The sequence below is a fragment of the Bradyrhizobium sp. WSM4872 genome, assembly GCF_055811715.1.
On record NZ_JBVVPT010000028.1, the window covers coordinates 1 to 103,423 of the forward strand.

General features: G+C 64.6%; 96 protein-coding genes, 1 tRNA gene and 1 riboswitch. Of the genes, 34 read left to right on the plus strand and 63 right to left on the minus strand.

The window, feature by feature from the left end; genetic code table 11:
- Positions 1-159 precede the first annotated feature (159 nt).
- Together AC0L3C_RS28370 and AC0L3C_RS28375 are read left to right on the plus strand one after the other, a co-directional pair.
- Positions 160-1,125: a DUF1194 domain-containing protein gene (locus AC0L3C_RS28370; protein ID WP_473409557.1), complete on the plus strand. Its 966-nt coding sequence runs from the start codon at positions 160-162 to the stop codon at positions 1,123-1,125.
- Between the two features lie 389 nt (positions 1,126-1,514).
- Complete coding sequence (locus AC0L3C_RS28375; RefSeq protein ID WP_473409558.1) at positions 1,515-3,485, plus strand: carbohydrate porin; 1,971 nt, start codon at positions 1,515-1,517, stop codon at positions 3,483-3,485.
- 7 nt (positions 3,486-3,492) lie between these two features.
- On the opposite strand, the gene AC0L3C_RS28380 is transcribed toward AC0L3C_RS28375, so the two are convergent.
- Positions 3,493-4,224 (minus strand): sulfite exporter TauE/SafE family protein, encoded by a 732-nt coding sequence (locus AC0L3C_RS28380; RefSeq protein WP_473409559.1) that lies wholly within the window; start codon positions 4,222-4,224, stop codon positions 3,493-3,495.
- Between the two features lie 117 nt (positions 4,225-4,341).
- On the minus strand, positions 4,342-6,417 hold the full coding sequence (locus AC0L3C_RS28385; RefSeq protein ID WP_473409560.1) for a methyl-accepting chemotaxis protein: 2,076 nt from the start codon (positions 6,415-6,417) through the stop codon (positions 4,342-4,344).
- A 241-nt stretch (positions 6,418-6,658) separates the two neighbouring features.
- On the opposite strand from AC0L3C_RS28385, the gene AC0L3C_RS28390 reads away from it, so the two are divergent.
- A complete protein-coding gene (locus AC0L3C_RS28390; RefSeq protein ID WP_007604938.1) occupies positions 6,659-7,954 on the plus strand; it encodes a hemolysin family protein in 1,296 nt (431 codons plus the stop codon).
- A gap of 213 nt (positions 7,955-8,167) precedes the next feature.
- Here AC0L3C_RS28390 and AC0L3C_RS28395 read toward each other — a convergent pair whose 3' ends face one another.
- The 3 genes from AC0L3C_RS28395 to AC0L3C_RS28405 form a co-directional block, all read right to left on the minus strand.
- Entirely contained in the window at positions 8,168-8,410 is a 243-nt protein-coding gene (locus AC0L3C_RS28395; protein WP_473265070.1) for a PilZ domain-containing protein, read from the minus strand.
- Between the two features lie 101 nt (positions 8,411-8,511).
- Entirely contained in the window at positions 8,512-10,218 is a 1,707-nt protein-coding gene (locus tag AC0L3C_RS28400; protein WP_473409561.1) for an FMN-binding glutamate synthase family protein, read from the minus strand.
- 311 nt (positions 10,219-10,529) lie between these two features.
- On the minus strand, positions 10,530-11,303 hold the full coding sequence (locus AC0L3C_RS28405; protein ID WP_473409562.1) for a ferredoxin--NADP reductase: 774 nt from the start codon (positions 11,301-11,303) through the stop codon (positions 10,530-10,532).
- 392 nt (positions 11,304-11,695) lie between these two features.
- On the opposite strand from AC0L3C_RS28405, the gene AC0L3C_RS28410 reads away from it, so the two are divergent.
- Positions 11,696-12,499, plus strand: coding sequence for an ATP-grasp domain-containing protein (locus AC0L3C_RS28410; RefSeq protein ID WP_473409563.1), 804 nt, complete (start codon positions 11,696-11,698; stop codon positions 12,497-12,499).
- Between the two features lie 19 nt (positions 12,500-12,518).
- On the opposite strand, the gene AC0L3C_RS28415 is transcribed toward AC0L3C_RS28410, so the two are convergent.
- From AC0L3C_RS28415 to AC0L3C_RS28450, 8 genes are all read right to left on the minus strand, one after another.
- Positions 12,519-13,367: an amidohydrolase family protein gene (locus AC0L3C_RS28415; protein WP_473282099.1), complete on the minus strand. Its 849-nt coding sequence runs from the start codon at positions 13,365-13,367 to the stop codon at positions 12,519-12,521.
- A gap of 3 nt (positions 13,368-13,370) precedes the next feature.
- On the minus strand, positions 13,371-14,348 hold the full coding sequence (locus AC0L3C_RS28420) for an aldo/keto reductase (RefSeq protein ID WP_473409564.1): 978 nt from the start codon (positions 14,346-14,348) through the stop codon (positions 13,371-13,373).
- Between the two features lie 102 nt (positions 14,349-14,450).
- Positions 14,451-15,383 (minus strand): sugar-binding protein, encoded by a 933-nt coding sequence (locus AC0L3C_RS28425; RefSeq protein ID WP_027514400.1) that lies wholly within the window; start codon positions 15,381-15,383, stop codon positions 14,451-14,453.
- Between the two features lie 94 nt (positions 15,384-15,477).
- Positions 15,478-16,560: an ABC transporter permease gene (locus AC0L3C_RS28430; RefSeq protein ID WP_473265065.1), complete on the minus strand. Its 1,083-nt coding sequence runs from the start codon at positions 16,558-16,560 to the stop codon at positions 15,478-15,480.
- Positions 16,560-17,318 (minus strand): ATP-binding cassette domain-containing protein, encoded by a 759-nt coding sequence (locus AC0L3C_RS28435; RefSeq protein ID WP_473265064.1) that lies wholly within the window; start codon positions 17,316-17,318, stop codon positions 16,560-16,562. Before AC0L3C_RS28435 ends, AC0L3C_RS28430 begins: the two co-directional genes overlap by 1 nt.
- Before the next feature lie 12 nt (positions 17,319-17,330).
- Positions 17,331-18,653: a xylose isomerase gene (gene xylA / locus AC0L3C_RS28440; RefSeq protein WP_473409565.1), complete on the minus strand. Its 1,323-nt coding sequence runs from the start codon at positions 18,651-18,653 to the stop codon at positions 17,331-17,333.
- Entirely contained in the window at positions 18,654-20,108 is a 1,455-nt protein-coding gene (gene xylB / locus AC0L3C_RS28445; RefSeq protein ID WP_473409566.1) for a xylulokinase, read from the minus strand.
- Between the two features lie 81 nt (positions 20,109-20,189).
- The gene (locus AC0L3C_RS28450) at positions 20,190-21,248 is read right to left on the minus strand and encodes a LacI family DNA-binding transcriptional regulator (RefSeq protein WP_473265061.1); all 1,059 of its coding nucleotides are present in this window, start codon (positions 21,246-21,248) and stop codon (positions 20,190-20,192) included.
- A gap of 112 nt (positions 21,249-21,360) precedes the next feature.
- Here AC0L3C_RS28450 and AC0L3C_RS28455 point away from each other — a divergent pair, with 112 nt between their 5' ends.
- Positions 21,361-21,888, plus strand: a complete 528-nt coding sequence (locus tag AC0L3C_RS28455; RefSeq protein ID WP_473409567.1) for a DUF1003 domain-containing protein — start codon at positions 21,361-21,363, stop codon at positions 21,886-21,888.
- Between the two features lies 1 nt (position 21,889).
- On the opposite strand, the gene AC0L3C_RS28460 is transcribed toward AC0L3C_RS28455, so the two are convergent.
- The 6 genes from AC0L3C_RS28460 to AC0L3C_RS28485 all read right to left on the minus strand — a co-directional run bounded on the left by AC0L3C_RS28460 (position 21,890) and on the right by AC0L3C_RS28485 (position 25,872).
- Positions 21,890-22,357, minus strand: coding sequence for a GNAT family N-acetyltransferase (locus tag AC0L3C_RS28460; RefSeq protein ID WP_473409599.1), 468 nt, complete (start codon positions 22,355-22,357; stop codon positions 21,890-21,892).
- Between the two features lie 10 nt (positions 22,358-22,367).
- The gene (locus AC0L3C_RS28465; RefSeq protein WP_007597841.1) at positions 22,368-22,949 is read right to left on the minus strand and encodes a helix-turn-helix domain-containing protein; all 582 of its coding nucleotides are present in this window, start codon (positions 22,947-22,949) and stop codon (positions 22,368-22,370) included.
- 139 nt (positions 22,950-23,088) lie between these two features.
- On the minus strand, positions 23,089-23,901 hold the full coding sequence (locus AC0L3C_RS28470; RefSeq protein WP_473265060.1) for a type VI secretion system-associated protein TagO: 813 nt from the start codon (positions 23,899-23,901) through the stop codon (positions 23,089-23,091).
- Entirely contained in the window at positions 23,898-24,962 is a 1,065-nt protein-coding gene (locus AC0L3C_RS28475; protein ID WP_473409568.1) for a TAXI family TRAP transporter solute-binding subunit, read from the minus strand. The genes AC0L3C_RS28470 and AC0L3C_RS28475 overlap by 4 nt, the downstream gene beginning before the upstream one ends.
- 26 nt (positions 24,963-24,988) lie before the next feature.
- Positions 24,989-25,522, minus strand: a complete 534-nt coding sequence (locus AC0L3C_RS28480; RefSeq protein WP_473282087.1) for a DsrE family protein — start codon at positions 25,520-25,522, stop codon at positions 24,989-24,991.
- A gap of 276 nt (positions 25,523-25,798) precedes the next feature.
- Positions 25,799-25,872 (minus strand) — tRNA-Gly (locus tag AC0L3C_RS28485).
- Positions 25,873-26,043: 171 nt separating this feature from the next.
- On the opposite strand from AC0L3C_RS28485, the gene AC0L3C_RS28490 reads away from it, so the two are divergent.
- The 5 genes from AC0L3C_RS28490 to AC0L3C_RS28510 all read left to right on the plus strand — a co-directional run bounded on the left by AC0L3C_RS28490 (position 26,044) and on the right by AC0L3C_RS28510 (position 29,092).
- Positions 26,044-26,622: a methylated-DNA--[protein]-cysteine S-methyltransferase gene (locus AC0L3C_RS28490; protein WP_473282085.1), complete on the plus strand. Its 579-nt coding sequence runs from the start codon at positions 26,044-26,046 to the stop codon at positions 26,620-26,622.
- Positions 26,623-26,631: 9 nt separating this feature from the next.
- A complete protein-coding gene (locus AC0L3C_RS28495; RefSeq protein ID WP_473409569.1) occupies positions 26,632-27,471 on the plus strand; it encodes a helix-turn-helix transcriptional regulator in 840 nt (279 codons plus the stop codon).
- A 56-nt stretch (positions 27,472-27,527) separates the two neighbouring features.
- Entirely contained in the window at positions 27,528-27,887 is a 360-nt protein-coding gene (locus AC0L3C_RS28500; protein ID WP_354063977.1) for a VOC family protein, read from the plus strand.
- Between the two features lie 193 nt (positions 27,888-28,080).
- On the plus strand, positions 28,081-28,482 hold the full coding sequence (locus AC0L3C_RS28505) for an SRPBCC family protein (protein WP_473265055.1): 402 nt from the start codon (positions 28,081-28,083) through the stop codon (positions 28,480-28,482).
- Between the two features lie 100 nt (positions 28,483-28,582).
- On the plus strand, positions 28,583-29,092 hold the full coding sequence (locus AC0L3C_RS28510) for a hypothetical protein (RefSeq protein WP_473265054.1): 510 nt from the start codon (positions 28,583-28,585) through the stop codon (positions 29,090-29,092).
- On the opposite strand, the gene AC0L3C_RS28515 is transcribed toward AC0L3C_RS28510, so the two are convergent.
- From AC0L3C_RS28515 to AC0L3C_RS28530, 4 genes are all read right to left on the minus strand, one after another.
- Positions 29,089-30,534 (minus strand): MATE family efflux transporter, encoded by a 1,446-nt coding sequence (locus AC0L3C_RS28515; RefSeq protein ID WP_473265053.1) that lies wholly within the window; start codon positions 30,532-30,534, stop codon positions 29,089-29,091. The two genes, AC0L3C_RS28510 and AC0L3C_RS28515, sit on opposite strands and share 4 nt — an antisense overlap.
- A 322-nt stretch (positions 30,535-30,856) precedes the next feature.
- Entirely contained in the window at positions 30,857-31,909 is a 1,053-nt protein-coding gene (locus tag AC0L3C_RS28520) for a hypothetical protein (protein ID WP_473265052.1), read from the minus strand.
- A 123-nt stretch (positions 31,910-32,032) separates the two neighbouring features.
- On the minus strand, positions 32,033-32,443 hold the full coding sequence (locus AC0L3C_RS28525) for a PAS domain-containing protein (RefSeq protein ID WP_473282079.1): 411 nt from the start codon (positions 32,441-32,443) through the stop codon (positions 32,033-32,035).
- Between the two features lie 105 nt (positions 32,444-32,548).
- On the minus strand, positions 32,549-33,685 hold the full coding sequence (locus AC0L3C_RS28530) for a 2'-deoxycytidine 5'-triphosphate deaminase (protein ID WP_473267048.1): 1,137 nt from the start codon (positions 33,683-33,685) through the stop codon (positions 32,549-32,551).
- An 80-nt stretch (positions 33,686-33,765) separates the two neighbouring features.
- Positions 33,766-33,845, plus strand: a riboswitch (SAM riboswitch).
- Positions 33,846-33,915: 70 nt separating this feature from the next.
- Between AC0L3C_RS28530 and AC0L3C_RS28535 the strand changes: the two genes are divergently transcribed.
- Positions 33,916-35,112: an O-succinylhomoserine sulfhydrylase gene (locus tag AC0L3C_RS28535; protein WP_473409570.1), complete on the plus strand. Its 1,197-nt coding sequence runs from the start codon at positions 33,916-33,918 to the stop codon at positions 35,110-35,112.
- A 53-nt stretch (positions 35,113-35,165) separates the two neighbouring features.
- Here the strand turns inward: AC0L3C_RS28535 and AC0L3C_RS28540 are convergent, their stop codons facing one another.
- From AC0L3C_RS28540 to AC0L3C_RS28550, 3 genes are read right to left on the minus strand one after another with little or no spacing between them, the layout of a single operon-like run.
- Positions 35,166-36,158: an SGNH/GDSL hydrolase family protein gene (locus AC0L3C_RS28540; protein WP_473409571.1), complete on the minus strand. Its 993-nt coding sequence runs from the start codon at positions 36,156-36,158 to the stop codon at positions 35,166-35,168.
- Positions 36,159-36,170: 12 nt separating this feature from the next.
- Positions 36,171-36,950, minus strand: coding sequence for an SGNH/GDSL hydrolase family protein (locus AC0L3C_RS28545; RefSeq protein ID WP_473265893.1), 780 nt, complete (start codon positions 36,948-36,950; stop codon positions 36,171-36,173).
- A complete protein-coding gene (locus AC0L3C_RS28550) occupies positions 36,950-38,215 on the minus strand; it encodes an OpgC domain-containing protein (RefSeq protein ID WP_473265892.1) in 1,266 nt (421 codons plus the stop codon). Before AC0L3C_RS28550 ends, AC0L3C_RS28545 begins: the two co-directional genes overlap by 1 nt.
- Before the next feature lie 205 nt (positions 38,216-38,420).
- Between AC0L3C_RS28550 and apaG the strand changes: the two genes are divergently transcribed.
- Positions 38,421-38,813, plus strand: coding sequence for a Co2+/Mg2+ efflux protein ApaG (gene apaG, locus AC0L3C_RS28555; RefSeq protein ID WP_027514422.1), 393 nt, complete (start codon positions 38,421-38,423; stop codon positions 38,811-38,813).
- A 49-nt stretch (positions 38,814-38,862) separates the two neighbouring features.
- Here the strand turns inward: apaG and AC0L3C_RS28560 are convergent, their stop codons facing one another.
- The 3 genes from AC0L3C_RS28560 to AC0L3C_RS28570 all read right to left on the minus strand — a co-directional run bounded on the left by AC0L3C_RS28560 (position 38,863) and on the right by AC0L3C_RS28570 (position 42,309).
- Positions 38,863-39,870 carry an Hsp33 family molecular chaperone gene (locus AC0L3C_RS28560; RefSeq protein ID WP_473282073.1) on the minus strand — a complete coding sequence of 336 codons (1,008 nt, stop codon included), beginning with the start codon at positions 39,868-39,870 and terminating at the stop codon, positions 38,863-38,865.
- A gap of 289 nt (positions 39,871-40,159) precedes the next feature.
- Positions 40,160-41,107, minus strand: coding sequence for an ornithine carbamoyltransferase (gene argF / locus AC0L3C_RS28565; protein ID WP_473265890.1), 948 nt, complete (start codon positions 41,105-41,107; stop codon positions 40,160-40,162).
- Positions 41,107-42,309, minus strand: coding sequence for an acetylornithine transaminase (locus AC0L3C_RS28570; RefSeq protein ID WP_473265889.1), 1,203 nt, complete (start codon positions 42,307-42,309; stop codon positions 41,107-41,109). The genes argF and AC0L3C_RS28570 overlap by 1 nt, the downstream gene beginning before the upstream one ends.
- Positions 42,310-42,764: 455 nt before the next feature.
- Between AC0L3C_RS28570 and AC0L3C_RS28575 the strand changes: the two genes are divergently transcribed.
- Positions 42,765-43,277, plus strand: coding sequence for a GcrA family cell cycle regulator (locus tag AC0L3C_RS28575; protein WP_007597869.1), 513 nt, complete (start codon positions 42,765-42,767; stop codon positions 43,275-43,277).
- A gap of 228 nt (positions 43,278-43,505) precedes the next feature.
- Here the strand turns inward: AC0L3C_RS28575 and phoB are convergent, their stop codons facing one another.
- The 10 genes from phoB to AC0L3C_RS28625 form a co-directional block, all read right to left on the minus strand.
- The gene (phoB, locus tag AC0L3C_RS28580; RefSeq protein WP_007597871.1) at positions 43,506-44,213 is read right to left on the minus strand and encodes a phosphate regulon transcriptional regulator PhoB; all 708 of its coding nucleotides are present in this window, start codon (positions 44,211-44,213) and stop codon (positions 43,506-43,508) included.
- A 14-nt stretch (positions 44,214-44,227) separates the two neighbouring features.
- The gene (phoU, locus tag AC0L3C_RS28585) at positions 44,228-44,944 is read right to left on the minus strand and encodes a phosphate signaling complex protein PhoU (protein WP_018456067.1); all 717 of its coding nucleotides are present in this window, start codon (positions 44,942-44,944) and stop codon (positions 44,228-44,230) included.
- Positions 44,945-44,954: 10 nt separating this feature from the next.
- Positions 44,955-45,776, minus strand: coding sequence for a phosphate ABC transporter ATP-binding protein PstB (gene pstB, locus AC0L3C_RS28590; protein WP_007597875.1), 822 nt, complete (start codon positions 45,774-45,776; stop codon positions 44,955-44,957).
- Positions 45,773-46,618 (minus strand): phosphate ABC transporter permease PstA, encoded by an 846-nt coding sequence (gene pstA / locus AC0L3C_RS28595; protein WP_007597877.1) that lies wholly within the window; start codon positions 46,616-46,618, stop codon positions 45,773-45,775. The genes pstB and pstA overlap by 4 nt, the downstream gene beginning before the upstream one ends.
- Positions 46,619-46,622: 4 nt before the next feature.
- Entirely contained in the window at positions 46,623-47,612 is a 990-nt protein-coding gene (gene pstC, locus AC0L3C_RS28600) for a phosphate ABC transporter permease subunit PstC (RefSeq protein WP_007615692.1), read from the minus strand.
- A 99-nt stretch (positions 47,613-47,711) separates the two neighbouring features.
- Complete coding sequence (gene pstS, locus AC0L3C_RS28605; protein WP_473265888.1) at positions 47,712-48,725, minus strand: phosphate ABC transporter substrate-binding protein PstS; 1,014 nt, start codon at positions 48,723-48,725, stop codon at positions 47,712-47,714.
- Positions 48,726-48,868: 143 nt separating this feature from the next.
- Positions 48,869-50,167, minus strand: a complete 1,299-nt coding sequence (locus tag AC0L3C_RS28610) for an ATP-binding protein (protein ID WP_473282069.1) — start codon at positions 50,165-50,167, stop codon at positions 48,869-48,871.
- A gap of 33 nt (positions 50,168-50,200) precedes the next feature.
- Positions 50,201-51,256, minus strand: coding sequence for a lysylphosphatidylglycerol synthase domain-containing protein (locus AC0L3C_RS28615; RefSeq protein WP_007615704.1), 1,056 nt, complete (start codon positions 51,254-51,256; stop codon positions 50,201-50,203).
- Between the two features lie 451 nt (positions 51,257-51,707).
- Positions 51,708-52,010 carry a hypothetical protein gene (locus AC0L3C_RS28620; RefSeq protein ID WP_473409572.1) on the minus strand — a complete coding sequence of 101 codons (303 nt, stop codon included), beginning with the start codon at positions 52,008-52,010 and terminating at the stop codon, positions 51,708-51,710.
- Between the two features lie 2 nt (positions 52,011-52,012).
- Entirely contained in the window at positions 52,013-53,407 is a 1,395-nt protein-coding gene (locus tag AC0L3C_RS28625; protein WP_473265886.1) for an OmpA family protein, read from the minus strand.
- Between the two features lie 164 nt (positions 53,408-53,571).
- On the opposite strand from AC0L3C_RS28625, the gene AC0L3C_RS28630 reads away from it, so the two are divergent.
- Positions 53,572-54,630, plus strand: a complete 1,059-nt coding sequence (locus AC0L3C_RS28630; protein WP_473409573.1) for a polysaccharide deacetylase family protein — start codon at positions 53,572-53,574, stop codon at positions 54,628-54,630.
- Between the two features lie 224 nt (positions 54,631-54,854).
- On the plus strand, positions 54,855-55,664 hold the full coding sequence (locus AC0L3C_RS28635) for an SDR family oxidoreductase (RefSeq protein WP_473409574.1): 810 nt from the start codon (positions 54,855-54,857) through the stop codon (positions 55,662-55,664).
- A 174-nt stretch (positions 55,665-55,838) separates the two neighbouring features.
- On the opposite strand, the gene boxB is transcribed toward AC0L3C_RS28635, so the two are convergent.
- The 4 genes from boxB to AC0L3C_RS28655 all read right to left on the minus strand — a co-directional run bounded on the left by boxB (position 55,839) and on the right by AC0L3C_RS28655 (position 61,660).
- A complete protein-coding gene (gene boxB / locus AC0L3C_RS28640; protein WP_473293270.1) occupies positions 55,839-57,275 on the minus strand; it encodes a benzoyl-CoA 2,3-epoxidase subunit BoxB in 1,437 nt (478 codons plus the stop codon).
- A 118-nt stretch (positions 57,276-57,393) separates the two neighbouring features.
- The gene (boxC, locus tag AC0L3C_RS28645) at positions 57,394-59,082 is read right to left on the minus strand and encodes a 2,3-epoxybenzoyl-CoA dihydrolase (protein ID WP_473409575.1); all 1,689 of its coding nucleotides are present in this window, start codon (positions 59,080-59,082) and stop codon (positions 57,394-57,396) included.
- 73 nt (positions 59,083-59,155) lie between these two features.
- On the minus strand, positions 59,156-59,977 hold the full coding sequence (locus tag AC0L3C_RS28650) for an alpha/beta fold hydrolase (RefSeq protein ID WP_473409576.1): 822 nt from the start codon (positions 59,975-59,977) through the stop codon (positions 59,156-59,158).
- Between the two features lie 141 nt (positions 59,978-60,118).
- Positions 60,119-61,660, minus strand: a complete 1,542-nt coding sequence (locus AC0L3C_RS28655) for a benzoate-CoA ligase family protein (protein ID WP_473409577.1) — start codon at positions 61,658-61,660, stop codon at positions 60,119-60,121.
- Positions 61,661-61,795: 135 nt separating this feature from the next.
- On the opposite strand from AC0L3C_RS28655, the gene AC0L3C_RS28660 reads away from it, so the two are divergent.
- A complete protein-coding gene (locus AC0L3C_RS28660; RefSeq protein WP_007615721.1) occupies positions 61,796-62,704 on the plus strand; it encodes a helix-turn-helix transcriptional regulator in 909 nt (302 codons plus the stop codon).
- A 12-nt stretch (positions 62,705-62,716) separates the two neighbouring features.
- Positions 62,717-63,109, plus strand: a complete 393-nt coding sequence (locus AC0L3C_RS28665; protein WP_473409578.1) for a group II truncated hemoglobin — start codon at positions 62,717-62,719, stop codon at positions 63,107-63,109.
- 89 nt (positions 63,110-63,198) lie between these two features.
- Here AC0L3C_RS28665 and AC0L3C_RS28670 read toward each other — a convergent pair whose 3' ends face one another.
- Entirely contained in the window at positions 63,199-63,984 is a 786-nt protein-coding gene (locus AC0L3C_RS28670) for an IclR family transcriptional regulator domain-containing protein (protein WP_473409579.1), read from the minus strand.
- A 110-nt stretch (positions 63,985-64,094) separates the two neighbouring features.
- On the opposite strand from AC0L3C_RS28670, the gene AC0L3C_RS28675 reads away from it, so the two are divergent.
- The 4 genes from AC0L3C_RS28675 (at position 64,095) to AC0L3C_RS28690 (ending at position 68,816) form a co-directional block, all read left to right on the plus strand.
- Entirely contained in the window at positions 64,095-65,453 is a 1,359-nt protein-coding gene (locus tag AC0L3C_RS28675; RefSeq protein WP_473409580.1) for an aromatic ring-hydroxylating dioxygenase subunit alpha, read from the plus strand.
- 193 nt (positions 65,454-65,646) lie between these two features.
- Positions 65,647-67,083, plus strand: a complete 1,437-nt coding sequence (locus AC0L3C_RS28680; protein WP_473409581.1) for a glutamine synthetase family protein — start codon at positions 65,647-65,649, stop codon at positions 67,081-67,083.
- 64 nt (positions 67,084-67,147) lie between these two features.
- Entirely contained in the window at positions 67,148-68,122 is a 975-nt protein-coding gene (locus AC0L3C_RS28685) for an FG-GAP repeat domain-containing protein (RefSeq protein WP_473409582.1), read from the plus strand.
- Positions 68,123-68,447: 325 nt separating this feature from the next.
- Positions 68,448-68,816, plus strand: a complete 369-nt coding sequence (locus AC0L3C_RS28690; RefSeq protein ID WP_473265874.1) for a hypothetical protein — start codon at positions 68,448-68,450, stop codon at positions 68,814-68,816.
- Between the two features lie 178 nt (positions 68,817-68,994).
- Here AC0L3C_RS28690 and AC0L3C_RS28695 read toward each other — a convergent pair whose 3' ends face one another.
- From AC0L3C_RS28695 to AC0L3C_RS28725, 7 genes are all read right to left on the minus strand, one after another.
- A complete protein-coding gene (locus tag AC0L3C_RS28695) occupies positions 68,995-69,723 on the minus strand; it encodes an ABC transporter ATP-binding protein (protein ID WP_473409583.1) in 729 nt (242 codons plus the stop codon).
- Positions 69,716-70,483, minus strand: a complete 768-nt coding sequence (locus tag AC0L3C_RS28700; protein WP_473409584.1) for an ABC transporter ATP-binding protein — start codon at positions 70,481-70,483, stop codon at positions 69,716-69,718. The genes AC0L3C_RS28695 and AC0L3C_RS28700 overlap by 8 nt, the downstream gene beginning before the upstream one ends.
- Entirely contained in the window at positions 70,476-71,420 is a 945-nt protein-coding gene (locus AC0L3C_RS28705; RefSeq protein ID WP_473265871.1) for a branched-chain amino acid ABC transporter permease, read from the minus strand. Before AC0L3C_RS28705 ends, AC0L3C_RS28700 begins: the two co-directional genes overlap by 8 nt.
- Entirely contained in the window at positions 71,417-72,334 is a 918-nt protein-coding gene (locus AC0L3C_RS28710; RefSeq protein WP_007615745.1) for a branched-chain amino acid ABC transporter permease, read from the minus strand. The genes AC0L3C_RS28705 and AC0L3C_RS28710 overlap by 4 nt, the downstream gene beginning before the upstream one ends.
- Positions 72,335-72,646: 312 nt before the next feature.
- A complete protein-coding gene (locus AC0L3C_RS28715) occupies positions 72,647-72,865 on the minus strand; it encodes a hypothetical protein (protein ID WP_027514447.1) in 219 nt (72 codons plus the stop codon).
- Position 72,866: 1 nt separating this feature from the next.
- Positions 72,867-73,526 carry an acyl-homoserine-lactone synthase gene (locus tag AC0L3C_RS28720; RefSeq protein ID WP_473265869.1) on the minus strand — a complete coding sequence of 220 codons (660 nt, stop codon included), beginning with the start codon at positions 73,524-73,526 and terminating at the stop codon, positions 72,867-72,869.
- A gap of 86 nt (positions 73,527-73,612) precedes the next feature.
- Positions 73,613-74,341, minus strand: a complete 729-nt coding sequence (locus tag AC0L3C_RS28725; protein WP_473265868.1) for a helix-turn-helix transcriptional regulator — start codon at positions 74,339-74,341, stop codon at positions 73,613-73,615.
- A gap of 165 nt (positions 74,342-74,506) precedes the next feature.
- Between AC0L3C_RS28725 and AC0L3C_RS28730 the strand changes: the two genes are divergently transcribed.
- From AC0L3C_RS28730 to AC0L3C_RS28770, 9 genes are all read left to right on the plus strand, one after another.
- Positions 74,507-74,683, plus strand: a complete 177-nt coding sequence (locus AC0L3C_RS28730; RefSeq protein ID WP_007597932.1) for a hypothetical protein — start codon at positions 74,507-74,509, stop codon at positions 74,681-74,683.
- Positions 74,684-75,008: 325 nt separating this feature from the next.
- Positions 75,009-75,947 carry a LysR family transcriptional regulator gene (locus tag AC0L3C_RS28735; RefSeq protein ID WP_473265867.1) on the plus strand — a complete coding sequence of 313 codons (939 nt, stop codon included), beginning with the start codon at positions 75,009-75,011 and terminating at the stop codon, positions 75,945-75,947.
- A gap of 143 nt (positions 75,948-76,090) precedes the next feature.
- Positions 76,091-76,969, plus strand: coding sequence for a shikimate dehydrogenase (locus AC0L3C_RS28740; RefSeq protein ID WP_473409585.1), 879 nt, complete (start codon positions 76,091-76,093; stop codon positions 76,967-76,969).
- A gap of 58 nt (positions 76,970-77,027) precedes the next feature.
- Complete coding sequence (locus AC0L3C_RS28745) at positions 77,028-78,158, plus strand: ABC transporter substrate-binding protein (protein ID WP_473409586.1); 1,131 nt, start codon at positions 77,028-77,030, stop codon at positions 78,156-78,158.
- A 169-nt stretch (positions 78,159-78,327) separates the two neighbouring features.
- On the plus strand, positions 78,328-79,203 hold the full coding sequence (locus AC0L3C_RS28750) for a branched-chain amino acid ABC transporter permease (RefSeq protein ID WP_007615760.1): 876 nt from the start codon (positions 78,328-78,330) through the stop codon (positions 79,201-79,203).
- A complete protein-coding gene (locus AC0L3C_RS28755; RefSeq protein ID WP_473409587.1) occupies positions 79,200-80,198 on the plus strand; it encodes a branched-chain amino acid ABC transporter permease in 999 nt (332 codons plus the stop codon). The genes AC0L3C_RS28750 and AC0L3C_RS28755 overlap by 4 nt, the downstream gene beginning before the upstream one ends.
- Entirely contained in the window at positions 80,195-80,938 is a 744-nt protein-coding gene (locus tag AC0L3C_RS28760) for an ABC transporter ATP-binding protein (protein WP_473409588.1), read from the plus strand. The genes AC0L3C_RS28755 and AC0L3C_RS28760 overlap by 4 nt, the downstream gene beginning before the upstream one ends.
- Before the next feature lie 11 nt (positions 80,939-80,949).
- Positions 80,950-81,687, plus strand: coding sequence for an ABC transporter ATP-binding protein (locus AC0L3C_RS28765; RefSeq protein ID WP_473409589.1), 738 nt, complete (start codon positions 80,950-80,952; stop codon positions 81,685-81,687).
- Positions 81,684-83,555 (plus strand): bifunctional sugar phosphate isomerase/epimerase/4-hydroxyphenylpyruvate dioxygenase family protein, encoded by a 1,872-nt coding sequence (locus AC0L3C_RS28770; protein WP_473409590.1) that lies wholly within the window; start codon positions 81,684-81,686, stop codon positions 83,553-83,555. Before AC0L3C_RS28765 ends, AC0L3C_RS28770 begins: the two co-directional genes overlap by 4 nt.
- A gap of 199 nt (positions 83,556-83,754) precedes the next feature.
- On the opposite strand, the gene AC0L3C_RS28775 is transcribed toward AC0L3C_RS28770, so the two are convergent.
- Positions 83,755-84,927 carry an ABC transporter substrate-binding protein gene (locus AC0L3C_RS28775; RefSeq protein WP_473265860.1) on the minus strand — a complete coding sequence of 391 codons (1,173 nt, stop codon included), beginning with the start codon at positions 84,925-84,927 and terminating at the stop codon, positions 83,755-83,757.
- A 319-nt stretch (positions 84,928-85,246) separates the two neighbouring features.
- On the opposite strand from AC0L3C_RS28775, the gene AC0L3C_RS28780 reads away from it, so the two are divergent.
- Together AC0L3C_RS28780 and AC0L3C_RS28785 are read left to right on the plus strand one after the other, a co-directional pair.
- On the plus strand, positions 85,247-87,304 hold the full coding sequence (locus AC0L3C_RS28780) for an alpha/beta fold hydrolase (RefSeq protein ID WP_473409591.1): 2,058 nt from the start codon (positions 85,247-85,249) through the stop codon (positions 87,302-87,304).
- Between the two features lie 144 nt (positions 87,305-87,448).
- Positions 87,449-88,711 (plus strand): NAD(P)/FAD-dependent oxidoreductase, encoded by a 1,263-nt coding sequence (locus AC0L3C_RS28785; protein ID WP_473265859.1) that lies wholly within the window; start codon positions 87,449-87,451, stop codon positions 88,709-88,711.
- Between the two features lie 167 nt (positions 88,712-88,878).
- On the opposite strand, the gene AC0L3C_RS28790 is transcribed toward AC0L3C_RS28785, so the two are convergent.
- Genes AC0L3C_RS28790 through AC0L3C_RS28800 form a run of 3 tightly spaced genes read right to left on the minus strand, consistent with a single transcriptional unit; the run spans position 88,879 to position 91,703 of the window.
- Positions 88,879-90,090: an ABC transporter substrate-binding protein gene (locus AC0L3C_RS28790; RefSeq protein ID WP_473265858.1), complete on the minus strand. Its 1,212-nt coding sequence runs from the start codon at positions 90,088-90,090 to the stop codon at positions 88,879-88,881.
- A 57-nt stretch (positions 90,091-90,147) separates the two neighbouring features.
- Positions 90,148-90,471: a 2Fe-2S iron-sulfur cluster-binding protein gene (locus AC0L3C_RS28795; RefSeq protein WP_473409592.1), complete on the minus strand. Its 324-nt coding sequence runs from the start codon at positions 90,469-90,471 to the stop codon at positions 90,148-90,150.
- A gap of 11 nt (positions 90,472-90,482) precedes the next feature.
- Entirely contained in the window at positions 90,483-91,703 is a 1,221-nt protein-coding gene (locus AC0L3C_RS28800) for a cytochrome P450 (protein WP_473409593.1), read from the minus strand.
- 83 nt (positions 91,704-91,786) lie between these two features.
- Between AC0L3C_RS28800 and AC0L3C_RS28805 the strand changes: the two genes are divergently transcribed.
- Complete coding sequence (locus AC0L3C_RS28805) at positions 91,787-92,293, plus strand: MarR family winged helix-turn-helix transcriptional regulator (protein WP_473284388.1); 507 nt, start codon at positions 91,787-91,789, stop codon at positions 92,291-92,293.
- A gap of 381 nt (positions 92,294-92,674) precedes the next feature.
- Here the strand turns inward: AC0L3C_RS28805 and AC0L3C_RS28810 are convergent, their stop codons facing one another.
- Complete coding sequence (locus tag AC0L3C_RS28810; protein ID WP_473409594.1) at positions 92,675-94,531, minus strand: feruloyl-CoA synthase; 1,857 nt, start codon at positions 94,529-94,531, stop codon at positions 92,675-92,677.
- Between the two features lie 305 nt (positions 94,532-94,836).
- Here AC0L3C_RS28810 and atzF point away from each other — a divergent pair, with 305 nt between their 5' ends.
- A complete protein-coding gene (gene atzF / locus AC0L3C_RS28815; RefSeq protein WP_473409600.1) occupies positions 94,837-96,642 on the plus strand; it encodes an allophanate hydrolase in 1,806 nt (601 codons plus the stop codon).
- A 171-nt stretch (positions 96,643-96,813) separates the two neighbouring features.
- Here atzF and AC0L3C_RS28820 read toward each other — a convergent pair whose 3' ends face one another.
- From AC0L3C_RS28820 to AC0L3C_RS28850, 7 genes are all read right to left on the minus strand, one after another.
- Positions 96,814-97,536, minus strand: a complete 723-nt coding sequence (locus AC0L3C_RS28820) for a GntR family transcriptional regulator (RefSeq protein WP_473266955.1) — start codon at positions 97,534-97,536, stop codon at positions 96,814-96,816.
- 4 nt (positions 97,537-97,540) lie between these two features.
- Positions 97,541-97,933 carry an oxalurate catabolism protein HpxZ gene (hpxZ, locus tag AC0L3C_RS28825; RefSeq protein WP_473409595.1) on the minus strand — a complete coding sequence of 131 codons (393 nt, stop codon included), beginning with the start codon at positions 97,931-97,933 and terminating at the stop codon, positions 97,541-97,543.
- A gap of 1 nt (position 97,934) precedes the next feature.
- Positions 97,935-99,332, minus strand: coding sequence for an AtzE family amidohydrolase (locus AC0L3C_RS28830; RefSeq protein ID WP_473409596.1), 1,398 nt, complete (start codon positions 99,330-99,332; stop codon positions 97,935-97,937).
- Positions 99,333-99,339: 7 nt separating this feature from the next.
- Positions 99,340-99,519, minus strand: a complete 180-nt coding sequence (locus AC0L3C_RS28835; RefSeq protein ID WP_007615797.1) for a DUF4089 domain-containing protein — start codon at positions 99,517-99,519, stop codon at positions 99,340-99,342.
- 19 nt (positions 99,520-99,538) lie between these two features.
- Positions 99,539-101,284 carry a dipeptide ABC transporter ATP-binding protein gene (locus AC0L3C_RS28840; protein WP_473409597.1) on the minus strand — a complete coding sequence of 582 codons (1,746 nt, stop codon included), beginning with the start codon at positions 101,282-101,284 and terminating at the stop codon, positions 99,539-99,541.
- A gap of 103 nt (positions 101,285-101,387) precedes the next feature.
- Complete coding sequence (locus AC0L3C_RS28845) at positions 101,388-102,287, minus strand: ABC transporter permease (protein WP_473409598.1); 900 nt, start codon at positions 102,285-102,287, stop codon at positions 101,388-101,390.
- Between the two features lie 9 nt (positions 102,288-102,296).
- Positions 102,297-103,310, minus strand: coding sequence for an ABC transporter permease (locus AC0L3C_RS28850; protein ID WP_007597968.1), 1,014 nt, complete (start codon positions 103,308-103,310; stop codon positions 102,297-102,299).
- Positions 103,311-103,423: the final 113 nt, after the last annotated feature.

Below are 103,423 nucleotides of genomic sequence, written 5' to 3' on the forward strand. Positions count from 1 at the left end.
CCCGCGCCGCGGCCCCCCCCCGCCCCCGCCGCCCCGCCCCCCCCCGCCCCCCCCCCCCCCCCCCCCCCCCCCCCCCGCTCTGCTACGGCTTGACCCAGACTGCCCTTCCGATTGCACGTTTGGCGTGTCAGACTGTAAATGGGTAGCTGGAGGGCGAGCGTGAATTGGCGGGTCTTGGTTGGATCGATCCTGATTGCGATCCTGACATCGACGCAAGCATCTTCCGAGACGGCGCCGCAGGCGCATGGAGTGCCTCCGGGCGACAGCCGGCCCGCCGTGGACGTCGAACTCGTCATCGCGGTCGATATTTCCTACTCGATGGAAATGGAAGACCTGGCAGCTCAACGCGACGGCTTTTCCAAAGCCATCGTCTCGCGGGAATTTCTTCAGGCGTTGCGGGGCGGCCCGATTGGCAAGATCGCGCTGAGCTATTTCGAATGGTCAGCCACGAACGACCAGAAGATAGTCGTCCCCTGGCGACAGATCGACGGACCGGAAGCGGCCAACGCTTTCGCAGACGAACTGATGAAGGCACCAATCCTCCGCGGGTCGCGCACGTCGATTTCGAGCGCGATCAAGTTCGCCATGCCGCTGTTCGAGCAGAACCCATACCGTGGCTCGCGCCAGATCATCGACATTTCGGGCGACGGTCCCAACAACGTGGGCGATCCAGTCGCCACAGCGCGCGACGCAGCGTTGCAGCAGGGCATCGTCATCACCGGCCTGCCGGTCTTGATCAATGCGACGCCGAACGGAACGACCGATATCAGCCATATCGAGCACATCGACTGGTACTACGAGGATTGCGTCATCGGCGGACCAGGCTCTTTTGTCGTGCCGATCACCGATCGCGAGAATTTCAACGAGGCGATCCGGACCAAGCTGGCGCTCGAGGTCGCAGGCCTCACTCCGAGGCGATCGACTGCCCCGTCTGTCGACAAGGAGCCGCGGGTTCTCTGCACGATCGGCGAGAAGCTTTGGCAGCAGCGGTGGAATACGATCGTTCCGGCAAGCAAGGATACGAGCAGTCCGCCCATCAAGGATGCCTCCTCGGTCGACAAGCAAGTGAGCAAGGATGACGCGATGCTCAACAAGAAGATCAAGGGCATCTGCCGCGGCTGCTAGCTGCCTGATCGTTAGCCGACCGTCGACCTTTCCGGCTTCTCGCATTTGCCCTGTCCTGGATAGGTCTCCAACAAGGAGCCAGCCCCCCTATTGCCAGGCCCAGATTTCCCCGCCCCATCAAACGATGTTGCAGCCGCGTCACACAGCCGTAGGAACCCTCCTCTGCGGCAATCCGCATCAGTTGCTATTGCGAATTAATCGCAATAAGGTTCGCAACGGGCTCAGGGGCTTGGGAAGAAGTCGCGCCGAATCGAGATCATCTGGTCCGATCGCGGAGCGCCTAAGCCTGATGACAGGGTCGCCGCGAATCGGCAGGGATAGTGCGGCGAGTGGATACATTCGCGTTGGGGGCGTGCGTTTTGACGTTGAGGGGTCACCGTTACAGGTATTTGCGGACGGCCGCGGCGATTGCCACGGGCGTCTTGGCTTTGCCCGCCACCAGCCGCGCGGCCGATCTGCCGCTGAAGGCACCTGCGCTGAAGGCCGTCTATGACTGGACCGGCCTCTACATCGGTGCGCACGCCGGCTACAGCCTCGGCTCCTCGCGCTTCGCGCTGAACGACGGCACCGGGATCAACGACAGCGGCGTCTTCAGCGGCATGATCGGCGGCGTGCAGGCCGGCTACAATTACCGGCTCAATTCCGGTTGGCTCCTCGGCGTCGAAGGCGATTTTTCGTTTCCGAACTACATCACCTCCAACTCGATCGTTTCTTTCCTGGCGACACCCGCCAACACCGTCACGCAGCAATGGGACTACACCGCCAGCCTGCGCGGCCGCGTCGGCTACACCAGTGGCCCATGGCTGGTCTATGCCACCGGCGGCTTTGCTTGGATGGGTGAGCGCTATTTCGACACGCCGGCCGGAGGGGAAGCAGTCCCGAAAACCCTGAACACGCGGCCCGGCTGGATCGCGGGTGGCGGCATCGAATACGGTTTCGCACCGCATTGGAGCGCACGGGTCGAATATCTCTACAGCCGCTTCGACGGCGCCAATGTCGCCTTCTCCACCGGCGCTCAGTACAATTCGTCATCGCTCGACTTCCAGTCGGTCCGGCTCGGCCTCAACCGCAAGGTCGATTGGCCGGGCATGCCGAGCTACAACCCGAAGAGCTCGCTGATCGACACGGAATCGGACCGCTGGGAGATCCACGGACAGAGCACGTATCTGCCGCAAGGCTATCCGTCGTTCCCCGCCCTCTACACCGGCCCGAATTCGCTCTCGCCATCAAGGCAGGCCAAGGCGACCTGGAGCAACAGCCTGTTCCTGAACGCAAAGCTGTGGGACGGAGGTGAGGTCTATTACAATCCCGAACTGCTGCAGGGATTTGGACTGAACGACACCGTCGGTGCCGCCGGCTTCCCGAATGGCGAAGCGCAGAAGTCGAACTTTCCCTATCCGCATTACAACACCTCGCGCCTGTTCGTGCGTCAGACGTTCGGCTTTGGCGGCGAGCAGGAAGAGCTCGCGAGCGGCCAGTTGCAGCTCGGGCAGAAGGTGGATGTTTCCAGGCTCACGGTGCAGGCCGGCAAATTCCCGGTGATCGACGTGTTCGATGGCAACGCCTACGCCAAGGACACCCGCAAGGACTTCATGAACTGGTCCCTGTGGGCGCCAGGCGCCTTCGACTATTCCGCCGACAAGGTTGGCCTCACCTACGGCGTCACCGCCGAGCTGAACCAGAAGCAGTGGGCGTTGCGCGGCGGCTACTTCCTGATGGTCGCCGAGTCCAATTCGAATCATTTCGACACCAGGGTCGGCGAGCGCGGCCAGTACGTGCTCGAGCTCGAAACGCGCTTCTCGCTGCTCGGCCAGCCCGGCAAGCTCAGGACCATAGGCTGGCTCGACAGCGCCAATATGGGCAGCTTCCGCGAGACGCTGAACAATCCCGCGCTCAACCTCGACATTGCGCAGACCCGGCGCGGCCGTCTGAAGTATGGCTACGTGCTCAACCTCGAGCAGGCGATCACCGAGGATGTCGGTCTGTTCGGGCGTTGGAGCTGGAATGACGGCAAGACCGAGACGCTGGCCTTCACCGACATTCACCGCAGCCTGTCCGGTGGTCTTTCGATCAAGGGCACGAAATGGGGCCGGCCCGATGACGTGGTCGGCGTCGGTGGCGCCATCAATGCCATCTCGCAGGATTATCGCGACTTCCTGGCCGCCGGCGGCCTCGGTGTTCTCATCGGCGATGGCGCGCTCAACTATCGCCGCGAGCGGATCCTCGAAACCTATTACGCCTACGCGCTGAACAAGAGTCTCACCCTCACCGCCGACTACCAGCTGATCGTCAACCCTGCCTACAACGCTGATCGCGGCCCGGTGTCGGTATTCTCGGGACGGCTGCACGGCGAGTTCTGAGCGCGGCTCAGAACAGCAGCGCGACGCCCGAGACCAACAGCAGCGCGAGCACGATCTTGCGGAACGTGGCCTCGTCGATGCGGCCGAACAGTTTCAGCCCGAGCCACGTTCCCGCAAAGAGAAACGGCAGGCCGAGCGCGAACAGCTTTGCGGTCTCGAACGTCAACGCTCCCTTGGCCCCCAGGAAGAGTGCCGCCGTGGCGAACACCACGACTGCGACGGGCTGGAACGTGGCGCGCTGGACGTCCCTGGGCAGACCGCGCAGATTGCACCAGATGGTGATGATGATGCCGGCAAGGCCGGTCAATCCACCCAGCAGGCCGTTGACGAAACCAATGGTCATGTCGGCGGACGGCGCCACGATGGTCGCGACCTTGAGTTTTGGCCTGAAGAACGCATAGAGGCTGTAGACGATCAGGATCGCTCCAACTGCGATGCGGACGCTCTTGGGATCGGCCGAAGTCAGGAGTGACACGCCGACCGGCACGCCCACGACGGCACCGATCATGAAGGGCCATAGCCGGCGCCAGTCGAGCGCGCTGCGCAGCTTCCAGACCGAGTAGCCCTGCACCAGGAGGCCAAAACCGACGATCAGGCTGGCGCTCTGAAGCGGCGTCAGCACGTAAAGCCACAGCGATGCCGCGACGAGGCCGAAGGCAAAACCGGAGAGGCCGGCCACGAACGCGCCGGCGAAGGTGGCCATTAGGAAAAGGGCAAGCTCGATTGTGATCCCGTTCATTGCTCGCTCCAAACGTCAGCGAGCAGCGCTTGCGTGGGATCACCACTTCACGGGGAGGCTGCGACATCCCCGGCGGTGCAAGCCTAGGTGAAGCCGCTTCCCTTCACAATGACCTTGTTACGCGGCCCTGATCGCGTCCAGGAACTTCCCGACCTCGACCTTGAGTCGGCTGCTCTCGCCGGAGAGCGACTTCGCTGACGCGAGCACGGTGGAGGAGGCCGATCCGGTCTGGCTCGCACCGCGCTGCACGTCGACGATGCTGGCGGAGACCTGTTGGGTGCCGCGCGCCGCCTGCTGCACGTTGCGGGAAATCTCCCGCGTCGCCGCGCCCTGCTCCTCGACCGCGGAGGCGATCGCCGATGCGATCTCGGACATGCGGGTGATGGTGTCGCTGATCGACTTGATGGCGCCGACCGAATCCTCCGTCGCGCTCTGGATTCCCGTGATCTGCTGGCTGATCTCGCCGGTGGCCTTGGCGGTCTGCTCGGCCAGCGCCTTGACCTCGGAGGCGACCACGGCGAAGCCGCGCCCGGCCTCGCCGGCGCGCGCCGCCTCGATCGTGGCATTGAGTGCCAGAAGATTGGTCTGGCCCGCGATCTGACTGATCAGCTCGACCACGTCGCCGATCCGTCCGGCAGCCTTGGCGAGCTCGCCGACATGGTCGTTGGTCCGGGCTGCCTGCTGCACCGCTTCGCTGGCCACGCGCGCGGAGTCCTGGACCTGCCGGCCGATCTCGTCGACCGAGGACGCCATTTCCTCCGCCGCTGCGGCGACGGTCTGCACGTTGGTGGAGGCCTGCTCGGAGGCGGCCGCGACGGTCGCGGTGACCTTTTCCGATTGATCGGCGGTGCTCGTCAGCGTTCCCGCCGACACTTCCAGCTCCGACGATGCCGACGACACCGTGTTGATGACGTCGCCGATCAACGCTTCGAAATCGCGCGCGATCTGGTCCATGCGTTGGCTGCGCTGAAGCTTCGCCTCGGCTTCCACCGCGGCGGCCTCGTCGGCGGCCTTCTTGGCGGAGAGCGACTCCTTGAAATGCTGGAGCGAGCCCGCCACCTGGCTGATCTCGTCATCGCGGCCCGTCACGGGAATCTCGACCTCGTGCTGTCCGGCGGCAAGCGTTGCGATCACGTCCGCGAGCCGGCTCAGCGGCGTCACCACGCGCCGGCGCAGCATCATGGTCACGCCACCGAGTGTCCCCAGCAGCGCCAGCACCGCCACGCCCGCGAGCGCGAGCATCGCAAGCGCGCCGTCGCGCGCGGCCGAGGCGCGCTCGGCCGCTTCGGCCAGGGCGGCATCGCGCACGCCGTAGAACATCTGGATGGCGGGTACGATGACGTTGGCCAGCTCTTCGGCGTTGATGCCGTATTTGCCGTCGCCACGAGCCGCGGGCATCTCCTTGTCCACGGCAGCGGCTGCCTTCCCGAAATAAGAATCCGTCGCCGCCTTGAGCGCGGTGGCGATGCGGGGCGGACTTCCGAGCTGGTCGATACCGGCCTCGATGCGTTCGCGGTCGGCCTCGACGCGTCCCTGCATCCGATCCATCAGCGAGAATTCGGTCGCCGTGAGCGGTCGGCGCGCGCTCAGCGCCGGCGACAGCGAGGCGGCGCGACTGCCGGCCGAGACGCGCAGATCCTGCGCCGTTCGCGCCAGGCCCAACAGCGCCGCAAGCGAAGAATCGGCATTGATAACCTTCGCTTCGAGCCGGTTCATGATCGGCTCGATATTGCCGATGACCTCGGCAACGCCCGGCAGGAAGCCCTTGATCGCAGCGCTGTCGCGTGTCGCCAGCGGAACGCTCATCGCGCGATCTGCCGCCGTGGTGATATCCTTGAGCCGCCGCGCGGTACGGTCCAGGTTTTCGATCATCGCTCCGGAATCATCCAGCACCATGATGGCGCGCCTTGCCCCCTCGAATGCGGCATCGGCCGCCTTCGCAGCCTTCGCGGCGGCTTCGATCTGGACCTGCGTCGCAGCGTTCTCCTGGAAAATCGGGGAGATGTAGGGGGCACGAAGGCTGGCAATGTGCTGACTGACCGTCAGGGTCGCACCAAAGGCGTCGACCGTCTTGATCGCGTCGGAGCGGTTCGCGAAGATACGCGCCTGGGGTATCAGCACCTCGGCGCCAAGGACGACTGCAAACACCGTCACCGTCAGCATCGACAGCGCAAAGAGCTTCCCGATCCGCATCTGATCCCCCGAATAGATTCCTGCAAATGCCGAAAACTTAGCCGGTTGCCGCTAAGAGCCCGTTAAGCAACGGCATGCCCGTAGTTCCGCGGGGTATTGGGCTTCGAGTGCCTTCCGGACGGTGTCGCCGAAGTTCCCTGGCGATGCCGGATGCGACAGAATCGTCGGCATTTCTCCCCCGAATACCTATATCAAGGCCGGTGCCGCCATCCGCGCCACACTCCCTTACCTCGGAACATCAATGCTCTCCGCCGAACTCGCCATCGTCGTCGTCCTGATCGTCATCAACGGCTTGCTGTCCATGTCCGAGCTGGCCGTGGTCTCGTCACGCCCGGCCCGGCTGTCGATGCTCGCCGCCAAGGGGGTCCGCGGCGCCGAGCGGGCACTGACGCTCGCGGCTGATCCGGGCAAATTCCTCTCGACGGTGCAGATCGGGATCACGCTGGTCGGCGTCCTCTCCGGCGCGTTCTCGGGCGCGACGCTCGGACAGCGGCTGACGCAATGGCTGCTCGAGCTCGGCCTGTCCGCAGGAATTGCCGACATCGTCGGAGTGGGCCTGGTTGTCACGCTCATCACCTACGCCACCCTGATCGTCGGCGAACTGGTGCCCAAGCAGGTGGCGCTGCGCGATCCCGAGAGCATCGCGGTCAGGGTTGCACCCGCGATGCACGTGCTTGCGAAGGTCTCGCTGCCGCTGGTCTTCCTGCTCGATCTCTCCGGCAAGCTGATCCTCACGCTGCTCGGCCACGGCGGCAAGTCCGAAGAGAAGGTCTCGGAAGACGAAATCCATCATCTCGTCAGCGAAGCCGAAAGCGCGGGCGTGCTCGAGTCGGGTGAAAAGGAAATGATCGCGGGCGTGATGCGGCTCGGCGACCGGCCGGTCGGCGCGATCATGACGCCGCGCACGGAGGTCAACGAGATCGACCTGAACGATACGCCGGAGAGCATTCAAGCGACCATCGCCAAGAGTCCGCATTCGCGCTTTCCCGTCTCCGACGGCGACCGCGACAAGCCGATCGGCGTGCTCCAGGCCAAGGACCTGCTGGTCGCCTTCATGAACGAGCGCACGCCGGATTTGCGCGTGCTGGTTCGCGAGGCGCCCGGCATTCCGGCGTCTGCCGATGCCCGCGACGTGCTGGCGATCCTGAAGGCTGCGCCGGTGCATGTCGGCCTCGTCTACGACGAATACGGCGCCTTCGAAGGCATCGTGACGACGGCTGACATTCTGGAATCCATCGTCGGCGCCTTCCATTCCGAGGAAGGCCCGCCGGAACCGGCCTACGTCAAGCGCGCGGACGATTCGCTGCTGGTCTCGGGCTGGATGCCGGTCGACGAATTCGGCGAGCTGCTCGGCATCGAACTGCCGCCGCACCGCTACAACACAGTCGCCGGCCTCGTGCTGCAACAATTCAACGTGCTGCCTGATGTCGGCGACGCCTTCGACTTCGGCGACTGGCACATCGAGGTGGTCGATCTCGACGGACGGAGGATCGACAAGATTCTCGCGAGCCGGCGGAGCGAAGTAGAGACGGGGTGAGCCACTCTCGTCGTCCCGGACAAGCGCAGCGAAGCGGAGCGCAGATCCGGGACCCATAGCCACAGGATTGAGTTTGGCGAACGCGGTAGTTGCTCGGTACTGCTGTCTGCGCATGATCGACAGATCACGCGGTATGGGTCCCGGATCTGCGCTGGCGCTTGTCCGGGACGACGGCGGAGTTTGTGGTTAGAGCTTGCGCAAAACTCTAGACCCTCACCCGAACCTCACCCCGATCCGCTTTTCCTTGCGCCAGATCACGATGCAGGCGAGATGTGTTCCGTCGGCCTGGACGAACAGGCTGAAATGGTCGGGGATGCCGACGGGACTGCTGACGTCGAGCGCGGCGCCGGTATCGGACAGGTTGCGGACCGTGCAGTCGATCGCGCCGCCGCCGCCGAACTCGATCGTTCCGGCCTTCAGCACGCGATGCCTTGCCTTGTCGCGCCGCTCGTCCATCGGAACAATCTACACCCAAAGTTGAACCAAACGTTAAACGCAGCCCTCGTCGCGATGCCTTTTGCGCGCGGGGGCCTGCGGCCTTGCAAGTGCACCGGCGCCTACAGCGGCTGGAACGTCTCCGTCCGCGCCATCCGCCAGGCATCGCGGAAGCGCGGGTCTTCGGTGCCTTCGAGCAGTTCGCCCGGGCGCAGCGACGGATAAAGCTGCGCGAAGGATCTCACGTCCGTCGTCGAGGTGCGCTGGGAGAAATGGATCGGGCGCAGCTGCTGCGGATGTTCGAGACCGGCCGCGGCGATCAGCTCGGTCAGCGAGTGCAGCGTCGCAAGGTGATAATTGTGCACACGGTCGATCTTGAGCGGCACATAGAGCGCGCGCGCCCGCGTCGGGTCCTGGGTCGCGACGCCGGTCGGGCAGCGGTCGGTGTGGCAGCTCAGCGACTGGATGCAGCCCAGCGAGAACATGAAGCCGCGCGCAGAATTGCAGTAGTCCGCGCCGATCGACATGGCGCGCGCCATGTCGAAGGCGGTGGCGATCTTGCCGGAAGCGCCGATCTTGATGCGGTCGCGCGCGTTGATGCCGATCAGGGCGTTGTGGACGAAACTGACGCCTTCGCGCATCGGCATGCCCAGATGGTCCATGAACTCCAGTGGCGCGGCGCCGGTGCCGCCCTCGTTGCCGTCGACGACGATGAAGTCGGGATAGATGCCGGTCTCGATCATCGCCTTGCAGATTGCCAAAAATTCCCAGGGATGGCCGATGCACAGTTTGAAGCCGGTCGGCTTGCCGCCGGAGAGCTTTCGCATCTCGCCGATGAACTGCATCATGCCAACAGGCGTCGAGAAGGCGCGATGCGAGGCCGGCGAGATGCAATCCTCGCCCATGGCGACCCCGCGGATCTTGGAAATCTCCTCCGAGACTTTCGCCGCCGGCAGCACGCCGCCATGACCGGGCTTGGCGCCCTGGCTGATCTTGAGCTCGACCATCTTGATCTGGTCCTGGCGCGCGACGCGCGCGAAGGCTTCGGAATCGAAGGTGCCGTCGAGATGACGGCAGCCGAAATAGCCCGAACCGATCTCCCAGATGATGTCGCCACCCATCTCCGCGTGATAGGGGCTGAAGCCGCCCTCGCCGGTGTCGTGCGCGAAGCCGCCCTTCTTGGCGCCGGCATTCAGCGCGCGCACGGCGTTCGGGCTGAGCGCGCCAAAACTCATCGCGGAGATGTTGAACACCGAAGCCGAATACGGCTTGGCGCAATCCGGCCCGCCGATGGTGACGCGGAATTTCTCCTCGGCATGCGTCTTCGGCGAGACCGAGTGATGCATCCACTCATAACCCTGGCGGTAGACGTCCTCCTGGGTGCCGAACGGACGCTTGTCGAGCTGCATCTTGGCGCGCTGATAGACCACCGCACGGATGTCGCGCGAGAACGGCATGCCGTCCTTCTCGCTCTCGAAGAAGTACTGCCGCATCTCCGGCCGTATCTCTTCGAGCAAAAAACGGATATGGGCCGAGATCGGGTAGTTGCGCAGAACGGCATGGCCTTTCTGCATGAGGTCGCGGACGCCAAGAGCCGTCAGCGCGCCGAAGATCAGGATCGGGATCAGCAGGATGTCGAAAATCTTGCGGTCGGCGATGCCGATGCCGATCAGCAGCGCGGTGACCACCGCGCAGATCGTCAGGACGATGAACCGTGGGGAGAATGGCAGCAGCAGGGTCTCCATGATCCCCTCTTCCGCCAGCGGCAGCCGTTTGGGCGACAAGTTGGGGGATTCCTGCGTCTTATTCTCGTCGGCCACGATTCCCATCCTCTCGCCAGCATGAGGCGGTACGATACGCCCGCGCCTGTCATACGGATATGACGCGGCGGTTGTTTCACGCTAGCGAATTCGGCGGGGACAAATCAATCAGCCCGATGGGCGGGCTTTTGCGGTGCAGCAGAGGCTGGTGGGGAGGCCCGGGGCACTAACCGGTCAAAACGCTTTACCCACAGCCGTCGTCCTGGCGAAAGCGATGACCCCTAAGCGTGGCGGATTCGAAGACTGACAACGACCAGCCTTCGCCAAACTTCATTCGGCGGGTATGGGTCCTGGCTTTTGCCAGGACGACACGAGAGGGCCTACCGCTCGACGAACGCCTTTTCGATCACGAAATGGCCGGGCTTGTTGCCGGAGCCCTCGACGAAGTCGCGGCCCTCGAACATCAGTTTCAGCTCTTCGAGCATCGCCGGGCTGCCGCACATCATGATGCGGTCGGTCGCGATGTCGAGTGGACCCTGGCCGATATCCTTGAAGATCTGCTCGGAGCTGATGAGGTCGGTGATGCGGCCGCGGTTCTTGAACGGCTCGCGGGTCACGGTCGGGTAGTAGATGAGCTTGTCCGCGAGCAACTCGCCGAACAGCTCGTCCTCGCGAAGACCGGCGACGAGCTTCTCGCCATAGGCGAGCTCGGAAACCTGACGGCAGCCATGCACCAGCACGATGCTGTCGAACTGGTCGTAAACCTCGGGGTCCTTGATCAGGCTGGCGAAGGGCGCCAGGCCCGTGCCGGTCGAGAGCAGCATCAGCCGCTTGCCGGGAATGAGATTGTCGGTGATCAGCGTGCCGGTCGCCTTGCGGCCGACCAGGATGGTGTCGCCTTCCTTGATCTTCTGCAAGCGCGACGTCAGCGGGCCGTCCTGAACCTTGATCGAGAAGAACTCGAGCTCTTCCTCGTGATTGGCGCTCGCCATGCTGTAGGCGCGGAGCAGCGGGCGGCCCTCAACCTCGAGGCCGATCATCGCGAACTGGCCGTTCTGGAAGCGGAAGCCGGAATCGCGGGTGGCGCGAAAGCTGAACAGGGTGTCGGTCCAGTGCTGGACGGAAAGAACCTTCTCTCGGTAAAACGCGCTCATGATTTTCGATATTCCGAATAATTGTGGTTTTAGGGCAAAAGCGCTGCCCGGCCCCTGAAAGCGGGGCGGACACCATTGCCATGGCGGAGGATTTCGCGAGTGTGATCTACGCCATTGAGACCAATAATCAACCTCGTTCCGGATGCAATTGATGCCGGTCAAACCGGCATTTGCGGCGGAAATGGTCACATCATTAATGGATCTGCTGTCCGGCGCGCGCCGAGGGCAATTTCTTTTCCCTCCGGGGCTCGAATACAGCACTTAATTTCCGTGCCGCTCTCGAGAATTTCATTAAGAATAGCTCTGATTTCACTCCGGTTTGGCGCGTTTTCCCGCATTTTTGCGGCTTTTGGCGCCAACTGGAACTGGCGACTGGGACTGGCGACTGACAGATGGCGAGCGGCGAGCGGATCTTCGTGCAGGCGATCAAGCGCTATTGCGCAACCCATGGCATCGCGCTCGATGTCCGCGCCGATGGCTGGCTGCTCGCGATGCGCCGGGGCGAGCAGCGCCGCTTCGCGTTCGGCTACGACATCGGCCTCAACAGCGCCATCGCGCACCGCCTGGCCAACGACAAATCGGCCACCGCCGAGGTGCTGGCGCTCGAGGGCGTGCCCTGCATTCCGCATCATCTCTTCCTCAACCCGAAGTTGGGCGAGAAGGTTGTCGGCGTCGCCTGGCGAGAGGCAATGCTGGCGCTGCTTCACGACAATCCGCAAGGCGTGGTGGTGAAGCCGAACGAGGGGACGTCGGGACGATCGGTCTTCAACGTCACGACGGAAACGGAGCTCGATCACGCGGTTGGCGAGGCCTTTTCGATGAGCGCCGGTCTCGTGATCTCGCCCTATGTCGTGATCGAGGACGAAGTACGCGTGGTCCTGCTCGATGATGTGCCACTCGTCGTCTACAGCAAGCAGCGTGGCCCGGATTGGCGGCACAATCTCGATGCGGGCGCAAAGCCCGTGCTGATGCGGGACGGCGATCTACGCGCAGCCTGCGCAAAGCTCGCCATCGACGCCGCCAATGCCATCGGCATCACCTTCGCCTCCATCGATCTCGTGCACGTCGACGGTGTCTGGCGTGTGCTCGAGATCAATTCCGGCGTGATGATGGAGACGCTGGCGAAGTTGCATCCGGAGCTGGTGCAGACGACGTACGATGCGGCGCTGGATCGGGTGTTTGGGGGAGAACACTGAGCGACACGCGCTGGCGGGTTCAACCAACCGCCAGCCGATACGCAGCCTTGGCATTCACGCCAAACGCCTTCTCCCGCACCTGCAGCCCGAGCTTCATCAGGCACGCTTCCAGCGCGCCCTTGATCTCACCATAGCTCCCCGCGAGCAAACATACCGGCCAGTCCGAGCCGAAGATCAGGCGATCTTCGCCAAAGCATGTCGCGGCGTGCGCGACGAACGGAAACAGGCGCTCCGCATTCCAGTCGTTCCACACCGCTTCCGTCGCCAGCCCCGAGACCTTGCACCAGACATTGCCGCAGGCCGCGAGTGCCGCGATGCCATTGGACCATTCGTTGCTTCCGCCATCGGCGATCGGCGGCTTGGCTGCGTGGTCGAGCACGAAGCGCGCCTGCGGGAAGGCTTGTGCGGTTGCAATCGCGGCCGGCAGCTCGCGGGTGCGGACCAGGAAATCGTAGGCGAGATCGTGCGCGAACACGGCCGTGAGGCCGCGCTGAACGTCCTCGCGCAACAACCAATCCGGGTCGGCCTCGTCATGGACCTGGTGGCGGATGCCGACCAGCTTGTCGCCGCCGGGCGAAGCACGCAGCCGGTCCAGCGTCTCGCCAAGTTCAGCATCGGTCAGATCGGCCCAGCCGATGACGCCGATCACCGATTGCGTCGCATGCGCGGTCGCCAAGAATTCCTCGGTCTCCGCCAGGGCGGAGCGGCACTGCACCAGGATGCTCGCGTCGATGCCATTCGCGCTCAAAAGCGGCTCGAGATCGGCCGGACCGAAGGCACGCCGGATCGGCGTGAGCTCGGGCGCGTCCATCCAGGGATAGTCGGCGCGCGCGGGATCCCAGAAATGCTGGTGGCCGTCGACGATCATGCCTTACGCTCCGCCCGGCAATGGCGCCCGGGCATCGACGAGTTTTCGCGCACGCAGCTCCTGCCAGAACGCCGCCGGCACCGCCATCTCCGACATCGCGATGTTGTCGGCAACTTCCGCGGCGTTGCGTGCGCCCATCACGGCGACCGTGACCGCCGGATGGGCCATGCAGAACTGCAGCGCGGCGGCTTTTAGCTCGGTGCCGTGCTTGCGGCAGAGCTCGTCGAGCGCCAGCGCACGGGCGACGAGGGCCGCATCGGCGTCCTGATAGTTGAACTTCGCGCCCGTGTGCGGATTGGCCAGGATGCCGCTGTTGTAGATGCCGCCGAGCAGGATGCCGATGTTCTTCGCGGCGCAGACCGGGAATAGCGCATTCAGCGCGCCCTGGTCGAGCAGCGTGTAGCGGCCCGCGAGCAGGAAGCAGTCGACCGGAACGGCCTCTGCGAACCGGACCAGCATGCCCGACTGGTTCATGCCCGCACCGATCGCCTTGACGGTTCCCTCCGTGCGCAGGCGCTGGAGCGCGCGGAAGGCGCCGGCGACGGCGTCGTCGTAGTGATCGTCGGGATCATGCACGAGCAGGACATCGACGCGGTCGAGCCCAAGCCGCGTCAGGCTTTCCTCCACCGATCGCATCACGCCGTCATAACTGAAATCGAACACCGGCCGCTCGCGCGGCGTGTCCTTGTAATGCTCGTCCTCGGCAGCAGCGCCATCGGGCGCACGCAGCAGACGACCGACCTTGGTCGAGATCGCGTAGGAATCACGCGGCTGTTGCCGCAGGAATGCGCCCAAGCGTCGCTCCGCGAGGCCAAAGCCGTAGAGCGGCGCGGTGTCGAAGAAGCGGATTCCGAGCGACCAGGCGCGGGCGATCGTCGCTTCCGCATCGGCATCGCTGACGGGGGTGAACAATCCGCCGAGCGGGGCGGAACCGAGGCCGAGTGAGGTGACATCGAGAGAGCCGAGCCGCGACCTTTTCATTCCCATTGCCTCAACGGTCTTCCCCAACAGCCAAATCATCTCTCCCGCTTGCGAAAACCGCAAGCGGGAGAGGCACGCAGGAGCGCGGGGCTGGCGACGCTCCTACTTCAACATCTGCGCAACGTTGTCCTTGGTGACGAGATCGAGGCCGGTATAGACGATCTCCGGCACCTTCTCGCCCTTCTTGATGGCGAGCAGCGTGTCCATCGCCTTCTCGCCCATCTCGAACGGACGCTGGCCGACCAGCGCATTGGCGTAGCCATCGCGCAACAGCTCGAGCTGCATTTTCAGCGTATCGGCGACGACGAGCGTGAACTTGCCGGAATCGATATCCTTCTTGTACCTGGACGCGAAGGCCTTGAAGCCTTCGGGGGCGAACATCGGCCAGCCGCCGATGGGAACGATCGCGGCGAGGTCGGGCGTCGCGGTGCGCATGTCAGTCATCTGCTGAACCGCCAGCGCGGGATCGTCGTTGCAGAACGTGGGAGAGCCCGCGACCTCGGTCCATTTCGAGCCCTTCAACGCCTCGCGGACGCCGTCGACGCGTTCGGCGAGGTTCTTGGCGCCGGGGCCACCCGAGACCATGGCGTATTTGCCGCCGTCGGGCCGCAGCTTCAGGAGCTGCTTGCCGAGGGCCACGCCGAACTCCTTGTTGTTGGTGCCGATATAGGCGATGCGCTTGGCGCCGGGCGCATCGGCGTCGAAGGTGATGACGGGGATGCCGGCCGCGGTCGCCGCGTCGATCGACTTGGTCATCGCCGCGACGTCGGCAACCGAAATGGCGAGGCCGTCGACCTTCTGGGTGACGAAGTCCTGGATGATCTGGGCCTGCGTCGCCGGCTCGTGCTCGACCGGCCCCTTGTAGATGCACTCGATATTGCCGAGCTCCTTGGCGCGCTTCAGGCAGCCGTCGCGCGCGAAGTCGAAGAACGGATTGTTCATCGCCTTGGGCACGATCACGAACCGGTAGTTTGCGGCAAACGCCGGCGTAGCCATCATCGCGACGGCGATGCCGGCAAGAAGATATTTCCTCATCGTCTCCTCCACCCTTCTTTGGCGCCTGTCCTCTTGAGATCGTCCGGGAAGCGGACAGGCGGCATTTTCGTTGCCGTCCCGGAACGATTTCGTTTCAGATCATCCGCGAGCGGATGCGGTCGACCAATACGGCCAGGATGATGATCACGCCCACCAGCGTCTGCTGCCAGTAGGAGCTGACCTGGGCGAGCACGAGGCCGTTGCGGATCACCTCGAGCAGCACGCAGCCGACGATGGCGCCGAGCGGACCACCGATGCCGCCGGCGAGATTGGCGCCACCGATGACAGCCGCGGCGATCACGTTGAGCTCGTAGGACGTCGCCATGTTGGCCGGCGCCGACCCAAGCCAGCCCGAGATGATGATGCCCTGGAGGCCTGCGGCGAGCGCGCAGATCACATAGACCTCGATCTTCACCCGCACGACCGGGATGCCGGTGAGTTCGGCCGCCTTCTCGTTGCCGCCGAGCGCGAACACGTGACGGCCGAACGAGCTGTGGTGCAGCACCACGGCCATCGCCAGCGCGAGGACGATCAGATAAATGAATGGCACGGGCACGCCGAGCACGTCGCCCGATGTGAGCGCGTAGAAATAATCGGCATCCGGCCCACCCGGAAAGCTGCCGCGTCCGTTGGAGACGACATAGCCGAGCCCGCGCACGATCGAGAGCATGCCGAGCGTGGTGACGAACGGCGACAGCCCGAGCACCGCGATGCAGAAGCCGTTGACGAGGCCGGCGAGCAGCGCGACGCCGAGACCGGCGAGGAGCGAGACCACCAGGATCAGGCCGGGGACATTGGCGAGCACCGTCTTGCCGTCGGCCGCCATGTGCACCAACAGGGAGCCCGCGGCCGAGCCGGGCGCCGAGAGCTCGGTCATCACCATCGAGGTGACCATGGCGGAGAAGCACATCATCGAGCCCACCGACAGATCGATGCCGCCGGTGATGATCACGAAGGTGACGCCGAGCGTCGCAATGGCGATGAAGGAGAAATTCTTCGCCACGTTCTGCATGTTGCCTTCGGTGAAGAAGTACGGGCTGGCGAAATGCATGACCACCAGCAGCACTGCCAGCGCGAGCAGGACATAGCCGGTCTGGGACGCGAAGATGCCGCGCTGCCACCATCTGATCTTGCCGACATTCGAGAAGGTGATCGGGGATTCCATGGGCATGGCCATCACGCCGCCTCCTTCGCGCCGGTGATCAGGGCGGTGACTTCCTCGGGGGAGGTCTGGTGGATGGGCTTGTCGGCCCGCTTTTCGCCGCGGCGCATGACGATGACGCGATCGCACACCGCGAACACGTCGGGCATGCGATGCGAGATCAGCATCACGGCAACGCCCTGCTCCTTCAGCCGGTGGATCAGGCCGAGCACCTGCTCGACCTGACGGACCGAGATCGCGGCCGTGGGCTCGTCCATCATGACCAGCTTCGCGTTGGAGAGCCGCGTCCGCGCGATCGCAACCGCCTGGCGCTGGCCGCCCGACATCTGCTTGACGAGGTCGTCGGGGCGCGTCTCCGAGCGCAGCTCGCCGAACAGCTCCAGCGCACGCGCAGCCATCGCCTTGTGGTCTAGCAACGCGAACGGCCCGATCCTGCGCTTCAGCTCGCGGCCGAGAAAGACGTTGGCTGCCGCGGTGAGATTGTCGGCGAGCGCAAGGTCCTGATAGACCACCTCGATGCCGACGCCCCGGGCATCGACGGGCCGGTTGAAATGAACCGCGCTGCCGGCGAAACGGATTTCGCCGTGGCTGGGGCGGAAATTGCCGGCGATGATCTTGACCAGCGTCGACTTGCCCGCGCCGTTGTCGCCCATCAGGCCGACGACCTCGCCGGGGAGGACTTGCATGTCGACTTCATGCAGCGCGCGGATCGCGCCGAACTCCTTGCCGATGCCGGTCAATTCGAGGACCGGTGTCGCTTGTGCATTTGTCATCAGCGGCCTTCCTCAGACGTAGCGGTTGACGAGGGATTCCAGATATTCCTGCCGGCCCGAGCGCGGCTGCGGGTCAAAGCCCGGGCCGTGCGCGCGGTCGGCAAGTTCGGCGAGCGAGCGCTGGCCGCCGAGAATGGCGCGGCCCTCGGGGCCGGCCCATCCCTCGTAGCGTTTCGCGAGCGGCGCAGTGAGCACGCCCGCGTCGAGCATGTCCGCGGCGGCGAGCAACGCCCGCGCGCAGGCATCCATCGAGCCGACATGGGCATGGATCAGATCGTCGGGATCGATCGACTGGCGGCGGATCTTGGCGTCGAAATTCAGCCCGCCGGAGCTGAAGCCGCCGCGGCTCAGGAGTTCGTGGAACACCAGGGCAAGCTCGGGCACGTTCATCGCGAATTGGTCAGTGTCCCAGCCGAGCAGATCGTCGCCGCGGTTGATGTCGAGCGAGCCGAACACACCCAGCGCCTCCGCGAGCGCGACCTCGTGATGGAAGGAGTGGCCGGCGAGGATGGCGTGGTTCTGCTCGATGTTGAGCTTGACGTCCTTCAGCAGGTCGTAACGCGCGAGGAAGCCGTAGCAAGTGGCGACGTCGAAATCATATTGATGCTTGGTCGGCTCCTTCGGCTTCGGCTCGATCAGAATCGGCCCCTTGAAGCCGATCTTGTGCTTGTGCTCGACGACCAGCGAGACGAAGCGGCCGAGCTGGTCGAGCTCGCGCTCGAGATCAGTGTTGAGCAGCGTCTCGTAGCCCTCGCGCCCGCCCCACAGCACGTAGTTCTGGCCGCCGAGACGGTGCGTCACCTCCAGCGCGGCGCGGACCTGGCCGGCGGCATAGGTGAATATCTCGGGGTCTGGATTGGTGGCCGCGCCCGCCATGTAGCGGCGGTGCGTGAACAGATTGGCGGTACCCCAGAGCAGGCGCACTTTGCTCGAGGCCATCTTCGCTTCGAACAGATCGGCGATGGCATTGAGGTTGGCGACAGATTCGCCAAGCGAGTTGCCTTCCGGCGCCGCATCGACGTCGTGGAAGGTGAAGAAGGGCACGTCGAGCAGACGAAACAGCTCGAAGGCGACGTCGGCCTTGGCGCGCGCCTGCACCATCGCATCAGCGCCGTGGTGCCAGGGCCGCAGGAACGTCTCGCCGCCAAAGGGATCGCCGCCGGGCCAGCACAACGAGTGCCAATAGCAGACCGCAAAACGCAAATGCTCTTCCATCCTGCGGCCGTGGACGAGGCGGTCCTTGTCATACCAGCGGAACGCGGGCGTGTTTCCCGCATCCCCGCCGGCGAAGGCGACAGGCACTGTTGTATCGAAGAATTTCACAGAAGCGTTCACTCAGGCACACTCCTTCAACGCAGGATAAAGCTCGCGCCAGCGGCGATAGGCCTCGTCATAGGCGGCAGCGACCGATGCGCGAGGCGTAAAGCTCGCGAGCCGGCGCGGACGGGTGCAAACCGCAGCCGCGTCTTCGCCGGTGGCGGCGAGCCGGCCGAGCCTGGCGGCACCGAGCGCCGCACCGACCTCGCCCTCCTCGACGCGGTGGACGGGGATGCCGAGCACATCGGCGCAGATCTGCGCCCACAGCGGCGAGCGCGAGCCGCCGCCGACGAGATCGACCTCGGGAAGCGGTCCGCTGGCCGTGCTCAGCGCCGACAGATTGTCGCGCGCGGCGAAGGCGACGCCTTCGAGCACGGCCTGAACGATCTGGGAGCGCCCGGTCGCGCCGCGCAGGCCGACAAAGGCGCCGCTGGCGGCGGCATCGTTGTGCGGCGTGCGCTCGCCGTCGAGATAAGGCAGGAATTGGACCGGGCTCGGTCCATCGACACGCTCGCCGAGCGGCGCCAGCAGCGCTGCGGCCGGCGTCTCCATCACGCCCGCGAGCCAGGCCAGCGAAGCCGCAGCCGACAGCATCACGCCCATCTGATGCCAGCGGCCGGGCAGTGCGTGACAGAACGCATGGACCGCCGAGGCCGGCGCCGGTGCAAACCGATCCGTGACACGGAACACCACGCCGGATGTGCCAAGCGACAGGAAGGCATCGCCCGGCGCGATGGCGCCGAGCCCGATCGCGCTCGCGGCATTGTCGCCGGCGCCGCCGGCGATCACGACATTCTTTGCCATGCGCCAGCGTTGCGCGTAATCCGGCGCAAGCGTCGCGCTGACGTCGCTGCCCTCAACCAGGCGTGGCATGTGATGGAGATCGAGCCCGGTGGCATGCAGCAGCAGGGGCGACCAGCGGCGCAGACCGACGTCGAGCCACAGCGTACCGGCCGCGTCCGACATGTCCTCGATCATCTCGCCGGTCAGGCGATAGCGGACATAGGCCTTCGGCAGCAGCACCTTCGCGACGCGCGCGAAGATTTTCGGCTCGTGCCTGGCGACCCAGAGCAGCTTCGGCGCGGTGAAGCCGGGCATGGCCAGGTTGCCGGCGATCGTGTGCAGCGACGGGCAGCGCCGCTCCAGCGCGACGCATTCTGCGTGCGAACGGCCGTCGTTCCAGAGGATCGCGGGACGCAGCGGACGTCCATCATCGTCCAGCAGCGTCGCGCCGTGCATCTGGCCGGATAGCCCGATGCCGCGCACCCGCGCGACCTCGCGCGGATGGCGGGCGGCAAGATCGTCGACCGCGCCGACCGCCGCATCGACCCAGCCATCGGGATCCTGCTCGGACCACAGCGGCGCGGGATGCGACAGCGCAAGCTCGCGCGCCGCCGTCGCGACAACCGCGCCGGCTTCGCTCACGAGCACCGCTTTCACACCTGATGTGCCGATGTCGATTCCGAGATACACGCCGTCCTCCCTTTCGCCTGTTGCGGTGCGCGAACTCAAGGTCGCCTTATCCGCAACGGGTCGTTTTGAATCCACCTGCCGCTAAGGCAGATTGTCTCGCATCACGATGTCGATCCTGATCTTCTCCTGTTCGCGCAAGATCGGCTCGCCACGGGCGAGCGCGAGCAGCACGCGCACGGCGGCGCGCGCTTCGTGTCCGGGGTTCTGCGAGATCGCGGCATGCATCACACCCTGCAGCAGCAGCCGGCGCGTCAGCGCGGTGACGTCGTGTCCGACGAACACCACCTGCCTGTCGCGGCCGGCATCGCTCAAGGCCTTCTCATTCAACGCGTTGGCGACGCCTTGCGTGCCGGCGCCGACATTATAAAGGCCGACAATGTCAGCATGCCTGCCCAGCAGCCGCGCCAACAATTGTTCCGAACGCGCGTCCTCGTCGCGTCCTTCGAGCACCGGCAGCACACTGAGGCCGGGGAATTCCGACGCCATCACCTGGTTGAAGCCAAAAATGCGCTCGGCATGGTCGCGCAAGCCCTGCGAGCCCGCGACGATCGCAACCTTGCCGGACTTTTGTCCGACCAGCCGCCCCACCAGCGCACCGGCGGTGCGTCCCGCGGCAATGTTGTCGATGCCGACATAATGGTGCCGGCGCGACGACGGCACGTCCGAGACCAGCGTCACGACCTTGGCGCCGGCATCGACGAGATCGTCGATGGCGGCGCGGACGCCGGGATGGTCCAGCGCCACCACGGCGATGCCGTCGTAATCGTCCGAGAGCCCTTCCAGGGAAGCGGCGAGCACGGACGGATCGAACACGTCGGTTGCGACCGTCTCGACGCCGAGGCGACGGGACGACAGCCAGCCCGACATCTCACCGAGATAATCCTGGATCTGCTGCATGAACGGGTTCGGCCCCGACGGCATCACGAAAGCGAAACGGCGGGCGCGGCCGCGGGCGAGCTCGGCGGCGGCCACGTGGGGCTGGAACGAATTGCGCTCGATCGCCTCTTTGACGCGCCGGACCGTGTCCGGCCGCACGCCCGGGCGATTGTGCAGGACGCGGTCCACCGTCGCGAGGCTGACGCCGGCCTGGCGGGCGATGTCCTTCAGCGTCAGCGCGGTCGTGGTGAGCGTCTCGGCCATGGCTGAAGGCTAGCAGAGGTGTTTTGAGGTACGCAACTCATTTTGAGGGGCGGCAGGCATTTTCCCGCAGCTGAGTCCAGGAACAGCCGCTTCCGTCCGCCGTTGCTGCCCCGTGCGTAACGATATCACCCATGATCCCGGCGAGGGATTGAGCCCGACGCTCGAGCGCAACATCCAGGCCCTGGTCGAGCGCCGCCGCCGCGAGCAGCGCGGTGCCAGGGGTCAAGAAAAGCTTGCCGATGCGATCACGGCGTTCACCGGCAGCATGGCCTTCGTCTACCTCCATGTCGCGGTGTTCGGCTTCTGGATCATCGCCAATCTGCATTGGCTGCCGGGAATCCCGGCCTGGGACGAGAGCTTCGTGGTGCTCGCGATGATTGCTTCGGTCGAGGCGATCTTCCTGTCGACATTCGTGCTGATCTCGCAGAACCGCATGAGCGCAGCAGCGGACAAGCGCGCCGATCTCGATCTCCAGATCAGCCTGCTCGCCGAGCACGAATTGACCAAGGTTGCCCGCCTGCTCACGCAGATCGCCGAGCGGCTCGACGTCCAGCCCGACTCCAAGCGGGATCTGGAGGAGGCAAGCCGCGACATCGCACCCGAGCGCGTGCTCGACAGGATCGAGCAGACGCGCTCCTGAGCTAACGGCTCGCCGACAGATCCAGGGTCAGGAACAGGCTGTTGGGATCCTCGACATAGCCCTGGAACGGGCCGCAGAGGACAAAGCCATGCGCCTGGTAGAGCGCGTGCGCCGGCTTGAAATAGTCCCACGAGCCGGTTTCGAGGCTGAGCCGCACCATGCCGCGCGCGCGGGCTTCCGTGATGATGTGGCGGAGCATCTCACCGCCAAAGCCGCGCCGCCGCGTGGTCTGGAGCGTGTGCATCGACTTCACCTCGCCATGCGCTCCCGACAGCGACTTCAGCGCACCGGTGACGACCAGCGTGTCGCCGTCCCAGCCGGTCCAGAACGCGACTTCCGGGGCACGAAGCCCGGCGAGGTCAAGCGCATGGGCACTGCCCGGCGCGGTCTGTGCTCGCGCCTCCGTGACGTGATGGTCGAGCAGCGCGATGACGCGCGGATCAAAGGTGTCGCCGGTGCGGATCTGCATCGTCACGGTCTCACATCTTGCCGTAGGACGCGCCGCGGCGCGTGATGATGACGTAGCGCGCGTCCTGTCTGGTCTCGTTCTCGAAGATCACCGCGCGCATCACGTCGAAGTCGAGACAGTCGCCTTCGCGCAGGCGAACCGCCTTGGCGTCGATGTGCACGGCGATCGCGCCCTCCAGCATCAGCAGCTGCTGGGTGAAGGCGTTGCGCCCCCAGGGGCTGTACGGCACCCGCGCGCCGGCCGGCAAATCGACGACGATGACCTCGATGCCGCTCGCCGCGTCCGTCGGCGAGGCGTGCCGGCGGCGATAGCCACTGTCGGGATCGCGCCAGTGCGGCTGGTCGGCGAGCCGCACCAGCCGCTCCGGCGGCTTCTCGGCGAGCGCGACGACGTCGCTGAGCGACACGTCGAGCGCGGCACAGAGCTTGTTGAGCAGCGACGCCGTCGCACTGCTCTGCGCCCGCTCCACCCGCCCGATCATGGCCCGGCTGACGCCGGAGCGCGCCGCCAGCTCATTCAGCGTCATGCCGGCTTGCGTCCGCACCGTCTTCAAGCGACGACCGATCGCGCGATCGAGCTTTTGCTGGTCCATAGCCCCTATCCGAGCGCTGTTTCGGCAGCCGCATTTGCTTGGGAGAGAGCCTAGCGCGGGAAACAGCGAATGCCGGGAATGAGATGCCAATATATTGGAATTTCGGCGCGCGCGAATGCATCCTCGGCGCAAAATCCGTTCATCGTCCTCGGGATTCGACCGTCGCACTCGCCCAACGACAGGCGCTTGCGAGCCTGGCGCGGACGGAATCGACGCCGGCGAGCTCGAAGATGGCGCTGGTGTTGCGCCCCGCACCGTCGGTAACGGAGATAGACGTCTTTCCGGCGCGCAATGCGCGTACCAATTGGACCGGATCCTCCGGCATGGACGCCGTGCGACCGTCAGATGCCAATCGCCAACGCATTGGCCGCGCCGTGGCCTGGTCGGGAGAGATCGCGACGTCGACTTCCCCTCCGCGCAACGCGCGCCAGAGGCCATTGGAGCCGAGGGACAGCTCGGTCCGCTGGTTACGGCAACGTAGCACGAGCATTTCTGGTGCATTGGCCGTCACCGGCGCAAGCGCATACAATTTGGCGACAAAGAGCGGCGAGAAGTCCCTTGGAGACGTGGTCTCGCTGATCAACCAGCCCTCGGCGATTGACAGTCCCGCGATTGCGTCGTCCCGATTGGCCGGCGTCATCGCCGGCGCCGGTTCAGCTTCGGGTGGCAACGGTTGCATACCGGCGTGCGGTTTGGAGGGGATATCGTCGGGTTGTCGGACCTCGTCTTTGTTGGCGAACAGGCTGTCGAGGCACCGTTTCTCCGCGCTGTGTGCCTTCAGCCTGCATCCGAGACGCAGCGCGGTGTCGATGCCCGCCTGATCGCAGGCAGCTTCCGCTGCACGCGTCTGGGCAAAGCACTGGTCCAGACCCCTAAGCGTGCTGGAGGCGGATTGACCATGGGCTTCCGCGATCTCAAGGCTGGCGAACAGGACGGCGGCGAGCCGTCTCATGGACGTCCCGTCCGATTGGACATTTGGGACTCCTGCCAGTTCTCAGCCGCCTTGAGGCGCTGCAGTCCGGGAACGCCCGCACCGGGATTGGCCTCCTTCCACTTCGGATCGAAGCCGGACGCGCGCAGCTGATCGAGCCTGCTGAACAGTTCATTCACGAAAGCGGTGACCCTGTCATGGCGTGGGGTACCCGGATTCCAGTTATAGGCGACCAGCACCGTCGGCACCGCGATCGTCTCGATATCCCGCCCTGCTTGCACCAAAGCAGGATAGTCGGCCGACGTCAGAGAGGCCGGCACATAATAGTCCGCCAGCTTGGCACCCCAGGGGACCGGCAGGAACTTGAAGCCGTCGTCCCATTTGCGCTTGACGAACGCGTCCACCGGCTTCGACGTGACGAAAACCACAGCCGCCATCTCGCCTTTGCGCATCTGCTCCAGCGCGGCCGGGTGAGGCACGAAGGCCTTCTCCACCTCGATGCCGAGACGACTGAAGATGAGTGGACCCGAATAGGCGGCGGCCGTGCCCTGCGTGTTGAAGTTCACCTTCTTGCCCGCGAGGTCGGCGAGCGAATTGATCTCGGGACGCACGAAGACATGCAGCTCCGACGGGAACAGGTTCATCACATGCACGATGCGCTTTCCGATCTCGGGCACCTGCGCGCGATACTCGTCGAGCGAATCGCTGTTGATGATCGCGATGTCGATCCCCTTCAGATAGAGCACATCGTTGACATTCTCGGTCGGTCCGCGCGTCACCACCGGAAGCACGTGCACCTTTCCGCTCTCGTTGACCACGCGCGAGATCTCGGTCGCGAAGCGGAGTGGTGCGCCTTCAAGGAGCCCGGCGGCTAATCCGACCGTGCCTGCATTGATGCGATCTCTCACGTCCTCTTCGGCCGTCCGCTGTTGAGTGGCCCGCACCGACCGGTTCCCTCGCGCGGGCGCAGACGCGACCGGTTCCGTCGTCTGTTTGGCAGCGCCGGGCCTGGTGGCAGTTTGGGCGGAAGCGGGCAACGCGAGCAGCGACACAGCCAGCACGAACAGCAGCTTGCGCATCATCCCGGCCTCCCCTTGTTGGTTCCTGTCTACGGCCGGACGTAGCTCCAGCCCTTTTCCTGCAGCTCCATCATGCGCACGACACCCGAGGCAACCATGGAAGCCTCCGGCAGCAGCTCGAGCGGCTTGCCTTCCTTCTTTTCCATCCCCTCCCGGGTGACGCCGCATGCGGCGAAGCGAACCTTGTTCGGGAAGGCGAGGTCCGTCATGGCGTGAATGCGATCGGCGACCGGCGTCGTGTCCTTGCGCAGCATGTGCAATCCAGGACCGAACGCCACGATCTCGACGTCGGCCTCTTCGCCCTTCTTGCGGTAATAGTCGAGCACGTTGGTGGCGTTGTTGAGCGCGAGATTCATCACGGCGGCATCGTTCTGGTTGACCTGGATCACGAGCCTGTGCGGCGCCGGCTTGACCGGGTGCACGGCTGCTTGCTTCCGCGGGATCATGGCGTGGGCAGAACTCGCAGAGGCCGGCTGCTGTTGCACCGAGCTCATGGCGTACACCGAGCCGATTGCGAGTGTCGCGAGCACAGCTGCGGCGATATGGATTCGTACATCAGGCATGGACCATCTCCGTCTGCGATTTGCGCTCGACACGGAGTGCAACTCGCTTCATCCGGACCAGGCCCTCAGTGAGGCCGCAGGTGTTGCGCACTGGACTTGCGTTGGGGGTGACCCGGACCGGGAAACATGAACTCCCGGCCCGCCCTTCGACAGCCTGCAGTTCGTGCTAAGCGCAATGGATTAAGCGCAGCGAGCGTCAGCTCAACGTGCCGTTGCGCCCGGGCGGATCGCCAAGAGAGACTTCGAGTCAGTGCGACTGTGCTGCGGCCAAGGCTTTGGAGCGGGCGAAGGGAATCGAACCCTCGTATGCAGCTTGGGAAGCTGCCGTTCTACCATTGAACTACGCCCGCGGATGCGCAGCCTGCGCCCGCTCTGATTAGCCGAGACGGCGCATCTCGCCAAGCGCTTTGGCGCAGCCCGCCCGACCCTTCTTGAGTTTCCGGCAAGATTTTGGGTGCGCCGGATTGTGGCGGTGTTATGATTGCCTGTCTGGGGAGACGTGCACTGAGTGGGGCGTGTGCATGGTGGGGCGTGGCTACGCGATATTCGACACGACCATAGGGCGCTGCGGCATCATCTGGAGCGGCACCGGTATCGTCGCCGTGCAATTGCCGGAGGCGCGGGAGATCGACACCCGCCGCCGGATTTTCCAGGTCCATCCCGAGGCGCGCGAGCAGCCGCCTTCCGCGAACGCCGCGTTCGCGATCGAGGGCATCGTGGGCTTGCTGCAAGGCAGCGATGCTGATTTTTCCGAGGTCAGCCTGGACGCGAGCGGGGTGCCCGGTTTCAACCGGCGGGTCTATGAAGCCGCCTGCGCCATCCCGCGCGGGGAGACGCGGACCTATCACGAGATCGCCAAGGCGCTGGGCGCCTCCGGCGCCGCGCATTCTGTGGCCCAGGCGATCGCGAAAAATCCCTACATGCTGATCGTGCCCTGCCACCGGGTGCTGGAGGCCGGCAATTACACCGACCGGCTCTCGCCCTATGGCGGGGTGATCTCCAAGCGGCGGCTGCTGTCGCTGGAGGGCGCCCATCCAATCGCCAGCAAGACGCTGTTCGACGTGCTGCTGCCCGTTGCCCCTCCGAGACCCTCCACCTAGATAGGTGGCATGGACGCAACCACGCTGCTGACCACTCCCTCGATGACCGTCTCCGAGTTTCGCTGCGACGCGGGACCGGACGACAGCCCGTTTGCGGAGTGTCGCACCGGCCATTCCATTGCCTATGTCCGCGCGGGCAGCTTTGGCTGTCATTGCCGCGCCGGCTTCTTCGATCTGGTCGCGGGATCGATGCTGGTCGGCGCGCCGGGCGAGGAATACACCTGCACGCATGAGCATGTCGCCGGCGACATCTGCCTGTCCTTTTTCCTCAACGAGGATCTGGTCGACGCGCTCGGCGGCCGGCGCGACGTCTGGCAGGTCGGCGCGACGCCGCCGCTGCCCGAGCTGATGGTGCTGGGCGAGCTCGCCCAGACGGCGGCAGATGGCAACAGCGACCTCGGTCTCGACGAGGTGGGTCAGATCCTCGCCGGCCGTTTCGTCGATGTCGTCTCGGGCAAGGCGCGCAAGCCGACGACGCCGACCGCGCGCGACCGCCGCCGCGCCGTGGAAGCCGCGCTGTGGATCGACGCCAATTCGCATGCCGAGGTCGACCTCGAACAGGCCGCGCGGCAGGCAGGCCTCAGCCCTTTCCACTTCCTGCGGCTGTTCTCCGCCGTGCTCGGCGTCACGCCGCACCAATATTTGGTGCGCTCGCGGCTGCGGCATGCGGCGCGGCTGCTGACCGACGACGACATCGCAGTCACCGACATCGCCTATGACGTCGGCTTCGGCGATCTCTCCAACTTCGTCCGCACCTTCCACCGCGCCGCCGGCGTATCGCCGACCAAGTTCCGTCAGGCATCGAAGGGGGAGCGCAAGATTCTCCAAGAGCAACTTGCCCTCAACTGACTAGGTTCGTCTCCGGCGCGCGCCGATTGCGGCGCGCTTTGGCAATGGAGACGACCATGTACGACCATATCGGATTGCGCGTTGCCGACCTCGACGCCGCCACGCGCTTCTACACCGCGGTGCTGGCGCCGCTCGGTTATGTCCTGTGCTCGAGCGGTGACGGTTATGCCGGCTTCGGGCCGAAGGGCGAACCCGGGCTATGGCTGCACCTGAACAAGGGGCGCAAGGCCGACGGCGCGCATATCGCGTTTCGCGCCGGCGATCATGACGCGGTGAAGGCATTCCATAGCGAGGGCTTGAAGAGCGGCGGCCGCGACAATGGCGGCGCCGGCCCGCGCAAGGATTACAGCCCGACTTACTACGCGGCGTTTTTGATCGATCCCGATGGCAACAATGTCGAGGCGGTTTGCACGTGAGTGCGGCAGCCCTCACTACACACACGCTGTCATGCCCCGGCTTGACCGGGGCATCCAGTACGCCGCAATTTCCCGATTCGATCACAGCGGCCTCTGGAATGCTGGATCGCCCGATCAAGTCGGGCGATGACAGCTGAGACGCCGGTACTATCGCTCCCCTCTCTACATCAATGGACTCAACCAGGATTCAACAATGGCCTCCATCCACAACGACATTCCCCTGCCCGCCCCGGCGCGCGACGTCTGGGATGCGGTGCGCGATTTCGGCGCGCTGCATCGGCGGCTGGCGCCGGGCTTCGTCATGGCCTGCACGCTCGACGGCGACGCGCGCGTCGTCACCTTCGCCAACGGATCGGTGGCGCGCGAGGTGCTGGTCGATTGCGACGACGCGCGGCAGCGGCTGGTCTACGCGATCAACAACGAGCGGCTGAAGCATTACAGCGCCTCGGTGCAGGTGATTGCCGAGGGCGAGGCGAGATGCCGCCTGCTCTGGATCATCGACATGCTGCCGAACGAGCTCGCGCCCTATGTGCAGGGACAGACCAAGGACGCCGTCGCCGCCATACACCGAGCGTTTCCGGCCGCGGCTGCGTGATCTTTCTCACGGAGCCCAGCCCTCGTCCGCACTAACCATGGCGGCGTGCGTCCGGTTGGCTCCGCTCTCCCGGCGGCGCCCCGCACGCGAGGAGCAGGCCATGAGAGGTGCGGACAAGGTGATCTGCCAGGCGGCCGCCGTGCTGCTGATGTTTTCGATTTCGAGCGGACCGGCAAAGGCGCAGTTCCTCGGCGGCGGAGGTGCCGGCGGCGAGGACATGATGACCCAGATGGCGCCAATGCTGGAGATGATGAAGGCCAAGATGGGCAAGCGCCGCTTCGGCATGATGATGCAGACCATGGGCCCCATGATGAGCCGCATGATGGAGAATGGCGGTGGTGGTCTTGGTGGCATGATGGGCGGCGGCGGAATTGGCGGCCTCGGCGGCGGCAATCTCGGCGGCGGTTTCGGTGCGCCAAATTACGGCGGCTACGCGCCGATGGGCGCAGGCGGCACCATGCCGACTGGAATGGGCGGCATGGGTGGCGGCGAAATCATGGGCATGCTCGGCGGCGCCGGCGGCGGCGACATGATGGCGATGATTCCGCAACTGATGCGGCTCGCCAATGTCGGCGGCGGTGGCGGGCATCGCCGCCACAGGCGCCGCTAGTCCACGGCGGTCGACAGAGCCGGCCTGATCGCAGGTTTGGTTTGGCGCGGTCCCCAGCGCGTCAGCACCACGCTGGAGCACGAGAGCAGGCCGAGCACGACCATCGAGCTCGCCGCCAGCCAGAAGAAGTTTTGCGCGGTGGCATCATGCGTGGACAGCCACCAGCCGACCGCCGAAATGTAGATCAGCCGCGCGGTCTGCGCCAGCACCGGGCCGATCACCTTCGCAGCGCCCTGCGACGAGAAATACATCGTCGAGGCGAGGCCGATGAAGGCGTAGAATGGTGCCACCGTGGACAAATATTGATGGCTGGTGGCGCGCACGGTCGCGCTGTCGGTGAAGATGTTGACCCAGAGATCGGGGAAGATCGCAACCAGGCACGCCGGTGCACCGACGGCGACGAAGGCGCTCGCCGCCGCGATCCAGGCGATGCGCCGGGCGCGGGCGATGCGGCCGGCGCCGACCGCCATGCCGATCATCGGCACCGAGGCGATGCCGAACGAGAACGCGATCGAGGTCAGCAGGAATTCCAGCCGCGCACCGATGCCGTAGCCGGCGAGGATCGCGGTGCCGAATTTCGCAAGCATGTGGGTGAAGATCGAGATCGTCAGCACCGATTGCAGCGGCGAGAAGCAGGCGATGGCGCCGACCTTCAGGATGTCGAAAAACATCGCCCATTGGATGCGCAGGCCGCGCAGCTTCGGCGTCACGCGGGCGCGGCCGGAGAACAGGTACCAGCCCATCACGCCGATGTTCATGCAATAGGCGATCAGCGCGCCGGCGGCGACGCCGCGCATGCCGAATTGCGGCACCGGACCGAGCCCGAGCCCAAGCGTGCCGCCGAGCACGATCTGCCAGGCCGCAGAATTGAGGATCAACAGCGACGGCAGCTTCATGTTGCCGGTGCCGCGCAGGACCCCGGCCATGGTGTTGAGCAGCCAGGGCAGCACCGCGCCGCCGAAAAACACCTGGGTGTAGGCGATCGCATGCGTCAGCACGTCGCCGCGGCCGCCGAGCATCTCAAGCACCTTGGGTCCGAAGATCAGCATGCCCAGCATGAAGACCAGGCCGAAGCTGATGCCGATCAGCAGCGCATGTGCGGCGAGCGTCCCGGCACGCTCGCGATCGCCGGCGCCGAGTGCGCGCGCGATGGCGGAGGCCACCGCGCCGCCCATCGCACCGCCCGACATGGTCATGGTCAGGATCACTGTCGGAAACACCAGCGCCATCGCGGCCAGCGCTTCCACACCAAGACGTCCGATATAGGAGGTCTCCGCAATCACCGTGCAAGTGCCGGCGGAGAGCGCGACCACGTTGGGCCAAGCCAGCCCGAGCAGCGTGCGCAGGATCGGCCCGTCCATCAGCGCGCTCCTCACGGGGCGTGGTGGCGGCGGCAGCGGACGCTCTTGTTCATCGACCGGGATTTCGGCGATGTCGGACATGTCCTCTCCCGGGCGCGAGCACCAGTTGCGGCGCGGCAATGACTGGGTGTGCCAATGAATTTATTCGCGCAGAAGGCGCGAGGTTCAGCTTGTTAGCACGGCAATTGCCGATTCCTCCTGCGCCTGATGCAGGCGTGCCCTGCGGCAGCGCATTTCAGCCCGTGGAATTGCGACTCTCAGTCTCCGTGGGGCCATCCTTCGAGACGCCCGCTTCGCGGGCTCCTCAGGATGAGGTCTTGTTTCGCGGTGACATGTCGGACCCTCATGGTGAGGAGCCCTCGAAGCGGGCGTCTCGAACCACGAGGCCAACGCCCGCGCGGCATTACCCAATCGTCCAGAGCAATGGCGGACGGCCGCCATGCGTCGGGGACAGGTGCACGCCGATGTGCCGCCCGCATCCGGCCGCGAGCCCTTCGAACAACCCCGCCAGCACCTTGGCGCAAGCGGGGTGATTATCGGCGACGTCGTCCATCAACCTCCAACTCTTCTGACGGATTTCGAACGTGCCTTCGGATTGCGTCGTCTCACCCACATCGTCCTGCGCGACCAACAGTGCGTTGAGGAACGTCGCGAATTCGCTCGCGCCGCCGCGGCCCATCGACAGTGCTGCAGCGACCTCATCGAAATATTGCATCCCGATCAGCTTGCCGGTGAGATGCAGGAGATAGCCGGCATCCTCCGGACCGAACAGCTGCACCATCACTGGCGCTGCCGTGCGCACATATTCCATGGCGTAGTTGCGATAGGCTTTTTCCAGTCGCGGTCTTGGCCAGCTTGCGACCGGCAACGCCGGAGCCGCGGCTGCATCGAACAGCGGCGCTTCGAGGTGCCGCGCGAACACGAGGCGCTGGTCGAGTTCGAGCGGCTGGTCATATTGATAATAGTAGCCTTCGAGCCCATCCTGGCCGTCGACGCTCTGCTTGGTGCAGACGAACCCCAATCTGGTATCGCCGAGCGCCACGCCGTTGTTGGCGTGCCAGCCGCGCAGCATCGCGCGCGAGACTTCGCCCGGCACGCCGCAGATCGCAGTGCCTTTCCAGATCCAGCGCGGCGGGGGATAGCGGATCCAGGCTTTGCGATCGCTCTCATACATGTATTCGACGTGCACGCCGCCGATCCAGTTCGAGAGATAGTGATATTGCGCGGCCGCCACGGCGGGAGGCAGATGGCTCAGCCCGAGCTTCTCCAGCCCCGGCAGGAAGCGTTCCTGCTGCTGGCGGCGGAACACGCGGAAGACGAACTCCGCAGCATCTGCCGTGCCGCGACGCGTGACCACGGTGAGGATCAGGCCGGTGAAATAGGCGTGATAGAGATCGGCAACCGCGCGCCAGCGTTTCCATAGAGCTTCCTGCGTGGAGTCTGATGCGGCGGTCATGTTCGCTCCCGATCGTTGTTTTGATCGAGTGTGTCACTGCAGCCGGTGACGGACAAGCTGAGCCGCACGCAGGGCGCCCTGCACGCCGGCTCGCCAATTCCGCATCACGAATTTTGCGCAGGCTTAATTTTGCACAGCTTTGGCGGCACGCTCGCGCTCGACGCGCTCGGTGACGTCGCGTGCCATCGCCACCGATCCCTGCACAACTCCAGCGGCGTCTCGCACCAGCGCGAAGGTCATCTCGATGTAGAGCTTGCGTCCGTCCTTGTGCAGCGCGCGGGTCAGTGTCGGCTTGCCCGCAAGCTTCATCGCGCCGCTGGCAAGCGCGGCCTCGAAACCCTTCCAGTGCGCGGCGCGCAGATGTTCGGGAATGATCAGGTCGAGATTCTGGCCCAACGCTTCGTCCGCGGAGAAGCCGAACAGTGCGGACGATGCGCGATTCCAGCGCATGATCGTGCCGGAGCGATCCGAATAGATCAGCGCATCGGCGACGTCGTCGAGGATGTTTGCGTCGAGTTCGGATGAATTGGTCATGTCAGCACCTTGTAGCCCGGATGGAGCGCAGCGTAATCCGGGATCGCGCCACAAGTGAGACTTTCCCGGATGACGCTTGCGCTCCATCCGGGCTACGGATGATGGCTAAACCCGGAAATGCTTGCTCAGCTTCAGGCCCTGGGCCTGGTAATTCGAGCCGATGCGCTGGCCGTACATGGCGTCGGGGCGGGCCAGCATCTTCTCGTAGACGAGGCGGCCGACGATCTGGCCGTGTTCGAGGATGAACGGCACCTCGCGCGAGCGCACTTCGAGCACGGCGCGCGACCCCAGCCCGCCGGCGCCGGCATAGCCGAAGCCGGGATCGAAGAATCCGGCATAATGCACACGGAACTCGCCGACCAGCGGATCGAACGGCACCATCTCCGCGGCGTAATCGGGCGGCACCTGCACCGCCTCTTTCGACGCGAGGATATAGAACTCGCCGGGATCGAGGATCAGGCTGCCGTCGGGACGGGCCGAGATCGGCTCCCAGAAGTCCTCGACGGAATAGCCGGCGCGGCGATCGACGTCGATCACGCCGGTGTGGCGCTTGGCGCGATAGCCGACGAAGCCGCCGCTCTTCTCGCCGGAGAGATCAACAGAGACGGCGACGCCGCCGGTGAGATCGGCATCGTCGACATCGACGAGACGCTCGGTCGCATGCAGCGCCTCGAGGTCGTCGATGTTGAGGATGGCATCGCCGGTGCGGAAGCGCACCTGGCTCAGGCGCGAGCCCTCGCTGACCAGCACCGGGAACGTCTTCGGGCTGATCTCGGCATAGAGCGGCCCATGATAGCCGGCACCGATCATGTCGAAGCGGCGGGTGCCGTCGGCGATCACGCGGGTGAAAACGTCGAGCCGGCCGGTCGAGCTTTTCGGGTTGGCGGCCGCGACGATCTCCGGCGGCAGCGCGAGGCTTTCCAGCAGCGGCACGATGTAGACGCAGTTGGTCTCCAGCACCGCGCCGTCGGCGAGGCTGAACTCGTGCAGCTTCAACTCGTCGATGCGCTCGGCGACGGTGGCACCGGGACCGGGCAGGAAGCTGGCGCGAACGCGATAGGCGATGTCGCCGAGGCGGAGGTCGAGGCTCGCCGGCTGGATCTGGCTTTCGACGAAGTCGTAAGCGGGCAGGATGAGACCGCCCTCCGCCATCGCCGCGATCATGCGGTCGGGCAGGATACCATTGGCGTCGGCGGCAACCGTGAACGTCAACCGGGGGTCCTCATCAGGGATCAAACACATCCCGACATGCGGGAAATATGAGCGTTTTACGGCTATCCGATGGACGTCTTGACGGAAAGGGCATTGCGGAATATGAGCATGACTTATCCCGTGGTGATTTGAGCCGGCCGGCTTGCAGCCACGTTAAATAAGTCGCTAAACAGGCCGGGGACCTCTGTGATCCCGGCCCGTGGAAATATTCCAGGCCGGTTTTTTTGTGACCATTTCCGATGGTCACTTCAGGAGGTCCTATGTCGAAGTCCCCGGCGCCCACCGCGTCCTACCGTCCCGAAACCCGCCTGGTCCATTCCGGCACCCTGCGCTCGCAATATGGCGAGACGTCGGAGTCGCTGTTCCTGACTCAAGGCTACGTCTACAACAGCGCCGAGGAGTGCGAGGCGCGGTTCAAGGGCGAGGATCCCGGCTTCATCTATTCACGCTACTCCAACCCGACCATCTCGATGTTCGAGCGGCGCATGATCGAGCTCGAAGGCGCCGAAGCGGCGCGTTCGGCCGCGACCGGCATGGCCGCGGTGACGACTGCGATCCTGGCGCCGCTGAAGGCCGGCGATCACGTCGTGGCCTCGCGCGCGCTGTTCGGCTCTTGTCTCTACGTCGTGCAGGATTTGCTGCCGCGCTACGGCATCGAGACCACGCTGGTCGACGGCCTCGATCTCGACCAGTGGCAGCGCGCCATGAAGCCGAACACCAAGACGTTTTTCCTGGAGAGCCCGACCAATCCGACGCTGGATGTACTCGACATTCCCGGCATCGCCGAGATCGCGCACAGCGGCGGCGCGCGGCTCGTCGTGGACAACGTGTTCGCCACTCCGATCTGGCAGAGCCCGCTCGCGCTCGGCGCCGACGTCGTCGTCTATTCCGCGACCAAGCACATCGACGGCCAGGGCCGCTGTCTCGGCGGCATCATCCTGTCCTCGGAAGCGTTCATCGCCGAGCACATCCACAATTTCATGCGCCAGACCGGCCCGTCGATCTCGCCGTTCAACGCCTGGGTCCTGCTCAAGGGCCTGGAGACGCTCGCCGTGCGCGTGCGCGCGCAGACCGAAACGGCGGCGCGCATTGCGGACGTTCTGGCGAGCCATCCGAAGATTTCGCGGCTGGTGTTTCCCGGCCGCGCCGATCATCCGCAGGCGGCATTGGTGAAGAAGCAGATGCGCGGCGGCTCGACGCTGGTCGGCCTCGAGGTCAAAGGCGGCAAGCAGGCGGCGTTCCGCGTGCTCAACGAGCTCAAGCTCGCCAAGATCTCGAACAATCTCGGCGACGCCAAGAGCCTCGTCACGCATCCGGCCACCACGACGCATCAGCGTTTGAAGCCGGAGGACCGCGCCGCGCTCGGCATCAGCGAGGGCTTCATCCGCTTCTCTGCAGGCCTCGAGCACGCGGACGATCTGATCGAGGATCTGACCGCGGCGCTGGAGAAGGCGTGAGTTATTGTCGTCCCGGCCTAGTGCGCAATTGCGCACTAGGCCGGGACGACAGGTCACATCGGCCGATAGGTCCGCACGTCCGCGGGCACGTTGACGCCGAGTTTGATCTGGCCGACGGAACGGATGATGTCGTCGCCGAGGAGCTGGGCGAAGCAGGCATAGCCCCAATCGTTCATGTGCAGTCCGTCGGCGATCACGAAACTCTCGACCGGAAGCGATTGCTTCTCGTGCCAATCGCGCATCACCTCGAAGCGCGGGAAGATGCCGACGTGACGGAGCTCGGCGACCTTGCCGAGCAGCTTCACCATCTTGCCGGCGCTGTCCGCGCGCTGGTTGACGGCCGGCGAATATTGCGGATCGACCAGCACGACGTCCGTGCCGCCGGCAGCCTGGATGCGGCTGATGCCGTCCTCGACCAGTTTGGCGGTATCGCCGGGATCGAGATTGCGCAGCACGGCATTGGTGCCGACCTGCCAGATCACCAGATCCGGATGCACGTCAATCACCTCTTTCTGGAGGCGCTTCATCATCTCGGGCGCGTCCTCGCCGCCGACGCCGGCATTGACGACGGTGATGTCGGCGGTCGGATAGTGCCGGTGCAGCTGCGCAGCAAGGCGATTGGGATAGTTGAACTCCGGCGAGCTCGCGCCGAATCCCGCGGTCGAGGACGAGCCGAAGGCGACGATGACGACGGGCTGGCCGGCGACGAGCTTGCCCGCGACATGCGGCAGCGAGCCCATCGCCTTCGAGCCGCCCTTCGGCGACAGGCAGGGCACGCGGCTGAAGACGTCGCCGGCGGATTTCGCAACCTGCTTCACCTTGTCGATGGCGCGCGCCGTGATGCCGCGCTGATCGGGGGACGTCGCGGCGATGGTGGTCTGGGACGGTGAAGCGAGAGCCGGATCAGCCGACTGCTGCGGGGCCGGCGTTGCCTGTGCGGCCTGCGTCTGCGCGTGCGACTGCGAGGCCGGACTCAGCACCAGCAGCAGCGCTGCTGCGGGCACAGCCAGCCATGCCGTCAGGCAAAAAGGGCGGAGAGAACTCATTAACGCTAGACCTCAATTTTGCTGCTGGGCCGGCTCCAGATGCGCAGCGTCGATCACGAACTGTGCCAACGCCCGGCCGAGGCAATCATGGACCTGTTTCGCCAGCTCAGGCCCGCGCGACGGGCTGAACAGGTCGAACTGCCCCTGATCATTCCACTGCCGCATGATCGCGAACCGATCGAACAGCGGAATATCGTGCTCCTGCGCCACCACCCGCATATTGTCGAGGTATGGCGGCACCGAGATCATGGTTTCGGTACGCGGACTGTACTGCAAGTTCATCAAGACGACGTCAGCCCCTGCCTTTTGCAACGCAACAACCCCTTCGGTCACCGCGCCACGAAAATCATCGGGATCGATGGCTCGGATAGCATCGACGGTCCCGGTCTGCCAGATGACCAAAGTAGGCGTCTTTGCTTCCATCAGCTTAACGAAGCTGGCGGCCGCCTCCTCGGCCGTCTTCTTGCTCTGTATTTCTACGGAGACATGCACCGTCTCCGTCGGCGGCAGCTTGTCCTTCAGGATGGCCTGCATCCGCGCCGGATAAGAGGCGTCCTCGGAAGCCGGAATCGTGGTCGAGCGACTGCCGATGACCAGGATTTCGAGCGGCTTGCCGGCCTTCACGGCATCGGCGACCTTGGGAAGCTGGCTTTCGCTGGTGAGCAGATAGGAGGGCACTTCACAGGCTGCGGGCGCGGCTGAAGCAGCCGGCGCAGCATCGTCCGCGCGCGCCGGAGGCGCGGCGAGACCACCGCACAGCAGGATCAGGCTCAGGAAAACCTTCGCCTTCATCAGCCCCCTCCCGCCATATCGGCGCTGCCGACGGCGCTTTTGGTTTTCGAACCGCTCTTGTCAGCCACCCGCTTGTACCACGAAATCAGCCAAGCCATGGCCCACATGATCAGGATTCCGGAGAGACTAATTAGCGCATGCATGACCGGGCCGCCCGAGACCTCGGCCAGGATGAAATGGCCGGCAAAGGCGAGGAAGACGCCGAGACAGAATATCTCCAGGGAATGCGAGCCGCACAGGATCAGCGGCCGCAGCCAGGGCGATTTCAGGCCCGGCCAGTCACGCGGCAGGACGCGCACGGTGAGCGCGGCCAGCGCCAGGAAATGCGTGAAGCGCAGCACGTCAAGGTCGGCCTTGTCGATCGGATACATCCACTGCTCGAGCCGCTTCGGCATGAAGTGGGAGAGCTGCGGCACATACCAGGTCAGCGTCACGTAGAATGCGGCGACCAGATAGACGATCGCGATCCACATCGTCACCCGCGAAGCCAGAATGTGCGACATGCGCCGCGCACCCCCGAGCGCGCACCATGCCCCGAACACAAACAGCAATTGCCAGGCGAAGGGATTGAAGGCCCAGAAGCCGTTCGGATAGGCCGACAGATAGAGGTCGTATTCCCAAGTCACCGCGTAGAGCGCGACCGAGAGGCCGAGCGTCACGTCGGGCCGCCATTTCATCAGCCACAGGATCAAGGGCAGCGCCAGCATCAGCACGATGTAGAGCGGCAGCACGTCCATGTTGACCGGACGGAAGCGCAGCAGCAGCGCCTGCACGATCGTGACGTCGGGCTGCTTGAGGAAATCCATGATGCCCATCTCTTCGGTGTAGAGCGGGTTCTCGAACCGGGTCGCGACGTAGGAGATTTCGGCAAGGAAGATCGTGAACAGGAAGACGTGGGCGACATAGATCTGCCAGACGCGCCGCAGGATGCGCGCGGTGGCGACGACGATGCCGGACTCCAGCATCGCCCGACCGTAGACGAAGGCGGCGGTATAGCCGGAGATGAAGATGAAGATCTCGGTGGCGTCGCTGAAGCCGTAATTGCGGATCGTGAACCAGGTCAGAAGGCTCGGCGGCAAATGGTCGATGAAGATCAGCCACAGCGCGAGGCCGCGGAACAGGTCGAGCCGGAGCTCGCGCTCGCCGATGGCGGGCAGCGAAATGGCCGGCGCGGCCGCGCGCCGCTTTGCCCCCGCGGACTTGACCTCCACAGGCTTGGCGGTTCCCGCGATCGTCGATCCCGTCACTTGGTCGGCAATGGTCATCGGGGGCCTAAAAACCCTTCCGCAAATCGCGACGTGGCAAGGAGTGTACCGGTTCGGCCGTCATCTCGCAAAGCGGCCGGATCACATGCAAGTACATTTGCAAGTCCATTTGGACGTGTACTTCCCTGCGAAATCTGGCGGGACGATGTCGCCAAGGCCGCCTCCGGCGTTTGGTTCCCGGGCGGTTTTCGGTATGATGGCAATCATGTACCGCGCCGTGACCCGCCAGATCGAAGTGACCGTCGAGCCGAACTTTGTTCCGGAGCAGTCGTCGGCTGACCGCTCCCGTTATTTCTGGGCCTACACCATCGTCATCACCAATTCCGGCGACGAGACCGTGCAGCTCAAGACGCGGCACTGGATCATCACCGACGCCACCGGCCGGCAGCAGGAGGTGAAGGGCGAGGGTGTCGTCGGCGAGCAGCCGACGCTCGCCCCCGGCGAACGCTTCGAATATACCTCCGGCGTACCGCTCACGACCGCCTCGGGCTTCATGACCGGCCGCTACCAGATGGTCAGTGCCACCGGCGAGCGCTTCGAGATCGACGTGCCGACGTTCTCGCTGGACAGCCCGGATAACAAGAGGGTGCTGAATTAGCGCTGGAAATGGTGGGCGCGCTTCGCTTTGCCCACCCTACGGCACCGCGCTACGCGTCCTGGACGCCCGCCTCGTCCGGTGTGAACTCGTACACCGATGAGCAGAACTCGCAGGTCACGACGACCTTGTCGTCCTTGACCATCGCGGCACGGTCGTCGGACGAAAAGCTCTTCAGCATCGATGCGACCGCATCGCGCGAGCAGGAGCATTGCGCTTTCAAGGGCAGCGGATTGAACACGCGCACGCCGCGCTCGTGGAAAAGACGGTAGAGCAGCCGCTCGCCGGACAGCTCGGGATCGATCAGCTCGACGTCTTCGACGGTTTCGATCAGCGAGCGCGCCTCGACCCAGGCATCGTCTTCAGCGACGGCATGGACCTCGACGCCTTCGGGCGCATCGCCGGGATGCAGATCGGCCTGCCGCGCGCGCTCGGGCGCCTTCGGCAGGAACTGCATCAGCATGCCGCCGGCTCGCCAGCGATGCTTGCCACCGTCGTTCGAACGCCACTCCTCGCCGACGGCGAGACGCACGCGCGTCGGGATCTGCTCGGAGCGCAGGAAATATTCGTGAGCGGCGTCTTCGAGGCTGCCGCCGTCGAGCGCGACCAGGCCCTGGTAGCGGCTCATGTCGGGGCCCTGGTCGATGGTCATGGCGAGATGACCGTGACCCAGCAGCGCGCCGGAATCTTTTGCATCCCCGAGGCGCGCGGCGTCGTAGCGCGCATAGGCGCGCAGGCGATCCGGCGCCTGATAGTCCACGACGAGGAATGACACCGGACCGTCGGTCTGGGCCTGCAGGATGAAGCGGCCTTCGAACTTCAGCGACGAGCCGAGCAGCGTGGTCAGCACGATGGCCTCGCCGAGCAGCTTGCCGACCGGCGCCGGATAATCGTGCTTGGTCAGGATCTCGTCGAGCGCCGGACCAAGCCGCACCAGCCGACCGCGCACGTCGAGCGCGTCAACCTCGTAGGGCAGCACGGCGTCATCGACGGGAACCGCGGATGGCGCGCGAACCGGGCCTTCGGGCCCGGTTTTCATGTCAGGGGATTGGGAAACCATGGCGCTTTATCTGGGGTCGGAAGGCGGAATTGGAAGGGGGTTGGGGAACTGTACGAAGCAACCTCAACCTCGGTGTCGTCCCGGACAAGCGCTAGCGCAGATCCGGGACCCATAACCACAGGATTACGCTACTCCGCGAGATGACAACTCCGAATCCTCGCCAAACGACTTCCTGTGGTTATGGGTCCCGGATCGGCGCTCCGTTCTGGACAACGCTGCGCGTTGCCAGAAGCTGCGCTTGTCCGGGACGACGATCATATGTGAGGTGGCCGCCGGGATTCCAGCGAGATCACTTCACCGCGTCGAAGCACCAGGCCAGAATGCCCTTCTGCGCGTGCAGGCGGTTTTCGGCCTCGTCGAACACGACGGATTGCGGACCGTCGATCACCTCGTCGGTGACCTCCTCGCCGCGATGGGCGGGCAGGCAGTGCATGAACAGCGCATCGGGCTTGGCCAGCGACATCAGCTGGGCATTGACCTGATAAGGCTTGAGCACGTTATGGCGGTGCTCGCCTTCCTTGTCGCCCATCGACACCCAGGTGTCGGTCACGACACAATCGGCGCCGCGCACGGCGGCTTCGGCATCCGTGCCGAGCATGATCGGCGCGCCGGTCGCCTTGATGAAGTCGCGCATCGCCTTTTTCGGCGCGAGCTCCGGAGGCGTCGCGACATTGAGCTGGAACTTGAAGCGCTCGGCGGCGTGCGCCCAGGACGCCAGCACGTTGTTGTCGTCGCCGGTCCAGGCCACCGTCTTGCCCTCGATCGGGCCGCGATGTTCCTCGTACGTCATGAGGTCGGCCATCACCTGGCAGGGATGCGAGCGCCGCGTCAGGCCGTTGATGACCGGAACGGTGGCGTTCGCCGCAAGCTCAAGCAGGGCATCGTGGTTGAGGATGCGGATCATGATGGCGTCGACATAGCGCGACAGCACGCGCGCGGTGTCGGCGATGGTCTCGCCGCGGCCGAGCTGCATCTCGGCGCCCGTGAGCATGATGGGCTCGCCGCCGAGCTGGCGCATGGCGACGTCGAAAGACACCCGCGTCCGCGTCGAGGGGCGCTCGAAGATCATCGCCAGCGTCTTGCCTTCGAGCGGCCTGACCGGCTGATGCGCCTTCTGCTTCGCCTTCATCGCGGAGGACGCGGCCAGCATGCGCTTGAGCTCCGACAGCGGCAGCTCGTTGATATCGAGGAAGTGCTTCGGTGTTTTCTTGGGTGCTTTATCGGGCGACTTGCTCATCAGCTTGCCGCCCGCTTGTTGCCGGACAACGCAGTGCAGGCGCGCTCGAGCCGCATGACGCTGTCCTCGATCTCGGCTTCGGTGACGATCAAAGGCGGCAGGAAACGCACGACATTGTCGCCGGCGCCGACGGTGAGCAGCTTCTCTGCGCGCAAGGCGGCAACGAGATCGCCCGAAGGTACCACGGCCTTGATGCCGATCAGGAGGCCCTCGCCGCGCACTTCGCTGACGACATCAGAGTGACGGTCGATCACGGAGGCGAGCTTCTGCTTGAGCAGCAGCGACATCCTCTGCACGTGATCGAAGAAGCCGGGCTTGAGCATGACGTCGAGCACGGCGTTCGCAGCCGCGATCGCGAGCGGATTGCCGCCGAAGGTCGAGCCGTGCGAGCCCGGCGTCATGCCGGATGCCGCTTCCGCGGTCGCAAGGCAGGCGCCGATCGGAAAGCCGCCGCCGAGCGCCTTGGCCAGCGACATCACGTCGGGTTCGACGCCGAGGCGGCGGTACGCGAACAGATCGCCGGTGCGGCCCATGCCGGTCTGCACCTCGTCGAAGGCGAGCAACAGACCCTTCTCGTCGCAGAGCTGACGCAACGCCCTCAGGAAGGCGGGCGTTGCCGAACGCACACCGCCCTCGCCCTGGATCGGCTCGATCAGGATGCCGGCGGTCTGCGGACCGATCGCCTTTTTCACTGCCTCGAGATCGCCATGCGCAACCTGGTCGAAGCCCTCCATCGGGGGGCCGAAACCTTCGAGATATTTCGCCGACCCCGTCGCCGCCAGCGTCGCCAGCGTGCGGCCATGGAAGGCGCCTTCGAAGGTGATCATGCGATAGCGGTCGGGATGGCCCTTCGCGGCGTGATAACGGCGCACGACCTTGATCACGCATTCCAGCGCTTCGGCGCCGGAATTGCAGAAGAACACGAAGTCCGCGAAACTTTCATTGCACAGGCGCGCGGCGAGCTTTTCGCCGTCCGGGCTCTGGAACAGGTTCGACATGTGCCAGAGCTTGGTCGCCTGCTCCTGCAACGCCGCGACCAGCGCCGGATGGGCATGGCCGAGCGCGTTCACCGCCACCCCCGAGGTGAAATCGAGATAGCGCTCGCCATTAGTCGCGATCAGCCAGCAGCCTTCGCCACGCTCGAAACCGAGGTCGGATCTGGCGAAAACGGGGAGCAAATGCGGCGCTGCGCTGTTAGTCATGGCGGTCACTTGAATGTTGCGGACGGTGTGAGCGTGCATTGCGCAACGCACCATCGACCGGCCCGGAAAACGAAACGTGCCGCCTCTTGAGGGCGGCACGCACGACTATCTTAGGCCTGGTGAAACGGGTGTCAATGCCGCCCGGAAAGCCTCGCGAAACGCTGAATCCGTAGTCTTGCGGTGCCGATTTTGCGGGATTTAGCCACGGAACATGTGGAAGCGAGTCGGCGGACTCTTGCGCGGGAGTCACGCCATATTGTAGCGTTTGGATTGTCAGATACGACATCTCGTGCAGTGGTTCTGATCTTTAAGTCCTTATGTACCGGCGTAAACGTTCGGGCGTTCAAGACGCGCCCGGCGAGCCTTAAGGGATTCTGGCGGCACGGGTTTTTGAAGGCTTAGGCATTCGCTGCGAGGCCCCAGGATGGCTGGCGCGCAGCGAGGGAAAGGGTGCAATGACGGTTTTGACCTGGTCCGATGATCGCGTCGAGCAGCTGAAAAAGCTCTGGGAGGCCGGACTTTCGGCCAGCCAGATCGCGGCGGAGCTCGGCAATGTGACCCGCAATGCCGTGATCGGCAAAGTGCACAGGCTCGGCCTTTCGGGCCGCGCCAAGAGCCCTTCGTCGGCAGCGCCCCGGCCGCGCAAGGCGCGTCCCGCGCAGCACATGATGCGGGTGAGCCGCCCGATCTCGCGCGGCAACACCGCGCTGGCGCAGGCCTTTGAGGTCGAGGCTGAGCCGGATCCGGTCACATACGACAACGTGGTGCCGATGAGCCAGCGGCTGTCGCTGCTGGAATTGAACGAGGCGACCTGCCACTGGCCGGTCGGCGATCCCTCGAGCCCGGACTTCTTCTTCTGTGGTGGCCGTGCGTTGTCCGGCCTGCCCTATTGCGCCCAGCACTCGCGCGTCGCGTACCAGCCGGCATCGGATCGGCGCCGCGCACCGGTGAAGCCGGGTCCGCGGTAATCACGGCAAGTCGTCGCGCGAAGACAGTTCAACAATTTCAGTGTCGTCCTGGCGAAAGCCAGGACCCATACTCCGAGCACGCAGTAGTCGTGCGGAAGGGGTCACTCCGAGTCTTCGCCAAACCACGTTCGGTGGTTATGGGTCCCGGATCAGCGCTCGCTTCGCTCGCTTGTCCGGGACGACGTCGGAGAATTCGGGGACAGCTCGCCAGCAAACAAGCCTGCAACCCTACACCTGCTCCGCCTTGGCAAAACGATCATCCAGCGCGTAGCCGGCGCCGCGGACGGTGCGGATCGGGTCCTGCTCGCGGCCGAGATTGAGCAGCTTGCGCAGGCGGCCGATATGCACGTCGACGGTACGCTCATCGATGTAGATGTCGCGGCCCCAAACGCTGTCGAGCAGTTGCTCGCGCGAGAACACCCGGCCCGGATGCTCCAGGAAGAACTCCAGCAGGCGATATTCGGTCGGACCGAGATCGATCGGCCGGCCCGAGCGCGCCACGCGGCGCTTGTCGCGGTCGAGCTCGATGTCGCCAAAAGCAAGCACGGTGGCGAGCCGCTCGGGGCTCGCGCGCCGCAGCAGGCCTTTCACGCGCGCGAGCAGCTCCGGCACCGAGAACGGCTTGACGATGTAATCGTCGGCGCCGGTCGCAAGACCCCGCACCCGTTCGCTCTCCTCGCCGCGCGCGGTGAGCATGATGATCGGGAGCTGCTTGGTCTCGGGACGGGTGCGAAGCCGCCGGCACAATTCGATGCCTGACAGGCCCGGCAGCATCCAGTCGAGCACGATCAGATCGGGGATGTGCTCCTTGAGGCGAGTGTCGGCGTCGTCGCCGCGCATCACCGTCTCGACGTCATAGCCGTCGCCTTCGAGGTTGTAGCGGAGAAGCTCCGTCAGAGCTTCCTCGTCCTCAACCACCATAATGCGTGCGCCCATCGGGTCGTCGCTCCTTAAGTGTTCGGTACCGTGTTGGCGAAGGTCGTCATGTCGCCCTTCGGCCGCTTGTCGGTGATCGCCTGTCCCTCGATCATGTAGAACACGGTCTCGGCGATGTTGGTGGCGTGGTCGCCGATCCGCTCGATGTTCTTGGCGCAGAACATCAAATGGATACAGAACGAGATGTTGCGCGGATCCTCCATCATGTAGGTAAGGAGCTCGCGGAACAGCGAGGTGCAGATGGCGTCGACCTCCTCGTCGCCCTTCCACACCGCCATCGCCGCCGGCAGATCATGCGCGGCATAGGCGTCCAGCACCGACTTGACCTGCTGCTGCACGAGGTCGGTCATGTGCTCGAGGCCGCGAAACAGCTTGAGCGGATGGAAGTCCGTCTCCAGCGCCGCGACGCGTTTGCCCATGTTCTTGGCGAGGTCGCCGATGCGCTCGAGATCGGTCGCGACGCGCATGGCGCCGACGATCTCGCGCAGGTCGACCGCCATCGGCTGGCGGCGGGCGATGGTGAGGACCGCACGCTCCTCGATGCGCTTCTGCAGCGCGTCGAGTTCTGTGTCGATGGCGACGACGCGCTGGCCGAGCGGGACGTCGCGGCGGATCAGCGCGTCGACGGACTCGACGATCATGCGCTCGGCGATGCCACCCATCTCGGCGACCAGGCGGGTGAGTTCCTGGAGGTCGGTATCGAAGGCCTTTGCGGTATGTTCAGAACCCATGTCGCGTCTCCTAGCCGAACCGGCCGGTGATGTAATCCTGCGTGCGCCGGTCAGTCGGCGACGTGAAGATCTTGCTGGTGTCGTCGAATTCGATCAGCTCGCCGAGATACATGAAGGCGGTCTTGTCGGAGACGCGCGCCGCCTGCTGCATGTTGTGAGTGACGATCGCGATCGTGTAATCCTCGGACAGCTCCTGGATCAGCTCCTCGACCTTGGCGGTCGAGATCGGGTCGAGCGCCGAACAGGGTTCGTCGAACAGGATCACCTCGGGCCGCACCGCGACGGTGCGGGCGATGCAGAGGCGCTGCTGCTGGCCGCCCGAGAGCGACAGGCCGGAGGCGTTGAGCTTGTCCTTGACCTCGTTCCACAGCGCGCCGCCGCGGAGTGCCTTTTCGACGCGGCCGTCCATCTCGGACTTCGAGATCTTCTCATAGAGACGGATGCCGAACGCGATGTTCTCGTAGATCGTCATCGGGAACGGCGTCGGCTTCTGGAACACCATGCCGACGCGGGCGCGCAGCAGATTGAGGTCCAGCTTGCCGTCGAGAATGTTGGTCTGATCGAGCATGAGCTGACCGGTGGCGCGCTGGCCGGGATAGAGGTCGTACATCCGGTTGAAGATGCGCAGCAGGGTCGACTTGCCGCAGCCCGACGGACCGATGAACGCCGTGACGCGGTTGGCGCCGAGCGTCAGGTTGATGTTCTTCAGAGCGTGGTGCTCGCCGTAATAGAAGTTCAGGTTGCGCACGGTCACCTTGGGGGGCGCCTCCGGCAGCACCGGCGCGTGGGGCAGCCCACCGGCCGCGCTCATCGATACGGAAAGATCACTCATTTTGCGGTCCTCTCGGCGCCAAGGATGCGCGCGCCAATATTCAGGGCAAGAACGGTCAGCGTGATGAGCAGCGCCCCGCTCCAGGCCAGCTGCTTCCAGTAGGCATAGGGGCTCTGCACGAAGTTGTTGATGGTGACAGGCAGGTTCGCCATCGTCTTGTTCAGGCCGAGGCTGAAGAACTGGTTCGACAGCGCTGTGAACAGCAGCGGCGCAGTTTCACCGGCGACGCGGGCGGTCGCGAGCAGCACGCCGGTGATGAGACCCGATCGGGCAGCACGATAAGCGATCCGCTTGATCACCAGCGAACGCGGCAGGCCGAGCGCCGAGGCCGCCTCGCGCAACGCGTTCGGCACCAGCAGCAGCATGTCCTCGGTCGTGCGCAGCACCACCGGGATCACGATGACCGCGAGCGCGAGCGAGCCCGCGATCGCCGAGAAGCCGCGCATCGGCACCACCACCGCGCCGTAGATGAACAGGCCGATGATGATCGAGGGCGCCGAGAGCAGGATGTCGTTGATGAAGCGGATCACCGAGGTCAACCGGTCATTGCGGCCGTATTCGGCGAGATAGGTGCCGGCGAACATGCCGAGCGGCGCGCCGATGCCGACGCCGATCACGGTCATGATCAGCGAGCCGACGATGGCGTTGAGCAGACCGCCCTCGTTCGATCCGGGTGGCGGCGTGTTCTCGGTGAACAGCTGGACATTGAGTCCCGCCAATCCGTTGTAGAGCAGCGTGATCAGGATCAGCGCGAGCCAGGTGACGCCGAAGGCCGTTGCGGCGATGCAGAGCCCGCGGACGACGATGTCCTTGCGGCGGCGGCGTGAATAGATCGGATTCATGGCGCTAGTTCCCCGCCTTCTTTTCCAGCCGCATCAGCATCAGCCGCGCCGCTGCGAGCACGAAGAAAGTCAGCACGAACAGCAGGAGGCCGAGCAGGATCAGGCCGGACTGGTGCAGGCCGTCGCTCTCGGCGAACTCGGATGCGATCGCCGCCGAAATCGTGGTGCCGGGGGCGAAGATCGACGACGATATCCGGAACGAGTTGCCGATGATGAAGGTCACCGCCATGGTCTCGCCGAGCGCGCGGCCCAGCGCCAGCATGACCCCGCCGATGACGCCGACGCGGGTGTAGGGGATCACCACGCTGCGGACGACTTCCCAGGTGGTACAGCCGACGCCGTAGGCGGCTTCCTTCAGGACCGGAGGCACCGTCTTGAACACATCGACCGAGATCGAGGTGATGAATGGCAGCACCATGATCGCGAGGATCAGCGCGGCATTGAACAGGCTGAGATAGGACGGCGGTCCCGCGAAGATCGCGCCCAGCACGGGCACGCCGTCGAATATCTTGATCATGAAGGGCTGGAACGTGTTGGCGAGGAACGGACCCAACACGAAGAAGCCCCACATGCCGTAGATGATCGAGGGGATGCCGGCGAGCAGCTCGATCGCCATGCCGATCGGGCGGCGCAGCCATTGCGGGCAGAGCTCGGTGAGGAAGATGGCAATGCCGAGACCCACGGGAATGGCGATCAGCATCGCGATGAAGGAGGTGACGAGCGTGCCGTACATCGGCCCGAGCGCGCCGAGCACCGGCGGATCGGCGGACGGCGCCCAGCGCTGCGTCCACAGGAACGAGACCCCGAATTCCTTCATCGCCGGGAAGGCGCCGACGATCAGCGAAATGATGATGCCGCCGAGGATCAGAAGCACCGAGATCGCGGAGAGCCGCGTGATCCAATAGAAGGTGACGTCGCCGAGCTTGAACGCGCTCAAGGCCTTGGCGCGATCATACGGTCCGGCGTCGTCGATTACATCGCTCTGAACGGCCATCTCTGCCACGCCGATCCCCTGTACTAAAATAGTATACGTTTTTTGTTGGTCCGTGCCCCGGATGCGGCGCAGCGCATCCGGGGCACGGGCGTCGCGTACCTAGCTCTTGATCTCGGCAGCCCAAGTCTTCTCGATCAGCTGAACGACCGGATCCGGCATCGGGATGTAATCGAGCTCTTCGGCTGCCTTGCCGCCGTTCTTGAAGGCCCAGCGGAAGAACTTGATGGCTTCCTGCGAGGACGCCTTGTCGGTGGCATCCTTGTGCATGAGGATGAAGGTCGCCGCCGTGATCGGCCAGGACTTCTCGCCGGGCTGGTCGGTCAGGATGACGTAGTAGCCGGGAGCCTTGGCCCAGTCGGCGTTGGAGGCGGCCGCCTGGAACGCTTCGACGGTGGGCTGCACCGGCTTGCCGGCCTTGTTGACGAGACCGGTGTAGGTCAGCTTGTTCTGCTTGGCATAGGCGTACTCGACGTAGCCGATCGAGTTCTTGGTCTGGCTGATGTTGCCGGACACGCCTTCGTTGCCCTTGGCGCCGACGCCGACCGGCCATTCGACGGCGGTACCTTCACCGACCTTGCTCTTCCAGTCCGCGCTGGCCTTGGCGAGGTAGTTGGTGAAGTTGAAGGTGGTGCCCGAACCGTCCGAACGGCGGACCACGGTGATGGCCTCCGAGGGCAGCTTCACGTTCGGGTTCAGCTTCTTGATCGCGGCGTCGTCCCACTTGGTGATCTTGCCGAGATAGATGCTGGCCAGCGTCTCGCCGTCGAACACCATCTCACCGGGCTTCACGCCCTCGATGTTGACGACGGGCACGATGGCACCCATCACCATCGGCCACTGGACGAGGCCGTCCTTCTCGAGCTGCTCGGCCTTGAGCGGCGCGTCGCTGGCGCCGAAGGTCACGGTCTTGGCCTGGATCTGCTTGATGCCGCCGCCGGAGCCGATCGACTGGTAGTTCAGACCGTTGCCGGTCTCCTTCTTGTAGGCGTCAGCCCATTTGGAATAGATCGGGAACGGGAACGTCGCGCCGGCTCCGGTGATGTCGGCAGCAAAGGCCGCCGTCGTCGATGCGGCAACCAAGCCAGCAGCAACGATCGTTTTGAGGAAATTCATGCTGGTCTCCATACAGGGGAGCGAAGCGCCATCCGCGCCCGATCGCGCTCCCCGTGCCGCCCCTTTAGGAGCGGACAGCTGAGCTTTTACGAAGGTTTGGTGACAGTCGGATGACAGTGTTAAGCAGCTGAAATCGCTGGAATTTAGCTCAGAGCCGCGGGCCTGCCCTGGGGAAAACAGGCGGTGAAAGTGGCGCCCTGTTTGGGCACGCTTTCGATCAAAAGCCGGCCGCGGTGGCGGTTAAGAATATGTTTCACCAGCGATAATCCGAGCCCGGTGCCACCCTGCGAGCGGCTGTCGCCGACATCGACCCGGTAGAAGCGCTCGGTCAGGCGCGGCAGATGCTCCGGCGCAATGCCGGGGCCGAAATCCCGGACCAGGACCCGGATTTCCTGAGTTCCATCAGGCGCGGCGCCTGAAATCAGCGACACGATGACGCGACCGCCCGAGGCGCCGTATTTGAGCGCGTTCTCGATCAAATTCTCGAACAGGCGGAGCAGCTCCTCGCGGTCCCCCGCGATCAGCACCGGGCTCTCGGGGAGCTGGGTCTCGACCTCGACCTGGCGCTCCCGCGCCAGCGGCTCGAGCCCATCGGCGACCTGCAAGATGATCGGCAGCAGGTCGACCAGGGTGTCGGGCCGCACATGGGCCGACAGCTCCACCCGCGACAGCGACAGCAGATCGTCGATCAGGCGTGCCATGCGGGTCGCCTGGTTGTGCATGATGCCGAGGAAGCGCTCGCGCGCCTTGGGATCGTCCTTGGCCTGGCCCTGGAGCGTGTCGATGAAGCCGGACAGCGCGGCCAGCGGCGTGCGCAGCTCGTGGCTGGCATTGGCGACGAAATCGGCCCGCATCTCCTCGACCCGACGAAGCGGCGTCTGGTCGTGGAAGGTCATCAGCATGCATTTGTCGGCGCCGCCAAAGGTGGTCGGCACCGGCACCGGCGTGATGGTCAGCTCCATCCAGCGATCGACCGGGACATGGTCGAGATAGGTCGCGCGCCGCGGCTCGGTGGTTGCGATCGACTCGCGCAGCGCCGTGATGATCTCGGGCGAGCGCAGCGCGAACTGGGCGAGCTCATTCCGGCGCAGCGCCGGCGCGAGCTGGGCGGCCGCGGCGTTGAGATGGATGACGCGGCCGGCGCGGTCGAGCAGCACCGCGGGATCGGGCATGCCGGCGACCACCGCAGCCACCGCCGCGCTCTCGACCGGATTGACCCGGCGGGTCTCTTCGCGGGAGGCGGCGGTATCGTGCAGGCGCCACGGGATCAGGGCTGCGGCCGCGACGCAGAGGAACACCGCAATCGCATGCAGCGCCGATAATTCCCCCAGCGAGACCACCACCGACAGCGCCAGCGCCGCAGCGATCAAGATGACGGTCGAGTGCCGCAGCCGGTCGGACCAGGGCTGGGAGGAGGGAGAAGATGGGGCGTCGATCGCCATCGGGGCGGGCTTCTCCAAAGGACCTTGCGCCGGTCAGGCGCCGCTGTCGCTGCGCTTTCTCACGTATGCGGCTTCAGGCGCGGGGCCAGGGTCGAGCTTGAGCGCAGCCTGCTGCAGGCGTTTCGATCGTGCGCCGATGATAACTTCGCGAAACGTCAGCAAGATTACAGATATGACGAAAGGGGACAGATAATAGAGGACGCGGAACAGCAGCATGCCGCCCAGCAGCTCCTCGCGGTCCATCTGCCAGAGCCCGACCAGCATGGCCGCGTCGAACACGCCAAGGCCTCCGGGCGAATGGCTGGCAAAGCCGAGCAGCGTGGCCGAGACGAAGATCACCGCGACCACCACGAAGCCGAGATTGGGCTCGTCCGGGACCAGCACGTACATCGCCAGCGCGCAGAAGCCGAGATCGATGATGCCGATCGCGATCTGGAGCAACGTCAGCGGGCCGCCCGGCAGCATCACGGTCCAGGGCCCGCGGCCGACCATCCGCGGCTGGGTCCAGACCCAGACCACGTAAGCGACCAGCCCGACGATGATCATCATCGCCAGAGTCCGGTTCAGCCAGGGCGGAAGCTGGTCGATCGAGGCCGCGGCCTCCGGATGATAGGAGATGCCGAGGCCCAGCACCGCGGCATTGCCGAGCCAGAAGGTCAGGCCGGCGAGGAAGCAGATCTTTGCGACGTCGATCGCGTTCAGGCCGTGGGCGGAATAGATGCGGTAGCGCACCGCGCCGCCGGTGAAGACGCTGGCGCCGACATTGTGGCCGATCGAATAGCTGGTGAAAGCGGCGAGCGCGTTGATCCGATAGGGCACGTGGGCGTGGCCGATCGCGCGCACGGCGAACAGGTCGTAGAAGGTCAGCGTGAAATAGCCCGCGGCGACGAACAAAGCCGCCAGTGCAATCTGGCTCGGCTCGGTGCTCTTGATCGCCTCGAGGACTTCGTTGACATCGATGCCGCGCAGCATGTGGTAGAGCACATAGCAAGCGATGCCGATGACCGCGACGCTGATCACAACTCCAAGCTTATGCAGGATTTGCTTCTGGCGCAGAAACGACATCGCCCTGCGTATGGCTTCCAGCATCTAGACCTCGAACAACGCTTCAGCGGCCGGGGTGGCCGGCGAACAGGCGGATGACACGCAGGCACCCGACGAACCCTCTCTGCCGGTCCCGGCATCGCGCATACCCGCTATCCCTCCACTAGCGCGTTTCCGGGCGGAGTGGAATTCGGCAATTCGAAGAAAAACTCGTGCCTTCAATATTTTAGGCAGGGTTGCGGGCTCCTGATGCACGGTTTGGCGCTTTCGGCGGCAAGACTGACGCGAATCTCCATGGCAATCCTGCGCAGTGGCCATGAAGTTTTGATGATTTCCACCGCACAATGTTCCGTCACGGCTTAAGCCGACGTCAATCTATGGGGTACCCTCGCCTGTTGAAAGAGGGGAGGCCGGAGCGTTTGTTCACGGTTTTCGATGTGCGGGGAAGGCCGCGCAGCGGCGCTCCTGACTTCCGCAGTCAGGGTGCAGGGCAACATCACAGAGCGGCAGGAGGCGCGGTGCGCGCGACCACCCGGTCGCGCAGCCAGGCGCCGATGGCGCCGCCGACGAGGTAGCAGGCGAACATGATCAGGCCGAGGTCGAGCCAGTAGCCGAAGCGGCCGGGGACCACACGCGCGAACGAGGCCGCGACCAGGCCGGCAGCAAGCACGGCGAGCCAGCGCGCGGTCACCTTCGAGGTGCCGTTGCCGCGCTGGACCACCGAGATCCAGCCCATGGAGAAGCCGAGCAGCAGCGAGCCGATCAGCCAGCCCAGATGAAACGAGACGAGATAGGGCATCGTCACCTCACCAGAAATTCGATGCGGCGGTTCTGCGCCTTGGCGTCTTCGCTGTCATTGCCGGCGACCGGCTGCGTGCTGCCGTAGCCGACCGCGGTGAAGCGGCTGGCAGGCAGGCCGGCCTTGACCAGATAGTCGATCACCGCCTGCGCGCGCTTCTCCGAGAGTGCCTGGTTGAAGGAATCCTCGCCGTCGGCATCGGTATGCCCGGCGACCTCGATATTGGTGGTGGGACATCGCAATGCCGTCTCGATCAGATGATCGAGAATGCCGGCGGAATCCGGATCGATGTCGGCGCGCTTCGCCGCGAAGCGAATCTTGGCCTTGGCCAAGAGCTCGGAGAACAATTGCTGGCACACGGTGCCGTCGACCGGGCCGGCCGCGGGTTTCACCGTGATTTCCGGCTTGTACTGCCAGTTTTTCGGAAAATCCTTGCCAAGGCCTGTGCGGATGTCGTTGGCGGCACCTTCATAGAGCGCATCGCCCGACAGCTTCACCTCGCGGTCGGACACGACCAGCGTGCCGGTCGACAGTCGCGACAGCGCGCCGAGCGCTGCGACCACGGCGAGGCTGAAGGAACCGGGCGCGCCGACGCTGGCCTTGAGATTGTCGACGACCTTTTCGTTGAAGAATTTGCGCGACGCGCTGGTAGCGATGGCCGCGTGGACGTTGTTGTCGGGAACATAGCCGGTCAGCGTCACCGTCGCAGCCACCGGATCCTTGTAAGCCTGGAAGACGTAAGGCGGCGCCTTGACGTCGTTGGCGGCGATTGAAAAGCCCTCGGGCAGGTTTTTCAGCGCCGCTGCGACGGCTTCGCGGCCGCCGAGATCGCGCGCCATGCCCGACAGAGTGACTTTGGTGTCTGTGATCGTGATCTTGCCGTCCTTGAGCTTGCCGATCTGGTCGAGCAGCAGCATCGCAGCCGCCTCGAACCGCGGCGGTGCGCCGCGCGCCAAACCCATCTGATCGGCCACCTCGGTACCGGCGACTTCCTTGCGGGCCGCCTCGGTCAGGCGGCCCTTCATCGACGGCAGGGGCGCGGAGCCCGACAGCGTGACCCGCACCACGTCGCGTTCGGCGTTCCAGACGAAGGGCTTTGCCTCGGGAACGAGGCGGGTCCGGTCGTCGACCAGGCGCACGCCGGGCACAGACTCGACCGCCACAACAGCGTCGCGGCGCCCCTCCTCGGAAAAGGCGTCCGCAGCCAGGCTGACGTCGCGGCCGTCCACCGCGATCCGGGTCTTGTCCAGAACGGTATCCTTTAGAGCCGCCGAGCTGCGGGCGGAAAGGTCGGCCTCGACCGGCAAAGTATTATTCCAGGCCGCAAATCCCCACATGACGGCCAGGGGGATGAGCCCCGGCCACCATTTGCTGGCCCACCTGAAAAGCTTGTGCATTCGACGACCCGAACTCTGGAACCGGAGACAAAACAAACCCTTGGCAGGCTGTCAAACCGGAAATGACGCCCTTCCGAAGGCCGGGCCTGGACAATTGGAATAACTTTTTCTTCAAGGGTTCTTCCGTAAGTTGAAGGCGGAATGCCAAAGTCCGCCAGCGGGTCATGAAACAACTTCGTAACAACGTCATCCGCGCCGGGCTGGAAGCACTCTATTTCAGCGGCGCCCACCACCTGTTGCGCCCGCTTTTGTCGGGCGTCGGCGCCATTTTCATGCTGCATCACGTGCGGCCGGCACGCGCCGCGACGTTCCAGCCGAACCGACATCTCGAAGTCACCCCCGAATTCCTGCGCGCGACCCTGCGCCATCTGCGCTCGCGCGAGATCGACATCGTCAGCATGGACGAGCTGCATGAGCGGCTGGTGCGGCGCCGGTTCGACCGCCGCTTCGCCGCCTTCACCCTCGACGATGGCTATCGCGACAATCTCGATTTCGCGCTGCCGGTTCTGCGCGAATTTGACGCGCCTCTGGCAGTCTATGTCGCCAGCGATTTCGCAGAGGGCACGGGCCGGCTGTGGTGGGAGGCGCTGGAGGCCGTGATCGCCAAGACCGAGCAGATCGAGGTGACGATCGGCAATGCCGCGCTGCGGCTCGATGCGACGACGCCAGCCGCCAAGCAGGCGGCGTTCGACCGCCTGCACGACTGGTTGCGGGCATTGCCCGGCGAGCACGATCTCAAGCGCGAGATCGAGGCGCTCTGCACGAAGTACGGTGTCGACATGGCCGCCCTGTGCCGCAGCCTCTGCCTGTCCTGGGACGAGGTGAAGACATTTGCCGCCGATCCCCTGGTCACGATCGGCGCGCATTCCGTCAGCCATTGCAATCTCGCCAAGCAAAGCGAAGCGATCGCCACGCAGGAGATGGCCGGGAGCCGCGCCCGGATCGAGCAGGCGCTCGGCCGCAATGTCCAGCATCTTGCCTATCCCTATGGTGATCGGGAGGCGGCGGGCGAGCGTGAATTCGTGCTCGCTGCATCCTCCGGCTTCAAGACCGCGGTGACGACGCGGCCCGGCATGCTGTTCGCCGAAAACGCCGGCCACATGACCGCGCTGCCACGCGTCTCGCTCAACGGCAATTACCAGGACACGCGGATTCTGCCGGTGCTGACCTCGGGCGCCGCGACCGCGATGTGGAACGGCTTCCGCAGGATCGCGGCGGCGTAGTTTCAAATCTCCGCTGTCGTCCCAAATTCAGACGTCGTCCTGGCGAAAGCCAGGACCCATTGCCACCGCTGTCCACTTTGCGACGCGCTGAGGCCATAGCTCATTCAGGCAATTCCGTCTTGGGGTAATGGGTCCTGGCTTTCGCCAGGACGACGAGGCGGCGCCTTCCTTGACTCCCCTCCCTACCCCGCTCAAAACGTCGCCAAACACCAAGGGGAGGCACCATGTTCAACGATCTGTTCTCGCTCAAAGGCCGCGTCGCGCTGGTGACCGGCGGTTCGCGCGGCATCGGCAAGATGATCGCGGCGGGATTTCTCAGTGCAGGGGCCGCGAAGGTCTACATCACCGCGCGCAAGGCCGGGCCTTGCGAAGCGACTGCGAACGAGCTCTCCGCGCAATATGACGGCGAATGCATCGCGCTGCCGATCGACATCTCGACGCTGGCCGGCGCCGAGCTGCTCGCGAGCGAATTCGCCAAGCGCGAGCCCAAACTCGACATCCTCGTCAACAATGCGGGCGCGGCCTGGGGCGCGGAGTTCGACGAGTTTCCGGAGAGCGGCTGGGACAAGGTGATGAACCTCAACGTCAAGGCGCCGTTCTTCCTGACCAAGGCGCTGGCGCCCACGCTGCGCGCGGCGGCATCAGAAGAGCGGCCGGCGAAAGTGATCAACATCGCCTCGATCGACGGCATCTTCGTCAATCCGGGCGAGACCTATTCCTACGCGGCGAGCAAGGCGGGGCTGATCCATTTGACGCGGCGCATGGCCGTGAAGCTGATCGGCGACCACGTCGTGGTCACCGCGATCGCGCCGGGCCCGTTCAAATCCGACATGAACCGGGCCGCACGCGATCATGCCGACGAGGTCTCGACCCGCGTGCCCGCGGGCCGCGTCGGCACCGACGAGGACATGGCGGGCGCTGCGATCTATCTCGCCTCGCGCGCGGGAGATTATGTGGTGGGCGCGACCATCGCGGTGGACGGCGGCATTGTTTATGCGAACCCGGGAATCAAGGGGAGCGGCTGGGATATTTGAGGCATCGCGCTGCTCGCGGCGTCAGCGGAGCGCTCCCTCGCCCCGCTCTTGCGGGGAGAGGGTTGGGGTGAGGGGCTTCTCTCCACACGTGAGATTGTCGCCGTACCTGTACCCCCTCACCCGGATCGCAAGGGCGATCCGACCTCTCCCCGCAAGCGGGGAGAGGTAAAGTAGTTACGACTCGATCCTCACATACTCGAAATCGCCGGGCTTGTTGTCGATGCCGACTTTCGGCGGCGAGATCCAGGAAGCGAACTGGCCGGTCTCGGTGACGGGCTGCATCAGCGAGGTGATGAAGTCGCCGTCGGCGGTCGATGGCAGCCATTCGTCCTTGCGCTTCGCCCAGGTTGCGTCGTCGATCAACAGACCATCCGGCGTCGCGTGGATGCCCTTGAACTCGCCGATATGGCGATGGAAGGCGACGTTGGGCAGCTTGAGCTGAAACTGGTAGCCGGAGGTCGAGATCACCTTGTTCCAGCGCAGCATGCCCTTGACGCAATCCTGGCTGTAATCGTCGCGCAGGCGCATGTTGAGCGCGGTCAGCGCCGGCTCGTCCACCAGCTTGATCTCACCGTCGATGAACTTCAGCACCGGATAGGTGGCGTTCTTGAGCTGATGATCGTCGTCGATCTGGGTCTCGTGATAGCGGCCCTTGATGCCGGTGTTGAAGGCGTTCGCCGCGTTGGTCGAGACTTCCGAGCCAAACAGATCGAGCGACAGCGTATAGTGCAGGTTCAGCTTCTTCTGGATGGTCGGCAGGTCGATCACACCAAGAGCGCGGACCTTCGCGATATCAGTGGGATCGGTGATGCCGGCTTCCCGCATCGCATCGCAGGTGCGCTGCACGACACGCGTGATGCCGGTCTCGCCGACGAACATGTGGTGCGCTTCTTCCGTCAGCATGAAGCGGCAGGTGCGCGACAAGGGATCGAAGCCGGACTGCGCCAGCGAGTGCAACTGCATCTTGCCGTCGCGGTCGGTGAAATAGGTGAACATGAAAAAGGACAGCCAGTCCGGCGTCGCCTCGTTGAAGGCGCCCAGCATGCGTGGCGAGTCGGCGTCACCCGAGCGGCGGCGCAACAAATCGTCGGCCTCTTCACGTCCGTCGCGCCCAAAGTACTTTTGCAGCAGGTACACCATCGCCCAGAGGTGACGGCCTTCCTCGACATTGACCTGGAACAGATTGCGCATGTCGTACAGCGAGGGCGCGGTCTTGCCGAGGTGGCGCTGCTGCTCGACCGAGGCAGGCTCGGTGTCGCCCTGGATCACGATCAGACGGCGCAGCATGGCGCGATACTCGCCCGGGACTTCCTGCCAGGCCGGCTCGCCAAAATGCTCGCCGAACGGCACGACGCGGTTCTCCTCCTGGGGAGCAAGGAGAATGCCCCAGCGATACTCGGGCATCCGCACGTAGTCGAATTTGGCCCAGCCGCGCGGATCGACCGAATAGGCGGTGCGCAAGTACACCAGCGATTCCTGGAAGCCTTCCGGCCCCATGTCTTTCCACCAGTCCATGTAGCCGGGATGCCAGCCTTCCAGCGCTTTGAGCACCTGGCGGTCTTCGGCCAGATTGACGTTGTTCGGAATCTTGGTCGAGTAGTCGACGTTCATGATGTTCATGGAGGACCTCCCGTGTGGGACTAGTTCATTAGATCGCGGGCATCGAATTGTGGGATCGCGAATAGCGAGCGGCGAATGGCGTCTCTATTCGCCACTCCCCATTCGCGCTCTACACTCGCGTCATATCGAATTTCGGCTTCTGGCCGCTGCCGTAGCGGCGCAGCGCGCCTTCCTCGCCGACCGCGTTCGGGCGCTGGAAGATCCAGTTCTGCCACGCGGTGAGGCGCGAGAAGATTTTCGATTCCATCGTCTCGGGGCCGACGAAGCGCAGGTTGGCTTCCATGCCGGTGAGGCTGTCCGGCGAGAAGCTGGCGCGTTCCTCCAGGAACACGCGGACCTCGTCGTCCCAGTCGATGTCGTCGAGCGCGAAGGTGACGAGACCGAGCTCTTCGGCCTGCTCGGCGTCCAGAGCGGTGCCCATCGTGGCTTCCGCGCGTTCCACATCGGCCGGATCGGCCTGGAAGCGCGACTGAAGCCGCGTCAGGCCATGGCTCATCGGATACGGACCGAAATTCATCGCTGACAGTTCGATCGACGGCGGCGGGCGGTTGTCACCCTGGCGCGTGCCGATCAGCATGTAGGAGCGGTCGGCGGCGAAGACGAGCTCGGCGAGCGTGCCTGCAAAGCAGGAGCCGGGCTCGACCAGCGTCACCAGCGTGCGCGAGGTGACGTCGATGCGCTTCAAGACGCGTTTCCAGTAGTGCCTGATCTCGTTGACCAGCCAGTGCGCCTTGTTGGCCTCGAGGAAGGCATCGCAGGCGAGCACATGGGCGCGGTCGCCATGGCTCTTGAACACCAGCATGGCGATCTCGAGCTCGTTGATGCGCAGATGCAGGATGGCGTCGTCGAGTTCGCGCGCAACCTGGAGCGGCCAGAACGCGACACCCTGCGCCATCATGCCGTCGATGTCGCCGGGCGGCGCGGCTTCAGGCGCCTTGATTGAGATCGTGGCGATGCGCGCGGCACGGTCGAGGTCGACGGTGACAAAGCCGTAGCGGATGCTGGTCTCATCGATGATGCGCTTGAGCGGCGTCAGCGCGATGCCCTTGCCGCTGCCCTTGCGCTTGGAGGCGTCGGCGAATTCTCTCGCGCGCTCGGCAACCATGCCTTCGAGCTTGCTGTTCGGCGCGATCTCGTCGACCAGGCGCCATTGCACGGCGCGCTTGCCCTTCACGCCTTCTTCGATGGTGCAGAAGAAATCGGCATGATCGCGGCGGACCTTGCGCTTGTCGACCACGCGCGTGAGGCCGCCGGTGCCCGGCAGCACCGCAAGCAGCGGCACTTCGGGCAAGGCGACGGCGGACGCGCCGTCATCGGCAAGCATGATGTGGTCGGTGGCGAGCGCGAGCTCATAGCCGCCGCCGGCGGCGGAGCCGTTCACGACGGTGATGAAGCGCTGGCCGGAATTCTCCGACGAATCTTCCATGCCGTTGCGCGTCTCGTTGGTGAACTTGCAGAAATTGACCTTGTGGGCATGCGTCGAGCCGGCGAGCATGCGGATATTGGCGCCGGCGCAGAACACGCGGTTCTTGGCCGAGCGCATCACCACGACCTTCACCTCGGGGTGTTCGAAGCGCAGGCGCTGGACCGCGTCGGCAAGCTCGATGTCGACGCCGAGATCGTAGGAATTGAGCTTGAGCAGATAGCCCTCGAACAGGCCGCCATTCTCGTCGACGTCCATGGTCAGGGTGGCGACGTCACCGTCGACCGCGAGCTTCCAGTGCCGGTAGCGGGACGGCTCGGTCTGGAAATCGATGAATGTCGCGCCGCCTGCGAGGCGCCGATCTTCCCCGGCCATGGGCCACCCTTGAGCTCGTCTTGGTTTTACCGTTAGATGCACAATAATGCATATTATTGCGCGCGTCTAGTCCTTAACGGCTCCCACATGCATTTTGTTGCATATCTTCTCGCAGGGCCGCTGCTGCAAATTGCTCAATCGCGTCAAGGGTCGCTCCCGGCGCCTCGCGATGCGGAGAATGCGCCGCGCCTGACATGACTTTCAAATCGACCGGGCAATAGCATTCTTGTTGCGCGATCTCGGCCTGACGCAGCGTCCCGTATTGGTCGTCCACGCCTTGGATGACCAGCACCGGAACGCGGATATAGGCGAGATATTCCGAGATATCCCAGTCGCGGAATTTCAGATCGAGCCAGGCGGCGTTCCAGCCGTAGAAGGCGTTGTCGACGTCCTTGTGCCAGCGCGCGAGCTTTGACTTCAGGTCGGTGGTCTCGAAGGTGGTCTTGATGTCCGCAATCGACTTCACCGAGATGTCCTCGACGATGAAATGCGGCGCGATCAGCATGAGGCCGTTGAGGCGATGATCCTGATGCGCGCCGGCATAGATCGTCGCGATCGAGGCTCCGTCGGAATGGCCGAGCAGCAGGCCGCGCCTGAAACCGATCGCATCGAGAATCTTTGGCAGCACGTCCAGAGCCTCGCGCTGCATGTAGTCGAGCGGCCGCGGCAACGCGACCTTGCTCGATTGGCCATAGCCTGCACGCGAATAGGCAAAGATGCCGGCGGAGGTTGCGTGCTGCAGCTTTTCCGGGAAGTCACCCCAGAGCCCGACCGAGCCGAGGCCTTCATGCAGCATGACGATGGTGGGTGCATCGGCACTCTGCGGCGCCAGCCATTTGTACTCGAGACTGGCGCCATCGATGCTGAGAAAGCCGGTGGGGGCGAGATTGGTCATGCTGTCACTCTTCTCTCCGTCGTCATGCCCGGGCTTGACCCGGGCATCCACGTCGTTCCTCAATCGCAGTCGCGCGTGGATGGCCGGGACACTTTGCTCAAGACGCGCTTCGCACTTTTGCCCGGCCATGACGGCTTGTTTCTAGTTCGCCCCGTCCCGCAGCTTGAACCGCTGGATCTTTCCCGTTGCCGTCTTCGGCAGCGAGTCCACCACGTCGATCCAGCGCGGATATTTCCATGGGCCGATCTTCTGCTTGACGTGGTCCTTGAGCATCTCCTGCAGGCCCGTCGTCGTCGCGCCCGGGCGCAGCACGACGAAGGCCTTCGGCTTCAGCAGGCCCTCCGGATCGGCCTCGGGCACGACCGCGGCTTCCAGCACCGCAGGATGCGTGATCAGCGCGCTCTCGACCTCGAACGGCGAGACCCAGATGCCCGAGACCTTGAACATGTCGTCGGCGCGGCCGCAGAAGGTGTAGCGGCCCTCGGCATCCCTGACATATTTGTCGCCGGTGCGGGTCCACGGCCCCTCGAACGTGCGGCGGCTCTTGTGGCGCTGGTTCCAGTAGCCTTCGCCGGCGGAGGGCGCATCGACAAGGAGTTCGCCGACCTCGCCGTCGGCGACATCCTGTCCGGCCTCGTTGACGAGCCGCACAGCATAGCCCGGCACTGGCTTGCCGGAGGAGCCGTACTTGATATCGCCGGGAGCATTCGACAGGAAGATGTGCAACAGCTCGGTCGAGCCGACGCCGTCGAGAATGTCGACGCCGAAGCGCGCCTTCCAGCTGTTGCCGACGGATTCCGGCAATGCCTCGCCGGCGGAGGTGCAGATGCGCAGGGCGCCGCCGCCGCGCTCGCTCTTCATCGCCTCGTCATTGAGCATCGCCGCGAACAGGGTCGGCACGCCGTAGAAGATCGAGGGATTATAGCGGTTCATCAGGTCGAACATGCGCGCCGGCGTCGGCCGTTCGCTGTTGAGCACCACGGTGGCGCCGACCGACATTGGAAAGGTCAACGCGTTGCCGAGGCCGTAGGCGAAGAACAGCTTTGCCGCGGAAAGACAAACGTCGTTCTCGCGAATGCCGAGCACCTGCTTCGCATAAGTGTCCGCGGTCGCCTGCATGTTCGAATGGATGTGGCGTACGCCCTTGGGCATGCCGGTCGAGCCTGACGAGTACAGCCAGAATGCCGGCTCATCCGGATGCGTCGCAGCAGTGGTGAACCGGTCGCTCTCGTCCGCGATCTCCTCGGCGAGCTGCTTGTGGCCGTTCTGCTTGGCGCCGGACACCACGACATGCTCGAGATCCGGCATGCGGCCGACGACATCCTTGATGACGGGATAGAGCGCGTCCGAGATGAACAGCACGCGCGCGCGGCAATCGGCGAGGATGTAGGCGTATTGATCCGATGTCAGCAGCGTGTTCAGCGGCACCGGCACGATGCCGGCGCGGATCGCGCCCAGGAACAGAAGGGGGAAGTCGACCGTATCCAGCATGATCATCGCCACGCGCTCTTCGCGGCGGACACCGAGCCGGCGCAGCATGTTGGCGGCGCGCCGCGTTTCGCGCTGGAGCTCGCCATAGGTGAGCCGTGAGACGGTGTCGTCGAAGGCGAGCTTGTTGCCGCGTCCCTCCTCGACGTTCCGGTCGAGCAGCCAGGTCACCGCGTTATAGGATCCCTCGCTCACGGACTTCTCCCCTGAATTTAGAATTATAATTCATAGAAAGACACCGCATTGGCTTGCTGTCAATGCCAGCAGGCACTATGTTTCATTAATACGCGCCGCAGGACCTCCGCACAAGAAGCCCGTGATCCGTAGTCCATGACCGACAGTCCCGACGCCGAATCCCGATTTCTGGAACAGCTGGGCCAGCGCGTGCGCACCATGCGCGCGCTGCGCGGCATGTCGCGCAAGGTGCTCGCCAAGGTATCAGGAATATCGGAGCGCTACATCGCGCAGCTCGAAAGCGGCAAGGGCAATGTCTCGATCGTGCTGCTACGCCGCGTCTCCGACGCGATGGGCGCGCATCTCGAAGACCTGCTTCCCTCGGCCGATCCGACCCCGGACTGGCAGATGTTTCGCGATCTCCTGCGCAAGGCGACGCCGGCGCAGATCGCGCAAGCCAAGGATCTGCTCGCGGGCGGCAGCGCCTCCGCGCCGCGGCGCGCGCCGTTCTGCGGCATCGCGCTGATCGGCCTGCGCGGCGCCGGCAAATCGACGCTTGGACGGATGCTGGCGAAGAAGGTCGGCTGGAGTTTTGTCGAGCTCAACAAGGAGGTCGAGCAGCAGAACGGCCTCTCGGTCGCCGAGATCATCGCGCTCTACGGCCAGGAAGGCTTTCGCCGCATGGAGCAGGCGGCGCTGCAACAGCTGCTCGCACGCAACGAGCTGATGGTGCTGGCGACCGGCGGCGGCATCGTCTCGGAGCCCCTGACGTTCGACCAGATCCTGTCGTCGTTCTACACGATCTGGCTGAAGGCCGAGCCGGAGGAGCACATGGCCCGCGTCCGTCGCCAGGGCGATTTGCGCCCGATGGCCGACGACCGCTCCGCCATGGCGGAGCTGCGCAACATCCTCTTGAGCCGCGAGCCGCTGTATGCGCGCGCGACGGCGGTGGTGGACACGGCGGGACTGTCCGTCGATGCCGCCGCGGCGCGCCTGGTTGATGCGGTGCGGCCGGTGCTGCAGAACGAAGCGCGCAGCTTTGGGCTGCGCAGCGTCGCGCTGTAGGTCCGAACTCCCATGACCGACAGCGACCTTGCGATCTCCATGTTCGAGCGGATCGGTGGCAGCACCACGATCGACCTGTTGGTCGATCGCTTCTATGAGCGGATGGATACGCTGCCGGAGGCGAAGATCATCCGCGCGATGCATGCGGACGACCTTGGCCTCATCAGGGATGTGCTCAAGCGCTATCTCACTGAGTGGACCGGCGGCCCAAAACTCTATTCGGTCGAGAAGGGCCACCCACGGCTGCGCCAACGCCACATCGGCTTTGCCATCGGCGATGCCGAGCGGGACGCTTGGATGCTCTGCATGCGCGGCGCGCTTGAGGAAACGGTTGTGGACGTTGCCGCGCGGCAGGACCTCGACAAGGCGCTGTCCGGCCTCGCCGACTGGATGCGCAACCGGTAGCGATTTTGCACAGGCGCGCAGCCCGGATGAGCGAAGCGACGTCCGGGGCTTCACGATGACTTTCCCGGGTATCGCTTCGCTCACCTGGGCTACAAGAGTTGCGACCGCACCGCCTCCGCGCCCTCATGCAGCAGCGGCAAAAATCGCTCGATCAACTCCTGAGCCGGCACCCGGTCGACATGGGCGCCCATGTTGATGGCGGCGACGATGACATCGTCATAACGACGCACCGGGACTGAGATCGAGCGGAAATGCGGCTCGGCCTCGCGATCGACCAGCGCGTAACCCTGCGCGCGGTCGGCGACGATGCGCGCAAGCAAGAGCTTGGGATCGGTCTCCGTCTGTGGCGTCAGCGCCTCGCGCTTCATCGCTTTCAGACGCGCAGCAAGCTCGGCATCGTCGAGTTGACCGAGCATGGCGCGGCCGACCGAGGTACAGAAGGCCGGCAGACGGTAGCCGATGTCCAGCCCACCTGAAAACATGCGCGCTGGACTGCTGCGCGCGATGAACACGACCTCGTCGCCGTCGAGCACCGCGAGCGAGGCGATTTCGTTGGCTGCTGTCGCGACGCGGTCGAGCACCGGTTGCAGGACCGTGACGAGTTGGCTCGACCGCAGATACGACGCGGCCAGTGTCAGCACGTGTGGCGTCAGCGAGAACAGCTTGCCGTCGCCGCTGACGAAGCCGCCACGCTGGAGCGTGAACAGCATGCGCCGCGCGGTGGCGCGTGGAAGCTCGGCGGCACGAGCGAGATCGCTCAGGGTCATCGGGCCAGTCGTGGTGCCGAAACATTGCAGCAGGCGCAGGCCGCGATCGAGGCTCTCGACGAAATCCGTCGCGCGTTCGTCGCTGTCGCTTCGCTTCAGCTTGGGCATGGGCGTCTGGATCCTGCAAAATAGTGCTTGCTGACGGATCAAGGCATGTCATAATTCGCCCATTCGTTCAATAGGCGAACAATCGCCACTCCACAAAGGATGCACTCGCCATGATGAGCCAGGAGCAGAACGACCTGATCACCCGCACCGGCGCGAAGGACCCCTGCGGGAAGCTGATGCGGAGCTATTGGCAGCCGGCGGCGCTGGTGGACGAGCTCGACGGCGATCGACCGATCCGCCCCGTCAGATTGCTCGGCGAAAACCTGGTGCTGTTCCGCGACGAGAGCGGGCGTTCCGGCCTGATCGATCGGCACTGCGCGCATCGCGGCGCCGATCTCGCGTTCGGACGGCTCGAGCATGGCGGCCTGCGCTGCGCCTTCCACGGCTGGCTGTTCGACGCCACCGGGCAATGCATCGAGACGCCGGCGGAGCCGAAGGATTCAAAACTCTGCCAGAACGTCCGCCAGCGCTCTTATCCCGTGGTGGAGAAGAGCGGCATCCTCTGGGCTTATCTCGGCGAGGGCGAACCGCCGGCCTTTCCGGAGCTCGACTGTTTCGTCGCGCCTGATACCCACACCTTTGCGTTCAAGGGGCACATGGCCTGCAACTGGCTCCAGGCGCTCGAAGTCGGCATCGATCCCGCACACGCCTCCTATCTGCATCGCTTCTTCGAGGACGAGGACACCTCGACGGCCTACGGCAAGCAGTTCCGCGGCGCATCGGCAGGCTCCGACTTGCCGATGACAAAGATTTTGCGCGAGTACGACCGCCCCATCATCAATGTCGAGCATACCGAATACGGCCTGCGGCTGATCGCGCTGCGCGAGATCGACGAGGAGCGCACCCATGTGCGCGTCACCAACCAGCTCTTCCCACACGGTTTCGTCATCCCCATGAGCACGGAGATGACGATCACGCAGTGGCACGTGCCGATCGACGACGAGAACTGCTATTGGTACGCGATCTTCACCAGCTATTCGAACCCCGTGGACAAGAAGAAGATGCGCGACCAGCGGCTCGAGCTCTATGAGCTGCCGGATTACAAATCTCGCAAGAACAGGACCAACGATTACGGCTTCGATCCGCACGAGCAGCAGACGGCGACCTATACCGGCATGGGCACCGACATCAACGTGCACGACCAATGGGCGGTGGAGTCGATGGGCGCGATCCAGGACCGCACCCGGGAGCACCTCGGCACGAGCGACAAGGCAATCGTGCAATACCGCCGCCTGCTGCGGCAGGAGATCGAGAAGGTCGCAGGCGGCGAGAAGCCGATGCTGCATCTCGACGAGGCCAGCGCACGTTCGATCCAGGGCCCGGCGACCATGGACGGCATCGGGCCGACACGAGGCTGGGAGATCTACTGGATGGAAGTCGACGTCAAGCGCCGCCGCAGCGCGCCGTGGACGGCGCCGGTACCGAAGGAGATTGCGGACAACGTGCATCGGCTGACGGCGGCGGAGTGATAATGCAGTTCGCCGCTGGCGGGGCGAGACGGCGGCTCCACATTCTCCGCTGTCATGCTCCGCGAAGGCGGGGCATCCAGTACGCCGCGGCCTCTCGTGGATACACGGACGTCTCTGGAATACTGGATCGTCCGCCTTCGCGGACGATGACAGTGTGCGCTATACTCTCGCCGAGCAAGAAGGAACTGCCAAAGTGACTTTCGTTGCGCGTCATGCGCTGTGGTCGGATGAGCAGAAGGACGCGGCGGCGCGCATGCGCCGCATCGTCGAGGAGAAGAACCTCGAGGTCATCCGCCTCGCTTTCCCCGACCAGCACGGCATCTTACGCGGCAAGACCATCATCGCCGCCGAGGCGATCGCTTCGCTGGAGAGCGGCTGCTCCATCACCACCACCATGCTCGCCAAGGACACCTCGCACCGCACGGTGTTTCCGGTGTTCACATCAGGCGGCGGCTTCGGCATGAAGGAGATGGAGGGCGCGGCCGACGCGCTGATGGTTGCCGATCCCACTAGTTTTCGCGTTCTGCCGTGGGCACCGACCACCGGCTGGGTTCTCTGCGACCTCTATTTCAACGACGGCCGGCCGGTGCCGTTCGCGACGCGCGGGCTCTATCGCAAGGCGCTCGATGAGCTCGGACGCCGCGGCCACGATTTCGTGGCGGGGCTCGAGGTCGAATTCCACATCTTCAAGCTCGACGATCCGCATATGCGCCCGGAAGATGCCGGCCAGCCCGGCACGCCGCCTTCGGTGGGCCTGCTCAGCCACGGCTATCAATACCTCACCGAGCAGCGCTTCGATCAGATGGAGCCGGTGCTGGAGATTTTGCGGCGTGACATCGTCGCGCTCGGATTGCCCTTGCGCTCGGTCGAGGTCGAGTTTGGGCCGAGCCAGTGCGAGTTCACCTTCGCGCCGAAGAAAGGGCTGGAGCCCGCGGACAACATGGTGCTGTTTCGGAGCGCCGTGAAGCAGATCGCGCATCGCCACGGCTATCACGCCACCTTCATGTGCCGGCCGAAGCTGCCGAACCTGTTCGCGAGCGGCTGGCATCTGCACCAATCGGTCGTCTCACGCACGAGCGGCGAGAATCAGTTCATGGCCAAAGACGGCGGCGAGCCGCTCAGCGCGTTCGGCCGCGCCTGGCTTGCCGGCCTGCTCGACCACGCCCGCGCGTCGACGGTGTTCACCACCCCGACCATCAATGGCTACAAGCGCTACCGCTCCTATTCGCTGGCGCCGGACCGCGCGATCTGGGGCCGCGACAATCGCGGCGTGATGATCCGTGTGCTCGGCGCTGCCGGCGACGCCGCCACGCGCCTGGAAAACCGCATCGGCGAGCCCGCCGCCAATCCGTATCTCTACATGGCCTCGCAAATCCTCTCCGGCCTCGACGGCGTCGACCGCAAGCTCGATCCCGGCCCGTCAGCCGACACGCCCTACGAAACCAAGGCGCCGCTGTTGCCGAAGTCGCTGCGCGATGCGGTCGCCGCCCTGAAGGACGATCCGTTCTTCCGCGAAAAGCTCGGGCCTGAGTTCGTCGATTATTACACCCACATCAAGAATGCCGAGATCGACCGCTTCCTGTCCGAGGTGACCGACTGGGAGCACCGCGAATATTTCGAGATATTTTGAGCCGCCGCCAACCGCCGCCGATCCCCGCAACGCAGCCGGATTTTCCAGGAGTACCATGATGCGGTTGCGCCCGGCGGCCCTGCTATTTTCCCTGATCCTGTCCGCGCCAGCCTTGTCCGCGCCAGCCCTGGCCGACTGGCAGGCGAGCACCGTACGCACCCCCGGCCGCGTCAGCGAAATTGATTTGGCGGATAGCGACGTCCGAATTGCAATTGGCACGAATTGGTACCAATTCGACGCGAAAGCGATGCGCATGGTGCCCGCCGCAGCGCTCGAACATCCGGCGCCGCCGACCGGGGCGCTTGCGGATGGGCGTATCGCGACAGGCCGCGACACCGTCGTGCGTGCTTGGCTCGCCGAGCCGACCGAACGCTATCGCCACGGCGTCCTCGGCCATGCCATCGAGGCCGGTAGCCTGGTGATCGAGCCGCGCGAGGGCGGACAACGCACGCTACGCCTGGATGGTGACGCCGTGTTCGAAGACTTGGAGCCGCGCGTCGCTGCGATCGGTGGCCGCGAAAGAATTGTGTTGGTCAAATCCTATCTGAAGCGAGGCTCCGCGCTGGCTGTCATCGATCCCGTCTCGACGGCCATCGTTGCGGAGACGCCTCCGATCGGCCACGCCCATGCTTGGCTCAACCCGGCCGGCATCGCCGATTTCGACGGCGATGGCACCACGGATATCGTGCTTGTCCGCCAGCCTCATGTGGTCGGGATTCTCGAAATGTGGTCGTGGCGGCATGATCGTTTGGAAAAATCGGCGGAAACTTCCGACGTATCGAACCATTTCATCGGCTCGCGATCGCTGCACATGAGCTTTACGGCCGATTTTGATGGCGACGGCCATCCAGATCTCGCGGTACCGGACCTCGAACGGCGAACGCTGCGGCTCATCGGGTTCGTCGCAGGCCCGCATGACATCGCGCGCATCAGGCTTCCGGCAAGGATCGCGACGAATATCGGCGGCGTGAAATACCGCGATCGTCCCGCACTCGTGTTCGGCCTCGAGGATGGCCGGCTGATGTTGGTCCACGATTAGGATCGCCGGGGCGCCGAGCCAACGACCGCCACTCCGACAGGCCCTCACGCCGGCGTGAGCCAGTTTCGCGCCGGTGCTTCCGACGAAACCTTTGACTTTGCCGACGAAGTCATTTTTCCGCCCCCGCGAAGATCGCCGGAAACGATGGAGGGTTAGGATGCCGGGATTGATCAACAACGGAGTTCGATCATGTGGGATCATCTGTTCAGCTTGATTTATCGCCTGTCCTGCCGTGCCACCCTGATCGAAATCGGGATGGGCCGCTCGTCGCGATAGAGGCCCGGCGAATTAGGCAAGACGGGTTGACCAAGTAACGGAGGGTGTCATGCGAAAGCTGATCCTGATCGCGGCAATGTCGCTGCTGGCGAGCCAGGCCTATGCCGGCGGACCACGAAGCCTTAGCCTTGCGGCGACAAATGCGAGCCCGCAGACCGCCGAGCAGCCGGCAACGACAGCAGCCACGCCGCCACAAGCTCCGGCGGCAGCGCCCACCAATGTCCAGACGGCGACCACAGCCCCAACTTCAACGCCCCCGGCAGCGACTGCGACGACCACCGCGATCGCTCCGGCCGCAACCCAGTCCAGTGCCGCGCCGGTTGCCAGCGCGAGGGAAACGGCCAAGCCGAAACGTCGCCAGCCATCCACCGAGGCACGCGTGATCCGCGAACTGCATCGGCACGGGATTTATTGGTGATTGCCAACGTCGTCCTGGCGAAAGCCAGGACCCATCACCCCAACAAGGCGTTTGGCGAAGACTGCCGTTCGGTACTTATACTGCCCACAATAGATGGACCTCGCGGTATGGGTCCTGGCTTTCGCCAGGACCACACCAAGGGAAGCGGCCACGGCGTAACTCACCTCACCGCCCAGCCTCAAATCCCCAGATATTTGTGCTGCAGATCCGGCTCAGCCAACAGCTCGTCCGAGGTGCCGCTCCACACCGTCTTGCCGCGCTCGATGATGGTGTGGCGGTCGCAGATGCGGGCGAGGTGGTCGACGTTCTTGTCAACGACCAGGATCGACTGTCCCCGGCTCTTGAGCAGCGACAGGCAGCTCCAGATCTCTTCGCGGATCAGGGGTGCCAGGCCTTCGGTCGCTTCATCCAGGATGAGGAGCTTCGGGTTGGTCATCAGTGCGCGGCCGATTGCGAGCATCTGCTGCTCGCCGCCGGAGAGCTGGTTGCCCATGTTGGAGGCGCGCTCGGCGAGGCGTGGAAACATCACGTAGATCGCCGCCAGCGTCCAGGGATTGCTGCTGTCGAAACGATCGGCGGCGGCCGCGACCAGGTTTTCGCGCACGGTGAGGTTCGGGAAGATCTGCCGCCCCTCGGGGACGAGGCCGACACCGAGCTTTGCGATCCGGTAGGACGGTTGCGTCCGCACTTCGGAGCCCGCAAAGCGGATGCTGCCCGCGCGCGCCGGCGTCAGGCCCATGATGGAGCGGATGGTTGTGGTCTTGCCCATGCCGTTGCGGCCCATCAGCGAGACCATCTCGCCTGATTTGACCGACAGCGACAGGCCGAACAGCACCTGGGACAGGCCGTAGCAGGTCTCGATGCCGTCGACCTCGAGCAGCGTGTCACCCATCCCTTTTTCAGACATGGTGCGTCACCACATGCGCCTCGCCGAGATAGGCGCGCTTGACATCCTCGTTCGCCCGGATCGCGGCCGGATCGCCGGAGGCGATGACGCGACCATAGACCAGCACCGAGATGCGGTCGGCGAGCGCAAACACCGCCGGCATGTCGTGCTCGACCAGCACGATCGATACCTCTTTGCGCAGCTCCTGCAGCAGCTGCACCATGCGCTGAGATTCGGTGACTCCGAGGCCCGCCATCGGCTCGTCGAGCAGCAAAAGCTTCGGCTTGCTTGCCAGCGCAACCGCCAGCTCGATCTGGCGACGCTCGCCATGACTGAGCCTGGACACCAGCACATCGGCACGATGAGCGAGACCGACGCGGTCGAGCGCGGCATGCGCGGCATCGCGCAGGCCCTTCTCCTTGCGTGCATTGGCGAAGAAGCGGAACGAGGTGCCGGCATGCGCTTGCGCCGCGAGCGCGACATTGTCGGCGGCGGTGAAATCGAGCAGCAGCGAGGTGATCTGGAACGAACGTGCCAGGCCCAGTGCGCAGCGGCGATAGGCCGGCAGATAGGTGATGTCGCGCCCCGCCAGCGAGACGCTGCCGGAATGCGGCTCCAGATGCCCGGTGAGCTGGCTGATCAGCGTGGTCTTGCCGGCGCCGTTCGGGCCGATGATGGCGTGCAGCTCACCCGCGGCGACGTCGAGCGAGACGTTGTCGGTCGCAACGATGCCGCCGAAGCGGCGCACCAGCTTGTCGACGCGGAGCAGCGGCTCAGCCACGATTGAGCCTCCCGAGCAGGCCCATGATGCCGCCGCGGCCAAACAGCACGATCAGCAGCAGCAGCGGGCCCATGATCAGCGCCCAGTATTCGGTTAGCTGCGACAGGAACTCTTCCAGCAGCAAATACACCACCGCGCCGATGACCGGACCGAACAGCGTGCCCATGCCCCCGAGGATCACCATCACCATGAGGTCGCCGGAGCGCGTCCAGTACATCACGGCCGGGCTGACGAAATCGGTGTTGTTGGCGAGCAGCGCGCCGGCAAGGCCGCACATCATGCCGGAGATGACGAAGCAGACCAGCTGGTAGCGTTTCGAGGGAAAGCCGATCGCCTGCATGCGCTGCTCGTTGGAGCGCAGGCCCTGCAGGACGAGACCGAAGCGCGAATTGGCGATGCGCCAGATCAGGAAGACCACGCCGAACAGGCAGGCGAGGCAGAGATAATAGAACTGCGTGCGGTTCGACAGATTGATCAGCCCGGAGAAGTCGCTGCGCTTGTAGACGGTGAGGCCGTCATCGCCGCCGTAACGCGCCAGCCCCGAGGCGACATAATAGGCCATCTGCGCGAAGGCGAGCGTGATCATGATGAAGTAAACGCCACGCGTGCGAAGCGAGAGCGCGCCGATCACCAGCGCGTAAGTCGCGGACGCCGCGAGCGCGACGGGAAACTGGATGAAGCCGCTTCCGACGCCTTCCTGCGCCAGCATGCCGACCGCGTAACCGCCGATGCCGAGATAAGCGGCGTGGCCAAAACTCATCATGCCGCCAAAACCCATGATGAGGTTGAGGCTCGCGGCCGCCAGCGCCAGGATGACGATGCGGGTGAACAGCGTCAGGATGAAGACGTTGCCGGAAGCTTGCGAATAGAGCGGGAGCAGCACGAGGCCCGCCAGCATCAGGGCCGTGACGGCCTTGCTCACAGTGAAAGCCTTCATCGGCGATTGGCCGGAAACAGCCCCTCCGGACGTACCACCAGCACGATCGCCATCAGCAGATAGATCAGCATGGACGACAGCGCGGGCGCGGCGGTGGAGGCGGCGGCGCCGCTCAGCACCTGCCGCAACAAATTGGGCAGGAAGGCGCGGCCGAGCGTGTCGATCATGCCGACGAAGATCGCGGCCAGGAACGCGCCGCGGATCGAACCGATGCCGCCGATCACGATGATGACGAAGGCGAGGATCAGGATGTTCTCGCCCATGCCGATCTGCACGGTGAGGATCGGCGCCTGCATCAATCCGGCAAGACCGGCGAGCGCGGCACCGAGGCCGAACACCAGGGTGTAGAGCAGCTTGATGTTGATGCCGAGCGCACCGATCATCTCGCGATTGGAAGCACCGGCCCGGATCAGCATGCCGATGCGGGTGCGCATCACGCCGAGATAGAGCAGCAGCGCAACCAGCAGCGCCACGACGATGATGGCGAGGCGATAAGCGGGATAGTGAATGCCCGGCAGGATCGGCACCGGCACGGTGAGCCATGCCGGGAGCGGCAGCGCAAGCCCGGCCGGGCCCCAGATCAGCCGCACGGCTTCATTGAAGAACAGGATCAGGCCGAAGGTCGCGAGCACATGGTCGAGATGGTCGCGTCCATAAAGATGCCGCAGTGCGGTCATCTCGAGCACGATGCCGAGCACGAGCGTCGCGCCGAGCGCCAGCAGCGCGCCGAGCAGGAAGCTGCCGGTCCAGGCTGCGAAGGTCGCGGCGAAATAGGCGCCCATCATGTAGAGCGAGCCGTGCGCTAGGTTGACGAGATCCATGATCCCGAACACCAGCGTCAGGCCGGCGGCGAGCAGGAACAGCAGCAGGCCAAACTGCAATCCGTTCAAGAACTGTTCGACGACGAGCAGCATCAAAACTCTTTCAGGCGCACGCAGGTTCGCGCCGATGTTCGAACACGGTCGCCATCAGTGAAAGAGCTCCCCCTGCCTCTACAAGGCGGAAAAATGGGTAATGGCAGTATCGTTCCGAGGCAAGAGCGATTCGACACCAAACATGCACTTTGTTGCATGCCGATGCATGCGATCGATCCTGGCCCTGTAATTTGCCCTGCAAGAAGACTGCCGCGCAGGATGGGTCAACCTGCCGCACCCAAAGCGGATCACCCTCCCTCCGTTGCCGGAAAGAGGGTGTGAAATTCGTCGCAACGTATGGGATGGAGACGCCTAGTGCGACGTCATCTGCCGGGGAAGGTCATCCGGCTCGGCAAGCACGCTATTGGCGGTCGAGGCCTCCAGCGCCGCCATCCGGAACAGATAGGCGAGCGTCGCCAGTCCGGTGTCTTCCGCCATCTGCGCGAGCTCAAGCGCCATGTCGGACATGTAGCCGAGATTTTCGTCCTTGATCTGAGCCATGATCTGGCTGTCCCGCATCATGTTCGACATCTCAGGCGCTCTTTCGTTGCGCGGCAGCGAGGCCGCAGAGGTTGGCAAGGGCTATGCAATCGATACGCGGACCGTCCTGATGCACGACGTTTGTCATCCCGATACGGTCACACACGGCATCCAGCGACTCTTGACGGATCTCGATCGTGGCCGCCATCGTCCAGGAATTCTCGACCAGCGCCGGCAATCCCAGCGGCGTGACGATGAATCCGATCTCGTGGAAGCGCGGCAGCCACCAGGTCTCCATGACAAGACAGAGACGCTCGATGCCCTGATCGAGACAGAACTCCTGTGCCGCTGCCATCAATTGCCAATTGAACGCGCCATCGCGGCGCTCGCGCGAAACGAAGAAACGTGACCACTCCCATACCAACGGGTTCGAGGGGCAACCGCGCACTGCAGCGAGATGCGGGAAGACCTCGCTCATCATCGTCGGCTTGGTGGTAGGATACAGGCGGGAGCCGCCGAGCACCCGGCGATTTTCGAGCGCCAGCAGGTAAACCGCGTCCTCATTGTCGTAGGTATCGACCTCGCGGCGATCGGGCTTGCGCAGCGCCTCCCATTTCCGCTCCTCGACAAAAATCTCGTGACGCACCCTGAAATGTTGCTCGAGAACGTCCTCGTAGAGGTGCCGGTTGGCGGCAGAAATCACATGAATCATTTATTCCCCCGTTGTTCGAAATAAGGGGAACACTCACGGAAAGCGGCCAAAGCGACTACTGGGAAATTTCCCAGTAGGCGCGGATTTCAGGGGGTGATGATTCTGTGGCGGATTGCGATCGCAACCGCATGCGTCCGGTTGACGGCACCAAGTTTGCGCGCGGCAGTTGCGAGATGCTCTTCGGCGGTGCGCTGCGTGATGTGCAGGATCTCACCGATTTCCCAAGCCGACTTGCCCTGCGAAGCCCAGGCGAGCACCTCGCGCTCGCGCGGGGTAAGGCGCATCGATCGATGCGGCGCCGGATCGAGCAAGCGGCGAATGTGATCGAAGCCGTACATGCCGATCAGGTGCAGCGCCGGCTTGCTGCGCGCATTGAGATCGAGGTGAACGCCACCGAGCGAGACGCCGGCCTCGTAGCCGGTCAATCCGTGGATCGGCACGACGAAGCCGCGCGACATACGGAAATCGGCAGCGCGCCGCATCACCTCTACCGCGCCCGGCTCCAGCTCTGGATCGTACGGCGCCTCGGACCACTCGAAAGGGTTCACCGTCTGCCGGCATTTGCGGATCACGGGATCGACGCGGTCGTAGCCTTTTTGGGTATAGAGGCTGAACCACTCCGCCGGCCACTTCTTGGCGAGCACCATCTGGGAAAAACGCTGATCGGGATTCGGCAAGCCGGTTACGATGATGTGCTCGAAGCCGTAGCGCCCGAACGCGGTCGCAAGCGCATCCATGACGTCCGGAACCTTGGTATAGGCTCCAAGCCCCTCAATGAAGTCGAGCGCTTCCCGGCCATAATCCACGGCGGACATCGGTGCGTTTCCTGACCCTTGCTATTGGTATAGCACGTCCTGGCGACTGCCTCAATTCACCGCTTCCGTAGTTTCCCGGTATCTCATTGACCCCGAAGGCTTAATCTACTTGTGGAAGAAGTGACGTCAAGTTACACCTGCAATGTCTGAAGCGGGGAAACCACGATGGAAGACGAGGACATCGCCCTCAACAGCGTGCTCGGCCTGGAACTCAACCGCGTATTTTTCGCCGTCCGCGAAACGGCAAACAAGCAAAAGATCATCGAGTTCGCACGCGGGGTGCTGCAAAGCGAGCGCAGCAAGCCGGCCGAGAGCGCCTCGCCGGACGGACCGGCGAGCTAGCACGCAATTGCCGTGAGCGCACGAACGGTCCGTTCGGTGCCATGCCTTGCTCTGATCTGAACCGAACGCGAATGTTTCCTTCCTTCTCCCCTTGTGGGAGAAGTGGCGTAGGCGGCCTTCGACCGCCGTTCTTAAAACAAAACGCCGATGCTTCGGATCGGCCATGGCGCCGGATGAGGGGTTGTTTCCACGCGTTCAAATGCGCGAGGCTCGCGCGGGGAGAGAACCCCTCACCCGTCTCGCCCTATCGCGGCGGTCCACCCTCCCCCACAAGGGGAGGGGGAAACTCAGCGCCGCCAACGATGATCATTCGGATGCCCAGAAAATGATGACGCTGCGCCAGGTTGAAGTGATCCGTGCCGTGATGGTGACGGGCACTATCGGCGGCGCGGCGAAGCTGCTGAACGTTTCGGCGCCGGGCATCAGCCGCCTCGTCAAATACACCGAGCGCTCGCTCGGCATCCGCTTCTTCCAGCGCCAGAACGGCCGCTATTTCCCGACGCCGGAAGCCGAGAACATCTTCGAGCAGATCAATGGCGTCTACAAGAAGGTCGACGACCTCTCCGAGATTATCTCCAAGATCGGACGCGGCGGATTGTCGGAGCTGCGCATCGGCTCGGTGCCGAGCATTTCGCAAGTCATGGTGCCGCGCGCAATCGAGCGGGTCCGGCGGCGCTATCCGGATTTGGGCATCGATATCAACATTCTAAAGCTCGAGGAAGCCATCGACTACCTCATGCTCGGCCGCGGCGAGTGCGTGGCGATGAGCTACCGCCTGGAGCATTCCGGGCTCGACTTCATGCCGCTCGCCTCGGGCGAGCTCTATTGCATCGTGCCGCCGGGCCACGAGCTCGCCGGCCGCAAGCAGGTCTCCGCCGCCGAGATCACCCGCTATCCGCTGATCGGCATCGATCCCAACGATCCCTACGGGCGGATCATGGCCGAGATCTTCGCGCGCCACCGCCTCGAGTACAACATCACCATCCGCGCCCGCTTCGGCACCACGGTCTGCGCGCTGGTGAAGGCAGGGCTCGGCATCGCCATCATCGACCAGTTCACGGTGGCCCATGGGGGCTATCCCGGCATCGAACTGATCAAGATCACCGAGCCGACGCGATTCGAGACCTATATCGCGGTGAAGCGCGGCGCGCCGCTGTCGCTTCATGTCGAGTATTTCATCGAGTCCCTGCGCGCGGAGATGCGCGCGGTCGAGCCGTCGCGGGGCAAAGGCAGGGCCGCGCCGCCACGGGGGCGGAAGAGATAACATTATGTTAGGTTTGCAGGACAAAAGGGTAATTGTGTTAGGCCGAGGAAAGGCTATCGTTGCCAGGGGAAGCCCCTTGGAATTGAGCGGATTTCCCCGCTAGTGGCCGGGACCAAACGCTCCCAACGAGACGATAGCGAACCATGTCAAAGCGCGGACCTGCCGCATCCAAAAAGCTCCTGACCGGCCTGATCGGCGCACCCATCGCGCATTCCGCCTCCCCCGCCATGCATGAGCGCGCCGCGGAGGGGCTTGGCCTGCGCGGACATTATCAGCTCATCGAAGTGGCCGGCGCCGGCTCGGCCGAGCTCGCCATGATGCTGGAAGGCGTGCGGCGCCTCGGCTTTGCCGGCGTCAACGTCACGTTTCCGTACAAGGAGGCGGTGGTCCCGCTGCTCGATGAACTGGCACCGGGCGCGGCCGCGATGGGGGCGGTCAACACCGTCGTCGTCAGCAACGGCCGGCTGATCGGCCACAACACCGACACGACGGGCTTTGCGCGCGCCGTCGCGCCGCTGCTGGCGGCCTCTGGAAACGCGGTCGCCGTGATCGGCACCGGCGGCGTCGGCAAGGCAATCGCCTTTGCGCTGGCGAGCCTTGACGTGACCGACATCCGCATCTTCGACAGCGAGCCGGCACGCGCCGAAAAACTCGCCGCGCTGCTCGTCAAGCAGGGTGGCGCCAGGGTCGCCGCAAGCATCGAGGACGCGCTCGACGGCGCAACCGGCCTCGTCAACGGCACGCCGGTCGGCATGCTGCCGAACCGGGAAACGCCGGTCGCGCCGACGCTGTTGCGTCAGAACCTGTGGGTCGCCGACGCCGTCTATTCGCCGCTGATCACGCCGCTGCTGGCGGCTGCCCAAGCCAAGGGCGCGCGGATCATGACCGGCCGGGAGCTTGCGATCTACCAGGCCGCCGACGCTTTCGAACTGTTCACTGGCCTTGCCCCATCCACCGAGATCATGGGAGAGGCATTCGACGAGGTGATGGCGGCACGAAGTCCGGCCTATCACGCAGCGTAACCGAAGCGGCCGGACACAAGGCCGCGCACAACATCAACGAAAAATGGGAGGAGAGACCATGAAATCGACCATTCTGGCGGGCGCCCTGCTTGCCTTCGCGACTGCATCCAGCGTCCACGCCCAGGCGATCAAGCTTGCCGACGTCGCCGAGCTGTCCGGCGGCGGCGCTACCGTCGGCACCAACTGGAAGAACGGCATCGATCTCGCGATCGAGGAGATCAACGCCAAGGGCGGCGTGCTCGGCCGCAAGCTGGAAGTCACTCATGCGGATTCGCAATCCAACCCGGGCGTCGCGCGCGCGCAGGTGCAGAAGGCGCTGGACGCCGAGCCCTATGTGCTGCTCGGACCCGGCTATTCCGGGTCCGTGAAGGTGACCGCGCCGCTGGCGGCCGAGGCCGGCATCGCGCAGATCATGGGCGGCGAAGCCGCCGAGCTGACGCAAGGCGGAAACAAATTCCTGTTCCGCACCTCGTTCGGCCAGCAATCGTCGATGCCGAAGGTCGCCAAATACATTCACGACGACATGAAGGCGAAGTCGGTCGCGGTGGTCTGGGTCAACAATGATTTTGGCCGCGGCGGTCGCGATGTCGTCGTCAAGGAGCTCGACCGTCTCGGCTCCAAGGTCGTCGCCGATCTCTCCACCGAAGCGGGTCAAGTCGATTTCGCCGCCGACGTCGGCAAGATCAAGGCCGCCAATCCCGACGCCGTGTTCGTCTATTTGAACGAGGAAGAGAGCGCGCGCATCCTCAAGGAGCTGAAGCGCCAGGGCGTCACCGCGCCGCTGATGGGCGAAACCACGCTGATCGGGCAGAAGGTGATCGAGCTCGCGGGCGATGCCGCCAACGGCGCGCGCGGCCATGTCGGTCTCACCACCGATGCGCCGGTCGACCTGATCAAGGCGTTTCGCGACAAGTTCGCGAAGAAGTACAATTACGTGCCCGACCATAATGGGCTGAAAGGCTATCTCGCCGTCTACATGGTGAAGGCCACCACCGACAAGATGGGCAAGGTCGATTCCAAGGCGTTCGCCGACACCCTGCACGGCCTGACTATCAAGGCCGCTGACGAGCCGGGCATCCTGATGGACGTCACCTTCAGCGACACCGGCGACATCGACCGCCAGAGCTTTCTGGTCGAGGTGGTCGAAGGCAAGCAGATCGTGAAGCAGGTGCTGCCGAAGGTGAAGTGAGGTGTTCTTCGCCTCTCCCCGCGTGCGGGGAGAGGTCGGAATTTGCGCAAGCAAATTCCGGGTGAGGGGGAGCCTCCACGAGTCCAACTCTCAGCGACCTCGCGGAGGCTCCCCCTCACCCCGACCCTCTCCCCGCAAGCGGGGAGAGGCAGGAGAGAGAGAGGGGAAAATGTCCAATCTGTTCGATCTTCTGGTCGCGGGACTTGCCACCGGAGCGATCTATGCGCTGGTCGCGGTCGGCTTCACGCTGCTGTGGCAGACATCGCAGACCATCAATTTCGCGCAGGGCGAGTTCGTGATGCTGCCGGCGTTCCTGATGCTGGCGGCGATGCATGCCGGCGCGCCGTTCTGGCTCGCGATCATCCTCGGCATCCTGCTCTCGATGCTTTTGCTCGGCCTCGCCTTCAAGATGCTGCTGGTGGATCCGATGATGCGCCACGGCGTGCTGCCGCTCGCGATCGCGACCATGGCGCTCGCGATCGGCCTCAAGGAGGCCGTAAAGCAGTTCTTCAGCGCCGAAGCCTCACCCTTCCCCTCGATCGTGCCGACCGGCGACGTCTCCATCCTCGGCCATGCCGTCTCGCTGCAAAGCATCGGCGTCCTCGTCCTCGCCATCCTTGCCGTCTTCGGCCTGACTGCGCTTCTCAACCGCACCTCGCTCGGCCACCAGATGCAGGCGGCGGCGCAGAACCCGACGGTGGCGCGCATCATCGGCGTCCCCGTCGAACGGATGATTCTCCTGACTTTCCTGATCAACGCATTCCTGGTCGCTCTCGCCTCGCTGTTGATCACGCCGATCTACCTCGCGAAATTCACGTCCGGCGAGGTGCTGGGCCAGGCCGCCTTCATCGCCGCGATCGTCGGCGGGTTCAACCAGGTACGCGGCGCGATCGCAGGCGGTCTCCTGATCGGCGTGCTCGACAATCTCGCGGCCGCCTATGTCTCGACGCAGTACCGCGCCGCCGTGCCGATGATCTTCCTGATCGCCGTCATCCTGTTCCGGCCGCAGGGCTTGCTCGGCCGCGCCGAGGAACGCACCGTATGAGCGGCTTCGCCAAACCTCTCAAGATCGCGTTCGGCCTCGTCGTCATCGCTGCGCTGATCGTTGCCCCCATGAACTTCAACCGCTACGGCCTGTTCATCCTGAGCCAGTGGGCGGTGATGGCCATCGCCGCAATGGGCCTCAACCTCACGCTCGGTTATGCCGGCCAGGTGTCGCTGGCACAGGGCGCCTTCGTCGGCATCGGCGCTTACGCCGCGGCGATCATGACCACCCATGGCTGGCCGCTGCCGGCGGCGATCGTCGTCGCGATGGCCTTGAGCTTCGCGGTCGGCTGGGTGCTCGGCTATCCGGCGCTGCGGGTCCAGCACCACTACCTCGCCTTCGTCACGCTCGCCTTCTCTACGCTGGCCTTCCTGGTGTTTCGCAACGAGAGCTGGCTCACCGGCGGCATCTACGGCATCTCCAACATTCCGCGGCCCCATATTTTCGGCATCGCGACCAACAAGCCGCTGCCGTTCTACTATGTCTGTCTCGGCTCGCTCGCGATCGTGTCGCTCGCAGTGTGGTGGCTGATCCGCTCGCCCTGGGGCCGCGCCTTCATGGCGCTGCGCGAAAACCCGCTACGGGCGCAGTCGCTAGGCGTTGACACGCGACGCTATACGCTGATGGCGTTCGCGATCGGCTCCGCGCTCGGCGGGGTCGCCGGCGCGTTCTACGCGCCGCTGACGCAATATATCGATCCCGTGCCGTTCAACCTGTCGCTCTCGCTCGACCTCCTGATGATGGTGATCGTCGGCGGCGCCGGATTCTTCCTGGGTCCGTTCCTCGGCGCGATGATCGCGGTGCTGCTGCCGGAATGGCTACGCTTCACCGAGGGCTATTATCTGATGCTCTACGCGATCGCGGTGATGGGGCTGCTGATCTGGTCACCGACCGGCATTTTGGGAATCCTCGACCGCTATCTCGCCGAGCGCCGAACCAAAGCGGCCTCGGCTCAGCGCGCCGTCGCAAAGTCCCGGCTGGAGACGGTGCAATGAGCGCTGTCCTCGAAGTCACCGACATCAAGAAGAATTTTGGCGGCATCAGCGCCGTCGGCGGCGTCTCTTTCGACGTCCGCGAGGGCGAGATCCTCGGCCTGATCGGACCGAACGGCTGCGGCAAGTCGACCCTGTTCAACTGCATCCTCGGCCAGCTCACGCCGAGCGGCGGCGAGGTCAAGCTCGACGGCAAGGTCGTCACGGGCTTGCGCCCCGCCGAGCTCAACAAGCTCGGGGTCAGCCGCACCTTCCAGCTTCTGCAGGTGTTCCCAAAACTCTCGGTGCGCGAGAACCTGATCCTCGCAGGCCAGGAGCACCAGGGCAGCATGGCCTCGCGGCTGGTCGGCCGCTCCGATGCCGGCCTCACGGAGGCCGCCAACCAGATGATCGGCTTTTTCAAGCTCGATCATCTCGCCGACGAGCCGGCCTGCGGTTTATCCTATGGCCAGCAAAAACTGCTCGACGCCGCCATGGCCTTCATGGGCGGACCGCGGCTGGTGCTGCTCGACGAGCCCGCCGGCGGCGTCAACCCGTCGATGTTGACGGATTTGAAGGAGCGGCTGGTGGCGATCAACCGCGAGAAGAACGCCACCTTCGTCGTGATCGAGCACAACATGGAATTCGTGATGTCGCTGTGCTCGCGCGTGATGGTGATGGCGGAAGGCAAGGTGCTGGCGATGGGACGGCCCGACGAGGTCCGCAAGAACCCTGCCGTGATCGAAGCCTATCTCGGACACTAGGGAGAGCCATCATGAGCGATCCGATCCTTTCGGTTCACAATCTCGTCGGCGGTTACGGCAAGATGACGATCCTGAACGGCACCACCTTCGCCGTGCCGCAGGCCACCATCACCACCATCATCGGCCCGAACGGCGCCGGCAAATCCACCGTGTTCAAGGCGATCTTCGGCCTGCTCAAGCTGCGCGAGGGCAAGATCAACTTCGCCGGCCGCGACGTCACCCATTTGAGCCAGCGCGCGCTGCTCAATGCCGGCATCTGCTACGTGCCGCAGGGCCGCAACATCTTTCCGGAGCTGTCGGTGCGCCACAACATCGAGCTTGGCGGCGTTTCGGCGGGCAAGGGCATCGACCTGCGGAGCCGGATCGAGGCCGCTCTCGACCTGTTCCCGGCGCTGCGGCGGAAATCGACGCAGCAGGCCTCCACGCTGTCCGGCGGCGAGCAGAAACAGCTCGAAATCGCCCGCTCGCTGCTGCTCGAGCCGAAGCTCGTGCTGATCGACGAACCCTCGATCGGCCTGTCACCGCTGATGGTGCAGCAGACTTTCGATATCCTGAAATCCCTGCGCGACCGCGGCGTCACCATTCTGATGATCGAGCAGAACGCACGCTCGGCGCTGGAGATTTCCGACATCGGCATCGTGCTCGAACTCGGCCAGACCCGCATGATCGACGGCGCGAAGCGCATTTTGAATGATCCCCGCATCGGACAATTGTTCCTGGGCGGAGCGATGGAGGAGAACGCAGCATGACCAAACGCTCGATCGCAACGGTCTCTCTCTCCGGCGCCCTCGACGAGAAGCTCCGCGCCATTGCAGCCGCCGGCTTCGACGCCGTCGAGATTTTCGAGAACGATCTGCTGTCGTTCGGCGCCGGCCCGCGTGACATCGCAAAGCTCTGCCGGGGCCTCAATCTCGAGATCTGTGCGTTTCAGCCGTTCCGCGATTTCGAGGGCATGCCGGAGCCGCAGCGGTCGCGCAACTTTGCCCGCGCCGAACGCAAGTTCGACCTGATGCAGGAGCTCGGCACCGACCTGCTGCTGATCTGCTCCAACGTGTCGCCGGCCTCGCTCGGCGGCATCGACCGCGCCGCGGATGATTTTCGCGAGCTCGGCGAGCGCGCGGCCAAACGATCTTTGCGCGTCGGCTACGAGGCATTGGCCTGGGGACGCCACGTCAACGACTACCGCGACGCCTGGGAGATCGTGCGCCGTGCCGATCACCCCGCGATCGGAATCATCCTCGACAGCTTTCACGCACTGGCCCCCGGCTTTCCGGTCCGCGCGATGGCCTCGATCCCCGGTGACAAGATCTTCCTGGTCCAGCTTGCGGATGCGCCGAAGCTCGAGCTCGACATCTTGTCGTGGAGCCGGCACTTCCGCTCCTTCCCCGGCCAGGGCGATCTCCCGGTCGGCGAGTTCATGGCGGCGATCGCGGCGACCGGCTACGCCGGGCCACTGTCGCTGGAGATCTTCAACGACCAGTTCCGCGCCGGCTCGGCCGTGCAGACCGCGGTCGACGGCCTGCGTTCGCTGATCCTGCTGGAGGACCAGCTTGCACCGGATTGGCCAAAGCTCATCAGCGAACCCTTGGCGCCCAAGCCCAAAAGTGGAGGCACGGGATTCATCGAGTTTGCCGTCAACGAGACCAAGGCCGGCGAACTCGCCCGCCTGCTTTCGCAGCTCGGTTTCCGAAAGACCGGCAAGCATCGCAGCAAGGCGGTAGAGCGCTGGTCGCAGGGCAAGGTCGAGCTCGTCGTCAACTCCGAGACCGACGGCTTTGCGCATTCGCACTACGTGACGCATGGCCCCGGCGTCTGCGCCATCGCGCTCGATGTCGACAATGCCGGCCTTGTTATGCAGCGCGCCGAGACACTGAAAGCGCGCACCTTCTACCAGCCGGTCGGACCGGGCGAGTTGGAGATCCCCGCGATCCACGGCGTCGGCGGCAGCCTGCTTTACTTCCTGGACCAGGCCGGCAAGAACTGGGACACGGATTTCGAACAGGTACCGAGCGACGCCGGCGCCGACGCCCTGCTCGCCGTCGATCACATCGCGCAGTCGATGCCCTATGACGAGATGCTGTCGTGGCTGCTGTTCTACACCGGCATCCTCGACCTCGAGCGGCTGCCGCAGATGGAGATCGCCGATCCCAGGGGCCTCGTGCAAAGCCAGGCCGTCATCAACGGCGACCAAAGCCTGCGCTTCGTGCTCAACGGCTCATCCGCTAACCGCACGCTGCCGGCCCGCTTCATCTCGGAGTTTTTCGGCTCGGGCGTGCAGCACGTCGCGTTCACATGCCGGGACATCTTTGCGGCGGTCGCGGAGATGCGCAAGCGCGGCGCGGATTTCCTGGATATCCCCGACAATTACTACGACGACATCGAAGCCAAATACGACCTCCCACCCGAGCTGATGGCCCAGCTGCGCGCCAACCACATTCTCTACGATCGCGAAGGCGACGGGGAGTTCTTCCAGGTCTATACCCACATCTTCGACGAGCGCTTCTTTTTCGAGATCGTGGAGCGAAGGGACTATCAGGGATTCGGCGCGGCCAATGCCGGCATCAGGCTTGCGGCGCAGGCCCGAGAGGTGCGGCCTGTGAGCATGCCGCGGGTGTAGAATCTCTCCACGCCGTCATTGCGAGGAGCCTTGCGATGAAGCAATCCAGAATTCCTCCGCAGAAAGATTCTGGATTGCTTCGCGGCGCTCGCAATGACGTGGTGAGAACGTGAGAGTTCGGCGACTGGGCAGCTCGTAGAGACAGCCCCTCACCCCTATCCTCTCCCCTTAAGAACGGGGAGAGGGAGAAGCAATCAGCTCACTTCATCGGGCACTTGTCGTGGAAGCGGTCCTGGTCGGCCGTGACGATGGTGGCGGCGGTCTTCAGCGTAAGCTCGCCCCCGGCGCCCTTCACCACGTCCTGCAAATAGAAGTTCTGGATTGGGATGTGGTTGTTGCCGTATTTGAAAGGGCCGCGCAGCGACTTGAAGTTGGCCTTCTCCATCTCGGCTTTCATCGCATCCTTCTTGCTGGTGTCGCCGCCGACGGCGACCACCGCGCTATTGATGAGCTGCGCCGCGTCATAGGCCTGCGCACCGTAATAGCTCGGCCGGGCGCCCGGATATTTCTTGCGGTAGTCGGCGACGAACTTCTTGTTCTGCTCGTTCGGGAGGTCGTTCACCCACTCCTGCGCACCAGACACCCCGAACGCATTCTCCTTCTGCAACGGCAACGTCGTCTCGTCGACAGTGAAGGCGGTGTAGAGCGGCATGGTGCTCTTGAGGCCGGCCTGGACATATTGATTGAGGAACTGCGCGCCGGCCGCACCGGGATAGAACACGAAGATCGATTCGGCGCCGGAGGCACGGGCTTTCGCCAGTTCGGCGGAGAAGTCGAGCTGGCTCGGCCAGACCGTATACTCCTCGCCCTTGATCTCGCCTTTGAAGGTGCTCTTCACGCCCGAGAGCATGTCCTTGCCCGCAGCATAGTTCGGGCCGATCAGGAACACGCTCTTGACGCCGTTCGCGTTCATGTAGAGGCCCATGGCGGCCGGCGTCTGGTCGTTCTGCCAGGAGGTCGAGAACACATAGGGCGAGCAGAGCTCGCCGGCGAGCTGGGACGGGCCTGCATTGGCCGAGATCAGGAAGGTCTGCGAGTCCACCGCGGTCTTCAGCGAGGCCAGCAGCACGTTCGACCAGATGTAGCCGACGATGAAATCGACCTTGTCGGACTGCACCAGCTTCTCGGTCTTCTGCTTGCCGACGTCGGGCTTCTGCCCGTCGTCCTCGTAGATCACCTCGACCGGCTTGCCGTCCATCTTGCGGCCGAGGTGATCGAGCGCGAGCTCGAAGGAGTTGCGCATGTCGTTGCCGATCACGGCAGTCGGGCCGCTGAAGGTCGAAACGAACCCGATCTTGATGGTGTCGCCGGCGAATGCCGGGCCTGCCAGCACCAGCGCCGCTGCGCCCGCCAGCCAGAATGCCGTCCTCATAACCACTCCCCTCCATATTATTATGCCCGGAAGCGGGGTGATTGCCGCCCCGGGTCATCTCTATTGAACGCAAAATCTGTCGCGCCGCCAATGGCTCAGCGCCCGCCCCTGCACCATATTTCGCCGCGATCGGCGATAGCAAGAAATATAATTCTACTTGCGTGCCCTGCGACGCCATGTCTGTCCGCTCGCCCGGCGAGGGCGCACGCTCAACGTGCACCCGCGCATCATGATCCCTATAGCGTTCGGAAGCATTTGCCGCTCAGATGGGCAGCGATTTCCTCGAACCATTGCGGCGCATTTTTCGCGAGGTAATTCCATGAACGAAACGGGATTTGAGAAGCACGGCGATAGCCTGGAGCTGATTGTTGTTTTGCACGGCCTTAGCCTCTCCAGGAAGGCGATGGCAGGCGTGCTGGCGGCCATTCGTGCCGAGAAGAAGCATGCAGACATCTACTGTCCGAATCTCAGCTATGGCGGCGTGATCGGCACCCTCTCGCGCAGGCCCATCCAAGACATCGTCAGAGAACAGATGTGCGCCATCCGCAAGTTCTGGCAGCAGCGGAATGAGCGCGAGGATCAGAGAGCCTACGGGGAGATTACACTGGTAGGACACAGCATCGGCGGCGTGATCGTCCGCAAGATCACCATTCTGGCGTATGGCGAAACGCCCGGCACGCCGTTCGAGCCTGCGTTCGAGGCCTACCGAGCCCCCAGTGACTTCGCGCCTGCCATCAAGCGCATCATCATGCTGGCTGGCTTGAGCCGCGGCTGGTCCGTCGCGTCCGCCAAGAGCTGGTGGCAAGCATTCACCTGGGGCGTGCTCGAGGTTTACGGCGAACTCGTTGCATGGACGACAGGAAAGCCCTTTACGGTCTTCAGCGTGCGGCGCGGCGCTCCCTTCTTGGTCCAGACCCGGCTGCAATGGCTCGCGCTTGTGATGCGGCAAATGTGCCTGCAAGGGAAGTGGAAACCGGCGACGTCAGATTCCGCACGGTTTGAGGACGTCTGTCGAAAACTCCAGCCCGACTTCGACCTGATCCAGCTTCTGGGCACACAGGATGACACGGTGTCGCCGGACGACATGCTCGACAACAGCGTCGAGATGGAGAACAGCAACTACTTCGTCCAGGAGGTCCCTCACTCCACGCACGCGAAGATCATAGACATGGAGCGGCCGCCTCACCACGATGGAGCCGTCAGCGAGAAACGTGCGCTCGACTGGGACGACCCCAAGCATCAGCGCTATTTTCAGTTCACGGTGGCTCTCACCAAGAGCCGCGAAGAGTTGAAAAACATTGCGATCGCCTGGGAAGACGTCTCGGATGTGATGCCGGATGAACCCGCGTGGGACGTCACCGACGTCGTCTTCGTCATCCATGGTATCCGCGATAAGGGCTTTTGGACCCAGAAGATCGCGCGCCGCGTCAAGCAGTTCGCCCGGACCGATCCAACCAAACCAAAGCAACTCAACAAGCTTCCCTATCGCTCCGTGACAGCGAGCTACGGCTATTTCGCGATGGCGCCCTTTGTCCTGCAGCCCGTTCGGATCCGGAAGGTAGCCTGGCTGATGGATCAGTACACTGAGGCAAAGGTTCGTTACCCCAACGCCAGGTTCTCCTATGTCGGCCATTCCAACGGCACCTATCTCGTCGCCAGAGCGCTCAAGGACTACCCGGCAGCGAGATTCAACCGAATCGTGTTCGCCGGCAGCGTGGTGCGCAGCGATTGCGACTGGGACGCTCTGGCAACACCCGATCCGCAAGAGCTATGCCAGGCGCCAAGACTCGAAAGAGTCCTCAACTATGTTGCGACGAGCGATTGGGTCGTGGCGGCGTTCCCGAAGGCAATGCAATGGCTCAGGCCTATTGATCTTGGAGGCGCCGGCCATGATGGCTTCTATAAGGCCTATCCGCTTCGGCAGGCCGGGACGCTGGCGGCTGCCCGCGAAGCCCTGAGTAGCAAGCGGGTTCTGCAACTGCAATATGTGGAAGGTACCCATGATGCGGCCATCCGCGAATTGCACTGGGGCGACATTGCAAGTTTCGTCGTGACGGGAGAAATCCCCTGGCTGAACAAGCCCAGGACGCAGCAGCAAAGGAAGACACAGAGGAGTTTTCTCGACGACTTGGGGGGTTTCGCAACAAGTCAGCCGCTCTGGTCCAGAATCCTGGGAAAATCATCCCGCATCATATTCCCGATCGTCGTGGCTCTCGTCTTGTGGCTGGGCGGCTGGCTCGCGTGGCGAATCATCCACGTCCCCTCTTGCTCGGACCTGGCAACGTGCACGGCAGAAACGACAAGGGAGGTTCTCGCCCGCGTTTTGGCGTTTATTGCCTATCTTCTTCTGCTGCGCGTTTTGATCACCAAGTACTGACTGGAAGGGCATCTCGACCGAGAGTCCGGTGTGGCTACGGCCTTGAGCTCGGAGACCTTGAGCAATCAGCTGCGGTATTGGATGAGGACCCGGTCCTTGCTAAATAGATGGAGGGCACAAAGCTAGGTACGAAGGGCCGCCGTCATGACCACGACACCGCATCGCGTCGTCATCGTCGGAGCCGGTTTCGGCGGGCTGGAGACGACCTACCGGCTTGCCGGCAGCCCGGTCGAGATCACGCTGATCGACCGTCGCAACCATCATTTGTTCCAGCCGCTGCTCTACCAGGTCGCCACCGCCTCGCTCGCCACCAGCGAGATCGCATGGCCGGTCCGGCACCTGATGCGCGACCGGCGCGATGTGACGACGCTGTTTGCGACCGTCAGCGGCATCGACGCCGGCAGGCGCTGCGTACTGATCGACGACGGCAGCGAGGTGCCTTACGACACGCTGGTGCTCGCCACCGGCGCGCGGCATGCCTATTTCGGCCACGACGAATGGGAACAGTTCGCGCCAGGCCTGAAGACGCTGGAGGACGCGACGACGCTGCGCCGTCACATCCTGGTGGCGTTCGAGCGCGCCGAGCGCGAGACCGATCCCGAAAAGCGCGCGGCGCGACTGACTTTCGTCATCGTCGGCGCCGGCCCCACCGGCGTGGAGCTCGCTGGCACCATCGCCGAAATGGCGCACCACACATTGCCCGCCGACTTCCGCAACATCGACACCAACAAGGCGCGGGTGGTGCTGATCGAGGCCGGCCCGCGCGTGCTCGCAGGCTTTCCCGATGATCTCTCGGCCTATGCGCAGGCCTCGCTGGAAAAAATCGGTGTCGAGGTCGTGCTCGGACAGGCCGTCACCGAGATCAATCGCGAGGGCGTAGTGTTCGGCGGCAAGCTGCTCGAAGCCAAGACACGAATCTGGGCCGCCGGTGTGCGCGCCTCGCCCGCGGCCGAGTGGCTGGGCGCACCGGCCGATCGTGCCGGGCGCGTGCAGGTCGAAGACGATCTTACCATCCCCGGTCATCCCGAAATCTTTGCGATCGGCGATACCGTCTTGATCAACGCCTGGGACGGCAAGCCTGTGCCCGGCATCGCGCCGGCCGCCAAGCAGCAGGGCCGCCACGTGGCCGAGACCATCAAGGCGCGGCTGCGCCAGGAGCCGACCGGCCCGTTCCGCTACAAGCACTCCGGCAGCCTCGCGCAGATCGGCAAGCGGCTCGCGGTGATCGACTTCGGGCGCATCAAATTGCGCGGCACCATCGCGTGGTGGATCTGGGGCATCGCCCACATCTACTTCCTGATCGGCTTGCGCCACCGCCTCAGCGTCGCGTTGAGCTGGCTTTGGATCTACGCCCGCGACCAGCGCGCCGCGCGGCTGATCACGCAGGGAAGCAGCAAGGTGGTGTAGGTTGTTTCCTTCTCCCCTTGCGGGAGAAGGTGGCGCGAAGCGCCGGATAAGGGGTTCTCTCCACTCGCAAGACCATTCGTGAGGATAGAACCCCTCACCCGCCTTCGCTCACGCGAAGCCACCCTCTCCCGCAAGGGGAGAGGGTGCAGCTACGCTCTTGGCTACGATCACTTCACCAACCCGCAGCCACCCTCCGCCAGCGGTCGAAACGCCTGCTCCGCGGAGATCGTCGAGACCAGCTTGTAATAGTCGTACGGATATTTCGACTCCTCCGGCTTCTTCACTTCGAACAGATACATCGGATGCACGACGCGGCCATCCTGGCGGATCGTGGTGTCGCCGAACAGCTTGTCCTTGCCCTTGAACTTCTTCATCTCGGGCACGGCATCCTTGGCATTGTCGCTGCCGGTTGCGGCGACCGCGTTGAGATAAGCCAGCGTGGAGGCATAAACTCCGGCCTGGTTGCCGCTCGGCATCTTGCCGTTCATGCCGGGCCGCGCGGCGAACCGCTTGGCGAAGGCGCGGGTGTCGTCGTTCATGTCCCAATAGAAGGCCTCCATGAGCTGGAGGCCTTGCGCGACCTTGATGCCCATGCCGTGGACGTCGTTGATGAAGAGCAGGAAGGCGACGAGCTTTTGTCCGCCCTGCTGGATCCCGAACTCGGCCGCTTGCTTCACCGCGTTGATGGTATCGCCGCCGGCATTGGCGAGCCCGATCACCTGCGCCTTCGAGCCCTGCGCCTGCAACAGGAACGACGCGAAGTCGGACGTGCCGAGCGGATGCTTGCTGGATCCGATCACCTTGCCGCCATGCGCCTCGATGTATTTCTGGGCTTCCGTCTCGATGCCCTTGCCGAGCGCAAAATCGACCGTGAGGAAATACCACTCCTTGCCGCCGCGCGACACCATGGCGGCCGCCGTGGTGTTGCCGGTCGCCCAGGTGTCGTTGACCCATTGGATGGTGTTGGGCGAGCAGGCCTTGCCGGTGAGATCGGAGCTCGCGGTGGACGATGCGAGAAACGTCATGCGGCTGTCGCGCAGCAGCGTGTTGATGGAGAGGCCAACGGCCGAGTTCGGCACGTCGACGATGGCGTCGACGCCCTCGACATCGAGCCATTTGCGCGCGATGGCGTTGCCGACGTCGGCCTTGTTCTGGTGATCGGCATAGACGATATCGACCTTGATGCCTTTGCCGCCGCCGTTGAAATCCTCAGCGGCCATGCGCGCGGCCTCGACCGAGCCCATGCCGTTGGTGTCCTGGAAGATGCCGGAGATGTCGTTGAGCACGCCGACGCGCACGACGTTGTCCGAGATCTCGGCATTTGCCGCGCCGCCAATCAGGCTCGCCGCCAACGCAAGCGTCCACTTCAGATGTCTCATGGTTCCCTCCCCTGTTCGATGTGATGCCGCGCCGGTCGTTGCCGGCACGTTGAAGACTCAGACTTGCCGCTCCGGCAGTCTCAGCACGAGCCCGTCCAGCGCGGGCGTGATGTGGATCTGACACGACAGGCGGCTGTTCGGCAGCCGCTCGGTCGCGGTGCCGTCGAGCAGCGCGTCCTCGTCATCGGCCACTGCCGGCAAAAGCGCGAGCCAGGTGTCGTCGACATAGACGTGGCAGGTCGCGCACATCGCGTTGCCGCCGCATTCGGCCAGAATGCCGTCGAGGCCGTGACGGGTGGCAGCCTGCATGGCGCTCTCGCCGACGCTGATTTCGATACGCTCGGACTTGCCGTCGGGATGAATGAAGGTGATGGCGGGCATAGAACTCCTCGTCAGGCCGGAGTGATGGTCACAGGCAGGCTGTCGAGCCCACGCAGCGTGTTGTTGAAGCGGCGCTTCGGCTCGCCGGTGATTTCGATCGCAGCGATGCGCTTCGCCAGTGCGGTCAGCATCACCTCGCCCTCGAGACGCGCGACGAGCTGGCCGACGCACATGTGGATGCCGGAGCCGAAGCCGACATGGCCGGACGAACGCCGGGTGATGTCGTAACTGTCCGGCTTGTCCCAGCGCCGCGGATCGCGATTGGCGGCGGCGAGGAACATCAGCACCTTCTCGCCCTCGCCGATCGTTGCGCCGGACAGCTCGACCTCGCGCGTGGTGGTGCGGAAAAACGTCTGCACCGGGCTCTCGAAGCGGACGGCTTCCTCGAAAGCGTTGCGCGCCAGCGTGAGATCGTCGCGCAAGCGTTGCCACTGGTCGGGGAAGCGCGCGAGGCAATAGACGGCGGCGCCGATGCCGTTCACGGTGGTGTCGAGGCCGGCGGACAGCAGCGAGCGCACCAGCAGCGGCGCCTCGGTCGCCGTGATCTCGCCGTCGTCGACACGGGCGTGAATGCAGGCGCCGAAGCCGCCGGGCGCGAGATTGTCGCGCTGGCACTGCTCGGTGACATAGGCCTGGTGCGGCGCCGAGCGCGCGATCGCGTCCTGCCGCAGCTGGTTCGGCGGGCCGAACGCGTTGAAGACGAGGCTCGCATAGGGGATGAGATGCTCGCGGCCTTCGGGCTTCAAGCCCAACGCATCCGGGAAGATCGAGAGCGGATAGGCCTCGGCGAGATCGGTGATCGCATCGAAGCTGCGCTTCTCCAGCAGAGCATCAACACGTTGCTCCGCCGCCGCCGCAAAGCGGTCGCGCACCTGCTTCATCACGGTCGGCGACAGCACTTTCGACAGCACCGCGCGGGTGCGGGTGTGCGCGGGCGGATCGGCTTCGAGGATCAGGCTCGGCGGCCGCCACGGCGTCTCCTTCTTGAAGTCGGAGAGGCCGACGCCGCGGCTGGAGCAGAAGGTCGCGGGATCATTCAGCACGGCATGAACTTCGGCATAGCGCGCCACGCCATAGACGCTCCACTTGTCGAGATAGACGACAGGTCCGGCCTCCCGCAACAGCTCATGCGTGGGATAGGGATCGGCGAAAAACTCCATTGCGAAAGGATCGACGTCGAGATGCGGGACAGGCGACGAACCGGTGATTTCCGGGGAGCTGGAAGTGCTCATGGAAGTCCTCCCTCATTTTGAACTTGTGAAAGGGCGGCGCTTCCTCTTAGGTCTCCAGACACGCCGCGAGACAGAATCCCGACATGCCGCCGTCTTCGACCAGAGCCCGCCAAAAACCTGCGCCCGCCGAAACGGGACCGACGCTCGATCTCGACCGCTACGTCCCGGCGTTCATCACCTTCATCGCCAACAAGCTCTCCAACAGCGCCACCGCGTTCTATCAGCGGCAGTTCGGCGTCAACGTCACGGAATGGCGGATCATGTCGCTGCTGGCGATCGAGCCCGGCATCCCCGCCTCGCGCATCTGCCATGTCATCGGTTTCGACAAGGGCCCGGTGAGCCGGACGCTGGCCGGCCTGGAAAAGCGGGCGCTGATCTCGATCCGCACCGATCCCAACGACGGGCGCACCCATTCGATCGCGCTGACCGCGAAGGGCCGCGCCATCCATGACAAGGTGATCGTCGCGGCATTCGAGCGCGAACGGCGCCTGTTGTCCTGCCTGGACAAGGACGAGCGCGAGGTGCTGATCGACCTCTTGCGCCGCCTGCACGAGAATCTCGGCGCGGTGACCGGCAGCACCGAGACCTGACGGGCCACGCAGCGAGCTGCGGTCGCCGTCATGTTCACGCATGCGCAGGCGCTCGCCCGCGGCGCCCTCTCTGCCGAGCATTGCTTCCTCCGATCCGACGCGGCGGTTCCTTCCGCCGTCATCCTTGTCTGGAACGGTTCGCATAAATTAGTTGCCGAGGCAACAAAAGAATCATGCAGCAGAATGCGGCAGGTTGGCTGGCGTATTTAGGCTTGCCCAACTCTCGTGTCCCGGACGCGCTGCAGCGTGAAACGCTGCTGCGCAGAGCCGGGATCCATGCGACCGCGCGCATTAAGCAAGATAGGCCCCGGCTCTGCAGCGCATCACTGCGTGCTGCGCTGCGTCCGGGGCACGAGAGCAGCTAGCGCGGGCGTGGACGGGCTAACTGCCGCAACCGATCCACTCACCCGAGACATCGTCATCCAACCGCGCCAGGGCATCGGCGCGCCGCGTCAGCACGGCGCGCTGGTTGATGTAGCCCTTGTCGGTGATCTCGCCGCCGTCGACCGACGGCGGCTCCGCGAGCAGCAGCGCGCGCGTGGCGTGGCCGGAGGAATTGGCGCCGTGTTGCTTGAGCTTCGCCAGACCCTGCGCGATCGCGACTCTGACCTTGTCATGCGCGAGCACGTCGTTGACGCCTGCGGTCTCGGGCAGGCCGGCATGCGCGCGGCACGCAGAGATGTTGGGAAAGACCAGGAAGCGCACCTCGTCGCCGCCATGGCCGGTGACGACGATGTCCTGCGCGAGCGGCGCCAGCGCGGCGATGCCGGCGACGCGCAGCGTGCCGACATTGACCCAGGTGCCCGAATTGAGCTTGAAGTCCTCCGCGACGCGGCCGTCGAAGAACAGGCCGCGCTCAGGCCGGTTCGCATCGGCGAACTTCACGGCGTCACCGATAAGATAAAAGCCCTCGTCGTCAAACGCCTGCCTGGTCAGCTCCGGCGCCTTCCAGTAGCCCGGCGTGACGTTGGGGCCGCGCACACGCACCTCCAGTTTGTCGCCGGAGGTGACGAGTTTCAATTCGGTGCCGGGTATGGGCACGCCGATATTGCCCGAGCGCTCCGCGAGGAAATGGCAGTCGGTCGCCAGCGGCGATGTCTCGGTCGAGCCCCACGCCGAGACCATCGGCATCGCGCGGCCAACGGTCTTGATGGAGAGCTGTTCGAGCGCGTCCCAGAGATTCTGCGGCAGCGCAGCCCCTGCGTAGAAGGCGAATTTCACCTCGCTGAAGAAGCGGCGACACAACTCCTCGTCGTCGCGCAGCGCCGCAATCAACATGTCGAAGCCGCGCGGCACGTTGAAATAGACCGTCGGCATCACGCTTCTGAGATTGCCGAGTGACGTCGCAAACAGGCCGGGCGCCGGCTTGCCGCCGTCGATATAGAGCGAGCCGCCATTGCGCAGCACCAGATTGAAATTGTGGTTGGCGCCGAACGTGTGACTCCAGGGCAGCCAGTCGAGAATGACGAGATCTTCGCGCGCCTGTTCGAGAAAGGTCCACGTCTGGGCCTTGGCCTGCTGGCTGGACGTGAGCATGCGGTGGGTGTTGATCACGGCTTTCGGCGTGCCGGTCGAGCCGGAGGTAAACAGGAATTTCGCGATCGTATCGGACGTCACTGCGGAGAAAGCCGTTGCGACGTCGGGGCTCTCCGGCGTTGCCGCGATGGTGCGGAAGGCCAGCGCATCGGTATCGTCGGCATTGCCGCTGATGATCTGCGCGCTATGCAGGGGCTTGATCGCGGCCAGCGCCGCCGCAAACGGCCTCGTCGCGGAGACATAGATCGCGGCGGGCTCAAGCAGCGTAATCATGCTCTTGAGCTTGTCAAAATCCTTCGACATCAGCGAATAGGCCGGGGAGATCGCCGCCGAGGGCACGCCGACATGCTGGGCCGCGAGTGCCAGCAGCGCATGATCGACGCTGTTGTCGGAGAGGATCGCGAGCGGGCGCTCCGGACTGAGACCTTGCGCCAGAATCCATGACGCTGCCGCGCGCACCTGGCGCAGCGCCTGCGCATAGGTGACGGTGGTCCATGGCGCTTCGGCGCTGCCGCGCTCCGCGAGGAAAATCGCATCGGGCCTCTGCCTCGCCCATTGCTCTAGCCAGTCGCCGACGCAACGCGCGCCATTGCCCAGGGGCTCGGGCGAGCGCAGCACGATGCTGCCGTCGGCGCGATGGTCAGCTACGGTTCTGGGTGTCGCGAACAAGCTCGAAGCATCACCGCGAGGGGCGGCTGTCATGGTTTCCTCCTCGCCCGGAGCCGGGACCGGCCGCAGCCTCGTCCGGACCGCGTTGGCCGGCATGTTGGCCACGACAATTGTTGGGGCGCAAGCTCGGGCAGGGCGAGCTGCCCATTATTTGCGCAAATGCCCGTAACAGGGCGCTGACACGCGGGCCCGCCGGCGCTCGAATTATCCCACAAGCCACTGATCTCTCGATAATATCCGGAGCACTTGTCCTGCCCGAATTCTGTACACAATGGCACATCGCTTGCTTCGATCCGGCTGAAGAGACGTAGCCGGAGTTTGTCGACATGAGGGCTGAAATGGGGGCTGAGCAGCCTGAAACGATCGCCGCGATCGTGGCCGCGCATCGCGCGGGCACGCTCACCCCGGCGCAGACGGTCGCGCGCACCTATCAGCGCATCCGCGACCACAACGATCCCGCCGTCTTCATCAGCCTGCGCGACGAGAAGGACGCAATCGCGGAAGCCGAGAAGCTCGCCACCAAGGAGGCAGCCACCCTGCCGCTCTATGGCGTACCGCTCGTGGTGAAGGACAATATCGACGCGCTGGGATTTCCGACCACCGCGGCGTGCCCGGCCTTCTCGTACACCCCGACACACGATTCGACCGCGGTGCAGCGGCTGCGTGCCGCGGGCGCCATCATCATCGGCAAGACCAATCTCGACCAGTTCGCGACCGGCCTGGTCGGCGTGCGCTCACCCTACGGCATCCCCCGAAACGCGATCCGCGAGGACCTCATTCCCGGCGGATCGAGCTCGGGATCGGCCACCGCCGTCGGCGCCGGGCTGGTGCCGCTGTCGCTCGGCACCGATACCGCCGGCAGCGGGCGCGTGCCGGCAATGCTCAACAACATCGTCGGCCTCAAGCCGAGCCTCGGCATGATCTCGACCGCTGGCCTGGTGCCGGCCTGCCGGACGCTCGACTGCATCTCGGTATTCGCTTTGACGGTCGACGACGCCGCGCTCGCACTGTCGGTGATGGCAGGTCCCGACCAGGCCGATCCGTTCTCGCGCGACCGGCCGCTTGGCGCGCTCACCCCGCTCCCGGCAAACCTGCGCCTCGGCGTGCCGCGCAGCGGGCAGCTGATCTTCTTCGGCGACAAGAAGGCGGAAGCGGCTTACGCCGATGCGCTGAAGCGCTGGACCGCGCTTGGCGCAACGCTCGTCGAATTCGACCTCGAGCCGTTCTACGAGACGGCGCGGCTGCTCTACGAGGGACCGTGGGTCACGGAGCGTTACCTCGTGATCCGCGACCTGCTCGCCTCCGCGCCGGATGCGATCCATCCCGTGACGCGCGAGATCACCGCCGCCGGCGCGCGGCTGACGGCGGCGGACACCTTTTCCGCGCTCTATCGCCTGCAGGGCCTGCGCAAGATCGCCGAGCGCACCTTCACCAATATCGACGCGATGGTGTTGCCGACGGCGCCAACGGCCTACACGACCGCGCAGGTGCTGGCCAATCCGATCGAGCTCAACAGCCGGCTCGGCACCTACACCAACTTTGTCAATCTGCTCGACCTCTGCGGTCTCGCGCTGCCTGCGGCAATGCGCGCCGACGGCATCCCGTTCGGCATCACGCTGCTTGCGCCCACGGGCCACGACGCGCTGCTCGCGAGCATCGGCCGCGTGTTCCATGCGGACACCAAGTTGACGCTTGGCGCAAAGGGCGTAGCGCAACCCGCGCTGGCGTCGCTTGCCGCAAGTGGCAGCGACGAGATTCCCATCGCCGTGGTCGGCGCGCATCTCTCCGGCATGGCGCTGAACGGCGAATTGAAAGCGCTGAACGGGCGCCTGATCGAGGCGACCAGGACCGCGGCGGACTACAAGCTCTACGCATTGACGACCACGCCGCCGAAGCCGGGCATGCTGCGCGTCGAAACCGGCAAGGGCGCGTCGATCGAGCTGGAGATCTGGTCGCTGTCGTCGTCCGCCTTCGGCAAATTCGTCAACGCGATTCCCGCGCCGATGGCGATCGGCACGGTGCGGCTCGCCGATGGCCGCAGCGTGAAGGGATTTCTCGTCGAGCCCGAGGTGCTGGGCGAGGCGCGAGATATCACCGCGTATGGTGGATGGCGGAAATATATGGCGGAAGCAGCGAGGGCCTGAGCTCAATACCACGGTCGTCCCGGACAAGCGAAGCGCAGATCCGGGACCCATAACCACAGGACGAAGTTTGGCGAAGACTCGGAGTTACCATCTCGCGCCACAACCACTCCCTGGGGTTATGGGTCCCGGCCTTCGCCGGGACGACAGCGAGTAAATTGACCCGCCGTTGCCCTACACCGACACCGCGTAGATCTCGTACTCCCCGCGCACGAGCTCGATATGCGCGCGCATCGCGGCGGCGGCGCCCTGCTTGTCGCCGCGCATGATGGCGACGACGACGCGGTCGTGCTCGGCTTGCGACTTGGCGAGGCGGCCGAGGTTGCGGAACTGGGCGCGGCGGAACGGCTGCACGCGCACCCGCGTCGCCAGCGTGATCTCGGCGATGTAGCCGTTCTGCGATCCCGCATAGATCGCGTTGTGGAAGCGCTCGTTGACCTCGTGAAAACGCTCGGGATTGCCGGCGTAGCTCAACACCCGCAGCTCTTCGTGGATGGCCTCCAGACCGTGACGCTCGGCAGCCGACATGCGTTCCGCGGCAAGGCCCGCGCACAGCGCTTCCAGCTCCGCCATCGCCTCGAACATGCCCGTCAGCCGTTCGAACGAAGGCTGTGCCACCACCGCGCCGCGATGGGCGCGTGCTTCGACGAGGCCGCTTGCCACGAGCTGGCGCAGCGCTTCCCGCACCGGGGTACGCGAAACGCTGAAGCGGCGCGCGATATCGGTCTCATCAAGCGGCGCGCCGGGCGGCAGAGCTCCGCGTACGATCTCATCGGCGAGCTGCAGGCGCAGCTCCTCGGCGCGCGTGATTTTGTGGGCTGATGGCGACGCCCGGTCGACACGCGGCACCGCCGGTTCGGCCGGCAGCGTTCCGGGCGGAAGATCGTCAAGCATCATACGGTCAGGTCTCTTTCGACTCGTCGATGATGCTGACATGAGCGGCGACGACGCGCCAGCCCTCCGGGAATTTTACCCAGGTCTGCATCTGCCGGCCGACCTTGCCCGGCATCGTGTCGCGATAGAACAGGGTGGAGGCGACCGCCGTGTCGCGCCCATAGCTGGTGATCACGGTTTTCGCGGTGCGGCGGTTGAGGCCGACCGGCAAGCGCCCGGCGCGAAAGCCGGAGATCGCTTCATAGCCGTAGAGGTTCTCGCCGATGCCATAGCGCAGCGTGCGAGGATCGTTCCGGAAGAGCTCGCCGAGCACCGCGACGTCGTTTGTGATCAGGGCCTGCTCATAGCGCTCGAACGCGGCTTTGACGTCCGCGATCACGTCGGGGAGATCAATCTCCATCTCAAAATCCTTTTGGGCTGGGCGCGGCGGCGACGCCCATCTTCTCCAACGCGTACGCGACGCGCAACGCGATGTCCTCGCGCCAGGGCGCGGCGATGATCTGCACGCCGATCGGCAACGGCTCGAGCGGCACCGGGACGGCGACCACGGGCAGGCCGATGAAGGAGATCGGCTGGGTGTGGATGCCGATATTGGCCCGCACCGGCAGCTCGACGCCGCCAAGATTGAAATTGACCTGGCCGAGCTTTGGCGCGGTGCATGGCGTCGCGGGCGCAAGCAGCACGTCGACGGATTTGAAAATCTCCGCGAGCTGCGCGCGATACCAGCGGCGGAATTTTTGCGCGCGGTCGAGCAGCGGCGCCGGCACCATGGCGCCCGCGATCAGCCGGTCGCGCACGGCGGGATCGAAATCGTTCGGCCGCTTGCGCAGCCGGTCGAGATGCAGCGAGGCGCCTTCGGTGGTGGTGATGACATAGGCCGCCGCACGGGCCCGCGCGGCTTCGGGCACGTCCACCACGCGCGTTGCGCCCAGCGCCTTGGCGACGCGGCTGACGGCTTCGACGGCTTCCGGAAACAAATTGGTCTGGAAGTACCCGCCGGCGATGGCGATGCGCAGGTCCGAAACCGGATTGGCAAGCAGCGGCAGCGTCGGCTCCAGACCACGTGTGGTGGTGCAGGCGGCGTCGTCCGCATCCGGTCCCTGCATGGCGTCATAGGCCAGCGCGAGATCGGTGACGGAACGCGCGAACGGGCCGAGATGATCGAGGCTCGCGACGAACGGGAAAGAGCGCGCGCGCGAGAGCCGGCCGTAGGTGGGCTTCAGGCCGAAGATGCCGCAGAATGAGGACGGCACGCGGATCGAACCATTGGTGTCGGAGCCGAGCGCGATCGGCACCAGCGCGCCGCCGACGGCACTGCCGGAGCCACCGGAGGAGCCGCCGCTCATCCGCGTGGTGTCATGCGGATTGCGCGAGGGACCGTCATGGACGTTCTCGCCGGTGAAGTCGTAGGCGTATTCGCCCATGTTGAGCGCACCGACCAGCACGGCGCCGGCCGCTTCCATGCGCTCGATCAGCGTGGCATCGCGCGTGGCGGGCACGCGGTCGCGGTTGATCTTCGAGCCTGCGCGCGTGGCGAGGCCTGCGACGTCGAACAAATTCTTGACCGCGAAGGGCACGCCGGCCAATGGACCGACGGCCTTGCCGGCAGCGATATCGGCATCGATCGCGCGCGCTTTGGCACGGGCGCGATCGGCGGTGATGTCGGTGAAGGCGTTGAGGATGGTGTCGTGCTGCTTGATGCGCGCAAGCGCTGCTTCGGTCGCATCGAGCGCGGACATCTTGCGGCCCGCAACCGCGCTCGCGATCTCGGAGGCCGTCATCTCTGGCTTGGTCGTCATGGCGACGTCAGACCGTGAACACGGGCGCCGGCTCGGTCTCGTCCGGCAGCGCGAATTCGTCGACGAGGCGGCCGAGCCGCAGCGAGACCTCGAGATTGGCGCGAATGGACGACCTCCATGCTTCCTCGACGGGCAACGCCAACGCTTTCGTGACAGCGTCGATATAATCGTCCAGCGGTTCGGCCATTACGCTCCCAAACAAGCTCTCAGTGTGCGCCCAGTGTCTGCAGCGGCGGATGCGGGATCGCCGTCAGCAGCTCCTTGGTGTAGTCGTCCTGCGGATCGCTCAAGACCCTCTCGGAAGATCCTTCCTCGACGATTCGACCCGACCGCATGACAATGACACGATCGCACAACAAGCGCACTACGTTCAAATCATGCGAGACGAACAGATAACTCATACCTAGCCGCGCCTTGAGGTCCTGGAGCAGATTGAGGACCACCGCCTGGACCGAGACGTCGAGCGCGGCGGTCGGCTCGTCCAGGATGACGAGTTTCGGGTGCAGGGCAATGGCGCGGGCGATGCCGACGCGGGCCTTCTGGCCGCCCGACAATTGGTGCGGGAAGCGATCCAGCAGATTGTGCGGCAGGCCCACCATGGTGGCGAGCTCCTCGCAGCGGGAGCGGAGCGCGTCGCGCCCCCTGATGTCGCCGAGCTGCATGATGGGATCGGCGATGGCGCGCACGGCGGTGAAGCGCGGGTTGAGGCTGTCGGTCGGATCCTGGAACACCATCTGGATGCGGCTGCGCTGCGGCAGCCGGGCAAAGCCGGCGGGCGCGATGGCGCCGATGTCCTCGCCGTCGAACTGGATCAGGCCCGAGGTCTGGTCCAGGAGCCGCATCACCATCATCGAGGTGGTCGATTTGCCGCAGCCGGACTCGCCGACCAGGCCGACGCTCTCGCCGTGACCGACCGAGAAGCTGATGCCGTCGACCGCGCGGAACACATCCGGCTCCACCGGCGGCTTGCGGCCGAACAATTTGCCGAGCGTGGCCGTGGCGCCCTGACGGGGATATTCCTTGACCAGCTTGTCGATCAGGAGAAGGGGCTGCCCGTCCTTCTTGGCCTCGTCTTGCGAAGCCTGATGGATGGCCGGGTCAGGCCCGGCCACGACAGCTGCGCCCTCCTCCTCCGGCAACAGATCCCGCAGGCTCACGCCGAGCCTGGGCGTCGCGCGCATCAGCTTCTTCGTGTAGGGGTGCTGCGGGTTGGCGAAGATGTCGGCGGCTTTCGCGGTCTCGACCACCCGGCCCTTTTCCATCACCACGACGCGGTCGCAATAGGCGGCGGCCAAGCCGAGGTCGTGCGTGATCAGGATGGTGGACATCGCCTTGCGCTTGGTCAGCTCGACCATCAGATCCATCACCGCCTTCTGCGTGGTGACGTCCAATCCGGTCGTCGGCTCGTCCGCGATCAGCAGCTGGGGATTGCAGGCGAGCGCGAGCGCGATGACGACGCGCTGGCACATGCCGCCCGACAATTCGAACGGATAGGCGTGATAGCGCTCGCGCGGGCGGGCGATCTTGACCTGTTCCAGCGCCTCGATCGCCTTTTCGCCGCGGTCCGAAACCATGGCCTGCTGGACATGGGTGCGCAGCACGTCTTCGATCTGGTCGCCGACCTTCCGGATCGGGTTGAGCGCGGCGCGCGGGTTCTGGAAGATCATCGAGACTTCGCGACCGCGCAAATCGCGCATCTGGTCCTCGGTCGCAGCCTTGACGTCGATGCCCGAGAACATCACCGAGCCCTCGGCGATCCGCCCGGCACGGTCGAGGATGCGCATCACGGCATAGGAGGTCACCGACTTGCCGGAGCCGGACTCGCCGACGATCGCCAGCGTCTCGCCCTTGGCGACGGAGATGTTGACGTGCTGCACTGCTTTCACGATGCCGCGGCGGGTGGTGAATTCGACGGTGAGGTCCTGGACGTCGAGCAGCGGCTGGGCGGTCATGGATGCCTCCCAAACAAAAACATCGAAAACAACCCCATGCACAGTAGAACGGGATTGATTTTATTGGAGAATTTTGAGCGGAAATTCGCGCATAAACCAGCCATCACGTCCTCCGCTGGGGGTCGACGATGTCGCGCAGGCCGTCGCCGAGGAGGTTGAAGCAGAACACGGCGATCATCAAAGCGAGGCCCGGGAATAGCGCGATCCACCATTCGCCTGACACCATGAAGCCGGCGCCTTCGGCGACCATGATGCCCCATTCCGCCGTCGGCGGGCGGACGCCGAGGCCGATGAAGGACAGACCTGCGGCATTGAGGATGGCGTAGCCCATGGTCAGCGACATCTGCACGATCATGATCGGCATGATGTTCGGCAGGATATGCACGAGGAGAATGCGGAATTCGCCGTTGCCGGACAGACGCGCGGCCTGCACGAAGCCGGCGTTGCGGCGGACATTGGCTTCGGCGCGCGCGACGCGGGCGTAGAGCGGAAAGTTCACGATGGCCGTGGCCAGGATGATGTTCTGCACGGTGTTGCCGAGCGCGGCAACGATGCCCATCGCGAGCACGAACAACGGGAACGCCATGATGGTGTCGGCGATGCGGCCGACGATGCGATCGGTCCAGCCGCCGAAATAGCCGGCCGCGATGCCGGCGAGTCCGCCCATCAAAAACACCAGCACGACGGAGGCGACCGCGATGAACGTATCGAGCCGCGTCGCCACCACGACCCGGCTGAAGATGTCACGGCCCAGTTGGTCGGTGCCGAACCAGTGCGCGGCCGAGGGTGGCTTCAGCGACGCCGCGGTGTCGGACGCCAGCGGGTCATACGGCACCACATAGGGGCCGAAGATCGCGGCAAGGAGGATCACGATCAGCAACGCGAAGGCAAAACCGGTGACCTTGTTCTCGCCGAGCACGTAGCGGGTCTGTTCGAGGAGCGCGACGAACCCTGACGTCCGCGCGGGACCGACAGGTTCAACAGCAGGCGCAACGGAGCTCATTGTGTTCCCCTACCCTTCCAAGCGCACGCGCGGATCGATCACCCCATAAAGAATGTCGATCACGAGATTGAGCAGCACGTACATGACCGCCATGGTCAGCACGAAACCCTGCACCGGAGCGAAGTCCGACGAGATCAGCGCCTCCACCGCATAGGAGCCGATGCCGGGCCAGGCGAACACTTTTTCCACGAGCACGTTGGCGCCGAGCAGGAACGAGAACACCATGCTCAGCGTGGTGATGACGGGTAGCATCGCGTTGCGGAAGGCGTAGGTGACGATGACGGTCGCCGGCGACAGGCCGCTGGCGCGCGCGGTGCGCACAAATTCCGACGACAGCACCGCCAGCATCGAGGCGCGCGTCATGCGCGCGATCGGCGCCAGCGAGAAGATCGCAAGCGTCGTCGCCGGCAGGATGAGCTGGCTGCATGCCGAACGGAACGCCTCGAAGTCGCGCGCGATCAGGGTGTCGATCAGATAGAAGCCCGTCACCGTCGGCGGCGCGCTGTAGAACACATCGAGCCGGCCGAGCGGCGCGGGCGACCAGCCGAGCCGGAAATAGAAGACATAGACCAGCACCAGGCCGGTGAAGAACACCGGCAGGGACACGCCGGCCGTCGTCGTCACACGACAGAGATGATCGACCCACGATCCCGGCCGCGTCGCCGCCAGCACGCCGAGCGGGATGGCGATCACGATCGAGACGATGAGGCCGAGCAGCGTCAGCTCGGCGGAGGCTGGCAGGCGATTGCGGATCTCGGCCGCGACCGGCTGGCCCGTCGTGAGCGAGTTGCCGAAATCGCCATGGGCGAGATCGTTGGTGTAACGGAAGAACTGCTCGATCAGCGGCTTGTCGAGGCCAAGCTTTTTACGGATTTGCTCGACGGCTTCTTTCGTTGCGGCGGGGCCGGCGAAGTACGCAGCGGGATCACCCGGCAGCGCGCGTGTGAGCAGGAAAGTGACGATGACGACCCCGATCAGCGAGGGAATCGCGAACATCAGGCGCTTGCCGATCATGGTCAGCATGGGGTGCTCCTCCTTCTGCCTTGCAATTGGGAGCAAACTTGAACGGCCTGCGCCGCTGCGTTCCCTCCCCCCTTGTGGGGGAGGGGCAGGGAGGGGGGTAGCCGCGGATGCCG

Excerpts from the sequence above, each read along its gene's own strand:
- AC0L3C_RS28380 (WP_473409559.1), bottom strand. The coding sequence starts at position 4,224 with ATGAACGGGATCACAATCGAGCTTGCCCTTTTCCTAATGGCCACCTTC.
- AC0L3C_RS28385 (WP_473409560.1), bottom strand. The coding sequence starts at position 6,417 with ATGCGGATCGGGAAGCTCTTTGCGCTGTCGATGCTGACGGTGACGGTG.
- AC0L3C_RS28390 (WP_007604938.1), top strand. The coding sequence starts at position 6,659 with ATGCTCTCCGCCGAACTCGCCATCGTCGTCGTCCTGATCGTCATCAAC.
- AC0L3C_RS28395 (WP_473265070.1), bottom strand. The coding sequence starts at position 8,410 with ATGGACGAGCGGCGCGACAAGGCAAGGCATCGCGTGCTGAAGGCCGGA.
- AC0L3C_RS28400 (WP_473409561.1), bottom strand. The coding sequence starts at position 10,218 with ATGGGAATCGTGGCCGACGAGAATAAGACGCAGGAATCCCCCAACTTG.
- AC0L3C_RS28405 (WP_473409562.1), bottom strand. The coding sequence starts at position 11,303 with ATGAGCGCGTTTTACCGAGAGAAGGTTCTTTCCGTCCAGCACTGGACC.
- AC0L3C_RS28410 (WP_473409563.1), top strand. The coding sequence starts at position 11,696 with ATGGCGAGCGGCGAGCGGATCTTCGTGCAGGCGATCAAGCGCTATTGC.
- AC0L3C_RS28415 (WP_473282099.1), bottom strand. The coding sequence starts at position 13,367 with ATGATCGTCGACGGCCACCAGCATTTCTGGGATCCCGCGCGCGCCGAC.
- AC0L3C_RS28420 (WP_473409564.1), bottom strand. The coding sequence starts at position 14,348 with ATGAAAAGGTCGCGGCTCGGCTCTCTCGATGTCACCTCACTCGGCCTC.
- AC0L3C_RS28425 (WP_027514400.1), bottom strand. The coding sequence starts at position 15,383 with ATGAGGAAATATCTTCTTGCCGGCATCGCCGTCGCGATGATGGCTACG.
- AC0L3C_RS28430 (WP_473265065.1), bottom strand. The coding sequence starts at position 16,560 with ATGGCCATGCCCATGGAATCCCCGATCACCTTCTCGAATGTCGGCAAG.
- AC0L3C_RS28435 (WP_473265064.1), bottom strand. The coding sequence starts at position 17,318 with ATGACAAATGCACAAGCGACACCGGTCCTCGAATTGACCGGCATCGGC.
- AC0L3C_RS28450 (WP_473265061.1), bottom strand. The coding sequence starts at position 21,248 with ATGGCCGAGACGCTCACCACGACCGCGCTGACGCTGAAGGACATCGCC.
- AC0L3C_RS28460 (WP_473409599.1), bottom strand. The coding sequence starts at position 22,357 with ATGCAGATCCGCACCGGCGACACCTTTGATCCGCGCGTCATCGCGCTG.
- AC0L3C_RS28465 (WP_007597841.1), bottom strand. The coding sequence starts at position 22,949 with ATGGACCAGCAAAAGCTCGATCGCGCGATCGGTCGTCGCTTGAAGACG.
- AC0L3C_RS28470 (WP_473265060.1), bottom strand. The coding sequence starts at position 23,901 with ATGAGACGGCTCGCCGCCGTCCTGTTCGCCAGCCTTGAGATCGCGGAA.
- AC0L3C_RS28475 (WP_473409568.1), bottom strand. The coding sequence starts at position 24,962 with ATGATGCGCAAGCTGCTGTTCGTGCTGGCTGTGTCGCTGCTCGCGTTG.
- AC0L3C_RS28480 (WP_473282087.1), bottom strand. The coding sequence starts at position 25,522 with ATGCCTGATGTACGAATCCATATCGCCGCAGCTGTGCTCGCGACACTC.
- AC0L3C_RS28490 (WP_473282085.1), top strand. The coding sequence starts at position 26,044 with ATGGTGGGGCGTGGCTACGCGATATTCGACACGACCATAGGGCGCTGC.
- AC0L3C_RS28495 (WP_473409569.1), top strand. The coding sequence starts at position 26,632 with ATGGACGCAACCACGCTGCTGACCACTCCCTCGATGACCGTCTCCGAG.
- AC0L3C_RS28500 (WP_354063977.1), top strand. The coding sequence starts at position 27,528 with ATGTACGACCATATCGGATTGCGCGTTGCCGACCTCGACGCCGCCACG.
- AC0L3C_RS28505 (WP_473265055.1), top strand. The coding sequence starts at position 28,081 with ATGGCCTCCATCCACAACGACATTCCCCTGCCCGCCCCGGCGCGCGAC.
- AC0L3C_RS28510 (WP_473265054.1), top strand. The coding sequence starts at position 28,583 with ATGAGAGGTGCGGACAAGGTGATCTGCCAGGCGGCCGCCGTGCTGCTG.
- AC0L3C_RS28515 (WP_473265053.1), bottom strand. The coding sequence starts at position 30,534 with ATGTCCGACATCGCCGAAATCCCGGTCGATGAACAAGAGCGTCCGCTG.
- AC0L3C_RS28520 (WP_473265052.1), bottom strand. The coding sequence starts at position 31,909 with ATGACCGCCGCATCAGACTCCACGCAGGAAGCTCTATGGAAACGCTGG.
- AC0L3C_RS28525 (WP_473282079.1), bottom strand. The coding sequence starts at position 32,443 with ATGACCAATTCATCCGAACTCGACGCAAACATCCTCGACGACGTCGCC.
- AC0L3C_RS28530 (WP_473267048.1), bottom strand. The coding sequence starts at position 33,685 with ATGTGTTTGATCCCTGATGAGGACCCCCGGTTGACGTTCACGGTTGCC.
- AC0L3C_RS28535 (WP_473409570.1), top strand. The coding sequence starts at position 33,916 with ATGTCGAAGTCCCCGGCGCCCACCGCGTCCTACCGTCCCGAAACCCGC.
- AC0L3C_RS28540 (WP_473409571.1), bottom strand. The coding sequence starts at position 36,158 with ATGAGTTCTCTCCGCCCTTTTTGCCTGACGGCATGGCTGGCTGTGCCC.
- AC0L3C_RS28545 (WP_473265893.1), bottom strand. The coding sequence starts at position 36,950 with ATGAAGGCGAAGGTTTTCCTGAGCCTGATCCTGCTGTGCGGTGGTCTC.
- AC0L3C_RS28550 (WP_473265892.1), bottom strand. The coding sequence starts at position 38,215 with ATGACCATTGCCGACCAAGTGACGGGATCGACGATCGCGGGAACCGCC.
- apaG (WP_027514422.1), top strand. The coding sequence starts at position 38,421 with ATGTACCGCGCCGTGACCCGCCAGATCGAAGTGACCGTCGAGCCGAAC.
- AC0L3C_RS28560 (WP_473282073.1), bottom strand. The coding sequence starts at position 39,870 with ATGGTTTCCCAATCCCCTGACATGAAAACCGGGCCCGAAGGCCCGGTT.
- argF (WP_473265890.1), bottom strand. The coding sequence starts at position 41,107 with ATGAGCAAGTCGCCCGATAAAGCACCCAAGAAAACACCGAAGCACTTC.
- AC0L3C_RS28570 (WP_473265889.1), bottom strand. The coding sequence starts at position 42,309 with ATGACTAACAGCGCAGCGCCGCATTTGCTCCCCGTTTTCGCCAGATCC.
- AC0L3C_RS28575 (WP_007597869.1), top strand. The coding sequence starts at position 42,765 with ATGACGGTTTTGACCTGGTCCGATGATCGCGTCGAGCAGCTGAAAAAG.
- phoB (WP_007597871.1), bottom strand. The coding sequence starts at position 44,213 with ATGGGCGCACGCATTATGGTGGTTGAGGACGAGGAAGCTCTGACGGAG.
- phoU (WP_018456067.1), bottom strand. The coding sequence starts at position 44,944 with ATGGGTTCTGAACATACCGCAAAGGCCTTCGATACCGACCTCCAGGAA.
- pstB (WP_007597875.1), bottom strand. The coding sequence starts at position 45,776 with ATGAGTGATCTTTCCGTATCGATGAGCGCGGCCGGTGGGCTGCCCCAC.
- pstA (WP_007597877.1), bottom strand. The coding sequence starts at position 46,618 with ATGAATCCGATCTATTCACGCCGCCGCCGCAAGGACATCGTCGTCCGC.
- pstC (WP_007615692.1), bottom strand. The coding sequence starts at position 47,612 with ATGGCCGTTCAGAGCGATGTAATCGACGACGCCGGACCGTATGATCGC.
- pstS (WP_473265888.1), bottom strand. The coding sequence starts at position 48,725 with ATGAATTTCCTCAAAACGATCGTTGCTGCTGGCTTGGTTGCCGCATCG.
- AC0L3C_RS28610 (WP_473282069.1), bottom strand. The coding sequence starts at position 50,167 with ATGGCGATCGACGCCCCATCTTCTCCCTCCTCCCAGCCCTGGTCCGAC.
- AC0L3C_RS28615 (WP_007615704.1), bottom strand. The coding sequence starts at position 51,256 with ATGCTGGAAGCCATACGCAGGGCGATGTCGTTTCTGCGCCAGAAGCAA.
- AC0L3C_RS28620 (WP_473409572.1), bottom strand. The coding sequence starts at position 52,010 with ATGCCCTATCTCGTCTCGTTTCATCTGGGCTGGCTGATCGGCTCGCTG.
- AC0L3C_RS28625 (WP_473265886.1), bottom strand. The coding sequence starts at position 53,407 with ATGCACAAGCTTTTCAGGTGGGCCAGCAAATGGTGGCCGGGGCTCATC.
- AC0L3C_RS28630 (WP_473409573.1), top strand. The coding sequence starts at position 53,572 with ATGAAACAACTTCGTAACAACGTCATCCGCGCCGGGCTGGAAGCACTC.
- AC0L3C_RS28635 (WP_473409574.1), top strand. The coding sequence starts at position 54,855 with ATGTTCAACGATCTGTTCTCGCTCAAAGGCCGCGTCGCGCTGGTGACC.
- boxB (WP_473293270.1), bottom strand. The coding sequence starts at position 57,275 with ATGAACGTCGACTACTCGACCAAGATTCCGAACAACGTCAATCTGGCC.
- boxC (WP_473409575.1), bottom strand. The coding sequence starts at position 59,082 with ATGGCCGGGGAAGATCGGCGCCTCGCAGGCGGCGCGACATTCATCGAT.
- AC0L3C_RS28650 (WP_473409576.1), bottom strand. The coding sequence starts at position 59,977 with ATGACCAATCTCGCCCCCACCGGCTTTCTCAGCATCGATGGCGCCAGT.
- AC0L3C_RS28660 (WP_007615721.1), top strand. The coding sequence starts at position 61,796 with ATGACCGACAGTCCCGACGCCGAATCCCGATTTCTGGAACAGCTGGGC.
- AC0L3C_RS28665 (WP_473409578.1), top strand. The coding sequence starts at position 62,717 with ATGACCGACAGCGACCTTGCGATCTCCATGTTCGAGCGGATCGGTGGC.
- AC0L3C_RS28670 (WP_473409579.1), bottom strand. The coding sequence starts at position 63,984 with ATGCCCAAGCTGAAGCGAAGCGACAGCGACGAACGCGCGACGGATTTC.
- AC0L3C_RS28675 (WP_473409580.1), top strand. The coding sequence starts at position 64,095 with ATGATGAGCCAGGAGCAGAACGACCTGATCACCCGCACCGGCGCGAAG.
- AC0L3C_RS28690 (WP_473265874.1), top strand. The coding sequence starts at position 68,448 with ATGCGAAAGCTGATCCTGATCGCGGCAATGTCGCTGCTGGCGAGCCAG.
- AC0L3C_RS28695 (WP_473409583.1), bottom strand. The coding sequence starts at position 69,723 with ATGTCTGAAAAAGGGATGGGTGACACGCTGCTCGAGGTCGACGGCATC.
- AC0L3C_RS28705 (WP_473265871.1), bottom strand. The coding sequence starts at position 71,420 with ATGAAGGCTTTCACTGTGAGCAAGGCCGTCACGGCCCTGATGCTGGCG.
- AC0L3C_RS28710 (WP_007615745.1), bottom strand. The coding sequence starts at position 72,334 with ATGCTGCTCGTCGTCGAACAGTTCTTGAACGGATTGCAGTTTGGCCTG.
- AC0L3C_RS28715 (WP_027514447.1), bottom strand. The coding sequence starts at position 72,865 with ATGTCGAACATGATGCGGGACAGCCAGATCATGGCTCAGATCAAGGAC.
- AC0L3C_RS28720 (WP_473265869.1), bottom strand. The coding sequence starts at position 73,526 with ATGATTCATGTGATTTCTGCCGCCAACCGGCACCTCTACGAGGACGTT.
- AC0L3C_RS28725 (WP_473265868.1), bottom strand. The coding sequence starts at position 74,341 with ATGTCCGCCGTGGATTATGGCCGGGAAGCGCTCGACTTCATTGAGGGG.
- AC0L3C_RS28730 (WP_007597932.1), top strand. The coding sequence starts at position 74,507 with ATGGAAGACGAGGACATCGCCCTCAACAGCGTGCTCGGCCTGGAACTC.
- AC0L3C_RS28735 (WP_473265867.1), top strand. The coding sequence starts at position 75,009 with ATGATGACGCTGCGCCAGGTTGAAGTGATCCGTGCCGTGATGGTGACG.
- AC0L3C_RS28740 (WP_473409585.1), top strand. The coding sequence starts at position 76,091 with ATGTCAAAGCGCGGACCTGCCGCATCCAAAAAGCTCCTGACCGGCCTG.
- AC0L3C_RS28745 (WP_473409586.1), top strand. The coding sequence starts at position 77,028 with ATGAAATCGACCATTCTGGCGGGCGCCCTGCTTGCCTTCGCGACTGCA.
- AC0L3C_RS28750 (WP_007615760.1), top strand. The coding sequence starts at position 78,328 with ATGTCCAATCTGTTCGATCTTCTGGTCGCGGGACTTGCCACCGGAGCG.
- AC0L3C_RS28755 (WP_473409587.1), top strand. The coding sequence starts at position 79,200 with ATGAGCGGCTTCGCCAAACCTCTCAAGATCGCGTTCGGCCTCGTCGTC.
- AC0L3C_RS28760 (WP_473409588.1), top strand. The coding sequence starts at position 80,195 with ATGAGCGCTGTCCTCGAAGTCACCGACATCAAGAAGAATTTTGGCGGC.
- AC0L3C_RS28765 (WP_473409589.1), top strand. The coding sequence starts at position 80,950 with ATGAGCGATCCGATCCTTTCGGTTCACAATCTCGTCGGCGGTTACGGC.
- AC0L3C_RS28770 (WP_473409590.1), top strand. The coding sequence starts at position 81,684 with ATGACCAAACGCTCGATCGCAACGGTCTCTCTCTCCGGCGCCCTCGAC.
- AC0L3C_RS28775 (WP_473265860.1), bottom strand. The coding sequence starts at position 84,927 with ATGAGGACGGCATTCTGGCTGGCGGGCGCAGCGGCGCTGGTGCTGGCA.
- AC0L3C_RS28780 (WP_473409591.1), top strand. The coding sequence starts at position 85,247 with ATGAACGAAACGGGATTTGAGAAGCACGGCGATAGCCTGGAGCTGATT.
- AC0L3C_RS28785 (WP_473265859.1), top strand. The coding sequence starts at position 87,449 with ATGACCACGACACCGCATCGCGTCGTCATCGTCGGAGCCGGTTTCGGC.
- AC0L3C_RS28790 (WP_473265858.1), bottom strand. The coding sequence starts at position 90,090 with ATGAGACATCTGAAGTGGACGCTTGCGTTGGCGGCGAGCCTGATTGGC.
- AC0L3C_RS28795 (WP_473409592.1), bottom strand. The coding sequence starts at position 90,471 with ATGCCCGCCATCACCTTCATTCATCCCGACGGCAAGTCCGAGCGTATC.
- AC0L3C_RS28800 (WP_473409593.1), bottom strand. The coding sequence starts at position 91,703 with ATGAGCACTTCCAGCTCCCCGGAAATCACCGGTTCGTCGCCTGTCCCG.
- AC0L3C_RS28805 (WP_473284388.1), top strand. The coding sequence starts at position 91,787 with ATGCCGCCGTCTTCGACCAGAGCCCGCCAAAAACCTGCGCCCGCCGAA.
- AC0L3C_RS28810 (WP_473409594.1), bottom strand. The coding sequence starts at position 94,531 with ATGACAGCCGCCCCTCGCGGTGATGCTTCGAGCTTGTTCGCGACACCC.
- atzF (WP_473409600.1), top strand. The coding sequence starts at position 94,837 with ATGGGGGCTGAGCAGCCTGAAACGATCGCCGCGATCGTGGCCGCGCAT.
- AC0L3C_RS28820 (WP_473266955.1), bottom strand. The coding sequence starts at position 97,536 with ATGATGCTTGACGATCTTCCGCCCGGAACGCTGCCGGCCGAACCGGCG.
- hpxZ (WP_473409595.1), bottom strand. The coding sequence starts at position 97,933 with ATGGAGATTGATCTCCCCGACGTGATCGCGGACGTCAAAGCCGCGTTC.
- AC0L3C_RS28830 (WP_473409596.1), bottom strand. The coding sequence starts at position 99,332 with ATGACGACCAAGCCAGAGATGACGGCCTCCGAGATCGCGAGCGCGGTT.
- AC0L3C_RS28835 (WP_007615797.1), bottom strand. The coding sequence starts at position 99,519 with ATGGCCGAACCGCTGGACGATTATATCGACGCTGTCACGAAAGCGTTG.
- AC0L3C_RS28840 (WP_473409597.1), bottom strand. The coding sequence starts at position 101,284 with ATGACCGCCCAGCCGCTGCTCGACGTCCAGGACCTCACCGTCGAATTC.
- AC0L3C_RS28845 (WP_473409598.1), bottom strand. The coding sequence starts at position 102,287 with ATGAGCTCCGTTGCGCCTGCTGTTGAACCTGTCGGTCCCGCGCGGACG.
- AC0L3C_RS28850 (WP_007597968.1), bottom strand. The coding sequence starts at position 103,310 with ATGCTGACCATGATCGGCAAGCGCCTGATGTTCGCGATTCCCTCGCTG.